The sequence below is a fragment of the Halomonas salipaludis genome, assembly GCF_002286975.1.
GTDB classification, from domain to species: Bacteria; Pseudomonadota; Gammaproteobacteria; order Pseudomonadales; family Halomonadaceae; genus Franzmannia; species Franzmannia salipaludis.
This window is the reverse complement of record NZ_NSKB01000006.1, coordinates 170,040-283,708: the sequence shown is the minus strand read 5'-3', so window position 1 is coordinate 283,708 and position 113,669 is coordinate 170,040. Positions and strand designations below refer to the sequence as shown.

105 protein-coding genes, 2 tRNA genes and 4 pseudogenes (2 of these 111 cut by a window edge) are annotated in these 113,669 nt (G+C 63.2%); 47 read left to right on the top strand and 64 right to left on the bottom strand.

What is annotated here, in order from left to right; all coding sequences use genetic code 11:
* Positions 1–2,492, top strand: the 3' portion of a protein-coding gene (locus CK498_RS16975) for a GcvT family protein (protein WP_095622036.1). Its footprint begins 76 nt before the window's first position; the window shows 2,492 of its 2,568 coding nt (coding positions 77–2,568); its start codon lies beyond the left edge, outside the window; it ends in the stop codon at positions 2,490–2,492.
* Between the two features lie 3 nt (positions 2,493–2,495).
* Here CK498_RS16975 and CK498_RS16970 read toward each other — a convergent pair whose 3' ends face one another.
* Complete coding sequence (locus tag CK498_RS16970; RefSeq protein WP_095622035.1) at positions 2,496–3,542, bottom strand: GlxA family transcriptional regulator; 1,047 nt, start codon at positions 3,540–3,542, stop codon at positions 2,496–2,498.
* Between the two features lie 195 nt (positions 3,543–3,737).
* Here CK498_RS16970 and CK498_RS16965 point away from each other — a divergent pair, with 195 nt between their 5' ends.
* The gene (locus tag CK498_RS16965; RefSeq protein WP_095622034.1) at positions 3,738–5,471 is read left to right on the top strand and encodes a formate--tetrahydrofolate ligase; all 1,734 of its coding nucleotides are present in this window, start codon (positions 3,738–3,740) and stop codon (positions 5,469–5,471) included.
* 16 nt (positions 5,472–5,487) lie between these two features.
* Here the strand turns inward: CK498_RS16965 and CK498_RS16960 are convergent, their stop codons facing one another.
* The 13 genes from CK498_RS16960 to hemA form a co-directional block, all read right to left on the bottom strand.
* Positions 5,488–6,777 (bottom strand): NAD(P)/FAD-dependent oxidoreductase, encoded by a 1,290-nt coding sequence (locus CK498_RS16960; protein ID WP_095622033.1) that lies wholly within the window; start codon positions 6,775–6,777, stop codon positions 5,488–5,490.
* 300 nt (positions 6,778–7,077) lie between these two features.
* Entirely contained in the window at positions 7,078–7,908 is an 831-nt protein-coding gene (locus CK498_RS16955) for an ABC transporter permease subunit (RefSeq protein WP_095622032.1), read from the bottom strand.
* A gap of 2 nt (positions 7,909–7,910) precedes the next feature.
* Positions 7,911–8,822 carry an ABC transporter permease subunit gene (locus CK498_RS16950; protein ID WP_095622031.1) on the bottom strand — a complete coding sequence of 304 codons (912 nt, stop codon included), beginning with the start codon at positions 8,820–8,822 and terminating at the stop codon, positions 7,911–7,913.
* 14 nt (positions 8,823–8,836) lie between these two features.
* Positions 8,837–9,973, bottom strand: coding sequence for a polyamine ABC transporter ATP-binding protein (potA, locus tag CK498_RS16945; RefSeq protein ID WP_095622030.1), 1,137 nt, complete (start codon positions 9,971–9,973; stop codon positions 8,837–8,839).
* A gap of 66 nt (positions 9,974–10,039) precedes the next feature.
* Positions 10,040–11,143 (bottom strand): polyamine ABC transporter substrate-binding protein, encoded by a 1,104-nt coding sequence (locus CK498_RS16940; RefSeq protein WP_095622029.1) that lies wholly within the window; start codon positions 11,141–11,143, stop codon positions 10,040–10,042.
* Positions 11,144–11,267: 124 nt separating this feature from the next.
* Positions 11,268–12,614: a glutamine synthetase family protein gene (locus CK498_RS16935; RefSeq protein ID WP_095622028.1), complete on the bottom strand. Its 1,347-nt coding sequence runs from the start codon at positions 12,612–12,614 to the stop codon at positions 11,268–11,270.
* Positions 12,615–12,668: 54 nt separating this feature from the next.
* Positions 12,669–13,958, bottom strand: coding sequence for an NAD(P)/FAD-dependent oxidoreductase (locus CK498_RS16930; RefSeq protein WP_095622027.1), 1,290 nt, complete (start codon positions 13,956–13,958; stop codon positions 12,669–12,671).
* A gap of 168 nt (positions 13,959–14,126) precedes the next feature.
* The gene (locus CK498_RS16925; protein WP_095622026.1) at positions 14,127–15,047 is read right to left on the bottom strand and encodes a LysR family transcriptional regulator; all 921 of its coding nucleotides are present in this window, start codon (positions 15,045–15,047) and stop codon (positions 14,127–14,129) included.
* Positions 15,048–15,057: 10 nt separating this feature from the next.
* Entirely contained in the window at positions 15,058–15,813 is a 756-nt protein-coding gene (locus CK498_RS16920) for a HesA/MoeB/ThiF family protein (protein ID WP_095622025.1), read from the bottom strand.
* Between the two features lie 7 nt (positions 15,814–15,820).
* A complete protein-coding gene (locus CK498_RS16915) occupies positions 15,821–16,321 on the bottom strand; it encodes an Lrp/AsnC ligand binding domain-containing protein (protein WP_095622024.1) in 501 nt (166 codons plus the stop codon).
* Positions 16,322–16,507: 186 nt separating this feature from the next.
* Entirely contained in the window at positions 16,508–17,347 is an 840-nt protein-coding gene (prmC, locus tag CK498_RS16910; protein WP_095622023.1) for a peptide chain release factor N(5)-glutamine methyltransferase, read from the bottom strand.
* Positions 17,347–18,435 (bottom strand): peptide chain release factor 1, encoded by a 1,089-nt coding sequence (gene prfA, locus CK498_RS16905; protein ID WP_095622022.1) that lies wholly within the window; start codon positions 18,433–18,435, stop codon positions 17,347–17,349. Before prfA ends, prmC begins: the two co-directional genes overlap by 1 nt.
* 47 nt (positions 18,436–18,482) lie before the next feature.
* Complete coding sequence (hemA, locus tag CK498_RS16900; protein WP_095622021.1) at positions 18,483–19,754, bottom strand: glutamyl-tRNA reductase; 1,272 nt, start codon at positions 19,752–19,754, stop codon at positions 18,483–18,485.
* A 168-nt stretch (positions 19,755–19,922) separates the two neighbouring features.
* On the opposite strand from hemA, the gene CK498_RS16895 reads away from it, so the two are divergent.
* The 11 genes from CK498_RS16895 (at position 19,923) to tnpB (ending at position 29,131) form a co-directional block, all read left to right on the top strand.
* Positions 19,923–21,659 carry a tetratricopeptide repeat protein gene (locus tag CK498_RS16895; protein WP_095622020.1) on the top strand — a complete coding sequence of 579 codons (1,737 nt, stop codon included), beginning with the start codon at positions 19,923–19,925 and terminating at the stop codon, positions 21,657–21,659.
* Between the two features lie 62 nt (positions 21,660–21,721).
* On the top strand, positions 21,722–22,342 hold the full coding sequence (lolB, locus tag CK498_RS16890; RefSeq protein ID WP_095622019.1) for a lipoprotein insertase outer membrane protein LolB: 621 nt from the start codon (positions 21,722–21,724) through the stop codon (positions 22,340–22,342).
* On the top strand, positions 22,335–23,186 hold the full coding sequence (gene ispE, locus CK498_RS16885) for a 4-(cytidine 5'-diphospho)-2-C-methyl-D-erythritol kinase (protein ID WP_267873755.1): 852 nt from the start codon (positions 22,335–22,337) through the stop codon (positions 23,184–23,186). Before lolB ends, ispE begins: the two co-directional genes overlap by 8 nt.
* Positions 23,187–23,262: 76 nt before the next feature.
* A tRNA-Gln gene (locus CK498_RS16880) sits at positions 23,263–23,337 on the top strand.
* A 67-nt stretch (positions 23,338–23,404) separates the two neighbouring features.
* Positions 23,405–24,346, top strand: a complete 942-nt coding sequence (locus tag CK498_RS16875; RefSeq protein ID WP_176475823.1) for a ribose-phosphate pyrophosphokinase — start codon at positions 23,405–23,407, stop codon at positions 24,344–24,346.
* Between the two features lie 115 nt (positions 24,347–24,461).
* Positions 24,462–25,133, top strand: coding sequence for a 50S ribosomal protein L25/general stress protein Ctc (locus CK498_RS16870; protein ID WP_095622018.1), 672 nt, complete (start codon positions 24,462–24,464; stop codon positions 25,131–25,133).
* 123 nt (positions 25,134–25,256) lie between these two features.
* The gene (gene pth, locus CK498_RS16865; RefSeq protein ID WP_095622017.1) at positions 25,257–25,841 is read left to right on the top strand and encodes an aminoacyl-tRNA hydrolase; all 585 of its coding nucleotides are present in this window, start codon (positions 25,257–25,259) and stop codon (positions 25,839–25,841) included.
* 104 nt (positions 25,842–25,945) lie between these two features.
* On the top strand, positions 25,946–27,037 hold the full coding sequence (gene ychF / locus CK498_RS16860) for a redox-regulated ATPase YchF (RefSeq protein ID WP_095622016.1): 1,092 nt from the start codon (positions 25,946–25,948) through the stop codon (positions 27,035–27,037).
* Between the two features lie 1,226 nt (positions 27,038–28,263).
* Positions 28,264–28,437, top strand: a complete 174-nt coding sequence (locus CK498_RS26900; protein ID WP_407645867.1) for a hypothetical protein — start codon at positions 28,264–28,266, stop codon at positions 28,435–28,437.
* 131 nt (positions 28,438–28,568) lie between these two features.
* Entirely contained in the window at positions 28,569–28,778 is a 210-nt protein-coding gene (locus CK498_RS16850) for a hypothetical protein (RefSeq protein WP_095622015.1), read from the top strand.
* Positions 28,775–29,131 carry an IS66 family insertion sequence element accessory protein TnpB gene (gene tnpB / locus CK498_RS16845; protein WP_095622014.1) on the top strand — a complete coding sequence of 119 codons (357 nt, stop codon included), beginning with the start codon at positions 28,775–28,777 and terminating at the stop codon, positions 29,129–29,131. The genes CK498_RS16850 and tnpB overlap by 4 nt, the downstream gene beginning before the upstream one ends.
* 86 nt (positions 29,132–29,217) lie before the next feature.
* Here tnpB and CK498_RS16840 read toward each other — a convergent pair whose 3' ends face one another.
* Together CK498_RS16840 and CK498_RS16835 are read right to left on the bottom strand one after the other, a co-directional pair.
* Positions 29,218–30,033 carry a GntR family transcriptional regulator gene (locus CK498_RS16840; protein WP_095622013.1) on the bottom strand — a complete coding sequence of 272 codons (816 nt, stop codon included), beginning with the start codon at positions 30,031–30,033 and terminating at the stop codon, positions 29,218–29,220.
* Positions 30,034–30,312: 279 nt separating this feature from the next.
* A pseudogene (locus CK498_RS16835) lies at positions 30,313–31,322 on the bottom strand (IS30 family transposase).
* A 126-nt stretch (positions 31,323–31,448) separates the two neighbouring features.
* On the opposite strand from CK498_RS16835, the pseudogene CK498_RS16830 reads away from it, so the two are divergent.
* A pseudogene (locus tag CK498_RS16830) lies at positions 31,449–32,367 on the top strand (IS110 family RNA-guided transposase).
* Positions 32,368–32,783: 416 nt separating this feature from the next.
* Here CK498_RS16830 and CK498_RS16825 read toward each other — a convergent pair.
* Positions 32,784–33,659: a GntR family transcriptional regulator gene (locus tag CK498_RS16825; RefSeq protein ID WP_095622012.1), complete on the bottom strand. Its 876-nt coding sequence runs from the start codon at positions 33,657–33,659 to the stop codon at positions 32,784–32,786.
* Positions 33,660–33,795: 136 nt separating this feature from the next.
* Here CK498_RS16825 and CK498_RS16820 point away from each other — a divergent pair, with 136 nt between their 5' ends.
* Positions 33,796–35,181 (top strand): acyclic terpene utilization AtuA family protein, encoded by a 1,386-nt coding sequence (locus tag CK498_RS16820; RefSeq protein WP_095622011.1) that lies wholly within the window; start codon positions 33,796–33,798, stop codon positions 35,179–35,181.
* Positions 35,182–35,202: 21 nt separating this feature from the next.
* On the top strand, positions 35,203–35,511 hold the full coding sequence (locus tag CK498_RS16815) for a DUF4387 domain-containing protein (protein WP_095622010.1): 309 nt from the start codon (positions 35,203–35,205) through the stop codon (positions 35,509–35,511).
* A gap of 101 nt (positions 35,512–35,612) precedes the next feature.
* Here CK498_RS16815 and acnB read toward each other — a convergent pair.
* The 12 genes and pseudogenes from acnB to CK498_RS16755 all read right to left on the bottom strand — a co-directional run bounded on the left by acnB (position 35,613) and on the right by CK498_RS16755 (position 53,115).
* Positions 35,613–38,180 (bottom strand): annotated as a pseudogene (acnB, locus tag CK498_RS16810) (bifunctional aconitate hydratase 2/2-methylisocitrate dehydratase).
* 112 nt (positions 38,181–38,292) lie between these two features.
* On the bottom strand, positions 38,293–39,960 hold the full coding sequence (locus tag CK498_RS16805) for an electron transfer flavoprotein-ubiquinone oxidoreductase (protein WP_095622221.1): 1,668 nt from the start codon (positions 39,958–39,960) through the stop codon (positions 38,293–38,295).
* A 263-nt stretch (positions 39,961–40,223) separates the two neighbouring features.
* Positions 40,224–41,453 carry a phosphoglycerate dehydrogenase gene (gene serA, locus CK498_RS16800; RefSeq protein WP_095622009.1) on the bottom strand — a complete coding sequence of 410 codons (1,230 nt, stop codon included), beginning with the start codon at positions 41,451–41,453 and terminating at the stop codon, positions 40,224–40,226.
* Positions 41,454–41,640: 187 nt separating this feature from the next.
* Positions 41,641–42,585 (bottom strand): electron transfer flavoprotein subunit alpha/FixB family protein, encoded by a 945-nt coding sequence (locus CK498_RS16795; protein ID WP_095622008.1) that lies wholly within the window; start codon positions 42,583–42,585, stop codon positions 41,641–41,643.
* Positions 42,585–43,334 (bottom strand): electron transfer flavoprotein subunit beta/FixA family protein, encoded by a 750-nt coding sequence (locus CK498_RS16790; protein WP_095622007.1) that lies wholly within the window; start codon positions 43,332–43,334, stop codon positions 42,585–42,587. Before CK498_RS16790 ends, CK498_RS16795 begins: the two co-directional genes overlap by 1 nt.
* A 31-nt stretch (positions 43,335–43,365) precedes the next feature.
* The gene (locus tag CK498_RS16785) at positions 43,366–44,763 is read right to left on the bottom strand and encodes an MmgE/PrpD family protein (RefSeq protein ID WP_176475822.1); all 1,398 of its coding nucleotides are present in this window, start codon (positions 44,761–44,763) and stop codon (positions 43,366–43,368) included.
* Positions 44,760–45,680, bottom strand: a complete 921-nt coding sequence (locus CK498_RS16780; protein WP_095622005.1) for an isocitrate lyase/PEP mutase family protein — start codon at positions 45,678–45,680, stop codon at positions 44,760–44,762. The genes CK498_RS16785 and CK498_RS16780 overlap by 4 nt, the downstream gene beginning before the upstream one ends.
* A 13-nt stretch (positions 45,681–45,693) precedes the next feature.
* On the bottom strand, positions 45,694–46,776 hold the full coding sequence (locus tag CK498_RS16775) for an ornithine cyclodeaminase family protein (protein WP_176475821.1): 1,083 nt from the start codon (positions 46,774–46,776) through the stop codon (positions 45,694–45,696).
* 70 nt (positions 46,777–46,846) lie between these two features.
* Positions 46,847–48,820: a tripartite tricarboxylate transporter permease gene (locus CK498_RS16770; protein WP_095622003.1), complete on the bottom strand. Its 1,974-nt coding sequence runs from the start codon at positions 48,818–48,820 to the stop codon at positions 46,847–46,849.
* 143 nt (positions 48,821–48,963) lie between these two features.
* Positions 48,964–50,055 carry a Bug family tripartite tricarboxylate transporter substrate binding protein gene (locus CK498_RS16765; RefSeq protein WP_095622002.1) on the bottom strand — a complete coding sequence of 364 codons (1,092 nt, stop codon included), beginning with the start codon at positions 50,053–50,055 and terminating at the stop codon, positions 48,964–48,966.
* Between the two features lie 134 nt (positions 50,056–50,189).
* On the bottom strand, positions 50,190–51,695 hold the full coding sequence (gene tcuA / locus CK498_RS16760) for an FAD-dependent tricarballylate dehydrogenase TcuA (protein WP_095622001.1): 1,506 nt from the start codon (positions 51,693–51,695) through the stop codon (positions 50,190–50,192).
* Positions 51,696–51,741: 46 nt separating this feature from the next.
* Positions 51,742–53,115, bottom strand: coding sequence for an MmgE/PrpD family protein (locus tag CK498_RS16755; RefSeq protein ID WP_095622000.1), 1,374 nt, complete (start codon positions 53,113–53,115; stop codon positions 51,742–51,744).
* A gap of 499 nt (positions 53,116–53,614) precedes the next feature.
* Between CK498_RS16755 and prpB the strand changes: the two genes are divergently transcribed.
* From prpB to CK498_RS16740, 3 genes are read left to right on the top strand one after another with little or no spacing between them, the layout of a single operon-like run.
* A complete protein-coding gene (prpB, locus tag CK498_RS16750) occupies positions 53,615–54,538 on the top strand; it encodes a methylisocitrate lyase (RefSeq protein WP_095621999.1) in 924 nt (307 codons plus the stop codon).
* A gap of 14 nt (positions 54,539–54,552) precedes the next feature.
* The gene (locus CK498_RS16745; protein ID WP_095621998.1) at positions 54,553–55,953 is read left to right on the top strand and encodes an MmgE/PrpD family protein; all 1,401 of its coding nucleotides are present in this window, start codon (positions 54,553–54,555) and stop codon (positions 55,951–55,953) included.
* Positions 55,954–55,995: 42 nt separating this feature from the next.
* Positions 55,996–57,063 (top strand): AbrB family transcriptional regulator, encoded by a 1,068-nt coding sequence (locus CK498_RS16740; protein ID WP_095621997.1) that lies wholly within the window; start codon positions 55,996–55,998, stop codon positions 57,061–57,063.
* 228 nt (positions 57,064–57,291) lie between these two features.
* Here CK498_RS16740 and ltrA read toward each other — a convergent pair whose 3' ends face one another.
* On the bottom strand, positions 57,292–58,569 hold the full coding sequence (gene ltrA / locus CK498_RS16735) for a group II intron reverse transcriptase/maturase (protein WP_217987798.1): 1,278 nt from the start codon (positions 58,567–58,569) through the stop codon (positions 57,292–57,294).
* A gap of 707 nt (positions 58,570–59,276) precedes the next feature.
* Between ltrA and CK498_RS16730 the strand changes: the two genes are divergently transcribed.
* A tRNA-Met gene (locus CK498_RS16730) sits at positions 59,277–59,353 on the top strand.
* A gap of 8 nt (positions 59,354–59,361) precedes the next feature.
* On the opposite strand, the gene CK498_RS16725 is transcribed toward CK498_RS16730, so the two are convergent.
* Complete coding sequence (locus CK498_RS16725) at positions 59,362–60,285, bottom strand: DMT family transporter (RefSeq protein ID WP_095621995.1); 924 nt, start codon at positions 60,283–60,285, stop codon at positions 59,362–59,364.
* A gap of 88 nt (positions 60,286–60,373) precedes the next feature.
* Here CK498_RS16725 and CK498_RS16720 point away from each other — a divergent pair, with 88 nt between their 5' ends.
* On the top strand, positions 60,374–61,282 hold the full coding sequence (locus CK498_RS16720; RefSeq protein WP_095621994.1) for a LysR substrate-binding domain-containing protein: 909 nt from the start codon (positions 60,374–60,376) through the stop codon (positions 61,280–61,282).
* 14 nt (positions 61,283–61,296) lie between these two features.
* Here CK498_RS16720 and CK498_RS16715 read toward each other — a convergent pair whose 3' ends face one another.
* A complete protein-coding gene (locus tag CK498_RS16715; RefSeq protein ID WP_095621993.1) occupies positions 61,297–62,595 on the bottom strand; it encodes a M18 family aminopeptidase in 1,299 nt (432 codons plus the stop codon).
* Positions 62,596–62,723: 128 nt separating this feature from the next.
* Between CK498_RS16715 and CK498_RS16710 the strand changes: the two genes are divergently transcribed.
* The gene (locus tag CK498_RS16710) at positions 62,724–64,763 is read left to right on the top strand and encodes a carboxy terminal-processing peptidase (protein WP_095621992.1); all 2,040 of its coding nucleotides are present in this window, start codon (positions 62,724–62,726) and stop codon (positions 64,761–64,763) included.
* Between the two features lie 113 nt (positions 64,764–64,876).
* Positions 64,877–66,598: an NAD-dependent DNA ligase LigB gene (gene ligB / locus CK498_RS16705; RefSeq protein WP_176475820.1), complete on the top strand. Its 1,722-nt coding sequence runs from the start codon at positions 64,877–64,879 to the stop codon at positions 66,596–66,598.
* Here ligB and CK498_RS16700 read toward each other — a convergent pair.
* From CK498_RS16700 to CK498_RS16685, 4 genes are all read right to left on the bottom strand, one after another.
* Positions 66,584–67,807: an RNA polymerase sigma factor gene (locus CK498_RS16700; protein WP_095621990.1), complete on the bottom strand. Its 1,224-nt coding sequence runs from the start codon at positions 67,805–67,807 to the stop codon at positions 66,584–66,586. The two genes, ligB and CK498_RS16700, sit on opposite strands and share 15 nt — an antisense overlap.
* A 3-nt stretch (positions 67,808–67,810) precedes the next feature.
* Positions 67,811–68,170 (bottom strand): YciI family protein, encoded by a 360-nt coding sequence (locus tag CK498_RS16695; protein ID WP_095621989.1) that lies wholly within the window; start codon positions 68,168–68,170, stop codon positions 67,811–67,813.
* A 90-nt stretch (positions 68,171–68,260) separates the two neighbouring features.
* The gene (locus tag CK498_RS16690) at positions 68,261–68,887 is read right to left on the bottom strand and encodes a LysE family translocator (protein WP_095621988.1); all 627 of its coding nucleotides are present in this window, start codon (positions 68,885–68,887) and stop codon (positions 68,261–68,263) included.
* A gap of 111 nt (positions 68,888–68,998) precedes the next feature.
* Positions 68,999–69,907, bottom strand: a complete 909-nt coding sequence (locus tag CK498_RS16685; protein WP_095621987.1) for a LysR family transcriptional regulator — start codon at positions 69,905–69,907, stop codon at positions 68,999–69,001.
* Positions 69,908–70,015: 108 nt separating this feature from the next.
* Here CK498_RS16685 and trpB point away from each other — a divergent pair, with 108 nt between their 5' ends.
* Positions 70,016–71,221 (top strand): tryptophan synthase subunit beta, encoded by a 1,206-nt coding sequence (gene trpB / locus CK498_RS16680; RefSeq protein WP_095621986.1) that lies wholly within the window; start codon positions 70,016–70,018, stop codon positions 71,219–71,221.
* A 20-nt stretch (positions 71,222–71,241) separates the two neighbouring features.
* Positions 71,242–72,063 (top strand): tryptophan synthase subunit alpha, encoded by an 822-nt coding sequence (gene trpA / locus CK498_RS16675; protein ID WP_095621985.1) that lies wholly within the window; start codon positions 71,242–71,244, stop codon positions 72,061–72,063.
* A 108-nt stretch (positions 72,064–72,171) separates the two neighbouring features.
* Here the strand turns inward: trpA and CK498_RS16670 are convergent, their stop codons facing one another.
* A complete protein-coding gene (locus CK498_RS16670; RefSeq protein WP_095621984.1) occupies positions 72,172–72,516 on the bottom strand; it encodes an antibiotic biosynthesis monooxygenase in 345 nt (114 codons plus the stop codon).
* A 127-nt stretch (positions 72,517–72,643) separates the two neighbouring features.
* On the opposite strand from CK498_RS16670, the gene CK498_RS16665 reads away from it, so the two are divergent.
* Positions 72,644–73,519: a helix-turn-helix transcriptional regulator gene (locus CK498_RS16665; protein ID WP_095621983.1), complete on the top strand. Its 876-nt coding sequence runs from the start codon at positions 72,644–72,646 to the stop codon at positions 73,517–73,519.
* Here the strand turns inward: CK498_RS16665 and CK498_RS16660 are convergent.
* Positions 73,516–74,154 carry a LysE family translocator gene (locus CK498_RS16660; RefSeq protein WP_095621982.1) on the bottom strand — a complete coding sequence of 213 codons (639 nt, stop codon included), beginning with the start codon at positions 74,152–74,154 and terminating at the stop codon, positions 73,516–73,518. The genes CK498_RS16665 and CK498_RS16660 overlap by 4 nt on opposite strands.
* Positions 74,155–74,406: 252 nt before the next feature.
* Positions 74,407–75,309 (bottom strand): LysR substrate-binding domain-containing protein, encoded by a 903-nt coding sequence (locus CK498_RS16655; protein ID WP_095621981.1) that lies wholly within the window; start codon positions 75,307–75,309, stop codon positions 74,407–74,409.
* A 143-nt stretch (positions 75,310–75,452) separates the two neighbouring features.
* Between CK498_RS16655 and CK498_RS16650 the strand changes: the two genes are divergently transcribed.
* On the top strand, positions 75,453–76,163 hold the full coding sequence (locus CK498_RS16650) for an FMN-dependent NADH-azoreductase (RefSeq protein WP_095621980.1): 711 nt from the start codon (positions 75,453–75,455) through the stop codon (positions 76,161–76,163).
* Between the two features lie 30 nt (positions 76,164–76,193).
* On the opposite strand, the gene CK498_RS16645 is transcribed toward CK498_RS16650, so the two are convergent.
* Positions 76,194–77,072 (bottom strand): LysR family transcriptional regulator, encoded by an 879-nt coding sequence (locus tag CK498_RS16645; RefSeq protein ID WP_095621979.1) that lies wholly within the window; start codon positions 77,070–77,072, stop codon positions 76,194–76,196.
* A 113-nt stretch (positions 77,073–77,185) separates the two neighbouring features.
* On the opposite strand from CK498_RS16645, the gene CK498_RS16640 reads away from it, so the two are divergent.
* Together CK498_RS16640 and CK498_RS16630 are read left to right on the top strand one after the other, a co-directional pair.
* On the top strand, positions 77,186–78,073 hold the full coding sequence (locus CK498_RS16640) for an alpha/beta fold hydrolase (protein WP_095621978.1): 888 nt from the start codon (positions 77,186–77,188) through the stop codon (positions 78,071–78,073).
* Between the two features lie 323 nt (positions 78,074–78,396).
* Positions 78,397–78,942, top strand: a complete 546-nt coding sequence (locus CK498_RS16630) for a P-loop NTPase family protein (RefSeq protein WP_095621977.1) — start codon at positions 78,397–78,399, stop codon at positions 78,940–78,942.
* Positions 78,943–79,306: 364 nt separating this feature from the next.
* Here the strand turns inward: CK498_RS16630 and CK498_RS16625 are convergent, their stop codons facing one another.
* Positions 79,307–80,047: an SDR family NAD(P)-dependent oxidoreductase gene (locus CK498_RS16625; RefSeq protein WP_095621976.1), complete on the bottom strand. Its 741-nt coding sequence runs from the start codon at positions 80,045–80,047 to the stop codon at positions 79,307–79,309.
* Positions 80,048–80,159: 112 nt separating this feature from the next.
* Here CK498_RS16625 and CK498_RS16620 point away from each other — a divergent pair, with 112 nt between their 5' ends.
* Positions 80,160–80,771: a TetR/AcrR family transcriptional regulator gene (locus CK498_RS16620; protein WP_095621975.1), complete on the top strand. Its 612-nt coding sequence runs from the start codon at positions 80,160–80,162 to the stop codon at positions 80,769–80,771.
* On the opposite strand, the gene CK498_RS16615 is transcribed toward CK498_RS16620, so the two are convergent.
* Positions 80,768–82,357, bottom strand: a complete 1,590-nt coding sequence (locus tag CK498_RS16615) for an MFS transporter (RefSeq protein ID WP_095621974.1) — start codon at positions 82,355–82,357, stop codon at positions 80,768–80,770. The two genes, CK498_RS16620 and CK498_RS16615, sit on opposite strands and share 4 nt — an antisense overlap.
* Positions 82,358–82,468: 111 nt before the next feature.
* On the opposite strand from CK498_RS16615, the gene CK498_RS16610 reads away from it, so the two are divergent.
* The 3 genes from CK498_RS16610 to CK498_RS16605 are packed head-to-tail and all read left to right on the top strand — an operon-like array spanning position 82,469 to position 84,822.
* Positions 82,469–83,293 carry a helix-turn-helix transcriptional regulator gene (locus CK498_RS16610; protein ID WP_095621973.1) on the top strand — a complete coding sequence of 275 codons (825 nt, stop codon included), beginning with the start codon at positions 82,469–82,471 and terminating at the stop codon, positions 83,291–83,293.
* Between the two features lie 32 nt (positions 83,294–83,325).
* Entirely contained in the window at positions 83,326–83,523 is a 198-nt protein-coding gene (locus CK498_RS26895) for a transposase (protein ID WP_141246975.1), read from the top strand.
* A 33-nt stretch (positions 83,524–83,556) separates the two neighbouring features.
* The gene (locus tag CK498_RS16605) at positions 83,557–84,822 is read left to right on the top strand and encodes an MFS transporter (RefSeq protein ID WP_141246974.1); all 1,266 of its coding nucleotides are present in this window, start codon (positions 83,557–83,559) and stop codon (positions 84,820–84,822) included.
* 101 nt (positions 84,823–84,923) lie between these two features.
* Here CK498_RS16605 and CK498_RS16600 read toward each other — a convergent pair whose 3' ends face one another.
* Together CK498_RS16600 and CK498_RS16595 are read right to left on the bottom strand one after the other, a co-directional pair.
* Positions 84,924–85,319 carry a VOC family protein gene (locus CK498_RS16600; RefSeq protein ID WP_095621971.1) on the bottom strand — a complete coding sequence of 132 codons (396 nt, stop codon included), beginning with the start codon at positions 85,317–85,319 and terminating at the stop codon, positions 84,924–84,926.
* Positions 85,320–85,345: 26 nt separating this feature from the next.
* Entirely contained in the window at positions 85,346–86,515 is a 1,170-nt protein-coding gene (locus CK498_RS16595) for an MFS transporter (RefSeq protein WP_095621970.1), read from the bottom strand.
* A 67-nt stretch (positions 86,516–86,582) separates the two neighbouring features.
* On the opposite strand from CK498_RS16595, the gene CK498_RS16590 reads away from it, so the two are divergent.
* Complete coding sequence (locus CK498_RS16590) at positions 86,583–87,113, top strand: Lrp/AsnC family transcriptional regulator (RefSeq protein ID WP_095621969.1); 531 nt, start codon at positions 86,583–86,585, stop codon at positions 87,111–87,113.
* 41 nt (positions 87,114–87,154) lie between these two features.
* Here the strand turns inward: CK498_RS16590 and CK498_RS16585 are convergent, their stop codons facing one another.
* Positions 87,155–88,069, bottom strand: coding sequence for a DMT family transporter (locus CK498_RS16585; protein ID WP_095621968.1), 915 nt, complete (start codon positions 88,067–88,069; stop codon positions 87,155–87,157).
* Between the two features lie 198 nt (positions 88,070–88,267).
* On the opposite strand from CK498_RS16585, the gene CK498_RS16580 reads away from it, so the two are divergent.
* On the top strand, positions 88,268–89,143 hold the full coding sequence (locus tag CK498_RS16580; protein WP_095621967.1) for a helix-turn-helix domain-containing protein: 876 nt from the start codon (positions 88,268–88,270) through the stop codon (positions 89,141–89,143).
* Between the two features lie 23 nt (positions 89,144–89,166).
* Here CK498_RS16580 and CK498_RS16575 read toward each other — a convergent pair whose 3' ends face one another.
* A complete protein-coding gene (locus tag CK498_RS16575) occupies positions 89,167–90,354 on the bottom strand; it encodes a GntT/GntP/DsdX family permease (RefSeq protein ID WP_095621966.1) in 1,188 nt (395 codons plus the stop codon).
* A gap of 81 nt (positions 90,355–90,435) precedes the next feature.
* Between CK498_RS16575 and CK498_RS16570 the strand changes: the two genes are divergently transcribed.
* Positions 90,436–91,365, top strand: coding sequence for a LysR substrate-binding domain-containing protein (locus CK498_RS16570; protein WP_095621965.1), 930 nt, complete (start codon positions 90,436–90,438; stop codon positions 91,363–91,365).
* A gap of 85 nt (positions 91,366–91,450) precedes the next feature.
* Here CK498_RS16570 and ada read toward each other — a convergent pair whose 3' ends face one another.
* On the bottom strand, positions 91,451–92,557 hold the full coding sequence (gene ada, locus CK498_RS16565) for a bifunctional DNA-binding transcriptional regulator/O6-methylguanine-DNA methyltransferase Ada (RefSeq protein WP_095621964.1): 1,107 nt from the start codon (positions 92,555–92,557) through the stop codon (positions 91,451–91,453).
* Between the two features lie 249 nt (positions 92,558–92,806).
* On the opposite strand from ada, the gene CK498_RS16560 reads away from it, so the two are divergent.
* Positions 92,807–93,577: an SDR family oxidoreductase gene (locus CK498_RS16560; RefSeq protein WP_095621963.1), complete on the top strand. Its 771-nt coding sequence runs from the start codon at positions 92,807–92,809 to the stop codon at positions 93,575–93,577.
* An 83-nt stretch (positions 93,578–93,660) separates the two neighbouring features.
* Here the strand turns inward: CK498_RS16560 and CK498_RS16555 are convergent, their stop codons facing one another.
* On the bottom strand, positions 93,661–94,065 hold the full coding sequence (locus tag CK498_RS16555; RefSeq protein WP_217987797.1) for a DUF2000 domain-containing protein: 405 nt from the start codon (positions 94,063–94,065) through the stop codon (positions 93,661–93,663).
* A 190-nt stretch (positions 94,066–94,255) separates the two neighbouring features.
* Between CK498_RS16555 and CK498_RS16550 the strand changes: the two genes are divergently transcribed.
* The gene (locus tag CK498_RS16550) at positions 94,256–94,675 is read left to right on the top strand and encodes a VOC family protein (protein ID WP_095621962.1); all 420 of its coding nucleotides are present in this window, start codon (positions 94,256–94,258) and stop codon (positions 94,673–94,675) included.
* Here the strand turns inward: CK498_RS16550 and CK498_RS16545 are convergent.
* Positions 94,651–95,370 (bottom strand): ArsR/SmtB family transcription factor, encoded by a 720-nt coding sequence (locus CK498_RS16545; RefSeq protein WP_095621961.1) that lies wholly within the window; start codon positions 95,368–95,370, stop codon positions 94,651–94,653. The two genes, CK498_RS16550 and CK498_RS16545, sit on opposite strands and share 25 nt — an antisense overlap.
* An 88-nt stretch (positions 95,371–95,458) precedes the next feature.
* Here CK498_RS16545 and CK498_RS26615 point away from each other — a divergent pair, with 88 nt between their 5' ends.
* Positions 95,459–96,082 (top strand): antibiotic biosynthesis monooxygenase family protein, encoded by a 624-nt coding sequence (locus tag CK498_RS26615; protein ID WP_229359120.1) that lies wholly within the window; start codon positions 95,459–95,461, stop codon positions 96,080–96,082.
* Positions 96,083–96,116: 34 nt separating this feature from the next.
* Here CK498_RS26615 and CK498_RS16535 read toward each other — a convergent pair whose 3' ends face one another.
* The 3 genes from CK498_RS16535 to CK498_RS16530 form a co-directional block, all read right to left on the bottom strand.
* Positions 96,117–96,989 carry a DMT family transporter gene (locus CK498_RS16535; RefSeq protein ID WP_095621960.1) on the bottom strand — a complete coding sequence of 291 codons (873 nt, stop codon included), beginning with the start codon at positions 96,987–96,989 and terminating at the stop codon, positions 96,117–96,119.
* A 238-nt stretch (positions 96,990–97,227) separates the two neighbouring features.
* Positions 97,228–97,404: a hypothetical protein gene (locus CK498_RS26200; protein ID WP_176475818.1), complete on the bottom strand. Its 177-nt coding sequence runs from the start codon at positions 97,402–97,404 to the stop codon at positions 97,228–97,230.
* A 195-nt stretch (positions 97,405–97,599) separates the two neighbouring features.
* Entirely contained in the window at positions 97,600–98,496 is an 897-nt protein-coding gene (locus CK498_RS16530; protein WP_176475817.1) for a LysR family transcriptional regulator, read from the bottom strand.
* A gap of 124 nt (positions 98,497–98,620) precedes the next feature.
* Between CK498_RS16530 and CK498_RS16525 the strand changes: the two genes are divergently transcribed.
* Positions 98,621–98,947, top strand: a complete 327-nt coding sequence (locus CK498_RS16525; protein ID WP_095621958.1) for a rhodanese-like domain-containing protein — start codon at positions 98,621–98,623, stop codon at positions 98,945–98,947.
* Positions 98,948–99,072: 125 nt separating this feature from the next.
* On the opposite strand, the gene CK498_RS16520 is transcribed toward CK498_RS16525, so the two are convergent.
* Positions 99,073–99,531, bottom strand: a complete 459-nt coding sequence (locus CK498_RS16520) for a cupin domain-containing protein (protein ID WP_095621957.1) — start codon at positions 99,529–99,531, stop codon at positions 99,073–99,075.
* A 104-nt stretch (positions 99,532–99,635) separates the two neighbouring features.
* On the bottom strand, positions 99,636–100,358 hold the full coding sequence (locus CK498_RS16515) for a glutathione S-transferase family protein (RefSeq protein ID WP_095621956.1): 723 nt from the start codon (positions 100,356–100,358) through the stop codon (positions 99,636–99,638).
* Between the two features lie 117 nt (positions 100,359–100,475).
* Between CK498_RS16515 and CK498_RS16510 the strand changes: the two genes are divergently transcribed.
* Together CK498_RS16510 and CK498_RS16505 are read left to right on the top strand one after the other, a co-directional pair.
* Positions 100,476–101,429, top strand: a complete 954-nt coding sequence (locus tag CK498_RS16510) for a helix-turn-helix transcriptional regulator (protein ID WP_095621955.1) — start codon at positions 100,476–100,478, stop codon at positions 101,427–101,429.
* A 74-nt stretch (positions 101,430–101,503) separates the two neighbouring features.
* Positions 101,504–101,941, top strand: a complete 438-nt coding sequence (locus CK498_RS16505) for a VOC family protein (protein WP_095621954.1) — start codon at positions 101,504–101,506, stop codon at positions 101,939–101,941.
* 269 nt (positions 101,942–102,210) lie between these two features.
* On the opposite strand, the gene CK498_RS16500 is transcribed toward CK498_RS16505, so the two are convergent.
* The 5 genes and pseudogenes from CK498_RS16500 to CK498_RS16480 all read right to left on the bottom strand — a co-directional run bounded on the left by CK498_RS16500 (position 102,211) and on the right by CK498_RS16480 (position 107,130).
* Entirely contained in the window at positions 102,211–103,443 is a 1,233-nt protein-coding gene (locus CK498_RS16500) for a hypothetical protein (protein WP_095621953.1), read from the bottom strand.
* 107 nt (positions 103,444–103,550) lie between these two features.
* Positions 103,551–104,000 (bottom strand): toxin-antitoxin system YwqK family antitoxin, encoded by a 450-nt coding sequence (locus CK498_RS16495; protein ID WP_095621952.1) that lies wholly within the window; start codon positions 103,998–104,000, stop codon positions 103,551–103,553.
* Position 104,001: 1 nt separating this feature from the next.
* Complete coding sequence (locus tag CK498_RS16490) at positions 104,002–105,768, bottom strand: hypothetical protein (RefSeq protein WP_095621951.1); 1,767 nt, start codon at positions 105,766–105,768, stop codon at positions 104,002–104,004.
* Positions 105,769–105,903: 135 nt separating this feature from the next.
* Positions 105,904–106,122: pseudogene (locus CK498_RS16485) on the bottom strand (IS30 family transposase); the annotation flags it as partial.
* A 102-nt stretch (positions 106,123–106,224) separates the two neighbouring features.
* Positions 106,225–107,130 (bottom strand): LysR family transcriptional regulator, encoded by a 906-nt coding sequence (locus tag CK498_RS16480; protein ID WP_095621950.1) that lies wholly within the window; start codon positions 107,128–107,130, stop codon positions 106,225–106,227.
* Between the two features lie 101 nt (positions 107,131–107,231).
* Between CK498_RS16480 and CK498_RS26195 the strand changes: the two genes are divergently transcribed.
* The 3 genes from CK498_RS26195 (at position 107,232) to CK498_RS16465 (ending at position 108,846) form a co-directional block, all read left to right on the top strand.
* Entirely contained in the window at positions 107,232–107,738 is a 507-nt protein-coding gene (locus CK498_RS26195; RefSeq protein ID WP_095621949.1) for a hypothetical protein, read from the top strand.
* Between the two features lie 131 nt (positions 107,739–107,869).
* Positions 107,870–108,202 (top strand): putative quinol monooxygenase, encoded by a 333-nt coding sequence (locus CK498_RS16470; protein WP_095621948.1) that lies wholly within the window; start codon positions 107,870–107,872, stop codon positions 108,200–108,202.
* Positions 108,202–108,846 carry a sigma factor-like helix-turn-helix DNA-binding protein gene (locus CK498_RS16465; protein ID WP_095621947.1) on the top strand — a complete coding sequence of 215 codons (645 nt, stop codon included), beginning with the start codon at positions 108,202–108,204 and terminating at the stop codon, positions 108,844–108,846. Before CK498_RS16470 ends, CK498_RS16465 begins: the two co-directional genes overlap by 1 nt.
* On the opposite strand, the gene gcvA is transcribed toward CK498_RS16465, so the two are convergent.
* Positions 108,841–109,761 carry a transcriptional regulator GcvA gene (gene gcvA, locus CK498_RS16460; protein WP_095621946.1) on the bottom strand — a complete coding sequence of 307 codons (921 nt, stop codon included), beginning with the start codon at positions 109,759–109,761 and terminating at the stop codon, positions 108,841–108,843. The two genes, CK498_RS16465 and gcvA, sit on opposite strands and share 6 nt — an antisense overlap.
* A gap of 138 nt (positions 109,762–109,899) precedes the next feature.
* On the opposite strand from gcvA, the gene CK498_RS16455 reads away from it, so the two are divergent.
* Positions 109,900–110,619, top strand: coding sequence for an FMN-dependent NADH-azoreductase (locus CK498_RS16455; RefSeq protein WP_095621945.1), 720 nt, complete (start codon positions 109,900–109,902; stop codon positions 110,617–110,619).
* Between the two features lie 121 nt (positions 110,620–110,740).
* Positions 110,741–111,187 (top strand): GNAT family N-acetyltransferase, encoded by a 447-nt coding sequence (locus tag CK498_RS16450; protein WP_095621944.1) that lies wholly within the window; start codon positions 110,741–110,743, stop codon positions 111,185–111,187.
* A gap of 4 nt (positions 111,188–111,191) precedes the next feature.
* Here CK498_RS16450 and arsH read toward each other — a convergent pair whose 3' ends face one another.
* The 4 genes in view from arsH to CK498_RS16430 are tightly spaced (at most 49 nt apart) and all read right to left on the bottom strand, a layout consistent with a single transcriptional unit that may run on beyond the window.
* Entirely contained in the window at positions 111,192–111,938 is a 747-nt protein-coding gene (gene arsH, locus CK498_RS16445; protein ID WP_095621943.1) for an arsenical resistance protein ArsH, read from the bottom strand.
* Positions 111,935–113,098: an MFS transporter gene (locus CK498_RS16440; protein WP_095621942.1), complete on the bottom strand. Its 1,164-nt coding sequence runs from the start codon at positions 113,096–113,098 to the stop codon at positions 111,935–111,937. The genes arsH and CK498_RS16440 overlap by 4 nt, the downstream gene beginning before the upstream one ends.
* 49 nt (positions 113,099–113,147) lie before the next feature.
* Positions 113,148–113,567, bottom strand: a complete 420-nt coding sequence (locus tag CK498_RS16435; protein WP_095621941.1) for a PadR family transcriptional regulator — start codon at positions 113,565–113,567, stop codon at positions 113,148–113,150.
* 31 nt (positions 113,568–113,598) lie between these two features.
* A protein-coding gene (locus CK498_RS16430) for a TetR/AcrR family transcriptional regulator C-terminal domain-containing protein (protein WP_095621940.1) crosses the window boundary here: on the bottom strand, positions 113,599–113,669 show its final stretch. The gene runs 631 nt beyond the window's last position; only the last 71 of its 702 coding nucleotides appear in the window; the start codon falls outside the window, past its right edge — the gene reads right to left on this strand; its stop codon occupies positions 113,599–113,601.

Genomic DNA, 113,669 nt, shown 5'->3' with positions numbered 1-113,669 from the left:
ACCTGATCGAGCTGGGCTGGACCCGGCTGGTGGGTCTCGACAAGTCCGCCATCCCTTCGGATATCGGGTCGACCTCCCACGCCTCCGATTTCTGCTTCATGACCGCCCATGACAAGCTGTCGTGCTACACCACGACCTACAGCCAACGCTTCTATGAGGCGATGGGACGCTATCGCCGCATCGGCGGCCTGGAAATCGCCCGGGTCGGCGACGAGGCACGCCTGGCGGAGTTGCAGCGCAAGGTCGCCTCGGGCAAGGCATTCGGCACTCGCGTGAGCATGATCGACGCCGACGAAGTGGTCGAGCGCTTCCCGCTGCTGGAACGGGACCTGCTGCTGGGCGGCATGTGGGACCCCGATGCCGGCCTGGTGGTGCCGCGCTCCCAGCGCGTTGCCGGCGAACTGATCGAACGCGGGGTCGAGAGCGGCCATCTCAGCGTCTTCGCCGATACCCCGGCGCTGGATATCGACGTTCAGGCTGGCCGGGTATGCGGCGTGGAGACCGCCAAGGGCTATATCGAAACGCCGCTGGTGCTGGTGTGCGCCGGCATCTGGGGGCCGATTCCTGCCGCCATGGGTGGCGCCGCGCTGCCGCTGATGCCGGTGGAGCATCCGCTGATGTTCTTCGGCCCCTACGACGCCTTCGCCGGCACCGGCCTGGAGATCGGCTACCCGCTGCTGCGCGACCAGGGCAATTCCGCCTATCTGCGCGACACCGGCGATCCCACCTCCACCGAGGGTGGCCAGCTCGAGTGGGGCTACTACGAGGCCCGCGAACCGCGCCTGGTACATCCCCACGCTATCCTCGAGCGTGATCAGGCGCGCCTCTCGCCCTCGATGCGCGACCTCGAGGCCGAGCAGATCGCCGACGCCTTCGAGCGCGCCGTGGAGCTCACCCCCCTGCTCGGCGAACTGGGCTGGGACGAAAAGCACTCCTTCAACGGCCTGCTTTCGGTCACCGTGGATGGCGGCTCGCTGGTCGGCGAGTCACCGGAGACCCGCGGCCTGTGGTTCTGCGAGGCGGTGTGGGTCAAGGATGGGCCGGGCATGGGCAAGCTGACCGCCGAATGGCTGACCCACGGTCGCCCGACGCTGGATCCCTGCAGCATCGATATCGCGCGTTTCTATCCGGTACAGAAGACCCCGCACCATGTGCATGGCCGCTGCCTGGAGATCGCGCGCAAGATCTACGACCCGCCGGTGCACCCCCGCGAGCCCTTCGACAACGGCCGCAACCTGCGCCGTGGCCCCTTTTGGCATCGCGAACAGGAACTGGGCGGCTATTTCATGGAGGCCGCGGGCTGGGAGCGCGCCCACGGCTATGCCGCCAACGAGACACGCCTCGCCGACTATCTGGAGCGCATTCCGGAGCGCCCCGCGGAATGGGACCAGCGCCACTTCTGGCGCGTCTCCAACGCCGAGCACCTGGCGCTGAGCGACGACGTGGGGATGATCAACCTTTCCCACTTCGCCATCTACGATATCTCGGGGCGCGATGCCGAGGCGCTGCTGGAGACGCTCTCGGTGGCCAAGGTCGGCGGCGACACCCCGCTCGGCAAGGGTGTCTATACCCACTTCCTGGATACCGCCGGCGGCGTCCATTCGGACCTGACCATCGTGCGCCTGGCCGCGGACGCCTGGCGGGTAGTATGCGGCGGCGATACCGGCCATCGCGACCTGGTATGGATCATCCGCCGCGCCGAGGACCTGGGCCTGAGCCACTGGCACCTCGAGGATCGCAGCGACAGCCTGGCCACCCTGGGCCTGTGGGGCCCCAATGCCCGGCGCACCCTGCAGGCCCTGGCCGATACCCCCGATGCCCTCGACGACGCGAACTTCCCGTTTGCCAGCGCTCGTGAACTGCGCCTTCAGGGCATCCCGGTGTGGGCCTTCCGCATCTCCTATGTGGGCGAGCAGGGCTGGGAGCTGTATGTGCCCTTCAGCTACGCGCTGGCGCTCTGGGATCGGCTGTTCGATGCTGGAGTAACGCCGGTGGGCATCGAGACCTACGCCAACAGCCGCCGTCTGGAGAAGAGCCTGCGGCTGCAGAACGTCGACCTGCTGACCGACTACAACCTGGTCGAAGCAGGCCTGGCGCGCCCCAAGGTCAAGGCCGCCGACTTTTACGGCAAGGCCGCCCACCTCGAACAGCGCCAACGTCATCGCCAGCCCTCCTACCTCTGCACCCTGGTGATGGAGGACCACCTCGACGCCAGCGGCACACCACGCTTCCCGGTCGGCCAGGCGCCGCTGCTCGACCCGCAGAGCGGCGAGGTACCGGTGGACGAGCTGGGGCGTCGCGCCTATGTCACCAGTATCGCCTACGGCCCTTCGGTGGGCAGCAACATCGCCCTGGGCTACCTACCCGCAGCCTACGCCAGTCAGGGGCAGACGCTATTGCTGGAGTACTTCGGCGCCCACTATCCGATGCGCATCGCCGCAGTAGGCTACCGGGCGCTGTACGACCCGGACAACCGGCGACCGCGCAGTTGACGATCACACCTCGTCGGGCGCCGGACGCGCCGCCAGCGAGGCCGCCTGCAGCGCATCGGCCTCGGCCTGGCGGTCGCTGCGCCGCTTGCGCTCGCGGCTCGGCGAGTGGCCGAAACGGTCGTGGTAGCACTTGGTGAAGTGCGGTGGCGAGACGAAGCCGCAGGCATGGGCGACGTCGGTGATCGGCATATGGGTCTGACGCAAGAGCAGCCTGGCTCGCACCAGCCGCAGCTCCAGATAATACTTCAACGGCGGGCAGTCAACGTAGCGCTGGAACAGGCGCTCCAGCTGGCGACGCGACAGATCGGCATAGCTGGCCAGCTCATCCAGCGACAATGGTTCCTGGAGGTTGGCCTCCATCAGCGTAGCGACCTCCTCCAGCTTGGGGTGGCTATGCCCCAGCCGCACCCGCAGCGGGGTGCGCTGGCGATCGCCGACACCGCGGATGCGCTCGTGAATGAACTCCTCGGCAATCGCCTCGGCCAGCTCCAACCCCTGCTGACGCCCGATCAGGTTGAGCATCATATCCAGCGGTGCAATACCGCCAGAACAGGTGTAGCGATCGCGGTCCATGACGAACAGCTGCGAGGAGAAGGTCACGGCGGGAAACATCCGTGCCTCGTGGATGCTCGAGATATGCTCCCAATGCAGGGTGCAGCGATAGCCATCCAGCAGCCCGGCCTGAGCCAGCATGTAGCCGCCGGTGCAAACTGCCCCAAGGGGGATGCGACGCGCCGCCAGGCGCTTGAGCCAGGTCAGGGTGGCGCGATCGCAGTGGCGCTGCACGTCGACGCCGGCGCATACCAGCAGCAGGTCCGGCGGCGGCGCACGCTCCAGGTCGTGATCGACGTCACTGGTCAGGCCGCTGCTGGCAGTGACCGGGGCACCGTCACGACTGATCAAGTACCAGCGATAGAGCTCCCGGTCGGCGAGATGATTAGCCATGCGCAACGGCTCGAGCGTCGAGGAGAAGGCCAGTTGGGAGAACCCCGGCACCATCAGGAAGCCGACGTTGTAGCGGCCGTTGGGCGGTTTTCCATGACCTTGCATACCACCTCCTCAAGCGCTCAGCCGAATGCTCGGTCGCACGCCATTATCATGATCCCAGTGTAATGTATTGACAACGGATGCAAGCAACTGTCGCTGCGACCAACACCGCTGACGTCGGCGAGACAATTCATCGCCGCCATGGCATGAATACTGTGGGCAGCACTCCCCATCAACGGCGAGTCAGGAGGCAAGGCGATGAGCGGCCAATCTCCCGCAGCCGAGCGGCACACTTCGGCAGTCAACGACAATCTGCGTATCGCACGCACGGCCAGGCTATGGCCCATCGAGGAGATCGCCCACCGCCTGGGGGTTCCCGGTGAGGCCGTGGAACCCTATGGTCGCGGCATCGCTAAACTCGACCTGAGCGCCATCGACGCCCTGGCCGGGCAGCCCCGGGGGCGCTACATCGTGGTCTCGGCCATCACCCCCACGCCACTCGGCGAGGGCAAGACCACCACCGCCATCGGCTTGACCCAAGGCCTCCAGCGGCTCGGCCACCGCGCCAGCGTTGCGCTACGCCAGCCCTCCATGGGGCCGACCCTGGGCATCAAGGGCGGTGCCGCCGGCGGCGGACACAGCCAGGTGGTGCCCATGGAGCGCATCAACCTGCACCTCACCGGCGACCTACACGCTGTCGCCGCCGCCCACAACCTGCTCGCGGCAATGGTCGACAACCACCTTCACCATCGGCTCGAACCGCAGCTCGATCCGCAGCAGATCCACTGGCAGCGTGCCATCGACATCAACGACCGCGCGCTGCGACACATCGTGCTGGGCCTCGGCGAGCGGGTCGACGGGGTGCCACGTCAGGGCGGCTTCGAGATCACCGCGGCCTCCGAGGTCATGGCGATCCTCGCCCTGGCCGATTCACTGGCCGACCTGCGCCAGCGCCTGGGCCGTATCGTGATCGGCTACGATCGCGACGGCCAGGCGGTCACGGCCGAACAGATACGCGCCGCCGGGGCCATGGCCGCCCTGCTCAAGGAAGCCCTCAAGCCCAACCTGCTGCAGACCCTGGAGCACGCTCCGGCACTGATCCATGCCGGCCCGTTCGGCAATATCGCCCACGGCAACTCATCGATCGTCGCCGATCGCATTGGCCTGCACGGCAGCGATTTCCTGGTCACCGAGGCGGGCTTCGGTGCCGATATGGGCGCCGAACGCTTCTTCAACATCAAATGCCGCACCTCGGGGCTAACGCCGGATGCCGCCGTGCTGGTGGCCACGGTGCGCGCCCTGAAATATCACAGCGGCCAGCACCAAGTGCTACCCGGCAAGCCACTGCCCGACTCGCTGCTGGCCGAGAACCCACAGCAAGTTCATGCCGGCGGCGCCAACCTGCTCAAGCAGATCGACAATATCCGCGCCCACGGCATCACCCCGGTCGTGGCGATCAACGCCTTCCCTTCCGACCACCCCAGCGAGCATGCTGCGATCGTCGAGTTGGCCGCGTCGGTGGGCGTCAAGGCGGTGCTCACCAGCCACGTGCTCGATGGCGGCGATGGTGCCCTGGCACTGGCCGAAGCAGTGGTGGAACAGGCCTCGGCCGGCGCCGACTTCCAGTACCTCTATCCCGACGAACTGCCCCTCGAGGCCAAGATCGCACGCATCGCCACGCGCCTGTATGGCGCCGCCGATGTCGCCTTCTCGACGACCGCGCAAGGCCAGTTGGAGCGCTATCAGCAGCAGGGCTACGGGCAGTTCCCCGTGTGCATTGCCAAGAGTCACCTGTCGCTCTCCGCCGATCCGACGCGCCTCGGTGCTCCCGAGGGCTGGACCTTGCCGGTCCGCGAGGTGCGCCTCTCGGCGGGTGCGGGCTTCGTCTATGCGCTGTGCGGCGATATTCGCACCCTGCCGGGACTCGGCGCCGACCCCGCTGCCGCGCATATCGACATCGACGCGCAGGGCGAGATCAGCGGCCTGTTCTGAGTGCCTCTACCTCCCACTAAACGCCGAGTCGGTCACGGGTGGCGTAATACCACGCCCCCAGCGCCGATAGCGGCACCCGCAGCAGCCGCCCGCCGGGGAACGGCAGATGCGGCAGGCCGGCGAAGGCGTCGAAGCGCTCGCTCTCGCCTTCGATCACCTCGGCGATCAGCCGCCCGGCCAGGTGGCTGCAGGTCACGCCGTGACCGGAGTAGCCCTGGGCGTAGTAGACATTGGCGTTGAGCCGGCCAAACTGCGGCAGGCGATTCAGCGTCATCAGGAAGTTGCCGCTCCAGGCGTAGTCGATCTTGACGTCGCCGAGCTCGGGGAAGGTCTTGAGCAGCTTGGGGCGGATCACCGCCTCGATGCTGGTGGGATCCTGGCCACCATAGCTGACCCCGCCGCCATACAGCAGCCGGCCGTCGCCGGTGAGGCGGTAATAGTCGAGCAGGTAGTTGCAGTCCTCCACCGCCATGTCGTTGGGCAGCAGCGTCCGGCCGCGCTCGCCGAGGGGCTCGGTGGTGACGATCTGGGTGCCACAGGGCATCGACTTGCCCTCCAGCTCAGGCACTACCCCCTGCAGATAGGCATTGCCGGCCAGCACCACGCGCTCGGCCACCAGCGTGCCGCCGGGCGTGCGCAGCCGCACCGGTTCGCCGTGGGTAAGCTCGAGCAGCGGCGACTGCTCATAAATGATCCCGCCCAGCGCCTCGAAGGCCGCTGCCTGGCCGAGCACCAGGTTGAGCGGATGCAGGTGCCCGCCGGAGTGGTCGACCAGCGCGCCGACGTAGCGCTCGCTTTGCACCTCACGCTTGAGCGCCTCACCCTCGAGCAGTTCCAGCTCGCGGTTGCCGTAGCGCTGCCACAGCACCTGGTGTTCACGCAGCCCTTCCATCTGGCGGGTGTTGCAGGCGGCGAACAGATTGCCATTCTTGAGATCGCAGTCGATGGCGTACTGCTCGATGCGCGAGCGGATGATGCGATTGCCCTCGAAGGCCATGTCGCCCAGGGCGCGGGCGGTGTCGAGGCCGTACTTGGTCTCGATAACATCCATGTCGCGGCTATAGCTGTTGACGATCTGGCCGCCGTTGCGCCCCGAGGCGCCAAACCCCACCCGCGCCGCCTCCAGCACCACCACCTTGTAGCCGCGCTCGGCGAGATGCAGCGCCGACGAGATGCCGGTGAAGCCAGCGCCGACCACGCATACATCGCAGCTCATCTCGCCGCTGAGGCTGGGCCGTTCGGGGCTGGCATTGGCCGTGGCGGCATAGTAGGACGCCACGTGCGGGGTGGCAGGCGTCTGGGTCATACGTTATCTCCACAAGGTGTATCGATGTTGGATAGCAACCTCATCGCGATTGAAATCGCTCCTACGTTTGCCTTGGCGCCATTGCTCTTGTAGGAGCGGCTTTAGCCGCGATGGGTGGCTTGACCAGCAGCGCTGCGCGCTGCATCGCGACTGAAGTCGCTCCCACTTTTGCCTTGGCGCCATTGCTCTTGTAGGAGCGGCTTTAGCCGCGATGGGTGACTTGACCAGCAGCGCTTCGCACTGCATCGCGACTGAAGTCGCTCCTACGATTGTCCTTGGCGCCATTATCGTCAGACTGAATCAGCCGGCGTCCTGCTGCGCCATGGCCATACGCCGCTTGTTCTCACTGCGACGCATGAAGTACCAGGCCAGGAAGGTCGCCAGCGACACCGCCAGGATGATCAGCGTGGCCAGAGCGTTGATCTTCGGCGAGACGCCCATGCGCACCGAGGAGAACACCACCATCGGCAGGGTACTGGCGCCGGGGCCGGAGACGAAGCTGGCGATCACCAGGTCATCCAGCGACAGAGTGAAGGCCAGCAGCCAGCCGGCGGCCAGCGCCGGGGCGATCATCGGCAGGGTGATCTGGAAGAAGGTCTTGAGCGGCGGCGAGCCGAGATCCAGCGCCGCCTCCTCGATCGACAGGTCGACCTCGCGCAGCCGCGAAGCCACCACCACCGCCACATAGGCGCTGCAGAAGGTGGTATGCGCGATCCAGATGGTGACCATGCCACGGTCCGCCGGCCAGCCGATCATCTGCGCCATGTGCACGAACAGCAGCAGCAGCGACAGGCCGGTGATCACCTCGGGCATTACCAGCGGCGCGGTGACCATGCTCGACAGCGCGGTCTTGCCCCGAAAGCGCGTGAAGCGGGTCATGACGAAGGCCGCCAGGGTGCCCAGGCACACCGCCATGGTCGCCGAGAAGAAGGCGATACGCAGGCTGGTCCACACCGCGGCCAGGATCTGGCGATCGCGGAACAGCTCGATGTACCAGCGCCCCGAGAACCCCGCCCACACCGTCACCAGCCGCGACGAGTTGAACGAGTAGAACATCAGGATCGCCATCGGCAGGTACAGGAACAGCAGTCCGGCAATCAGCATCAGCGTGGTAAAGGATGGCTTCTTCATGGTCACTCCTTCAGCTCACGGCTCTGATAGCGGTGGAACAGCGCGATGGGAATGATCAGGATCGCCAGCATCACCATCGCCAGCGCCGAGGCCACCGGCCAGTCACGGTTGTGGAAGAACTCCTCCCACAACACCTTGCCGATCATCACCGTATTGGGCCCACCCAGCAGTTCGGGAATCACGTACTCGCCCACCGCGGGAATGAATACCAGCATCGAGCCGGCGATGATGCCGCCCTTGGAGAGCGGCAGGGTCACCTTGAGGAAGGTATTGAACTTGCGCGAACCGAGGTCCGACGCCGCTTCCAGCAGCGAGCCGTCGAGCCGCGACAGGTTGGCGTAGAGCGGCAGGATCATGAACGGCAAGTAGGCGTAGACGATGCCCAGGATCACCGCGAAGTTGGTGTTCATCATGCGAATCGGTGAGTCGATCAGTCCCAGCCACAGCAGGCCATTGTTGATCAGGCCGTTGTTGCTGAGAATCCCCATCCAGGCGTAGACGCGGATCAGAAACGAGGTCCATGACGGCAGCATCACCAGCAGCAGCAATACCAGCTGCCAGCGCGCCGGCGCGCGTGCCATGGCGTAGGCCATCGGGTAGCCGATCAGCAGGCACAGCAGCGTCGACAGGAAGGCGATCTTGACCGAGCCCCAGTAGGCGGCGACATACAGGGTGTCGGTGGTCAGGAACAGGTAGTTGCCGAAATTCAGCGCGATGTTCAGCGTCTCGGCGCTGTAGTCGAAGATCGCGCTGTAGGGCGGCACCGAGATTGCCGCATTAGAGAGGCTGATCTTGAGCACGATGCCGAACGGCAGCAGAAAGAACAGCGTCAGCCACAGCAGCGGCGCGGCGATCACCCAGCCACGACCGGGGCGCAGCGCACGCGGCAGCCGCGCTAGCAGTGAAGACTTCATGGTTCGCTCCTCACTCAGTCGCGCAGCACCACGGCACTGCGGTCGTCCCAGTGGATGTAGACGCTGTCGTCCCAGGTGGGGCGCTCGCCGCGACGCTCGGTGTTGGTCAGGCTGGCCTTTACCAGGTGACCCTGCTCGGTGCGCACGAAGTACACCGAAAAACCGCCTAGGTAGGCGATATCCTCGACCTTGCCCGCCGCCCAGTTGTAGTCGCCGCTGGGGCGCTCCCGGCTCAGCCCGGTCTTCTCGGGGCGAATCCCGGCCCACACCCGGCGGTTATCGGCCTCGGTGCTGACGCCGTGGCTGATGTAGATCTGGCGCCCCAGCTGGGCGCTGTCGATCACACAGTGGTCCGCCTCATCGACGACGATATCGCCCTCGAACAGGTTCATGGTGCCGACGAACTCCGCCACCATACGGCTCGCCGGACTCTCGTAGACGTCCATCGGCGAGCCGACCTGGGCGATCCAGCCATCGGCCATGATCGCCACCCGGTCGGCCATGGTCATGGCCTCCTCCTGATCGTGGGTGACCATGATGCAGGTCACCCCGACCCGCTCGAGGATCTCCACCACCTCGAGCTGCATCTCGGTGCGCAGCTTCTTGTCCAGCGCCCCCATGGGTTCGTCGAGCAGCAGCAGCTTGGGCCGCTTGGCCAGCGAACGCGCCAGCGCCACGCGCTGGCGCTGGCCGCCGGAGAGCTGATGCGGCTTGCGCTTGGCGAAGCGCTCCATGTGCACCAGCTTGAGCATCTCGGCCACGCGCGCGTCGATCTCCTGGCGCGGCAGCTTGTCCTGCTTGAGACCGAAGGCGATGTTCTGCGCCACCGTCATGTGCGGAAACAGCGCATAGGACTGGAACATCATATTGATCGGGCGCTCATAGGGCGCCATCTTGGTGATGTCCTCACCGTCGAGCAGCACCTGCCCTTCGCTGGGCTTCTCGAACCCTGCCAGCATGCGCAGCAGCGTCGACTTGCCCGACCCCGAGCCGCCGAGCAGCGCAAAGATCTCGCCGCGACGGATGCTCAGGTTGACGTCGTCCACCGCCAGCGCACCGTCGAAGCGCTTGCTCACACGGCGAATATCGACCAGGGCGTCTTCATCGAGACGCCGATGATGGGCCTGTTCCAGGCTCTGGGATTGCGGCATCGTCAAGCCCCCGAGTGTGTTCGCGAAAGAGAGGCGGCCGGCCCCAGGGCCGGCCGCGGTTCGGGGTTACTGGCCGGACTTGACGCGGTTCCAGGTCCGCGTGCGAACCCGCTGTACCGCCAGCGGTTTCTCTTCCTGAACGAAGAGGTTGTCCATCACCTCCTGGTCGGGATAGACCGCCGGGTCGTTGAGGATCTCGGGGTCGAGGAACTCATTGGCCGCCAGGTTGGGGTTGGCGTAGACCACGTACTCGGTGATGCCGGCGGCGATCTCGGGCTCGAGGATGAAGTTGATGAAGGCGTGGGCGTTGTCGGGGTTCGGCGCGTCGGCGGGAATCGCCATCATGTCGAACCACAGCGCCGCGCCCTCCTTGGGAATGCTGTAGGCGATGGTGAAGTCGCGACCCGCCTCGGCGGCACGATCGGCGGCCTGGAACACATCGCCGGAGTAGCCGGCGGCCACGCAGATATCGCCGTTGGCCAAGTCGGAGATGTAGCGCGAGGAGTGGAAGTAGGTCATGTTGTCGCGCACCGCGGCGATCATCTCACCGGCGGCTTCGATGTCTGCCGTCTCCTCCGAGAGCGGCGACAGCCCCAGGTAGGCCATGCCGGCAGACAGCATGTCGTCACCGGTATCGAGCATCGAGATGCCGCAGCCGCCCTGGTTGAGGGCGGTGGTGACCTCGGGATCGAAGATCAGCGCCCAGGAGTCCAGCGGCGCGTCGTCACCGAGGATCTCGGTCACCCGCTCGACGTTGTAGCCGATGCCGTTGGTGCCCCACATGTAGGGGATCGAGTACTGGCTGCCCGGATCCACGAACTCCAGATCATCCATCAGGTCGGGGTTGAGGTTGACCATATTGGGGATCAGGTCGTGATCCAGCTCACGATAGACGCCGGCGCTGATCTGGCGAGTCAGATAGTGGTTGGAGGGCACCACCACGTCGTAGCCGGAGCGTCCCGAGAGCAGCGCCGCTTCCAGCACTTCGTTGCTGTCGTAGACGTCGTAGATCACCTCGATGCCGGTCTCCTCGGTGAAGCGCTCGAGGGTGTCCTCGGCGATATAGTCCGACCAGTTGTAGACCCGCACCTCGTTGGCCTGGGCCGCCGCGGCCGCCAGTCCCAGGGTGGCAGCGGCAACCGCTACCGATAGCGTGTGATATCGAAACATCGTGGCACCTCATTCTTCGGATTGTTGTCGTCAGCCTCGGCGGCTGGCACCTGGCTAGCGTATCCGCAGCCCCCGGGAGGGCCGTCAACGCTAGGTTTCACTTACTGCTCGATGCTCGGCATGCTCATACGCTCAGCAGCAGGAACTCACGTTCCCAGGAGCTGATCACGCGCTTGAAATTCTCGTTCTCGACCCGCTTCACCGCCACGTAGCCCTGCACGAACTTGCGCCCCATGTACTCCTCCAGCTCATGGCAGTGCTCCATGCGCTCCAGCGCCTGCTCGAGGGTGAACGGCAGGCGCAGGTTGCGCCGCTCGAAGGCGCGCCCCTTGACCGGCGCACTCGGGGCAACCTGCTTGATCATGCCCATGTAGCCGCACAGCAGGCTGGCCGCTATCGCCAGGTAGACGTTGGCGTCGGCACCCGGCAGGCGGTTCTCGACCCGGCGATTGTGCGGCGAGCTATCCGGCACGCGCAGCCCGCAGGTACGGTTCTCCTCGCCCCACTCGACGTTGACCGGCGCCGAGGTATCGGGCAGGAAGCGGCGGAACGAGTTGACGTTGGGCGCCATCAGCGGCAGCGCCTCGGGGATGTACTTCTGCAAGCCCCCAACGTGCCACAGGAACAGGTCGCTGTGAGTGCCGTCGGCGTTGGCGAATACGCTCTCGCCGCTGGCGATGTCGAGTACGCTCTGGTGCAGGTGCATGGCACTGCCCGGCTCGTTGGTCACCGGCTTGGCCATGAAGGTTGCCGCCACGTCGTGCTTGAGCGCCGCCTCGCGCAGGGTGCGCTTGAACAGGAATACCTGGTCGGCCAGCACCAGCGGGTCGCCGTGACGGAAGTTGATCTCCATCTGCGCGGTGCCCTCTTCGTGGATCAGGGTGTCGATATCCAGCCCCTGCTCCTCGCACCAGTCGTACATGTCCTCGAACAGCGGATCGAACTCGTTGGCGGCGTCGATGGAGAACGACTGGCGACCGGTCTCCTGGCGCCCGCTGCGGCCGATCGGCGGCTGCAGCGGCAGGTCCGGGTCCTCGCAGCGCTTGGTCAGGTAGAACTCCATCTCCGGGGCCACCACCGGCTGCCAACCCTGATCGGCATAGAGCCTGAGGATCTTCTTCAACTGGTTGCGCGGCGACAGCTCGATGGGGTTGCCCTGCTTGTCGAAGCAGTCGTGGATCACCTGGGCGGTGGGTTCCAGCGCCCAGGGTACCGGGTAGGCGGCGCTGATATCGGGCTTGCAGATCATGTCGATATCGGCAGGATCGAGCAGCGAATAGTAGATGTCGTCCTCGACGTAGTCGCCGGTCACGGTCTGCAGCAGCACGCTCTCGGGAAGACGCATGCCCTTCTCGGCAACGAACTTCGAAACCGGCGCGATCTTGCCGCGGGCGATGCCGGTGATGTCGCTGACCAGGCATTCGACCTCGGTGATGCGTCGCTCTTTCAGCCAGCTTTCCAGATCTTTCATGGGAACCTCTTGGTGGCTACCGGCCGGCGCACCGGCAAGCAAATTCTGTTGCTGTTACAGCCTGTCGCGCAGCTTGTAATACTGGGTGGCCAGCACCAACAGCGGCGTGCGCAGACGCCGACCGCCGGGGAAGCGCCGATGCGGCATGGCGGCGAAGACATCGAAGCGTTCGTGCTGACCGGCGATGGTCTCGGCCAGCAGCTGGCCGGCCAGCCCGGCCAGGGCCATGCCGTGACCGGAATATCCTTGAGCGTAATAGAGGTTGGCGTCGAGGCGCCCGAAGTCCGGCGCGCGGTTGACGGTGATCGCCACGTCGCCACCCCAGCGGTACTCGATGGGCACCCCGGCCAGTACCGGGAACAGCCGCGCGATCTTGGCATCGATGCGCGCCTCGAGCCCGGGCGGCTCGCGACCGTTGTAGCTCACCTCGCCGCCATAGATCAGCCTCCGGTCGCCGGACAACCGATAGTAGTCGAGCACGAAGTTGGCGTCGGACAGGGCGTCGTTGTGAGGCAGTACCTGGGCGGCCTGGGCCTCGCTGAGCGGCGCGGTGGCGATCATGTAGTTGGCCGCCGGCATGATGCGGCCGTCGAGCTCCGCCACCAGGCCGCGCAGATAGGCGTTGGTGGCCACCACCAGGCTCTCGGCGATCACCACGCCCTGGGCGGTGGTCACCCGTACCGGTGCGCCGCGCTGGATCTCCAGCGCCGGGGTGTGCGGGTAGAATTGCGCCCCGGCCTGCTCGGCGGCACGTGCCAGGCCCAGGGTATAGTTGAGCGGGTGCAGGTGACCGGCCTCGCTCTCGAACAGCGCCCCGGGGTAGGCGTCGCTGACTACCCGCTCACGCAGGGCATCGCCCTCCAGCCAGCTCAGCGCCTGGTAGTCGTAGTCGCGGGCCAGGCGGTCGCGAAACGCCTGGAGCTCGCGCACATGGCGCGGCTTGACCGCGGCGTGCAGATAGCCCCAGGCCAGGTCGCAGGGAATCGCATGGCGCTCGACCAGCGCCGCGGTCAGGCGCACCGCCTCGCGGCTCATCTCCCAGATCTCGCGGGCGCGCGGCCGCCCCAGCGCCTTCTCCACGGTGGCGATGTCGGTGCCCAGCCCTGGCAGTATCTGCCCGCCGCTGCGCCCCGAGGCGCCAAAGCCGATCTCACCGGCCTCCAGCACCGCCACCGAGTAGCCGCGCTCAGCCAGGTGCAGTGCCGTGGAGCAGCCGGTCACCCCGGCGCCGATCACGCATACGTCGACACGGTGCTCGCCGACCAACGGCTGGCTGGCCGCGGGGCGCACGGCAATGCTGTCGCGGTAGTAGGATGTGGGGGCCTCGAAGGTCGAATCGGCCATGCGGGGTTCCTTGTCGAGCGAATCTGATCGCCGGTTATTGTTGTTGAATTCTTTCACCACGGGTAACGCGTGGCGTGTACGAGTGAAGCAAGATCATGCTTCTAGTCTGCCACCAGACCACCAAGGCATGTCAAGTATTCAATAACGTTCAGCCAATAACGTCCCCGTTCATGGATGATGCGCCAGGGCATCGAGAAACGCCTCCAGCACACGATGTGGGCGCCGATCGCGGCGCATCACGGTGACGAAGGGTGTCGAATACTCACCACCACTGACCGCCAGCCCCCGCAGTCGCCCGGCATTTACCCAGGGCGCGGCGAGATGGTCGGGGAGGTAGCCGATATAGCAGCCGGTGAGGATCAGAAACGCCGCGCCCTCACGGTCCGAGGCGCTGGCCGTACCGTTGAGCCAGGCGTGGGGGTCGCGGGCGGCCTCGGGCAGCGGGTAGCTGGGCTGCACCGCATCCCAGTCGGCCAGCGCCTGGCGTGTCAGGCCGGCATCGTCGCTGTCGAACAGCGGGTGGCCGACCGCGCAGTAGAGCTGCGAGCGCTCACTGTAGAGCACGCGGCTTTCGAGGCTCGCCAGCAGGTTGATCTCGGGCACCACCCCGAGGTGTAGGCGGCCATCGAGCACGCCCTGGGCGATACTGTCGGGGGGTTCCATGTGGATATTGATGCGCGCCTCGGGGCCACGCTGCTTGAGCTCGGCCAGCGAGTGGGTGATGCGCATCTGCGGCAGGCTGACCAGGTTGTCGGTAATGCCGATGTTGAGCTCGCCGCGCAGGGTGCGGTGCAGGCCGTTGACCTCGGTACGAAAGGTCTCCAACGAAGCCAGCAGGGTCAACCCGGCGGCATACACCTGGCGCCCCTCTTCGGTAAGCGCGAAACCACTGCGGCCGCGCTGGCAGAGACGCAGGCCGAGACGCTTCTCGAGGTCGGCCATGTGCAGGCTGATCGCCGAGCGGCTGATGCCTAGCTCGACCTCGGCGGCGGTGAAGCCGCCGCACTCGGCCACCGCCTTGAACACCCGGATCAGGCGAATATCGAAGTCGCTGACCCGGCCGGGGAACGGAGACTTGCGCTCGACCATGACGGCGCGCTCAGCGCGACCGACAGGCCGCGCAGGCCGGGTCGCGGGGCACCTTGAAGTGGCGCCACTCGCCGCGCAGGCCATCGAAGGTGGAGAGTCCGCGGTGCGGCGTGCCGGCACCACTCAGCAGCTTGACTGCCTCGAGGGCCTGGAAGGTGCCGATCACCCCCACCAGCGGTGCCACCACGCCGTTTTCGGCGCAGCGCAGTGCGTCGTCGGCCTCGCCTGCCTCGCCGGGCGGATAGAGGCAGGCGTAGCAGGGGCTCTCGGCATCGCGCGGGTCAAACACCGCCAGCTGGCCGGAAAAGCGGATCGCCGCCCCGGAAATCAGCGGCTTGCCCGCCGCCAGCGAGGCACGATTGATGGCGTAGCGGCTGGAGAAGCGATCGGTGCAATCGATCACCACATCGCTCTCGGCCACCGCCGCCGCCAGCGCCTCGCCATCCAGGTGCGCGTCGAGCACCTCGACCCGGCAGTGGGGGTTGAGTGCCAGGGCCGCCTCACGGGCCGACGCCGCCTTGTTGTGCCCCAGGTCTTCCATGCCGTGGGCGATCTGGCGCTGCAGGTTGGAAAGCTCGACCACGTCGGCATCGGCTAGGGTCAGCCTACCGACGCCGGCCGCGGCCAGGTAGAGCGCCACCGGCGAGCCCAGGCCGCCGGCACCGATCACCAGCGCATGGCTGGCCAGCAGCCGCTCCTGGCCGGCGATCTCGATCGGCTCGAGCATGATCTGGCGGCTGTAGCGCAGCAGCGCCTCGTCGTTCATGGCGGCATCACTTGTCACTGAAATCCTCGATATCCGGCACGTGCAGGGAGAACTCCTCCTTGACCTCCTCCATCACCACGTAGCTCTTCGACTCCTTGACCCCGGGCAGGGTCAGCACCACGTCGCCGAGCAGCTGACGGTAGGCGGACATTTCCGGAATTCGGCACTTGAGGATATAGTCGAACTGGCCGGAGACCAGATGGCACTCCTGGATCTGCGGCAGCTTGCTTACCGCGCGGCGAAACTCGTCGAATACCGCCGGCGACTGGGTCTCGAGACTGATCTCGACGAACACCAGCAGGTTGGCCTTGAGCGCCTTGGGGTCGAGCACCGCCTTGTAGCCGCGGATGATGCCCGAGCGCTCGAGACGCTTGACGCGCTCCAGGCAGGGCGTGGTGGAGAGCCCGACCTGGGCAGCCAGGTCAACGTAGGAGATGCGCGCGTTGTCCTGCAGGCAGCGCAGGATCTTGAGGTCGATACGGTCCAGCGAACGTGTCTTGGCTTTCATTGTAGTGTGCTATCCGGCCAATGGCAGTTGAGTTGGTACTTGCCAGCAATATCCACTGCTAAGATTAGAATAACAAGAAATAAACAGCAGGCTGTGGCTATTTACCAGCAATTGAGAGCGCACACCGGCGCGCCCTGCCATTACTATTACCACATTCGCCGAACAGCGCTCCAGCCACGCGGCCGGTCAGCCATCAACGCAACCCAGGCTGACCCGCTCACGCCCGCCGAGATCGACCAGGGTCGCCACCTGGCGATAGCCCGCCACATCCAGCGCCGCACGCACCGCCTGGCCCTGGCCTATGCCGTGCTCCAGCAGCAGCCAGCCCCCCGGCAGCAGGTGCTCGCGAGCCTGGCCGATCAGCCAGCGGAGGTCGGCCAGGCCCGACGCCGCGGCGACCAGCGCCGAGTGCGGCTCGAAGCGCACGTCACCCTGCCCCAGGTGCGGGTCGTCGGTGGCAAGATAGGGCGGGTTGGCAACGATCAGCGCGAAGCGCTGTCCACCCAGCGCCGCGAACCAGTCGCTCTCCGCGAAACGCGCATTGGCAATCGCCAGTCGCTCGGCATTGGCACGAGCCAGCGCCACGGCGCCCGGCGCATGATCGACGCCCACCACCTGCCAGCCGGGGCGCTCGCTGGCAAAGGCCAGGGCGATGGCGCCGCTGCCGGTGCCTAGGTCGAGCAGCGCCCCGCTGTCCGCCGCGGCCTTGTCCAACGCCGCCTCTACCAGCCGCTCGGTGTCCGGCCGCGGGATCAGGGTCGCCGGCGAGGTGGCCAATGACAGTCCCCAGAACTCGCGCTCGCCGGTCAGATAGGCCACCGGCCAGCCAGTGGCGCGCAGCGCCAGCAGCGCCGCGAAGCGCGCCCGCGGCCAGGCCTCGATATCGCGGTCACCCCAGGTGTAGAGCCAGGTACGGTCTCGCTCGAGCACGTGGCACAGCAGCACTTCGGCGTCGAGCCGCGGGCTCGGCGAGCCGCTGCCTGCCAGTCGCTCGGTAGCCCGCGCCACCAACTGGTCGAGGCGCATCAAGCCTCCTGCAGGGCGGCCAGCTGTTCGGCCTGGTACTCGTGGATCAGCGGCTCGATCACCTCGTCGAGCTGCTCGCCGCTGATCACGTCGTTGAGCTTATAGAGGGTCAGGTTGATGCGGTGATCGGTGATCCGCCCCTGGGGAAAGTTGTAGGTGCGGATGCGCTCGCTGCGGTCACCGGAACCCACCAGGCTGCGTCGCGCGTCGGCCTGCTGCTGGCGCTGGCTGTCCACCGCGCTCTGCTTGAGCCGCGCGGCCAGCAGCGACATCGCCTTGGCGCGGTTCTTGTGCTGGCTGCGCTCCTCCTGGCACTCCACCACCACGCCGCTGGGCAGGTGGGTGATGCGGATCGCCGAGTCGGTGGTATTGACGTGCTGACCGCCGGCGCCGCTGGAGCGAAAGGTGTCGACGCGCAGGTCGCCAGGGTTGATGTCGATGTCGCCCACCGCATCGGCCTCGGGCATCACCGCCACGGTGCAGGCCGAGGTGTGGATGCGCCCCTGGGACTCGGTGGCCGGCACCCGCTGCACGCGGTGGGCGCCAGACTCGAACTTGAGCCGCGCATAGACGCCGTCGCCCTTGACCCGCGAGATGATCTCCTTGTAGCCACCCTGCTCGCCGTGGCTGGCGCTGACCACCTCGACTCGCCAGCCGCGCTTCTCGGCGTAGCGCGAGTACATGCGGAACAGATCGCCGGCGAACAGCGCCGCTTCATCGCCGCCGGTGCCGGCGCGCACTTCGAGAAACACGCTGCGGCCGTCGTCGGGGTCCTTGGGCACCAGCAGCCGCCTGAGCTCCTCCTCCAGCTCCACGAGGCGCTCGCGGCCGTCGGCCAGCTCCAGCTCGGCCAGCTCGCGCATCTCGGCGTCGCTGTCGCCGGTCAACTGCTCGGCGGCCTCGACGTCGCCCTCCACGCCACGGTATTGGCGCCAGGTGGTGACCAGATCATCGAGCTCGGCGTACTCCATCGAGTAGTCGCGAAAGCGCTTCTGGTCACCGATCACCTCGGGCTCGGCCAACAGGGCGGAGAGCTCCTCGAACCGTTCGTGGAAGGATTCCAGACGCTGGCGCAGTGTGGCTTTCATTGACGATCCTGTAATGGTGAAACGAAGCGAGCCGCGGCTTGGGTCGGCTAGGCGTCCTGGGACGGCGCCGAGGGGTCGATCAGCAGCGTCTCGGCGGCGGCGATGACATCGTGGCGCTCGGCGCCGGAGGCCTCGCGCAGGCGCAGCGTGGGGCCGTGCATCAGTCGATTGGCCAGCTGACTGGCCAGCCGCGAGACCACCCGCTGGGGGTCCTCGCCCCTGGCCAGCTGGGCCAGTGCCTGGGCCTCGGCCTCGGCACGGATGCCCTCGCCCTGCTCGCGGTAGCGGCGAATCAGCTGGCCGGCACCGCGCACCCGGCGCTCATGCTGCCAGCTGCCGACGCCGTGCTCGATCAGCGACTCGGCCTGGTCGGCGGCCACCTGGCGGTGGCGGCGGTTCTCCTCGATGACCTCGTGGAGGTCGTCGACGGTATAGAGGAAGATATCGGAGAGTTCGCCGACCTGCGGCTCTATGTCGCGGGGCACGGCGATATCGACCATGAAGATCGGCCGATGGCGGCGCTTTTTCAGCGCCCGCTCGACCATGCCCTTGCCGAGAATCGGCAGCGGTGCGGCGGTCGAGGAGATCACGATGTCGGCGCGCTCCAGGGCATGCGGGATCTCGTTGAGGGTGATCGCGGTGCCGCCGAACTCTCCGGCCAGGCGCTCGGCGCGCTCGCGGGTGCGGTTGGCCACCACCAGTTCACGCACGCCGGCCTCGTGCAGGTGGCGGGCCACCAGCTCGATGGTCTCGCCGGCGCCGATCAGCAGCGCCCGGGAGTCGGAGAAGTCATCGAAAATATGGCTGGCCATGCTCACCGCGGCATAGGCCACCGACACCGGGTTCTCGCCGATGCCGGTTTCGGTACGCACCTGCTTGGCCACCGCAAAGGTATGCTGGAATAGCCGCTCCAGCTCGCCGCCCAGGCCGCTGTGCTGGCGCGCCGCCTGGTAGGCGTCCTTGAGCTGACCGAGAATCTGCGGCTCGCCGAGCACCATCGAGTCGAGCCCCACCGCCACCCGCATCAGGTGGCGCGCGGCATCGTGGTCGAGGTAGTGGTAGGCACAGCGCGTCAGGTCCTCGTCGCCGAGGCCGTGGAAGCGGCCCAGCCAGTCGAGGATCCGGCCCTCGCCCTGGCTGTCGGTGACGCAGTAGAGCTCGGTGCGGTTGCAGGTCGACAGCACCGCTGCCTCCTCGACACCCGGCAAGGCGCGCAGCTCGGCAAGCGCCGCCTCTAGCTGCGAGGGGGTGAATGCCACCTGCTCGCGGACCTCCACGGCAGCGGTCTTATGGTTGATTCCAAGGGCCAGAAGCGTCATGCAGTCAGCGTCTTCGCTAGGGGGAACGGCGAACTCGTCACGGTGGATCCTGTCCATCAAGACAGCGCATTCTACCACAGCCCACCACGCGGGCACTCCCTGAGATGGCTTTGCTGCCGCCTCGCAAGGCGTTTATGCTGAGCCCTCGGCTCTGGAAACGAGATCATCATGCCAGCACGTTTACCCCTCACCGCTGTGACGGCCTCTGCCGCACTGCTGCTGGCCGCCTGCCAGAGCACGGCGGTGACGCCCTTCGCCGAGCGCGAGGATCCCCTGGCATCGGCGCCGCCCATCGAGCGCGGCCTGGATGCCGACGGCCTGGCTACCCTGATGACCGCCGAGTTCGCCGGCCAGCGCGGTGACTACCGCACCGCCAGCCAGGGCTACCTGGCCATGGCCGAGCGCTATCAGTCGATAGCGCTGATCGAGCGCGCCGCCCTCGCCGCGCGCTTCAGCGACGATCCCGAGCTGTTCGAGACCACCGCGCGGCGCTGGCGCGAGCTGGCCCCAGAGGCCGAGGCCCCGGCGCGCCTGCTCTCCGGACTCGCGATGCAGCGTGGCGACTGGCAGGACGGCCTCGACCAGCGCCTGGCGCTGGCGCGACGCGGCGGCCACGCCGAGCTGACCAATTTCGTCGAGCAGGCCATCGACGCCGGTGCCAACCTGCCGCCGCTGCTCGACAAGCTGCTCGAGCATCTCGAGGTCGTCGACACCTCGCGCACCCAGCACCACGACGCGGTACTGGCCACCGCCCTGCTCGAGGCCGCCAGCGGCCAGCCTAGCCGCGCCCAGCAGCGCCTCGACGGCCTCGACGACAGCCACGCCGAGCTCCCCGAACTGTGGCTGACCCGCGCCCGCCTGGCCCTCGACCGCGGCGATGCCGCCGCCGCCCGTGACGCCTCGCGGCGCGGTCTCGAGGTCTCACCGGACGACGGCCGCTTCATCCTGATGCTGGCCCAGAGCGAGCTGATGCTGGGCAACGTCGAGGCCGCCGAGGCGCAGACCGACACCCTGCTGGAGCGCCATGTCGGCAGCGGCGACCTGCGCCTGGCGCTGGCCCAGCTGTATCTCGACGAGGACTACCCGGAGCCAGCGCGGCGACTGCTGCTACCGCTGATCAGCGCCGACGACACCCCGGCGCTGGCCTTCACCCTGCTCGGCGCCATCGCCGAAGAGGAGGGCGAGGTCGACAACGCCCTGCTTTATTATCGCCAGGTACCGTCCGGCGAACACTTTCTACAGGCGCGACTGTTCGCGACGCGCATGCTGATAGAGGCCGACCGCCTGCCCGACGCCCGTGCCTTCCTGCGCATCGAGCGCCTGCGCCACTCGGATCAGGCAGCCAGCCTGGCTGCCCTCGAGGTCGAACTCCTCGAGCAGCATGGCCTCGACGCCGAGGCCGATGCCTTGCTCGAGCAGCAGCTCGACGAGACCCCGGACAGCGACGAGCTGCTCTATCTCCGCGCCATGCGCGCCTTCAATGCCGGCGACCTGGCGGCCATGGAGCGCGACCTGCAGCGCATCATCGACAACGAACCGAATCACGCCATGGCGCTCAACGCGCTGGGCTATACGCTGGTCGACCTCACCGAACGCACCGCAGAGGGCATGGAGCTGGTCGAGCGCGCCTACCGCCTGGCGCCGGACAACCCGGCGATTCTCGACAGCATGGGTTGGGGCTACCATCGGCTCGGCGACGACGAGCGCGCCCTGCTCTACCTGGAGCGCGCCTACGCCAGCATGCCCGACCAGGAGATCGCCGCACACCTCGCCGAAGTGCTGTGGGAGCTCGGTCGCGAACAAGAGGCCCGCGAGCTGATCCGCGAGGCCTATGCGCGCTTCGAGGAGCGGCCGGTGGTCGACGAGCTGCTCGAACGGCGCCCCGAACTCGCCCCACCGCCATAAGCGGGGCCAACTGACGTTTCCACCATCAAGATTGCCGATCGACCACAGGGAAGAGTGCCCTTATGAACTCCACCAAGACAGTGACGTCACTGGCGTTGCTCCTCGCGCTGCTGATCATGGCCGGCTGCGCCACGCGCGCCCCGGACCCCGCTGCCCTCGCCGAGCGCGGCGAGTGGGGCGAGCAGCGCCGCGCCGTGGAGGCGCTGGAACGCTGGCGGCTGGCCGGCCGGGTCGGCATCCGCGCGCCCGGCGACTCGACTACCGCCAACCTCGACTGGCTGCAGCGCCCCCACTACTACCGCCTGCTGCTGAGCGGCCCGTTCGGCGCCGGCAGCAGCATTCTTGAAGGCCGCGATGGGCGGGTCAGCCTGACCACCAACCAGGGCCGCTTCGAGGCCGAGAGCCCCGAGGCGCTGATGGAAGAGCAGCTCGGCTGGGCACTGCCGGTCTCGGCTCTCGACCACTGGGTACGCGGCCTGCCCGACCCCGATAGCCGCCACGACCTCGACCACGACGACCAGGGCTTTCCCGAGCTGCTGCGCCAGGACGGCTGGGAGATCGAATACCGCGACTGGACAGAGATCGAGTCGCTGTGGCTACCACGCCGCCTGATCATGACCTTCGACGAGATTCGCGTGACCCTGGTGGTCAACGACTGGCGGCTGGAGGAGAGCGGTGAGTGAGACCCGCGAGCTGGTACTGCCGGCGCCGGCCAAGCTCAACCGCATGCTGCACATCACCGGCCGGCGCGCCGACGGCTACCATGAGCTGCAGACGCTGTTCCAGTTTCTCGACCACGGCGATGAACTGCGCTTCCGTCGCCGCGAGGATGGCGAACTCCAGCTCAGCCCGGCACTGCCCGGCGTGGCTGCCGGCGACAACCTGATCCTGCGCGCCGCGCGCCTGCTGCAGGCCAAAAGCGGCTGCGGGCTGGGCGCCGACATCCACCTCGACAAGCGCCTGCCGCTGGGCAGTGGCCTGGGCGGCGGCAGCTCGGATGCCGCCACCACCCTGCTGGCGCTCGATCGACTGTGGGGACTGGAACTCGGTGAGGAGCACCTGGCCGCCCTGGGCCTTGCCTTGGGCGCCGACGTGCCGGTGTTCGTGCGCGGCCGCGCGGCCTGGGCCGAAGGCATCGGCGAGCGACTCACCCCAGTCGAGCTGGATACCCCCTGGTTCGTGGTGATTCACCCCGGCGTCGAGGTCTCGACCCCGGCGGTGTTCCAGGCCCCGCAATTGACACGCAACACCCCCCCCATTAGTATGGCGCGCGCACTGCAGGGGGCGGCAACGTGGCGCAATGACTGCGAAACCACGGTGCGCATGCTTTATCCCGAGGTCGCCGGCGCCATCGACTGGCTGGCTGGCCAGGCACCGACCATGCTGACCGGCACCGGCGCCTGCCTCTTCGCTAGATTGACGAGCGAAACGCAAGCCGATAGCATTTTGCAGCGGATAAGCCATGACTGGCAGGCCTTCAAGGCCCGTGGTCATAACGTTTCTCCCCTTCATGCGGCGCTGGGATAGGCAGACAGCACGCCTGCCTTCTGTTGGCCAAGGCGTCATGTAGATGCATGCCACGGGGAGTGAGCGGTTAGGTTATTGGGGTATAGCCAAGTGGTAAGGCACCGGTTTTTGGTATCGGCATTCCCAGGTTCGAGTCCTGGTACCCCAGCCATCCCCCCATCCTCCCAGGCCTTGTGCATCCCTGAACGAGACCCAAGACTCCCAAAAGGTGGCTGCGCGTGTCAAAACTGATGGTTTTCGCCGGGAACGCCAATCCCGAACTCGCCCGCAAGATTGCCGAAGGACTCGATAACCGCCTCGGCCATGCGACGGTCGGCCAGTTCAGCGATGGTGAAATCGCGGTCGAGATCAACGAGAACGTGCGCGGCAAGGATGTCTTCATCCTGCAGTCCACCTGCGCGCCGACCAATGACAACCTGATGGAACTGATCCTGATGGTCGATGCACTGCGGCGCGCCTCGGCGGCGCGAATTACCGCCGTCGTGCCCTATTTCGGCTACGCTCGCCAGGATCGTCGGGTGCGCTCCGCCCGAGTACCGATCTCGGCCAAGGTAGTCGCCGACATGATGGTCAAGGCCGGTGTCGACCGGGTCATGACCATGGACCTGCACGCCGACCAGATTCAGGGCTTCTTCGACGTACCGGTAGACAACGTCTACGGTTCACCGATCCTGCTCGACGACATCGAGCGCCAGAATTACGACGACCTGGTGGTGGTCTCTCCGGACGTTGGCGGCGTGGTCCGCGCCCGGGCCATCGCCAAGCAGCTGAATGCCGATCTCGCCATCATCGACAAGCGTCGCCCCCAGGCCAACCAGGCCCAGGTGATGCACATCATCGGCGAAATCCAGGACCGCACCTGCGTAGTGGTGGACGACATGATCGATACCGCCGGTACCCTGTGCAAGGCCGGCGAAGCGCTCAAGCAGCACGGCGCTCGCCGCGTGGTGGCCTACGCCACTCACCCGATCCTGTCGGGCCCGGCGGTGGACAACATCATGGGCTCGGTGCTCGACGAGGTGGTGGTCGCCGATACCATCCCGCTGTCCGAAACCGCCCGCCGCAGCGGCAAGATTCGCCAGCTGTCGGTGGCCGGGCTGATCGCCGAGGCGATCCGCCGGGTCAGCAACGAAGAATCCGTCAGCGCGATGTTCCACTGACAGCCGTCACGGTACAGCGCGCGGATACGTGCCCGGCACTGGCCGGGCTCCGAGGGCGCCATTCGTCTGGTCGCGGGCGATGGCGTTCTCTTGATTAACCATGAGGTTATACCCAATGTCAGATTTCACTCTTACTGCCAGCGTTCGCAACGACCTGGGGAAAGGTGCGAGCCGCCGCCTGCGTCGTGCGAACCAACAGGTGCCGGCCATCATCTACGGTGGTGAAGCCGCACCTGAGTCCATCGCGGTGGACAAGACCTCCTTCTACAAGGCGATCGAGGACGAAGCGTTCTTCTCCTCGCTGATCACCATCGAGGTCGCAGGCAAGCCGCAGCAGGTCGTGGTGCGTGATCTTCAGCGCCACCCCTACAAGCCGCTGGTGACCCACGCCGACTTCATGCGCGTTGACGCCACCCACGAGATCACCCTCAACGTGCCGCTGCACGTGGTGGGCGACGACAAGTGTGCGGCGATCAAGGACCATGACGGCGAGCTCCACGTGCTCGCCAACGAAGTGGAAATCAGCTGCCTGCCGAAGGACCTGCCGGAGTACCTGGAGATCGATATCACCAATATCGAGCTGGGCACTACCCTGCACCTGTCCGATCTGAAGGTGCCGGCCGGCGTGACCCTGGTCGCGCTGACTCACGGTGAAGATCACGACAACGCCATCCTCAGCGTCACCAAGTCCAAGGTGCGCGTCGAGGAAGACGATGACGCGCCGGAAGCACCGGAAGCGCCCGAGAGCAAGAGCGACGGCGCCGAAGGCGAGGACAAGTCCGAGTAATCGGGCCACGTCCGGGGCACTCTTGCGCGCGGTACTTTATACGCAGGAGTGCCCCTCTGAGGTACGATCAAGCGCTACGGCGCTTGATTTTTTTTGCCTGCACTCTCAAGGAGGATCCGCGACATGCCTCAGGTCAAGGCGCTCATCGGGCTCGGCAATCCCGGCGACAAGTACACGGAGACGCGCCATAACGCCGGCGCCTGGCTGGTCGAGGCACTCGCCAAGGACCACCACACGCCGCTACGTGCCGAGCGCAAGTTCCTCGGCCACTATGCCAAGGTTGTGCTGGCCGGCCAGGAGCTGCACCTGCTCAACCCGCAGACCTTCATGAACCGCAGCGGCGGTGCCGTGGCCGCGCTGTGCCAGTTCTTCAAGATCGCCCCGGACGAACTGCTGGTCGCCCACGACGAACTCGACATCGCCCCCGGCACCGCGCGCTACAAGAGCGGCGGCGGCCACGGCGGCCATAACGGCCTGCGCGACATCGTCAGCGCACTGGGCAACGACAAGTCGTTCCATCGCCTGCGCATCGGCATCGGCCACCCCGGCGAAGCCGGCCAGGTGGTCAACTATGTGCTGGGGCGCCCCGGCAAGGCCGAGCGCAGCGCCATCGACGCCGCCCTCGGCGAGATCGAAGCCACCCTGCCCGACGCCATCAGCGGCGACTGGGCCCGGGCCATGAACCGGCTGCACAGCTTCAAGCCTTAAGCTTCGGGCTTCGGGCTAAGTAAGCAACGCTCGTAGCTCGTAGCTCGTAGCAGCGATAGAATAGCGACCAATCGTTACTTTCCAACACCTTTCAGGACGCTCCAATGGGTTTCAACTGCGGTATCGTCGGCCTGCCCAACGTCGGCAAGTCCACCCTCTTCAATGCACTGACCAAGTCCGGCATCGACGCCGAGAACTTCCCGTTCTGCACCATCGAGCCCAACGTCGGCATCGTGCCGATGCCCGACCCGCGCCTCGACAAGCTGGCGGCGATCGTCAAACCGCAGAAGGTGCTGCCCACCACCATGGAGTTCGTCGACATCGCCGGCCTGGTGGCCGGTGCCTCCAAGGGCGAGGGGCTGGGCAACAAGTTCCTGGCCAATATCCGCGAGACCCAGGCCATCGCCCACGTGGTGCGCTGCTTCGACAACGACAACGTCATCCATGTTGCCAACGAAGTCGACCCGCGCGCCGATATCGAGACCATCAACCTCGAACTGGCGCTGGCCGACCTGGACAGCGTCGAGCGCGCCATCCAGCGCCTGGTGCGCGTGGCCAAGGGCGGCGACAAGGAGGCCATCGCCACCAAGGCGATCCTCGAGCGCATCCAGCCGCATCTCGCCGAGGGCCTGCCACTGAGGAGCTTCGGCCTGGAGGAGGACGACAAGCAGCAGCTCAAGAGCTTTGGCTTCTTGACCCTCAAGCCGACCATGTATATCGCCAACGTCAACGAGGACGGCTTCGAGGCCAACCCCTATCTCGACGTGGTGCGCGAGATCGCCACCGAGGAAGGCGCGGTCGTGGTACCGGTGTGCAACCAGATCGAGGCCGAGATCGCCGAGCTGGATGACGAAGAGCGCAGCATGTTCCTTGACGAGATGGGCATGGACGAGCCCGGCCTCGACCGAGTGATCCGCGCCGGCTATGCGCTGCTCGACCTGCAGACCTACTTCACCGCAGGGGTCAAGGAAGTGCGCGCCTGGACGGTCAAGGTTGGCGCCACCGCCCCCGAGGCGGCGGGCGTGATTCACACCGACTTCCAGAAAGGCTTCATCCGCGCCGAGGTGATCGGCTATGACGACTATATCGGCCTGGGCGGCGAACAGGGCGCCAAGGATGCCGGCAAGTGGCGCCTGGAGGGCAAGGAGTACATGGTCAAGGATGGCGACGTGATCCACTTCCGGTTCGCCAACTAATAGCAGTGCATTGACATACACCCTTTATGTGTCATGTTATGGACATACGGTGGATTCGTGAACGCCTCAAACAGCTAGGGCTTTGTGTGCCTTAGTGTGTCGCGAGCCGGGGGTATGTATGGCATGCCTAGAGTACGTGGACTTCATGCCTTGGCGCGAGGTCCACGCTGGTGAAGCGTCGCTGGGAGCACGACAAGCTCGGAATTGCTGTTCGGCGCCTAACCCAAATCTTCTAGGAGGACGGCGAAGGCTGGACCGAGGCCAACCATTGGGCCTTAGAGAAAATCACCCATCAAGGATGCGACATTGAGACCGCGAAAGGCTTGATAAAGCATCTGCACGCCTATGCGTGTTTTCTTGAAAAAAACGATCTTGATTGGCGATACTCCCCCATTCGCCTCTCTGAACGCGCTGTCGTGCGGTTCCGTGGTCACCTAATCCAGCAGATTAAAACGGGGAGTTTGGCGTCAAGTACCGCACGATCACGTATTAATGCGACCGTACAGTTCTACCGTTACGCTGCGGCTCAAGACTTTATCAGCACGACCACGCCGATGTGGCGTGAGCGGCCATTTATAATTCGCCATTACGACACGGCCGGATTCAGGCGAGCACTCACGCGTATAACTACCAACCTCGCTATTCCCAATCACGCTATTCCCGGAGTTCGTATTGAAGATGAACTGACACCACTCAGCGACGCGCACATGACGGAACTCCTTGAGTTCACAGCAAGGCAGGAGACCGTCGAACTCCATCTCATGCTTACAACGGGTTTTTTACAGATGCGCGTATAGGCACCATCTCTACGCTCAGGATTGATAGCTTAGAACAGGCCAGACCGGATCCTTACCTAGATGATCTTTTCCTGATCAGAGTGGGGTCTGGGACCGGCGTTGTGACCAAGTTTAACGTCGAGGGAGACGGCGGTCTCAAGTTCCAAGCGCAACGCTATTGAATGGTGCTCGGACCAGCAACGGATTTTTTGAGTACCTCAACATAGTCTTCCAGCGGCGTTTGCCAGTCCAGTGTCATGCAACAGTCTGTGTAATAGCACTCATCTGACCGGAAAATTGCATCTGTGCTGACCTCTACTTACATCTGACTTGACAGGCACCGGGAGTGACCGCCTCCCCCGCCAGTAGGCACACCCGGTCAAGGAGGAGGAGAACCACATGACAACGCCCTCCGAGCGAACACGCTCGGTCATCTAGGCCCGAGAGTTCTTGGTCGAGGCAAGCCAGGATATTTCTCTTCCCGAGTCAATCCACACCCAGGCCAGGCGCCTGCTCCGGCATTCCCCCTCGCGGGACGAAATGCTGAGAGCCGGGCAGATGGAGACGCACCTCGCCGAAGGGACCATCTTCCAACCCCTACTCAACGCCACCGTCGATGAGTAGGGCACAGCATTGAACCTACGGAAATCCCATGACCACTAAACCTGAACTGATGTAAGCGCCCCAGCAACCCCATCTTCTTGAGCTGATCGGCGTCGGCCAGACTGGTGCCTCCCATCATGAAGGAAGGCACCATGATCGAGCTGACCTCGACACAGGCCTACTGGCTGGGCCACCTGTTTCATGCTTCATCCCGGCAATTGGCGCTGAGCGAGTATGCCGAGGAACAGGGGCTGGAGCTGGCAACGCTGCTGGCCTGGGAGCAACGCCTGGTGGTGCAGGGGGTCCCCGTACCGCCGCATCATCGACCGAAGCGCTTCGTCGCCGTGGAGGTGGCCCGATGATCCGGCCAGACACCAGACTGCGGGTCTATCTGTGCCGCGAGCCGGTCGATATGCGCAAGCAGATCGATGGGTTGGCTCTGCTGGTCCAGGAGGCCATGGAGCTCAACCCCTTCGAGGAGGCGGTATTCGTGTTCGGCAACCACCAGCGCGACAAGGTGAAGCTGCTGTTCTGGAAGCGCAACGGCTTCGTGGTCTGGTACAAACGCCTGGAGCGCGAGCGCTTCAAGTGGCCCGACCGGCTGGAAGGCGACACCGTCATGCTCTCGGGCCAGGAGCTGAACTGGCTTCTCGATGGCTACGACCTCAGCGCCATGCAGCCGCACAAGGCCTTGGATTTTCAATCGGTTGGGTAGTCTTTCTGCTCCCCTTGTGCGGCGGGATTCGATAAACTACCCATATGACGTCCACCGCTTCCACTAATACGACGATCCTGACAGGTTCACTCCGCCTGGTTCCAATAATGAATATCATCACCACCACAAACAGAAACGCGACATTCGACACACTCGCCACCTAAGCTGTAAGCGAGACGAGTCACCTCCAGCAAAGGGGTATTGGAAGCTAACGCGAGCAATTCCGACTCGTCTGGACGAGCCGCTCGCGCCCGCAAACGCTCGCCGACCTTAACGACGAGAATATTAAACATTTGCTCGAGAGCGAAGTAGATCGAATCAGGCTTTTTCTGCTCAAAAATTACTTCGGCACTAGGGCAAATCTCACTGTTGAGATAAATCGTTTCCAACAGAACCGGGTGGTTTCCAAGATAGCGTATGCGAACGAACTTGACAATGTCCGCACCAGTTTTAACTTGGAGTTGTTTTGAGAGCTGTTCGTCGGCTTTTATCTTTTCGCAGCTTATATATTGACTGTCTTTTCCCGCAATGCGCTTTCCGGTTTTATTAGAGTAAAATCGGCGGAAGCGAGTTGTTTGGTAGTCACCTCTATGCGAGGTCACAAACGTTCCTCGTCCAGGGTGTCGCGACACGAGGCCCTCTACTGCCATCTCCTCAATTGCTTTACGCACCGTACCTTGGCTTAGCCCATACTCCTCCGCCAACTTCATCTCGCTCGGTAATAACTCACCCGGGCGCCATTCTCCACTTAAGACGCGGCGGATCAAATGCCCCTTTACTTGCAAGTAAAGAGGCAGCGCTACGGGCCGCTTACTTGTCGAAGCGGTCGTTGACGCCTTTATCTCGTTAGCCTTCTTCTCGTAATCGGACAGACTTGATGAGTAAGAAGCTTTGCCCTTCATTTTTTTGACCTCACTTTGTTACCGGACTACCGTGTACCCGTGCCGGATATCAGTAGTTACTGCAGCACACCACTTCCCAGAAGAGTTACCACTAAAAACCTATTACGACAGAACTGCTCTCCACAGGAGATCTATTCGCAGTGCTTGATGAGCGCTGCCCATGCCTTAAGAGCTAAACGGCTGAAAGCCTCTTCTGAGAGCCACTATCTAGGTATTATATATAAATTATAAGAGGTACGCCAGCCCGGATATCGGCGGTCTCAAGTTCCAACCGCAACACTATTGAAGCGTGCTCGGACCGGTGACGAATTTCTCGAGCACCTCGGCATAAACCTCCAGCGGCGTTTGCCAGTCCAGGGTCTTGCGCGGCCGTGTATTCAGTGAGTCGGCGATCTCGTCGAGTGCTTCCTGGCTGTAGACCGAGAGGTCCGTGCCCTTCAGCAGGTACTGCCGCCACAGCCCATTGGTGTTCTCGTTGGAACCCCGCTGCCATGGCTATGCGGGTCAGCGAAGTAGATCGCCGTCCCCGTCCGCCGCGTGATCTCGGTATGCTTCACCATCTCTCTGCCCTGGTCGTAGGTCATGGACAGGCGCAGGGCGCGCGGCACCTCGTTGAGTTTGTCGCTGAAACCAATGGCAGCCGTTGCCATGGTGCCATCCAGCTTGGCCAGGATCACCAGTCGCATGGTGCGCTCCACCAGCGTACCGACGGCAAAGCGGTTGTTGGCGCCCATGATGAGATCGCCTTCCCAGTGGCCCGGCATCAGGCGATCCTTGATCTCAGGCGGCCGCCTATGAATGCTGACCAGCTCGGGAATCTGGTTGCGCCGATCCTGGCCACGGCTCCGAGGCCGGCGCTTGCCGTTACCCTGCCGTAAGCAAGCGACCAGTTCCTTCTTGAGCGTGCCCCGAGGCATCACGTAGAGCGCGTTGTAGATGGCCTCATGCGAGACCCGGCGGCGTGGTATCGTTGGGAGACATACGCTTTAGTGTGCGGGTTATCTGCTCGGGTGACCAGTACTTACGCAGCAGATACACCACCACCTCGAACAGTTCACCGTCGGGGTGCAGCTTAAGCGCCGACGAGGACGATGACACGTCAAACGGGCCCGATGCGCGGCCAGGCTGGCATCGTAGCCTCCAGCGGGGCTGACGGTGTGACGAGCCAGTTCCCGTGACACGGTACTGGGTGCTCGCCCCAGGTGACGGGCAATAGCGCGGATCGAGTGAGTGGCGTACATCATCATGATGGCGTCACGGTCTTCAGCGGTGAGGTGGCGGTAGCAAATGGGATGGACGCCTCCCACTCTACAACGTGAAGGTGATCGTTAACGGTGGCCCCTCCGGACTGACGGCATCCAGGTGCCAAGGCGTGATGGACCAGAGTCTCCACCAGGCAAACCGGAGGGTCCGAGATGAACATTACCGAAAACGTGATCGGCGTGGATATCGCCAAGCGGGTGTTTTAGGTACATGAGGTCGATACGACGACGGGAGATATCGTGAGCGTGCAGCTCAAGCGCGAGAAGTTTCTGGAACATTTCACCAACCGTTCGACGTGCCTGATCGGCATGGGGGCCTCCGGCGGCGCCCAGCATTGGGCTCGTCAGCTGACTGCGCTGGGTCACACAGTGAAGCTGTTGCCGGCCAGTAGGGTTCGCCCCTTTGTGAGCGGCAACAAGAACGACATGGCCGATGCCCGGGCGATCTGGACGGCGGTACAGCAGCCCAGGATCAAGGCTGTAGCGGTCAAGACCGAAGCCCAGCAAGCCGTGTTGGCGATGCATCGGATGCGCCAACAGTTGTGAAGTTCCGTACGGCGCAGATAAATGCGCTACGCGGTCTGTTGGCCGAGTACGGCGAGGTCATGCCCCAAGGACGCCATGCCATGGCCAAAAGGCTACCGGACGCCTTCGCGCGCTTGACGGATCGGCTGCCAGCCGTGCTGATCGAGACCTTGCGTGAGCAGTTCGCGCGGATCGGCCAGCTCGATGAGCAGGTCGCCACGATGGGAATGCGAAGGCCTTCAAGTCCGGCCGGGAGTTCGCCGCCTGGCTGGGACTGGTACCGTGACAGACCGGCACCGGCGGTCGAGTGAGGCTGCTGGGCATCAGCAAGCGCGGGGATACCTATCTGCGTACGCTGCTGATTCACGGTGCCCGCTCGGTGGTCATGAACGGCAAAGAGTCACCTGAATGGGCGACGAACCTGGCCCGGCGTCGTTCCGTCAACGTGGCGGTGGTGGCAATGGCCAACAAGACGGCACGTACGCTGTGGGCGCTCCTGGCCCACGAACGTGAGTACCAACCCGGGTACGTGAGCCAGCCAGCGTAAGCCGCTCGCTCGCGCGTTTTCCACTCCAACAAGGGATGGTCTGCTGAGAAGGTTGCGCAAGGTACGTGTAGAAGTGATGGCGAACAGGTCGGACCGTGACCCACCAAACCTGAATGACTCATCGGACTTCGAGTCCTGGTAGCAAATGAGGCGTGGGTCAGCGAATTCCATCAGGGCCAGCAGGTATCCAGACCTGCATCGAAGGCCGGATACAAAACTGCAGCCGTGTCCTGTCCGTTCATCACATCACAGCGAGCCTTGCTAAACGGGAGGCGTCCATACAATGGGTCATGGCAACACGATACCTGGTAGGTCAGGTGTTGCACTTGGTCATTGAGACCGCCCCTCTACGCTGGCAGGACGAGAGGCGAAAGAACTCGCCGGGAGCATCTAGACAGTAAGTAAATCCTGTCGGCTCAGAGCCCGGCCGTCGACCGCGCCATCCCCTCCTCTAGGTGCTGTCTCAAAAGTTCGGCCGCGCCCCCTCTGTCGCCCTCAAGCAACTTATCCAACAATTGGATATGTTCGGCGCAATGCGATTGATCGACGGGACGTGCACGGATTCTGCGATAAACGATGAGCCGTCTCAACCGGTTAACTCGCCGTAAGGCGTCAAGAATGAAAGGGTTCCCTGAGCACTGGGCGATAGCTTCATGGAGCTTGCTATTGAGCTCGAAAAGCTGAGCCGGCGGCGCCTTGTGGCGGGACGCTGAGAGCAGGGCCTGCTGCTGCGCACGACAGCGCTCCAGCAAAGGCTGATCCAACTGAAAAGTCTGCTCCAGAATAGCAGCGGGCTCGATCAGCAACCGGAATCGATAGCTCTCCTCATAGGCAGCAGCCGACATTAACGTCGGAACGAAGGCCCAGCCGTGTCCCGGCAGTCGTTCCAGCCAACCCTCGCCGGCGATCCGGCGCAGCAGTTTTGATAGCCGTCCGCGAGGAAGCTGGTAGCGCCGCATCAATTCGTTCTCGCTGACACGATCGGGCAAGCGCCCGGCGAGGCGATCATCGGCAATCGCCAGATAGATGTCTTCATCTTCCTCATTGGTCGCCAGCGTAAGGGGCCCCTTGTTCACTTCGGTGGTTGCGACAGTGAAACCGCCACCTTCCCGTGTGACGAGTATCCCCTCAGTCGCCAGTTGTCTCAGTGCCTCGCGCACCGGCGAGCGTGATACCCGCAGTTGCTCTGCCAGCGATCGCTCAGGCAGAGGTTCACCCACTACGAAGCGTTTTTCAAAAATGTACTCCCGAATCTGGCCGGCGATCTGCTCCGACAGCCGCGTCTGTTTCATTTCACTTCCTCCGAGACCGCGAGCGCACCGAGGAGCGGCTAGCGCTCCATGCAATATTTTGGTATTTTGTTTGGATAAAATCCCACAAAAGATAGTTGTTTGCACGAACCGTTGACTACCGCTCAGGAGCTAAATAATGTCAAAACACACCGCCGCACGAGAACTTCGTATCCTATCACCAACGGGCGCGCTCGGTTCCGGCTTCTTGGAAAGCTCCTTCAATGCCGCTCTTGAGCAACAACCCCATGTCATCGGCTGCGATGCCGGCACCACCGACGGCGGGCCCTTTGCACTGGGAGCCGGCAAGCCCTCCTTTCCTCGCCTCGCCGTCAAGCGCGATTTACGCCTGATATTGCTGGGCGCGCGGCGCATCAAAGTGCCGCTGCTGATCGGCTCCTGCGGCACCGCCGGCGGCGAAGTTCATCTGCAGATCGTGCATGAGATCGTCCGCGAGATCGCCCGCGAGGAAGGGCTGAGCTTCAAACTCGCCCTGATTCACGCCGAACAGGACAAGGATTACCTCAAGACCCGGCTGCGACAGGGCCGCATCAAGCCGCTACACCCGGCGCCGGAGTTCGACGAAGAGGTCATCGACCGCAGCGAGCGCATCGTCGGCATGATGGGCACCGAGCCCTACGTACGCGCCTTGGAGATGGGCGTCGAGGTCATCCTGGCCGGCCGCTCCAGCGATACCTCCATGTTCTGCGCGCTACCGCACATGCACGGCTTTTCGGCAGGCATCGCGCTGCACGCGGCGAAGATCCTCGAGTGCGGCACCGCCGCCGTCGTCCAGCGCAAGACCCCAGACTGCATGCTCGCCACGATCCGCGACGATCATTTCGAGATCGGCCCGCTCGACCCGGATCTGCGCTGCACGCCGCAGAGCATCGCCTCCCACAGCCTGTACGAGAACGCCGACCCATTCCTGCTCAAGGAACCCGACGGGACCCTCGACACCACCCGCGCCCGTTACGAGGCGGTCAACGAGCGCTTGGTGCGGGTCAGGGGCAGCGAGTTCATCCCAGCCGAGACCTACACCATCAAGCTCGAGGGCGCGGAGCTCGCCGGCTACCAGACTATTTTGATTGGCGGCGTCCGCGACCCCTATATCCTACGCCAGCTCGATGACTGGCTCACCCGCATCCGGGCGCGCATCGAGTGGCGGGTGAAGGATGTCACCGGCCTGGCTCCCGACGAGTACGCACTCAACATCCGCGTTTACGGCAAGAACGGCACCATGGGCGCGCTCGAGCCTGTGCAGGAATTCCAGGGGCACGAGGCCTGTTTGATTTTCGAGGTCACCGCGCAAACCCAGGAGCTCGCCAGCACCATCGCCGCCATGACCCGACACCAGGCCATTCACTTCCCCATTCCCGAGTGGAGTGGCCTCATCACCGGCGTGGCCTGCCCCTACAGCCCCGCCTACATCGAGCGCGGCGCCACCTATCGGTTCAACGTCAACCACGTGGTCGAGCCGGATAATGCCTACGAGATGTTTCCAATCGAGATCGTTGAGATCTGATTACCGCCGGAGGAGAATTCCATGGCCAAGCTTGGCGAACTCGCAAGTCTGATCCGCAGCAAGAATGCGGGGCCCTTTCAGCTGACCTTCGACATCATGTTCAACGATCCGGCCGTCTACGAACGGGTGAAGCGCTCCGGCGTGGTGAGCCGCGAGGCGATCAGCCGGATCTACCGGCTACCGCAAGAGCAGGTGCTGTTCTTCTTCGTGGACAACGCGCTGGCGATCAAAGCCTCCATTCCCAGGCCGATCTTCCAAGGCGACGTTGGCGATACCGACTCCCATGGCGGGCAGCAGTACGCACCCCTCATCACCCTGAATATCCCTTAACCGCACAGCGGCCGGCGCGAGCCTTAATGGAAAGATTAAGACTCCGCCGCTTTGAGCTTACCCCCAATAGTTGGACGGTTCGTTCAACCGGCGCCCAAGGCCTACACCTTCACCGTCTCGGCCACGTCGGCAAACTCCTTGATCTGGTCGAAGTTCATATAGCGGTAGATATCCGCCGCCTCGCCATTGACGACGTTCACTTGCGCCATGTACTCCTCGACCGTCGGGATCTTGCCCATCAGCGCGCGCACCGCGGCCGAGCCCAGGTACACGCGGGTGTCCAGCCCCAGACGGTTGGGGAAGTTGCAGGTGGAGGTGGAGATGGCCGTGCTCCCCTTGCGGATCTGTGCCTGGTTGCCCATGCACAGGCTGCAGCCGGGCGGCTCCATGCGGGCGCCGGTGCGGCCGAGGATGCCGTAATAGCCTTCCTGGGTCAGCACCTGCTGATCCATCTTGTTCGGTGGAGCGATCCATAGCCGGGTGGGGATGTCGCTCTTGCCGTCGAGCACCTTACTGGGCGGCGCGGAAGTGGCCGATGTTGGTCATGCAGGAGCCGATGAAGACCTCGTCGATCTTGTCACCGGCGACCTCGAAGAGAAACTTCACGTCGTCCGGATCGTTCGGACAGGCCAGGATGGGCTCCTTGATTTCGGCTAGGTCGATCTCGATCACCGCCGCGTACTCGGCGTCGGCGTCCGCCTTCAATAGCTGCGGATCGGCGATCCACAGCTCCATGGCCTTAATCCGGCGCTTCAAGCTGTGGGCGTCCTGGTAGCCGTTGACGATCATCCACTTCATCAGGGTGATGCTCGAGCGCATGTACTCGATGATCGGCGCCTGATCCAAGTACACGGTGCAGCCGGCGGCGGAGCGTTTGGCGGAGGCATCGCTGAGCTCGAAGGCCTGCTCCACCTTCAGATCCGGCAGCCACCCGATCTCGAGAATCCGGCCGGAGAAGACGTTCTGCTTGCCCTTCTTCTCGACGGTCAAAAGCCCCTGCTTGATCGCATAGAGCGGGATGGCGTTGACCAGGTCACGCAGGGTGATCCCTGCTGCATCTGGCCCTTGAAGCGCGCCAGCACCGACTCGGGCATGTCCAACGGCATTACCCCGGTGGCGGCCGCGAAGGCCATCAGACCCGAGTCGGCCGGAAAGGAGATGCCGATAGGGAAGCGGGTGTGGGAGTCGCCGCCGGTGCCGACAGTGTCGGGCATTAGCAGGCGGTTGAGCCAGGAGTGGATGACGCCGTCACCCGGTCGCAGGCTGACGCCGCCGCGGGTAGCCATGAACTCCGACAGCTCATGGTGGGTCTGTACATCCACCGGCTTGGGATACGCCGAGGTGTGGCAGAAGGACTGCATCACCAGATCCGCCGAGAAGCTCAGGCAGGCCAGATCCTTGAGCTCGTCGCGGGTCATCGGCCCGGTGGTGTCCTGGGAGCCGACGGTGGTCATGCGCGACTCGCAGTAGGCGCCTGGGCGGATGCCCTGGCCTTGGGGCAGATTGCAGGCGCGGCCGACCATCTTCTGCGCCAGTGAATAGCCCTTGCCGGAGTTCTGCGGGTTCGTGGGCAGGCGGAACACGGTGCTGACCGACAGGTCCATGGCCTCGCGGGCGCGGGCGGTGAGGCCACGGCCGATGATCAGTGGGATGCGGCCACCGGCGCACACCTCATCGAAGATCACCTCGGACTTGATCTCGAACCCGGCAATCACCTCGCCATTCATGAGGATCTTGCCTCGTAAGGGCGCAGCTCGATGACGTCGCCCATCTCCATGTTGCCTACGTCAACCTCGATGGGCAGCGCGCCAGCGTCTTCCATGGTGTTGTAGAAGATCGGGGCGATCTTGTTGCCCAAGCAGACGCCGCCGAAGCGCTTGTTCGGGACAAAGAGGATATCCTCGCCGGTGAACCACAGTACCGAGTTGACGGCAGACTTGCGGGAAGAGCCGGTGCCGACCACATCACCGACGTAGGCGATCAAGTGGCCCTTGGCCTTAAGCGCTTCAAGCTGCTTGATCGGGCCGCGGACGCCCGGCTCTTCGGGCTCGATGCCCGGGCGCGGGTTCTTCAGCATGGCCAGGGCGTGCATAGGGATGTCCGGGCGGGACCAGGCGTCCGGGGCCGGAGAGAGATCGTCGGTATTGGTCTCGCCGCTGACCTTGAACACACTCAGGGTCAGGGCCTCGGGCAGCTCGGGGCGGGAGGTGAACCACTCGGCGTCGGCCAGCTTTGTAGCACGGTACAGGCGTTGGCGCTGCCCTTCTCGGCCAGCTCCTTGACGTCGTGGAAGTAGTCGAACATCAAGAGCGTCTTCTTCAGGGCCTCGGCGGCAACGGCGCCCACTTCGGCGTCATCCAAGAGCTCGATCAGCGGACGGATGTTGAAGCCGCCCAGCATGGTGCCGAGGAGCTCGGTGGCTTTGGCGCGGGAGATCAGCGCTCAGCGCCCTTGGCCAGCGCGGCCAGGAAGGCTGCCTTGACCTTGGCGGCGTCGTCCACCCCGGCCGGCACCCAGTGGATCAGCAGCTCGACCAGGAAGGCTTCTTCGCCGGTGGGCGGGTTCTGCAGCAGATCGACCAGTTCGGCGGCCTGCTGAGCGGAAAGGGGCAGCGGCGGGATGCCGAGGGCGGCGCGTGCGGCGACGTGGACGCGGTAGGCTTCTAGCACGTGTTGGTTCCTTGTTATCGGCTTGGAAACTGAAGGAGCCCTGCCGCCCGGCGGCGGCAGGCCGGGCGGGCGAGGCTGATCGGGCGTCAGCACCGGCGCCGGACGCCGCCGGCTACATGTTCGGGTAGTTCGGCCCGCCGCCGCCTTCCGGCACCACCCAGTTGATGTTCTGGGTCGGGTCCTTGATGTCGCAGGTCTTGCAGTGCACGCAGTTCTGCGCATTGATCTGCAGCCGCGGCTCGTCCTGCTCGGTGGCGACTATCTCGTAGACGCCGGCCGGGCAGTACCGCTGCTCCGGCGCCTGGTAGAGCTTGAGGTTGTGCGCTACCGGCACGCTCTCGTCCTTCAGCCGCAGATGGGCAGGCTGGCTCTCTTCGTGGTTAGCGGCGGAGAGGAAGACCGAGGACAGCCGATCGAAGGTGATTTTGCCGTCGGGCTTGGGGTAGTCGATCTTCGGGCAGTCGGCCGCCGACTTGAGCTGCGTGTGATCGTCGTGATGGTGGAAGGTCCACGGCGCCTTGCCGCGGAAGAGGTAGGTGTCTAGCGCCGAGTAGGCCACGCCGCCGACGAGGCCCCAGCGGGCGAAGGCTGGGCGCAGATTGCGCGCCTGGTGGAGCTCCTTCCATAGCCAGCTGGCCTTGAGGGCCTCGGTGTAGTCAGGCGTGATCGCCCCCTCCGACTGGCTACGGAATTGCTCGAAAGCCGCCTCGGCGGCCAGCATACCGGACTTGATGGCACAATGGCTGCCCTTAATCCGTGGCACGTTGAGGAAGCCGGCCGAGTCGCCAATCAGCGCGCCGCCCGGGAAGGCCAGCTTCGGCAAGGACTGGATGCCGCCTTCGGAGAGGGCACGCGCGCCGTAGCTGACGCGGCGGCCGCCCTCAAACAGCGGCCGGATGGCCGGGTGCAGCTTGAAGCGCTGCATCTCCTCGAACGGCGAAAGCCAAGGGTTCTGATAGTCCAGGCCGACCACGAAGCCGACGGCGACCTGGTTGTTCTCCAGGTGGTAGAGGAAGGCACCGCCGTAGATGCTGTGCTCAAGCGGCCAGCCGAGACTGTGGATGACCTTGCCGGGCTTGTGCTTGGCCGCGTCCACCTCCCACAGCTCTTTGATACCGATCCCGTAGGTCTGCGGGTCGGCGCCCTCACGCAGTTTGAAGGACTCCATCACCTCCTTCGATAGCGAACCCCGACATCCCTCGCCGAACAGTGTCACTCGCGCGTGCAGCTCCACACCCGGCTCGTAGTTGTGCCCGGGCGAGCCGTCCTTGGCAATGCCCATGTCGCCGGTGGCGACGCCCTTGACGCTACCGTCCTCGTGATACAGCACCTGGGCGCCGGCAAAGCCCGCGAAAATCTCCACCCCCACAGCCTCGGCCTGCTCAGCCAGCCAGCGACAGAGATTCCCCAGGCTGATGATGTAGTTGCCCTCGTTATGCATCTGCGGCGGTGCGGGCAGCTTGATGGCCTTGGACTCGGTCAGGAATAGGAACTCATCCCGTGTCACCGGCGTGTTAAGCGGCGCGCCCTGGGCTTTCCAGTCGGAGATGAGCTCGCTGAGGGCGCACGGATCCATCACCGCGCCGGAGAGAATATGCGCGCCGACCTCCGAACCCTTCTCGATGACGCAAACCGAGAGCTCATGCTCCGCCTCGTTCGCCAGTTGGCGAAGCCGGATAGCGGCGGATAGCCCGGCGGGCCCAGCGCCGACGATTATGACGTCGAACTCCATGGCCTCGCGTTCGGTATGCTGGAAGTGGTTCGGGTGCCTGGGATCCATCTCGTTCTCCATAATCAATCATTGTTGACGGGGCTGCGGCCCGTTGTGCTCCGTTTGCGACTGGTTCGCCCCACGCTTCGCCTGAGCAGCGCAGCGGCGTCCAGACGGGCCCCAGATCAGCAGACTTTCATGCCGGGACTCTTGCCGGACCTGACGTAGGGCGATACGCAAAAGGAGACCGACAGCAGCCCTAGCCAGGCATCGTCGCGCCAAAGAATAAAGGCGCATTAGGTGGCTTTTGGCCGGTTAGGAAAGATATTTGTCTAGAAAAGTACGCGGCATTTTACAGTACCCTGCACCGACCTGAGTTTCTTTAGAGCTAGTTCACTATATTCTTGGCCGACATCAATCACGGCATAACCAATAGCTTCGTTAGTTCTTAAGTACTGGCTGAGTATATTGATTTTATTATTACAAAATATATTGTTAATCTCTGACATAACGCCTGGAATGTTTTCGTGAATGTGTAGTAGACGATGTTGACCTGGGTGCGATGGCAGAGCCACTTCTGGAAGATTAACAGAGGAGACTGTGGTTCCGGTATCACTGTATTTGGATAACTTTTCGGCCACTTCTGTTCCAATATTTATCTGGGCTTCAAGCGTGCTACCTCCAATGTGTGGGGTCAGGATAACATTATCAATCCCGCACAAGGGTGAAACGAAATCATGATCATTAGACGGTGGCTCAATAGGGAACACATCGATGGCGGCCCCGAGCAACTTGTCTTGACGCAGCATGCCGGCGAGAACATCGATATTAACCACCGTACCCCGCGAGGCGTTAATCAGTATACTGGTAGGCTTCATCAGCGCTAACTGCTTATAGTCGATCATGTTACGCGTGGACTGGGTTTCAGGCACATGCAAGCTGATAATATCGCTGCGCTCAAGCAGGGTGTCCAGCGACAATACCTGAACCGCGTTGCCTAGCGGAAGTTTTGTCACTACATCGTAAAAGAGCACATCCATGCCTAGTGATTCTGCCAACACACTCAATTGGCTGCCGATATTGCCGTAACCAACTATGCCTAGCTTTTTGCCACGCACCTCGAAGCTGTCCTTGGCGTGCTTCATCCAGACGCCACGATGGGCTGCTGCGCTTTTGGCGGGGATCCCGCGCAGCAACATGATGGCTTCCGCAAGCACCAGTTCAGCGACGCTGCGGGAGTTGGAAAAGGGAGCATTGAACACGGCGACACCTCGACGCGTCGCTGCATTCAGGTCTACCTGATTGGTGCCAATACCGAAGCAGCCAACGGACAACAGTTTATCGGTGGCCTCGAAGACTCTCTCGGTCAGTCGCGTCCGTGAGCGAATACCCAAAAAATGCACGTTGCAAATTTTGGCAATCAGTTCTTCTTCTGGCAAGGCGTGGGGTAGGCGTTCAATATTTGTGTATCCCGCATCAATAAGGGTGTCGACTGCGGATTGGTGTATCCCTTCAAGTAGCAAAATACGGATCTTGCTTTTATCGAGCGACGTTATCGCCATAGCTTTAACCTTTTTCACAGAGAGGAGGGCAAGAACGAAAAGTTATACACACCTGATAGAAGAAGTCCTATATGAGAAAAGTTATGCTTGATTTCTTTACCATAGGATGCGTTAAGGGCGTGGCCTCAGTCGCTGCCGGTAAGGCAGCGGGCCGAGGTATTGACGTATTGATTAATAACAAGGCAGGCTATTTTGACAACGCTGATTGGAGGACGGGCAAAGCTTCAAAGAGGTCAGCGACAAGACCGTAATCCGCGACCTGGAAAATTGGCGCCTCCTCGTCCTTGTTGATCGCCACGATCACCTTGGAGTCCTTCATCCCCGCCAGGTGCTGGATCGCCCCGCTGATCCCCACCGCTATGTACAGCTCCGGGGCAACGATCTTGCCGGTCTGGCCGACCTGCATGTCGTTGAGCACGAAGCCGGCGTCCACCGCGGCCCGTGAGGCGCCAATGGCCGCGCCCAGCTTGTCGGCGATGCCCTCGAGCAGCTTGAAATTCTCGCCGCTGCCCATGCCGCGCCCGCCGGAGATGACCACCTTGGCCGCGGAGAGCTCAGGGCGGTCGTTCTGGGCCAGCGCCTGCTTGGCGAAGGTGGACTGAGAGTTCTCCACCACGGTTTCGACGCTCTCGATGGCGGCACTGCCCTCTTCGCCGACGGCATCGAAGCCGGTGCTGCGCACGGTGATCACCTTGAGCGGATCGGAGCTCTTCACCGTAGCGATGGCGTTGCCGGCATAGATTGGGCGCTTGAAGGTGTCGGCGTCGACCACGTCGAGGATCTCGGAGATCTGCGACACGTCTTTCAGCGCGGCGACGCGCGGAAGCACGTTCTTGCCGGTGGTGGAGGCGGCACCCAGCACGTGGCTGTAGTCGCCGGCGAGTTCGGCCAGCAGCGCGCCCATGGGCTCGGCGAGCTGGTGGGCGTAGACGGCATTGTCTGCCACGCGAACCTTGGCCACACCGTCGAGCTTGGCGGCGGCTTCGGCCACGACGGAGACGTTCTCGCCCGCGACCAGCACGTCGATATCGCCGCCGAGGATCTCTTTAATCTCTTGGGCGGCAGCGGCCACGTGGGCGGTGGCGCCGGCGAGCTGCCTATCATGATGTTCGGCAAGGATGAGGATGCTCATTAGATCACCTTCGCTTCGTTCTTCAGCTTGTCCACGAGCTCGTCAACGGAGCCCACCTTGATGCCGCCCTTACGCTCGGCCGGCGACTCGACCTTGAGCAGGGTCAGCTTGCTTTGCACCGCAACGCCGAGATCGGTCGGCCACTTGACGTCGAGTGGTTTCTTCTTGGCCTTCATGATATCGGGCAGCTTGGCGTAGCGCGGCTCGTTCAAGCGCAGGTCGGTGGTGATCACCGCCGGCAGGATCAGCTCGATGGTCTGCAGCCCGCCGTCGATCTCGCGGGTGACGGCGACCTTGTCGTTGTCGACCTTGACCTCGGAGGCGAAGGTGCCCTGGGCCATCCCGGTCAAGGCGGCGAGCATCTGCCCGGTCTGGTTGTTGTCGGTGTCGATGGCCTGCTTGCCGAGGATCGTGAGCCCCGGCTGTTCCGCCTCGACGACCGTAGCCAGCAGCTTGGCTACCACCAGCGACTCGACGTGTTCCTCGGTCTGAATGTGAATGGCACGGTCGGCACCCAGCGCCAGCGCGGTGCGCAACTGCTCCTGGGCGGCCTTGGGGCCGATGGTCACGGCGACCACTTCGCTGGCCACGCCCTTTTCTTTCAGGCGCACCGCCTCTTCCACGGCGATCTCGCAGAAGGGATTCATGGCCATCTTGACGTTAGCAAGTTCCACTCCCGTGTTGTCTCCGTTTACGCGCACCTTAACGTTGGCATCAACGACGCGTTTTACAGCGACTAAGATCTTCATAATGAGCCTCACTTTATACTGGTCGAGTGAATTAGGTGCGAGCAAGGTCCAAGCTATTGACTAACTGGGACAGATCCTGTGTGGCTTCGATGTGCCATAGGGAATCGAATAAGTCCATGCTGTCGGACGCACTCAGCCCGGCACAAAGTGCATCAAACTTAGCACGTAGTGCTGCCTGCGATAGTGGCTCCTCGGGACTACCCAGGAATGCCTCTTGGGTACCGGTAAAAATCCGCCCGTCGTAAGTATGGACCTCTACTTCAGCCCCCCAGCCTTTGGGCACGGGCCCCTCCCGTTCAGTAACTTGGATGCGCTTGGCCAATGCGCGGATATCGGGTGAATGTAAGGCTTTTTCGTCAAACACACACGGGTCAATGGGATCTAAAAAGGCAGCAATTGCTAGGGTAAACGGGACACTATACTGAGCAAGCATGATGTCGTTCGGTTCGAGCTCACTGTGGTGGGTGACAACTTTTCGGCTGCTGCGCACGACTATTGCCTCGATGTTGTGTCCGGTCAGGCCGTGCGTGGCCATCTGCTCACGCAGGAACTGCACGGGGGCTTGGGCAGTAACATGGCAGGCGTAGCGCTTAATACATAGCCGCTCAATCTCGTACTGCTGTCTCAGTCCCGCCGTAAGCAAGTCGGGGCTTGACTCGCCGCAGAAAGTATCGAGCAGCCCGAACTCACCGTCCAGCACGCTATCGGGCCCTTCATAGCCTGCCGCAGCGAGATTTGTCGCTAGCACGCCACTCTCGGCGGCACGGCCCAGATGCAATCTTTTGACCATGCCACCGCGCCCAACGCGCGCGAAGGCCAACAGGCCGCTGGCCAGCGAGCCGGCAATGCCGTAGGCATGGGTGAGTTGTGAAGCCGACAGCCCCGAGAGCACGCCGCAGGCGGTTGCCGCGCCGAAGGGTCCGGTCAGTCCCGGCGCGTGGAAGCCGACCTTCTCCGGGGTGTGGAGGGTTGCCGCACCGATGCGGAACATCACTTCGCAGCCCGCCACAATGGCGACCAGCAGGTCGCGGCCGCTGGCACCATTGGCCTGGGCCGCAGCCAGCGCCGGAAGGGCAACGGTCGCGCCAGGATGCACCCCCGCGCCAGGCTTGCGCAGGCTGTCGAGTTCGAAGGCGTGGCCGAAGGTGCCCAGGGCCAGGGCAGCCTGAGGTAGGCCAAGTCGCAGTTCAGGCACGCCGGGAAGCCGACAAGGCCCGCCTTCGCCGGTGCTGCGTGCGTACTCGAGGACAGTTTGGGACCACGGAAAATCCTTGCCGAAGACCGCGCAGGCGACGGCATCGACCAGGCACTGGCGGGCCAGTTCAATGACGTGCGGTGGCAGGTCCTCGTAGCGCAGGCTGGTAGCGTAGTCAGCGAGGATTTGCGCCGCGCTCGGGCTGCTGGTGGAACTCTTTGCTACGGCGTTCACTGTTTCTCCTCGGTTCCGTATTTGCGTTCGATGTTCTCTTCAGAGAGAAAGCGGCGCTCCACCTCGAAATAGCTGCGGTAATCCATCAGTTCTGTGATCTCCGACATGTCGGCGACCAGGTCTGGCCGCTCGGCGACGACGCCAGACTCCATGCTCTCACGCATAACCTTGAGGGCCATCGACATACCCCGAATGGCGGCCGCCGGCAACATGCGCGAAAGGCTGATCCAGCGGACACCCAGGCGCTTAAGGTCGGGGATGGCCATCAGCGGCGTGGTGGTACGGGTGCGGATGCCGAAGCCCATGTTGATCCGCACCGGGATGTTCACAGCTTCGACGATGCGGGCGATGTCATCGCCATCGCGCACCGCATCGGGGAAGATCACATCGGCGCCGGCCGCCTCGTAGGCCTTGGCGCGAGCCACGGCGCCGTCGACGCCCTCGGTGGCGATAGCATCGGTGCGGGCGATGATCAGGAAATCCTCGCTGTAACGGGCCGCCACGGCGGCCTCGATCTTGCGGGTCATTTCCAGCATCGGGACGACTTCCTTGCCCTGCAGGTGGCCGCAACGCTTGGGCATGACCTGGTCTTCGATGCTGACCGACGCCGCCCCGGCCGCCTCGAACTCGCGCACCACGTACCAGACGGTGGCCGCATTGCCGTAACCGGCCTCGGCATCGGCGGAGACGGGCACTTCAACGCTGCGGGCGATCATCCGCACCGTATCGACATTGTCGCGCATCGAGAAGATGCCCACGTCAGGCATGCCCAGGCGCGCATTGACCATCCCCGCGCCGGTGGTGGAGACTAGGTTGAAGCCGGCTTGCTCCGCCAACAACGCGCTATAGCAGTCATATACCCCAGGGGAGACCAAAAAATCTTCACGTGAGAGTAGTTGCCGCAAGTTAGAATTCATATTGGTTAGTCCGTTAATTGCGGATGTTTTGCAAGAAAGTCTCGCTGCCCATGGGAGTCCCAAGTCCCTGCGCTAGCGCGCGCTCATAGATCAGCCCTGCGACGCCGGCAAACTGCACGCCATGGATATTGCCACGCTCGGAAAAGGTGATCTGTTCGGGGGTACATCGCCCACGCTTGGGCGCGTTCAGTAACTCACGCAGCATGATGAGTCGGCTAAGCGGGACATCGGCGAAGCGGCGTGTACCTCCGGCCTCAGACTTGCCTACATCGGGGACGAAAGACATGCACTCTTCCTCGAAGCGCCAATCGGGCATTTCGGTTGGTGCAGTGGCGTTACCCAGCCGCAGTGCTACGTCCACTCGCGCCGAAGCGTGCGTATCAAGAGTGCCCCCAATCGAGGTGATATGCATACCCGGAGCCAGGTGAGGGCCATGGATTACTGGGCCGACCGCATTGGTACATGCCGAAATAATATCGGCTCCGTCAAAGGCCGCCTCGGGACTTTCCACCGCCTTGGTGTCCAGTCCTCGTGCGCGTCCGTACACAGCCAAGGCTTCTCGGTTGGCCTCGGTGGGGCTATATATGCGCACCTGCTCGATGGGCCTGATCATTGTAATAGTGTCAATATGGGTCCTTGCCATGCCGCCTGCTCCGAGGATACCCAATACTGCGGCATCCTCACGCGCCAGATAGCGTGCACCGAGGGCGGAGTCCGCCCCCACCCGCATCTTCTGAATCAGGCCGTCATGCAGAATGGCCAGCAACTCGCCATTCTCCAGGGAAAACAGCAGGATCAAGCCGCAGTAAGTGCCGGGTTCGACACAGTACTTTTCTTTGCGTGGCCGGCCAGCCACTTCGCGTCGGTAGGTCATGTCGGACTTGATGCGCAGCGCTCCATAACGCCCGCTGAGCCCCGCGGCAATGCCGAGTTGGTAGGCTTCGCCGGCATTGTTTTTTGAGGCCTGGAGATCCAGGCGTGGAGCCGTCACTCCTGTACCCAGGGCAAAGGCCGAATAGGTCTGGTCGAGTATGTTTATCACCGCCAGCGGATCCAGCAGCGGCGCGATATCATCATTGGTCAATAACAGAGGCATGGGCATCTCTTGTTTCAAGCGTTTGGCACTCGTTCCGGCCATATGATGGTTGGAACGGTACCTTTGAGCGTTAGCCTGGGAAATTCATCATGGTCTGCAGCCAACCTTGGGGATAGCGCAACACCAGCATGTCTCCCAGGAACCACAGCAGAGCTGTGGCGAGGGCGGCGGCCAGCATGGCCTTCAGCCAGGACAGCTGAGCCATGATGCGCAGGAACAGGGCTAAGAATACCGGGACAGCCAAGAAGAATCCGATCACCGCGGAGATAGCCGGCAGGGAAGCGAACAGGCCAAAAAAGAACAACATAGGGCGTGCGGTCGATCCGGCAGCCCGGTATTCCGCTTCGGTATCACAGAACAGGCGCGGGGCTTCCCGGCGGGAGATGTATAGCACCGACAACAATACTATCAATCCCCCGGTAAACACAGCCACCGAGATGGGGAAGACGTAGGCTAGGAAGCGCAGATTTTGTGCATCCAGCAACGATAACACCACGAACCCACCGAGCAGCAGTGTGAATAGGATCTGCGGCAAACGCTTCTGGGCCGAGGCCTGAGTGACTTCTTGTTCACCACCGCTATCGCGGGCACGCAACACAAAGAACAGGCAAATGGCGGCTACACCAAGCAAGCTCATCGCTACCGGGCGTAACAGAACGTCAAAGCCATAGATTTGGACCGTGCGGTAAACAGCATCTTCTAAGGAAGGAGACAATACAAAACCGATCAGTAACGCGGCTCGCGACCAGCCATAACGCTTCATGAAGACGCCAAGCCCACCTAGGACTAGTAGGGCTATCAGGTCGCCCCAATGCCGTGAGGTCTGGAATGCCGCGAAAAAGATCAGCACGAACATGAACGGCGCGATGAGCGTATAGCGCACAGTGGTAATCTTTGCAATCGGCTTGGCTAGCCCGATGCAAAAGAACGCGCCGACAATATTAGCCAAGGCCAGCGACCAAATAACCAAGTAAACGATGTCTAGCTGGTTCGTTACTAGAGCGCGGCCCGGCGTGACGCCTATCATAACAAAGGCGCCGAGCAATAGGGCCATGGTGCCGGAGCCAGGAATACCGAGGAACATGGTCGGAATCAGAGCGCCGCCTTCTTTGGCGTTATTAGCCGACTCGGGACCAATCACGCCACGGATATCGCCTTTTCCAAAGAGCTCCTTGTTCTTGGTGCTCTGCTTAGTGTAGCCGTAAGCAATCCAATCGACCACGGTGCCACCTAACCCTGGCAGGGCGCCTACGGTCGAGCCCAACAGCCCGCAACGCAGCACGAGCCAGCGGTTTTTAACGACATCCTTCAAACCTTTTAACCAGCCGGAGCCCATGGGGCTGGCTTGAGCGATAGTTTTTTGATGCCGTAACACATCCAGTATTTCGGGCACAGCAAATAAGCCCAGGCCGACAATGACTAGAGGGATGCCTTCATAGAGGTATTCAACCCCAAACGTCAGGCGCAACTGTGCCGTGGCCGACGAAACGCCAATCGTGGCAATCAATAGCCCAATGCCGCAGGCGGCCAGTCCTTTGAGCATGCTGGGGCCGGTGAGCATGCCAACAAACGTTAAGGCGAGGAGCACCAGCATGAGCTGCTCACCGAAGCCCATGGCGAGCAAAATCGGACGGGCGGCCAGCACCGACATGGACAGCAGGGCAGCTCCAATTAGCCCACCACATAGAGAAGCGCCGAAGGCTGCCGCGAGAGCGCGGGCGCCATGGCCTTGTTTGGCGAGAGGAAAACCATCGACAACCGTGGCTTGGGACCCCGAACTGCCTGGGACCCCCAATAGCACAGCAGGAAATGTATCTGAGGTAGTTGTGACCGCGGTCAGGCCGACCAACATCGCCAAGGCCGAGCCTTGATCCAGGCCATAAACGAAGGGAAGCAGCAAGGCCATCCCTGAGATGCCACCGAGGCCTGGCAGAAGTCCCACAGTCAGCCCGAGCGTGACACCCAGGATGAGATAGAGGACATGATTCCCTGTGAGCAGCTGGAAGATCGCCTGGCCAGCAAACTCGAAAATGCTTGCGTCCATCGGCAGTTTCCTAAGCAGTTGGAAAATATCTCACGCCGGCCATACACCCCAAACCTGATACGCCGGGAGGCCAAAGCAAGGGTGGATAACGCGTGGATCGATCAGGCGGGGAATACGGTCCCCGCCTATGGCGACTAAAATATTTACAGCTGAACGTCATATACTTCTTGCGCCCAGTTACGCAGGTATTCGGATTGCTCCTCGGTGAACGAGGCAGCATCCAACATGGTGCGCTGCGCGTCTTTACCAATGGCTTGGGGGTAGGGGCCGAGGATATCGATGGCTGCCGGGTCATCCTCAAGGTTGGCCATCGCCTGCTTGGCCGCCTCGGAGTAGATGTCGATGATTTCCTGTGGTGTATCTTTGGGTAGCACGAACATTTTGGAGCCCATGACCCGTATCGCGAGCATGGCCATCCATATGTCCTTCTCGACACCCGATAATGGCTCACCGTGGACTTCCTCATAGACTTCATTGAACGTGGGGATATCGGGGGCCATCGGGTCACGCACGACTTCGTTATCTTCGTTCACATAGCCAAAGGTAAACATCGGAACGGCGGTGCCATCCTCGATCAGCGGCACAACTCCTGACTCCCACGATGCCATATTGTCGTAGTTCATGGTCAGCTCGCCGCGCTCAAAGGCGCCGCGGGCTTCATTATTACTCACCCCGAACAGGACGCGTGGTTGAATGCCCAACATGTGCATGGCCAGTAGGGCCGGCATATCCGAGGACGTCGCATCCTGGCCACCGTAGTTCGGAGGATTTTCCTGTAGTTTCTTCACGTCTTCCTCTGCGTTACCTGTCAAGCCACCGGCCTGGTCCTTGCGGGCGTACATGATCACACCGAAGGGCGAGCTGAGAAACGCGTTAAACTCCGTGAGCGGGTACCGAACGGTTGGGTTATCCACCACGTAACTGAAGAAAGTCCCGCTAGCAATCGAGGCAATGGTGTTGCCGTCCGGTGTGGCGGTTTGGTTAAATTCGTTGATGCCACGTACCGAGCCCGCGCCCGGCACATTGCGCACTACTATGGTCGGGTTGCCCGGCAAAGTTTTCTCCAAAGCATCGGCAACCACGCGACCATGCAAGCTCGAGCCGCCACCCGGGCCATAAGGAATAATCAGTTCGACGCGATCGAACGTTTTATCAGCGAACGCTGAAGAGATCGCGAGGGTGCCGGCGGCCACCCCGGTAGCGAGAAATTTCAAGACATTGACTGGCGTGGACATATTCTTGTGTCTCCTTTTGTAAGCTCTAATTTATATTTGTCGTCACTTATGCATGGTCTGTATTAGCAACAGCCCCAGAACAGGCGTCATATAGATGCTCAACACCCGTCTTTTCACTACGCAAAGGCTGAAACTTATGCCTTAGCGCGCTGTGCGGCGTGCTTTCCGGCCAGACGACCGAACGTGGCGCCGGACATCAAGCCAGTGCCGCTAGCATAATTGTTGTAGAAAAGTCCGCCGACAATTTCCCCGGCAGCATACAGACCTGGAATTTTTTCACCGGCCAAACCTTCGACTTCTGAATTTTGAGAGACCTTGAGGCCACCGAAGGTGAATGTCACGCCAGTGGTGACGTGATAGGCGTGGAACGGTGGTGTATCCAACGGATTAGCCCAATTGGACTTGTTGATGGCCAGCCCCTCGGTACAGCGACCGTCGCGGATGTTCGGATTGAACGGCACCTCTGTACGGCACGCCTCATTGTACTCATGAACAGTCTTTAGGAACGCTTTGGGATCGACGCCCTCCAACTGCTCGGCCAGTTCTTCGAGTGTATCGGCTTCTACCTTGGTGACGCGTCGTATACGGTATTCACCACGTAACAGGTCAGTCACCTTGTCATCGAAGATCTGCCAGGCGAACATGCCAGGTTGCTTAAGGATTTCTCCTCCGTATTTTGCATAGGTATGACTGTGGAAATTGGCACCTTCATCTACATAGCGCTCGCCCTTGGCGTTGACCAAAATACCAAAGGGGTAATTATGCTTCTGAAACTGATCGCCGACGGTGAGATCCCCATACGCCGGAGCGTTTACATCCCAAGCTACAGAGTGGCAGCCAGACCAGTTACCGAAAGGACGTGCGCCTACGTCCAGGGCCATTTGCAGACCCATACCCATATTGAAGCTAGTGCCGCGGACCTTAGCGGCATCCCAGCCTGGGCCGAGATACTTGGCGCGCATTTCGGGGTTAGATTCGAAACCGCCGCAGGCCAGAATGATAGCTCTTGCGTAAATGTCCAGACGTTTGCCGCCTTGGCGGGCCACGATACCGACAACATCACCATCATCATCGCGGATCAGCGATTCGGCCGGAGTCTGGAAGGCGATGGGAATGCCGTAATCGTCGGCTTTCTTGTATAGCGCCTTGAGCAGTTCTTCCCCTCCGCCCCAGATATGTAGGGCCAGCCCGCCCCAGAATTTGAACTTGCCGTCGACCTTAAAGGCCTGTCGGCCCAGACCAGGCTGAAGCTTTACACCTTGCTTGGCCATCCACTTGGCGGTATCAAGACTACTGTGGACCAACAGCTCGCAGAGATCTGGGTCGGTACGGAATTCGGTCAGCTCGAACATGTCATCAAAGAACTGCCCTTCGGTATAGGTGCCGAAGTCGACGTTTTCGAGTTCTTCATCAGTCATGCTGGGACAGACTTCCTTGAGGTCTTCGACGCCATTATAGGCGAAGCGGAAAGCACCCCCGGTGTAGTGTGAGTTGCCGCCACGCTCTTCATACGGTGCGGCTTCCAAAATCAACACCTTGGCACCTTGCTCGTGGGCGGAAAGAGCGGCACACAGAGCGGCGTTGCCGGCCCCAACTACGACCACATCGGGATTATACGCAGCGATTTCTGGGGGATTCATTCGTTCATACTTCCTTTTATCGTGATGGCGTTATTTAGCAACAAAGTCAAGCGACTGACCCATCGATGATCAACTGGCTCAGGGTGCGGGTGTCGTTCACTCTATCCAATTGCAGCAGCTGTTCACTGAGCTGTTCGGCATTGTTGGGTGTGAGGACTCGAGAGGCACAATCAAGAAACTTCCGTTCCAAGGTACCCTTGGGCAAAGGGTGATGGCGATCGCGGCCGAGCGGACGATCGATTTTGGCCTTTAAGTAGCGGCCATCATGAGTGGTGACCGCTACTTCGGCAAAGAAATGCTCGGTGGACTCCCAGATAGCTCCAGGGTGGGGTTCGGCATGAATGCGAGCTAGCAAGTCGCGTACCGGCGCCTCGTTGACGGCATCATCGGAAAAGTGTTCGAGGCTGACGATGCCGTGCATCAGTGCGCGAGCGATGACGTATTGCACGCTGAACTTGCCGTCCAGGCCAGTCTGCGGATCAGGGCGATTCGTGTGGTTCAACCGGCGCGGATGAGTCCACGAGCGCACGTGCGCCACATCCTCAGGGAGTAGTCCATGCTCCTTACGCAGTTGTAGTATGGCGTCCACGGCAGGATGCGTGCTGGCGCAGCAGGGATGGCGCTTGAAGGCAATACCCGGCTCGACTATATCGAGCGGCTTGGCCCAAGTGTCAAGAATGCGTCCAGGAACACAATTTTCGGTGCCGTTATATATGGCGAAAAAGCCCTGCGGGTGCTCCAGCGCCTCGGGATTGGCCGTCATTCCAGCCTCGGCGAGCAGTGCCGCTAACAGGCCGTTACGCGCAGACTGCCCGACATGGTAGGGCTTGGTCATGGTGCCGAAATTGGCTTTGACCCCGGCAGACATGGACACGGCCAATGATAGCGCATGAGTGGTCCTTTCGATTGGCAAGCCCAGCAGGTGGCTGCACGCAGCGGCGCTGCCGAAAGTGCCAAGTGTAGCAGTAGGGTGCCAACCCTTTTCATAGTGGTGAAAGTTCACCGCACGGCCGATCTTGGTCTCTACCTCAACGCCGGCGATGTAGGCCGACAGCAGGTCTGCCCCGCTCGCGCCGCGTTCTTCTGCCAGCGCCCACAGGGCCGGCACGATAGGCGCGGACGGATGGCCGCCCAGCGTATTGCTGCAGTCATCGAAATCCAACGCATGCGAGGCGGTGCCATTGATCAGTGCTGCATGGTAGACATCGACCCGGCGATGGCTGCCGAACAACAGTGCGGGACCATCCGCCAAGGCGCGCTGAGACGCCTTAAGAACTGTGCTTGTGCTATCGGCATCAGCACCCGCCAGAGTGACTCCGATGGTGTCCAGTATCGCGAGCTTGGCGGTCTCAAGCGCTTCAATCGGGCACGCTTCGAACGTGATGGCACGTGACCTTGTGGCGATTTCCTGCAATAGCATGCTCCCCCCTCACCCAAGTGGCCTGACTCGTGGCCGACTCCCGCTTGACCGGTGCTTGACGGCTCGTTTGAACCTAAACGTACTGCTCTGCGTCACACCGAGCAATTATACTATAGTATATCTTATATAAGATATACTTTCATGATGTTTACATCTACAGTTTCTCGAGCTCAAGCCGGATCGCCATCGCAGCTTATTAAGTTTTAGCTTATTAAATTGCAACTGGTTGAGTGACAGCGGGGTGTTCGTCCCGACAAGGCACGGTTAGAGCCTCTGTATCAGTGTCGACAATTAGTTGCTGGCCGATATCAGCGAGCCTGAAGGCGGTTAGGGGTGTCGATCAGGCTGGAGGCTCGGTGCACTACGGGAGCATCGGTGGATGAGCGAGGCGAGCGTCGCCGGTATTTCCGATCGAGCAACACATCCGCGCCTCTCGTCACAGCTTAATCAAGTGGTTGAGAGGCTCTTCGCAACGAGACGGAGTGAGGCAGATAATCTTATGACCATAAAATGGCTTGCTGACGAGGGCGAGACGACGTCGAACCATCCCCTTCGCTTTCGCCAATTGCTGGCGGGAACGCCGGCCACAGCGGTGGCGGGGGCCTACGACGGCATGTCGGCCCTGCTGGCTAAAGAAGCCGGCTTTCAGGCGCTGTATCTCTCCGGCGCCGCGCTGTCCGCTTCCAAGGCCATGCCCGATCTGGGCCTGCTGACCCTGGAAGACGTCTGGCACGCCTCTCGGGAGATCGTGCGGGCCTCCGACCTTCCGCTGATCGTCGACTGCGACACCGGCTTCGGCGAGGCGCTCAACGTAATGCGCGCGGTGCGCGAGCTGGAGGACGTGGGGGTCGCCTGCATCCAGATCGAGGACCAGCAGTTCCCGAAGAAGTGCGGCCATCTCAACGACAAGCGGGTGGTGTCCACCGACGACATGTGTCGGAAGATCGCGGCGGCGCGCAAGGCTTCTCGCAACATGGTGATCTGCGCTCGCACCGATGCGGGGTTCATCTCCACGGAAGAGTCCATCGCCCGGGCCAATCGCTATGCTGAGGCCGGCGCCGATGTGATTTTCGTGGAGGCCCTCGAGTCCCCTAAGGTGATTCGGCAGGTGCGCCGCGAGGTCAAGGCGCCGCTGCTGGCGAACATGACCGAGTTCGGCCACACCCCCGCCACCAGCGTCGATGGCTGGACCGAGTACGGCTACGAGTTGGTCATCTTCCCGGTGTCCGCCTTCCGTGTCGCCTCCAAAGCGATGGAACGCTTCTACGCGTCGCTGATGAAACATGGCGATGTCAATGAGTTCCTGCCGGAAATGATGCCGCGCGCCGAGCTCTACGAAAACATTCAGTACTACGAGTACGAGGCGCTCGACAGCACGATCGCTCGCACCGTGCTTGCTCCCTGTCAGAAAACCAACGATTGAATGGAGGAAACGATATGAGCGGTCATAGCCCGGCGGATAACGTACATACCCGTAACATTGCGAACTTCGTCTCCAACCTGCGCTACGAGGACATACCGGAGGAGGTCCGCCAGCGCATCAAGCTGTTGATCCTCGATTCTCTGGGCTGCGGCCTCTACGGCACCGATCTGCCCTGGGCGAAGATCCTCAAGGAGACGCTGTCGGCGGTCGACAGTAGCAGCGATGGCGCCTCGCTGTGGGGCACCAATAAGCGTCTGTCGGCGCCGCACGCCGCCCTGGTCAACGGCACCCAGGTCCAGGGCTTCGAGCTCGACGACGTCCACCGCCAGGGCGTGCTGCACGTCGGCGCGGTGACCCTGCCGGCGCTCATCGCGGTGACCGAGAAGGCGCAGTTGAGCGGACGTGATTTTCTCACCGCCGCCGTCGCCGGCTATGAGATCGGCCCGCGGGTCGGCATCTGCATGGGCCAGGAGCATATCGGCCAGGGCTGGCACTCGGGCGCCACCGTCGGCGTCTTCTCGGCGGCCTCCGGTGCGGCGCGTGCCCTTGGCCTGAGCCCGGAGCAGACCGTCCACGCCCTGGGCATTGCCGGCACCCAGGCGGCCGGCCTGATGGCGGCGCAGTACGGCGCCATGGTCAAGCGCATGCACGCGGGCCGCTCCTCCCAGAGCGGTCTGTATGGCGCGCTGCTGGCGCAGAACGGCTTCACCGGCATCGTCGATGTGTTCGAGTCCCCTTACGGCGGCTTCTGCACCACCTTCTCCCGCTCCCAGGATCGCTTCGATCTGAACGCTCTCAGCGCGGGGCTGGGTGAGCAGTTCGAAACCCTGCGGATCTCCCTCAAGTTCTATTCCTGCGTGGGCAGCAACCACACCACCTTGGACGCGATTCGCGCGATCCAGGAGCGGCGGCCGTTCACCCTGGACGAGCTGGACAAGATCGTCGTCTACGGCTCGCAGGTCACCGCCGATCACGTGGGCTGGGCCTACCGTCCCGAGGGCCTCACCTCGGCGCAGCTCAATCTGCCCTTCTGCGTGGCGACGCTGCTGCTGGAGGGCGATGTGTTCGTCGATCAGTTCCTGCCCGATTGCGTCGACAGCCAGGGGCGTATCGAGTTGTCGCGCCGCGTCGAGGTGCTCGAGGACCCGGCCATCACCGCCCAGGGCTCGAAGTTCCGCCACAAGGTCCGCGTCGAGGTCCGTCTCAAGGATGGCACGGTGGAGACCGAGACTCGCGAAGCGCCGCGTGGCAGCGAGACCTATTTCGCTACCGAGCAGGACATCGTCGACAAGTTCCGCAAGCTCACCCGCAAGGTGATGCCGGCCGAGCAGCAGGACGCCCTGGTCGAGGCGATCCTGCGCATGGACGAGCTGGAGGACGCCCGGCGCATTACCGACCTGCTGCGGGTCGGCTAACGAGCCAAAAGCCAGGTACCGCGAATCCACTCGGAGAGATCAATGCCGAATAAAGGCGTCCTGCTGTGTTTTACTAGCGCTGTTTTGGCGGGATACGCAGCGCACGCCCTTGGGGTTCCGCTGGCCTGGGTTCTGGGTCCGTTGGTGGTGACGGCCGCCTTCGCCATCGGCGGCATCATCCCTTTTGCGCCCTTGGCCGGCCGTCGGGTCGGTCAAGTGGTCATCGGCGCGGCCATCGGGCTCAACGTCACTCCGGCCGTCGTCGTGAGCTTGATCGGCTGGCTGCCGATGATGGTCTTCACCGCCTTGCTTTCGATGCTGGTCGGCTCGGCTTGCGCCATCGCCTTGGCGCGGTTCGGCCGGGTCGATATGAAGACCGCCTATTTCTGCATGATGCCGGGCGGCTTGTCGGAAATGTCTAATATCGGCGCCGCCCACGGCGCGCAGAACGAGCCTATCGCGCTATCGCAGGCCGTACGGGTGGCGCTAGTGGTGTGCATCCTGCCGCCAGCGCTCGTGGCGCTGGGACTGGAGGGCGCTTTCCACGAACGCGCTGTTGCCCACGACTTGTCCTGGAAGATTCTGCCGCTGGTGGTTCTTTGCGGGCTCGTCGGCGCTTTGGGCGCCAAGCTGCTGCACTTCAACAACCCCTGGATGATCGGTTCGCTGATGGGCGTGGGTTTGCTCGCTGCCTTCAGCTTCGCCGAGGGACGCATGCCGCGCCCGCTCTTCTACGCCGGTCAGTTCCTGCTCGGAATCGCGATCGGTGCGCGCTTTCGCCGAGAGGTCGTCATGAAGTTAGGACGGTTCGTCTTGGTTAGCTCGTCTCTCGTGCTCCTGATGGCAGGCGGCATGCTGCTCTATGCGCTCTTGCTCGCTGACTTGGCCGACATCGACATCGCCACTGCTGCCTTGTCGGCTTCCCCCGGCGGTTTTGCCGAGATGGCGGTGACGGCAGAGGTGCTGCACCTGAACGTCACCATGGTGACCGCCTTTCACGTGATTCGAGCCCTGCTCGTCAACGGCTTTACGACCTATTACTTCATCTTCCTCGAACGCATCGGTTTCTTTCGATTTGGCAGCAAGCTGCTGGGAAAGCGGCCTAGGTAATATCTGAGAAGTCGTAAAGTGCAGGCTGGTTAAGACAATAGTCGGAAAAATGTCGGAGTTTCCATAGTGTAACTAATGGCTTTGAAATGGGCTCCGTGTGAGGCTGAGGGGTGTCATGCTTTTCGGGGGAAGTCCAGTGGTCGGGTAGACCGGGCGATTACTCGTCCCGGCCCCCTCAGATCCGGACGTGCGCAATTAACGCATCCGGCTCCTCAATCATCAGATTCGCTAAAAGGACCATCGGTGCACTACCCTTGCACGCGGCAAGGGAAGACGAGCCAGCAGTTGACCTGCCTTCTCCCACGTAATCCACCCTTTCTGGGAGCGTCGACTCAACCTCTTTATCCAGTACCAGATTACCCGGAACCGGAACACCTGGAGCGCTCTGCCATTGTTGCAGATACCGTAATAGGCAAAGTGCCCTTGTACCTTCCGACATAGATGGCGATGCTGGACTTGAAGCGGCAGGTGCCTGTTCGCCCGACACCAAAGCGAAATATGCCTCAGTGCCCGTCTGAATCGGTCCTTGGCCGTTTTCTGCTTGATGATCCAGCGACCGCGCCGGGATTTTCCCCAGTAGTGGGTAAAGCCCAAAAAGTCGAAGGTCTCGGCCCGTTGCTCGCGGTGTGGTCGGAACCGCACCAGCCGGGTCTTGGCTGGGTGCAGGGTGAGCCCAAAGCGCGCGAAGCGCTTCGGCAGCACCTCCAACACCTTGCGGGCATCGGCTTCATTGCTGAAGGCAAGCACGGCGTCATCGGCAAACCTCACCGAGAATGCCCGTCCTCGCAGGCGCGGCTTGACGTCCTTCTCAAACCACTCGTCCAGCACGTAGTGGAGGTAGACGTTCGCCAACATCGGGGAAATCACACCCCCTTGCGGGCTTCCGACCTTACCTCTCTGCCACTGCCCGGCCTCCATTACACCGGCCTTGAGCCACTTGCCGATCAGGCGCAGGATGACACCGTCCTTCACTCGTTGCTGCAAAAACGCACGCAGGTGCTGATGGTCAATCGTGTCGAAGAAGGCCTGGATGTCCAGGTCGATGACCCAGCCACCTCCCATCGACGACAGCCCGTCCCACACCGTCTTGATCGCCTGGTGCGCCGAGCGTCCCGGTCGGAATCCATACGAGCCATCCCGAAAGTCATGCTCGTAGAGGGGTTCCAGCAGGGCCACCACGGCGCGTTGCAGGACCTTGTCTTCGAAGGTGGGGATGCCGATCGGCCGTGTGGTGCGTCCATCTCCCTTGGGAATATGGACGCGCCGCACCGGCGGTGCCCGGTAGCGACCGCTCTTGGCCTCCTCCAGCAACCGCTGGATATTGGCCTCGAAGTCGCGCACGAAGTCGTCCGCCGTCTGGCCATCGATCCCGACAGCGCCGTCTCGGCGCGTCATCAGGTAGGCCGTCTTCAGCCACTGGGCATCGATGTTATGCGCCAGTGACGTGAAGGCACGCTGCGGGAAGCGCTCTGCCAGCGCAGCTATCCGCAATTGTTTCGTGTACATGACACCAGGTTCCTGTGCACCTGTCATGTTTCCCTCTCGCGGTTCTGATGATTGGCCGCCCCTTCCCTCCAGCGGGTCCCGTCGAGCCGGTTCCCCGCCTTCTTAGGTACTATGAGCGACTCCGACTCCCGCCTTTCCGTCCGACCGGCTTCTTGTGCTCACCTGGCCGTACCCCTTGAGCGCCTGTGATTCGCTTCCAGTACCGTCAGGCGCGACAGCACCGGACCGGGAGCTTTCGCAGCAGGCAGCCCCTCGCCTGTGCCATACCCTTCAGGGGAGAAAGGCGGGCCTCCCAGGTTCCTGGGAACCCCCTATGTGGACATGCCCTGCTCTCCGACCCCGGCGACCCTCCCCGCCAAGCCACCCAGCGGGTTCGTATTGCCTTCCACTTTCAGAAGAGTGTCGGCGATCGCGACCATGACTATTTCGGGGCTCAATCACACGGCCTATCCACTCGCTATCTACGCTTCACAGCAGCGATTACTCGATGCTGCGCAAGACTCGCTACCGGCTGGTGGCTAACCTTGGCCGGGTGGGACTTTCACCCACTGGGTTTCAATATGCCCTTTTCACCTCCGTTGGTCGGTGTCCTAGGCGACCAGGCTTCTCCTGGCGCACTCTGAAAAGTCAGCGAGCGTAGCTAGGTTTCAGTCATAACCTAAAAAGGTTGACGGATCATGCCCTTACCCGTATGATTCGCCCCCGTTGGCTACGTAGCTCAGCTGGTTAGAGCACATCACTCATAATGATGGGGTCCCCTGTTCGAATCAGGGCGTAGCCACCACGAATCGATTACCCCGCTGCTCCGGCAGCGGGGGTTTTCGTATGCGTTGGACTCAGGCGGCGCAGCGCGATCACCACCCCCAGCAGGGCGACCAGCATACCCAGCAGGCCATGGCGGCCCGGAAGCTCGCCGAACATCAGCGCCGCCCACACCAGGGTGACCGGCGGTGTCAGGTAGACCAGCGTCGAGGTCTGGGTCACCCCCAGGCGCCGCAGGCAGGCCAAGAAACAGCCGTAGCCGCCCAGGCTCGAGAGCACGATCAGCCAGGCGATGGCACTCAGGGTAATGCCGTCCAGCACCGGCAGCGCCAGCCGCCCCTGGGCGGCGATCAGCGCGGCCAGAGTGAAGATCAAGGTGGCCGCCCACAGCTGCACCGTCAGCGTCGCCGCCATCGGCAGCGCCGTCAGCCGCCCCACGCTGAGCAGGCTGCCCAGGGTCACCGAGACCACCGAGAGAAGCGGCAAGGCATAGGCCCAGGCCGGCGCCGCCTGAGCGCTGCCCAGATCGTCGACGACACAGATGCCTACCCCCAGCGTGGCCAGCAGCATCCCCGCCCAGCCCTGGGCACCGAGGCGCTCCCCCAGCCAGCGACCGGCCAGCGCCGCGGCCAGCAGCGGCTGCAGCGCCGCCACCAGTGCCGTCAGCCCGGTGCTGACACCAAACTGCAGGGCCAGGATCACCCCCAGCAGATAGCCGCCCATGGTCAGCGCGCCGATACCAGCCTCGGCCAGCAGCGCCGTGAGCGGCAGCTGCTGGCGCCGGGTACAGCACCAGAAGAGCCCGGTGATCAGACTGGCGAACAGGAAGCGCCAGGCGAACAGCGCCAGGATCGGCATCGATGCGCCCATCGCCAGCCGGCCGCCGACGAAGCCGGAACTCCAGCACACCACGAAGCCGATGACGCAGGCCAGGGTAATCAGCGCGGGGGGCATATGCAGGGCCTCTCTCAGTGAATGGGCCTTGATCCTGCGCCGCGCCACAGCTTTAATAAATCGAAATCATATTGATGGAGCCTTCAACATGACTGAAGCCTCTGCAGCCACGCTGGACCTCGAACTGCTGCGCAGCTTCCACGCCGCGGCCAGGCTCGGCTCGCTGGCGGCCGCCGCCGAGCAGCGCCACCGCACCCTGAGTGCCATCAGCATGCAGATCAAGCGCCTGGAGCAAGCGCTGGGGGCACGGCTGCTCGAGCGCGGGCCGCGCGGCGTGACTCCCACCGCCACCGGCGAAGCGCTGCTCCAGGAGTCGCGGGAACTACTGCGCCTGCACGACGCCATGCTGTCGCGCTTCACCGGACGTCGCCTGGCGGGCAAGGTGAGGCTCGGCCTGCCCGAAGACTACGCCCGCGAGCTGCTCACCGGGGTATTGCCGGAGTTCACTGCCCACCACCCTGACGTACTACTGGAAGCGGTCACCGCCACCAGCGGCGAGCTGGCACGCCAGCTCTCGCGCTCGCAGCTGGCGCTGGCGGTGGTGCTCGATCGCCCCCACCGCCTGCCCGATGGCGAGGCGCTCTGGCAAACCTCGCCGGTGTGGGCCGGCCCACGAGCGGGAGATCTCACCCAGCGCCCCAGCGTGCCGCTGGCCCTGCACGAAGTGGATTGCCCCTATCGCGAGCTGGCCGTGGAGTCACTCGAAGCCGCCGGCACCGCCTGGCACGCAGTATTTACCAGCACCAGCATTCATGCAGTGGAGACGGCAGTCGAGGCGGGCCTGGCGATCAGCGTCATCGACCGCGAGCGGCTCACCCCGGCGATGCGTGAGCTGGGCGCCGAGGAGGGCCTGCCAGCGCTCAAGCCATGCCAGGCACGTCTGCATATGGCACGTCATATCGACGCGGCCTCGCGCCCGGCGGTCGAGGCTCTCGCCGCGCTGCTGCGCGAGCGCCTGCAGGCGCGCGGCCCGTGGCGGGCGCTGCCACTGGCCTGAGCGGCCACGCCAACTCAGCTCAGCGTGGGGCGGTTGAGGAAGGCCTTGAGGGCACGGATCATATGTGCGACATCGCGGCTGCCGGCGGTCTCGCGGATCGAGTGCATACCCCACTGGGCGACACCCACATCCAGCGTCGGCACACCGAGTTCGGTGGCGGTGATCGGCCCGATGGTACTGCCGCAGCCCATGTCGGCGCGGGTCACGAAGGTCTGCACCGGCACCCCAGCCTCGCGGCACAGCTCGCGGAACATGGCCGCGGTGGCGCTGTTGGTGGCATAGCGCTGGTTGGCATTGACCTTGATCACCGGCCCGCCGTTGATCGCCGGGCCGTGGGCGGCGTCGTGCTTGTCGGCGAAGTTGGGATGCAGCGCATGGGCGTTGTCACAGGAGATCATCCTTGACGATTGAATCAGCCGAACGAACGGCTCTTCCCCCGGCGTGCCAAGCTGTTCGCAGACCCGGCGCAGCACATCGGCCAGGAACGGGCCCTGGGCACCGCAGGCGCTGGCGCTGCCCACTTCCTCATGGTCATTGGCCACCAGCACCGCGCCCTGCCGGCCATCCGCGTCGAGCAGCGCTTCAAGCCCGATGAAACACGACAGCAGGTTGTCAAGGCGGGCACTGGCGATCAGCTCGCCGTTGACCCCGACCCGCGCCGGCGGCTGGGTATCGTAGAGCGCCAGCTCGAAGTCCAGCACCTCGGCCTTCTCCAGGCCGTGCTGCTCGTAGAGCCAGCGCCCCAGCAGCGCCTCCAGCCCCTGCTCCTCGCCCCCCTGCAGCAGCACCGGTGCCATCTGGGTCTGGGGATTGATGGCACGGCCGTTGTTGGCCTCGCGGTCGAGGTGAATCGCCAGGCTGGGGATGATCGCCACCGGTCGTTCGACGTTGAGCAGCATGCCCTGCAGGCGCCCATCCTCGCGGCGCACATGAACACGGCCGGCGAGCCCCAGGTCGCGGTCGAACCACGGCGCCAGCAGCGCCCCACCGTAGACTTCCACCCCGAGCTGCAGCCAGCCTTGCTGGTGCAGCGCCGCATTGGGCTTGAGGCGTAGACCCGGGCTGTCGGTATGGGCGCCGATCATGCGCAGCCCGCTGAGCGGCTCGCTGGGCAGCTGCAGGGCGACGATCGAGGAGTCGTTGCGGGTCACATAGACCCGCTCTCCGGGGCTCAGCTGCCAGGCCTGCGTCTCCTCCAGGCGACGATAGTCAGCATGTTCCAGACGCCGCACCATATTGGCTGTGGCGTGCCAAGGCGTCGGAGATGCTTGCAGAAAGGACAGCAATCGTTCCAATGTAGCGTCGTGGGGCATGATCATCCTCATCTAAGAGTCTGTGTCCGGCGACGCAGGCTGCTACAATGCCGGCTCGGCCATGGCAACTCAGGTGCCGGACGCTGGTCTAGGGAAGAAGTGTACATGAAACCGGGAGTGCTTCATTGATGAGCCTGATTGCAGCCATTCGGCAATTGAGTGCCCTTGTGCTGGTGCTGACGCTAAGCACCGCGATCCATGCCCAACCCGAACCCTCCGACGCTCAACGTCAGGCTGCCACCGAGGTCGCCGAATCGCTACGCTATGGCCACTATGCCGATGTGAGCCTCGGCAAGGCTTGGTCGCGGGAGGCCTTCCAGCGCTACCTGGATGTCCTCGACGGGCAACGCGCCTACCTCACCCAGGCCGATGTCGATGAGTTTCGCGGCCTCGAACGGCGCCTCGACGACGTGCTCTACGATGGCGACCTGGAGCCGGTCTTCGCCCTGCACAGCCGCTATCAGCAGCGCCTGGAGTCGCGGCTCAACTGGATCCTCGACCGCCTCGACGAGGGTTTGAACTACACCTACGATGACGATGACCGTCTCGAGCTCGACCGCGACGAGGCGCCCTGGGCAGCGAGCCAGGCCGAGCTCGACGAGCTATGGCACAAGCGACTCAAGAATGCCGCTCTCAGCCAGATCCTCAACGACCTCGACGACGAGCAGGTCATCGACAACCTGCGCCAGCGCTACGAGGGTCAGCTCTCCCGGGTGCGCCAGACCAACAGCGAAGACATCTTCGGGCTGTTCATGGCCGCCATGACCAGCACCATCGACCCGCACACCGAGTACATGTCGCCGCGCCAGGGTGAGTCCTTCGACATCCAGATGCGGCTGTCGCTGGAAGGCATCGGCGCGCTACTGCAGAGCGAAGGCGAGTACGTCAAGGTCTCGAGTCTGGTGCCCGGCGGCCCCGCCGAGCGCGCTGGCGTACTCGAGCCGGCCGATCGCATCATTGCCGTGGGCCAGGAGGACGAAGAGGAGATGGTCAATGTCATCGGCATGCGCCTCGACGAGGTCGTCGACCTGATCCGCGGCCCCAAGGGCTCGGTGGTGCGTCTTGACGTGGTGCCCGCCCAGGCCGTCGACATGACTCGCTCACGGGTGGTGGAGATCACCCGCGACACCGTCAACCTGGAAGACCAGGCGGCCAGCAGCGAAGTGGTCGACATCCGCCGTGACGGCCATAACCACCGGGTCGGGGTGATCAAGATCCCGACCTTCTACGTCGACTTCGATGCCTGGCAGGCCGGCGAGGACGAGTATCGCAGCACCACCCGTGACGTGGCCCGCGAGGTCGAGTCGCTCAAGGAGCAAGGCGTCGATGGCATCGTCCTCGACCTGCGCAACAACGGCGGCGGCGCACTGCAGGAGGCCAACTCGCTGATCGGCCTGTTCATCGATCGCGGCCCCACCGTCCAGGTGCGTGACGCCCGCGGCCGGATCAGCCTCTACGGCGACACCGAAAGCGGCAGCCTCTACGAGGGGCCGCTGGGCGTGCTGGTCAACCGTCTGTCGGCCTCGGCGTCGGAGATCTTCGCCGGCGCCATCCAGGACTACGGCCGCGGCCTGGTGCTCGGCAACCGCACCTTCGGCAAGGGCACGGTACAGACCATCAACGACCTCAGCCATGGCCAGGTCAAGCTGACCCGCGCCAAGTTCTACCGCATCTCCGGCGAGAGTACCCAGCATCGCGGCGTGGAGCCGGACATCGTGTTCCCCAGCCTGCTCGATCCCGAGATCATCGGTGAGAGTACCCTCGACAACGCCTTGGAGTGGGACACCGTGCGCGCCGTACAGTACCGCAACTACGGCGAGCCGTGGCGCTATCTCGAAGAGCTGAGCGCGCGGCACCGCGAGCGCGTGGCGAGTCATCCCAACTTCATCTACCTCGAGTCCCAGGCCGAGCTGGCCCGCGAGCTGCGCGAAGAGCAGACCAGCGTCAGCCTCAACCGCGAACAGCGCCAGCGTGAGATGGAAGAGCTGGAGAGCCGCCAGCTTGGCCTCGAGAATGACCGCCGCCGCGCGCTGGGTCTCGAGCTGCTCGACGACTGGGTCGACGCCCGCGGCGAGGACCAGGAGGAGAGCGAGCCCGCCGAGCACGCCAAGCTGCTGGAAAGCGCCGAGGTACTGCTCGACTACACCCTGCTGTCCGAACGCCGCTAACCCACACCACGCACTGCCCACCTGCCCCGCCATCCTGGCGGGGCAGGCGTTTGTGTATTCGACTATGCTGATATCAACGCCGCGCCATGCGCGACAGCGACAGGGATGTCAGCATGTTCACCGACTCGATCCTCAGCGTGGGACAGCCACGGCGCCACCGCCTGCGACTCCTTATCTTCGCCCTCCTGAGCGGCCTCGCCTGGCCGCTGCTGGCCGACGCATGCCGGCCCATCGACGAGGCCAGCCGCGTCCAGCTCGAGGCACGGCTGGCCGAGTGGGACACGGCCTACTACGAGCGCGGCGAGCGGCTGGTCGACGACAGCCTCTACGACCAGACCCGCCAGCGGCTGGCACGCTGGCAGGCCTGTAGCGGCGAGCCATCCGCCACCACGGCACATGAACCCGACGGGCCGCTCGACCACCCGGTGGTGCAGACTGGCCTGGCCAAGCTCGACGGCCGCGACGCCTTGGCGCGCTGGATGCAGCGCCGCCGGGCACACTCACTGTGGGTGCAGCCCAAGGTCGACGGCGTGGCCGTGACGCTGGTCTATGATGACGGCCAGCTGGTGCAGGCGATCAGCCGTGGCGACGGCGAGCGCGGCAGCGACTGGCTAGCGCATCTGCGCCAGGCGCCCCACGTTGCACAGCGCTTGGCGGCCCCCTATCCACCTCGGGTGGTATTGCAGGGCGAGCTCTATCAGCGCCTCGAGCAGCACGTTCAGGCCGAACACGGCAGTGCCGGGGCGCGCAGCGCCATCATCGGCCTGATGGCGCGCCACGCCTGGCAGCATGAGGCTGCCGCTCAGGTGGGGCTATTCGTCTGGGATTGGCCGGATGGCCCAGCCGACATGCAGCAGCGTCTCGACAGGCTCGCCGCCTGGGGGTTCAGCGATAGCGTGGCGATGACCCAGGCCGTGACACAGGCCGATGAGGTGGCTGCCTGGCGCCAGCGCTGGTATCGCGGCGCCCTGCCCTTCGCCACCGACGGCGTGGTGGTGCGGCAGAGCCAGCGCCCCGCCCCGGACACCTGGCAGCCGGCACCGCCGGCCTGGGCGGTGGCCTGGAAACACCCCGCCCAGCAGGCGCTGGCCGAGGTGCGCGGCGTCGAGTTCCGGGTCGGCCGCACCGGGCAGATCACCCCGGTGCTGCAGCTCTACCCCACCGCCCTCGACGACCGCACGATACGCCGCGTCAGCCTTGGCTCGCTGAGCCAGTGGCAGCGGCACGACATCCGCCCCGGCGACCACGTCACGATTCGGCTCGCCGGACTGACCATCCCTCAATTCGACGCCGTGCTAACCCACCGCCAGCCGCGCCCGCCCCTGGAGATCCCAGACGCCGGGGCATTTCACCCCCTCAGTTGCCTGCGTCTGACGCCCGGCTGCGAGAGCCAGTTTCTGGCCCGGCTGACGTGGCTCTCCGGCCCGGACGGCCTGGACATGGCCGGCCTCGGCGAAGGCAGCTGGCAGCGCCTGATCGACGCGGGGCTACTCGAGGAGCTGCTCGACTGGCGCGACCTCAGCCCGGCTCAGCTGCAGCAGGCCCACGGCGTCGGCGAGGTGCGCGCCGCCCAGTGGCACGCCCTGTTTGCCGAGAGCGTCGAGCAGTCGCTACCCCGCTGGCTGGCGGCCCTGGGCATGCCCAAGGTCGCGCCCACGGTACTTCAAGACGCCAATGGCGAGGTCACACTCGCCGAACTGCGCCAGCGCTCCGCGGCCGACTGGCACGCCCGAGCAGGCATCGGCGAGATCACCGCCGCGCGGCTGGTGACGTTCTTCAGCGATCCACGCATCAACGCCTGGCTCGACGCCCTGGTCGAATCAGCCGAGGGCTGACTGCACCTCGGCCAGGCGGCGTTCGAGAAAGCGCCGCTCGGCAGCCTGGGGCGATAGCGCCAACGCCTCGCGATACGCCCCAGCGGCCTCGTCATAGCGTTTCAGGCGCCGCAGCAGGTCGGCGCGTACCGCCGGCAGCAGGTGGTAGCCCGGCAGGTGAATCTCATCGAGCAGCGCCAGGCCGGTTTCCAGCCCGTCGGCCATGGCGATCGCCACGGCACGGTTCAGCGCCACCACCGGCGTCGGCTGCATGGCGTAGAGCAGGCTGTAGAGCGCCGCAATGCGCCGCCAGTCGGTGTCGGCGGCACTTGTCGCCTCGACGTGCAATCCGGCAATGGCGGCCTGCACGCAATAAGGCCCGAGCGGTCCTTGCCGCAATGCCGGGTCGAGCTGGGCGCGGCCCTCTTCGATCGCCTCGCGATCCCAACGCCAACGTGCCTGATCCTCCAGCAGCACGATATCGCCGTGCTCGTCGAGACGCGTATCGCGGCGCGCATCGTGAAACAGCATCAAGGCCAACAAGCCCCGCGCCTCGGGCTCGGCGGGCAGCAGGCCAACCAGCAGGCGGCCCAGGCGAATGGCTTCGTGGCACAGCTCCTCACGTACCAGGCGCTCGCCGCCGCTGGCGGCATACCCCTCGTTGAAGATCAGATAGATCACCGCCAGCACCGCATCGAGGCGCTCGTCGAGGGCGTCGTCATCCGGCACCTCGAAGGGGATGCCGGCATTGCGAATCTTGGCCTGGGCGCGCACCAGCCGTTGGGCCAGGGTCGGCACCGGCAGCATGAACGCCCGGGCGATCTCCTCGGTGGTCAGGCCGCCCAGGGTACGCAGGGTCAAGGCAACCTGGGCGGGACGCCCCAGCGCCGGGTGGCAGCAGGTAAACATCAGCCGCAGGCTATCCAGCGGCACATCATCGTCATCCGGCGCCGGCGCCTCCCCCAGGGTCTGCTCGAGATGCACGACCAGCTCGCCCTGCTTGCGCTCGAGCATCTGGCGATGGCGCAGCTGGTCGAGCGCCTTGTGTCGGGCGGTGGCGGCCAGCCACGCCAGCGGACTGGGCGGTGTACCCTGCTCCGGCCATTGGCGCATGGCGGCCTCGAAGGCCGCCTGCAAGGCATCCTCGGCCAGGGCGAAGTCGTTGAAACGGCGAATCAGGCCGGCCAGCAGGCGACCATGAGCCTCGCGATAGAGCGCATCGAGATTCATCGCCTACAGGCGGTAGGCGGGGTCCACCGGCCGCACTTCGACCGAGCCCCCGACGCGCAGTGGCGGAATGCGCCGGGCCAGCGCCAGCGCCTCGTCGAGGTCGCGACACTCCACGACATGGAAACCACCCAACTGTTCGCGCGCCTCGGCAAAGGGCCCATCATGCGTCACCACCTGGCCATTCTGCTCGCGCAGCGTAGTGGCGCTATCTACCGACTGCAGCCGCGCCCCGCCGCGGTAGGCGCCGCTGGTGACCATCTCCTGGATCAGCGCCTGGTAGTCGTGCATCACCGCATCGCGGGATGCCTCCGGTAGCCCTTCCCACAGCGCCTCATCGATACAGCACATCAGCATATATTGCATGACGGTTCTCCCGGTTGCCTGGCAGGGCGACGTGCCCTGGTCACCCCTCTATCGTCACAGGTCGGCGACTTTCGACATCACCAGCTGACCTTAACGCTGCTTCATGGCCGCCACCGACAGCCCCGTGACCACGAAGGTCAGGCCGGCACCCACGTTGAGGCCGGCGACCACCCGCGGTCGCGCCTGCAACCAGGCGGACAGTCGCGCCGCAAACACCCCCATCAGCGAGAAGCCCACCGCGGTCAGGGCGGCAAACCAGACGCCGTAAACCAGCATCTGCGCCGTGACGGACCCCGCTGTTGGATCGACGAACTGCGGAATGAAGGCCAGCACGAAGAGACCCGGCTTGGGGTTGAGGGCAGCAGAAAGAAAGCCGATGGCGAAGATACGCGACAGCGGCTGGCGCCGGGCGGGAGCGAAGTGGATCAGGTTACGCGCCCTCAGTACCCGAATGCCGAGCCAGATCAGGTAGCCGGCACCGAGCGCCTTGACCACCCAGAAGGCCAGCTCCGAGGTCTGCAGCAGCAGGGTCAGGCCGAAGGTCGCCGCCAGGACATGCAAGAGGATCCCGGTACCGGAGGCCAGCCCCGAGGTCCAGGCCGCACGCCAACCCTGGCTCAGGCCGCGTCCCACCGCCAGCAGGTTATCCGGCCCCGGAGCGAGCACCAGCAGAATGCAGGCTGCGGTATAGGCGACCCAAATCTCGAACGTAAACATTGGCCTCTCCTTGATCGACACCTCGTCCCGGTCAACGGAAAGGATAGAACGCCCTGGAAAAGGTGCCACTGTCGACGTATATCGCCGTGGCCCCCCCAGTGGAGAGGGCGCTTATCGCGACAAGTACATATCGTTCAGCTCGCGCCTGAGCCATTCGACAAGCCGAGCACTGCGCCCTTGATGGTCGCTGTGGGCAAGCCACAGACACAGCCAAGCGGGTGTCTCGACGCTCCCCCAGGGTGCGACGAGGCGCCCTGTCCGCAGGTCATCCTCGACCAGCAGTCGGGGCGCTATCGCCACACCCAGCCCCGCCACTGCCGCCTCCATCAGATAGTAGAGGTGGTCGAAGCCCTGCCCTTCGGTCAACGACCGATCGAGGCGCGTCGAGTCGAGTGCATGTGCGTGGGCCCACTGCGGCCAGGCCTGAGGCCGCGAGGCGGTATGCAGCAGCTTGGCGTCAAACAGCGTCGCCGGCCGCTGCGGATCGAACCGAGCGGCTAGCTGCGGACTCGCGACCGCGCAGATGTGCTCTGCCGCCAACTCGACCACCTCCACGCCCGCCGGCCACGGCGGTTCAGAAAAGGTCAGCGTCGCGCTTACCTCATCCCTTCCAGGGGTAGCGTCGCTCGCGCTGGAGACGACATGCAGCTTGAGTTCTGGCAACTCACGATGCAGGTGATCGAGCCGCGGGATAAGCCAGCGAGCCAGGAGCGTGCCCGGACAGGCCAGGATGAAGGGTGCCGCCTCGACATCGCGCTTCAACTGGGCACAGCCATCGCGCAAGCGGGTAAAGGCCTCGCCTACGCCACGCTGTAGCCGCTCCCCGTGACGCGTGAGTTCCAGGCCTCGGCCCGCCTTGGCGAACAGTGCCACGCCGAAATGTTCCTCGAGGCTGCGCAGCTGTCGGCTGACCGCACCGTGGGTCACGCTAAGTTCATTGGCTGCAGCCGTGACGCTGCCCAAGCGCGCGGTGGCCTCGAAAGCGCGCAAGGCGCTGAGGGAGGGCATGGTGTTTAGCATCGATCTGTGACTCAGGCTCACATAAAGCGGCCATCTTATCGATTTTTCGCCCCGCCTGTCTGCGTTAGCTTCGCTGAATGACTTCCCACGATCCCTGCGAGGTGCCCCATGACCGACGACTCGATGCAGCCCGATGCCAATGGCATGTTCGGCCGCTTCGGCGGTCGCTTCGTCCCCGAGACGTTGATGCCACTGATTGCCGAGCTTCAGGCCGAATACGACGCGGCCCAGAGCGACCGCGAGTTCCAGTCCCGACTCGCCTACTTCCAGCGCGACTACGTCGGACGGCCCAGCCCGCTCTACTTCGCCGAGCGTCTGACCGAGCACTTCGGCGGGGCAAAGATCTACTTCAAACGCGAGGAGCTCAACCATACCGGCGCGCACAAGATCAACAACTGCATCGGCCAGATGCTGCTGGCCAAGCGCATGGGCAAGACACGCATCATCGCCGAGACGGGCGCCGGCATGCACGGCGTCGCCACGGCCACCGTGGCGGCACGCTTCGGCATGCCATGTATCGTCTACATGGGCACCACCGATATCGAGCGCCAGCAACCCAACGTGTTCCGCATGAAGCTGCTCGGCGCCGATGTCGTCCCGGTCACAACGGGCACCGGCACGCTCAAGGACGCGATGAACGAGGCCCTGCGCGACTGGGTGACCAACATCGACGACACCTTCTACATCATCGGCACCGTGGCGGGGCCGCATCCCTATCCCGCCATGGTGCGCGACTTCCAGGCGGTGATCGGACGCGAAACTCGCGCGCAGCTCCTCGAACAGGAGGGGCGTCTGCCCGACTCTCTCGTCGCCTGCATCGGCGGCGGCTCGAACGCCTTGGGCTTGTTCCACCCCTTTCTCGACGACGCGACGGTCGCAATGATCGGCGTAGAGGCCGGCGGCAAGGGCGTCGAGACCGGTATGCACGCAGCAAGCCTCACCGGCGGTGCGCCCGGTGTACTGCACGGCAATCGCACCTACCTGCTGCAGGATGAAGATGGGCAGATCGTCGATGCCCACTCGATATCTGCCGGGCTCGATTATCCGGGCATCGGTCCAGAGCACGCTTGGCTGCACGAACAGGGGCGCATCGATTACGTCTCGATCACAGATAACGAAGCCCTCGCGGCGTTCCAGGTCTGCTGCCGTCTGGAGGGCATCATCCCGGCGCTGGAGTCGGCCCACGCCCTGGCCGAGGTCGCCAAGCGCGCGCCGACACTACCCCGCGACCACCTCATGGTGGTCAACCTGAGCGGACGCGGCGACAAGGACATGATGAGCGTCGCCCAACACCTGGGAGAGAACTTCCAATGAACGCCGCCAAGGAAACGCCCATGCACGACGCCACTCGCCTCGACAAATGTTTCACCGCGCTCAAGGCGGCGCAAAGGCCAGCGCTGGTGACCTACATCACCGCCGGCGATCCCGACGTCGAGACCTCGCTTGATATCCTCCAGGGACTGCCGGCGGCTGGCGCCGATGTGATCGAGCTCGGCATGCCATTCAGCGATCCCATGGCCGACGGCCCGGTGATCCAGAAGGCCGCACAGCGCGCCCTCGAGAGTGGACAGAACATGGCCCGGACGCTCGAGATGGTGCAGGCCTTCCGCCAGCAGGACACGCAAACGCCGCTGGTACTGATGGGCTATTACAACCCCATCTACCGCTACGGCGTGGCGCAATTCCTGGAAGATGCTGCCCGCGCCGGTGTCGATGGCTTGATCGTGATCGACCTGCCGCCCGAGCATGACGCCGAGCTATGCCTGCCAGCCAGGGAGCACGGCATTGCCTTCATCCGCCTCGCCACGCCGACCACCGACAGCCAACGGCTCCCCCGGGTGCTGGAGAATGCCTCAGGCTTCCTGTATTGCGTCTCGGTGAATGGCATTACCGGTGGCCTCGCCCCGGCACTTCACGATGTCGAGCGCATGGTGGGCCATCTGCGCGAGCATAGCCACCTGCCGATAGCGGTCGGTTTCGGCATTCGCAGTGCCGAACAGGCAGCAGCGATTGGTCGGTTCAGCGACGCCGTGGTCGTCGGCTCGGCCCTGGTAGAGCGCATTGAAAGCGCCGAGACCCGGCGCGGCGCCGTCGAGGCGGTTCATGGCCTGGTGCGTGAACTGGCCGCAGGCGTACGTCGAGCGGGCAAGTCCTAGAGCAGGGCCGGGCCGAGCCGAGCACGGCGCACCGAGGCCAGGCCGGCAATGGGAACGAAGGACGGGCGAAATGCGATCTGGCAGGAGGCTTTCCGCCCGTCACAAGGCTCACGAATGAACGAAGCGAACGTCGAAATGCGCCGAGCGTACGTCGCAGCGGCTCAGCAAGGCACGAGCCGCCGCCGGTACGACGGCTGCCTCGTAATCGTCGCCGGCGAACGCACGCACCGCCTCCAGACTGTCGAACCACATCGCGGTAATGAACTCCACCTCATCGTCGCCATCGCGGCGCAGCAGTTCGAAGCGGCGCAGGCCGGCGATCTGGCGATCGAGAATGCCCGGGATGATCGTGTTTCGCAGTAGCGCCTCATAAGCGTCGGCCCGCTCGCACGAAGTCCAACCGTGCCAGTGGCGTACGACGGGTAGTCGAGACGTAGTATTCGGGTCGGTCATGATACGTTCCCCGCTTTTCCGAGTAAGTGGAATACTCCAGACCTCATGAGGTTGAAGCAGCCGAGGAGAACAAACTTGGGTAAAATTGCTCTACTTGCCACGCCGCTCATGCACAAGGGTATCGGTCATGACAACGACGGCCAATCTGATCGCGACTGGACCGGGCTGGGAAATGCAGAAGCTTATCTGCACCGCGGGGCCGCAGGATCGCCCCTTCGAGGAGCGGCATGGCAGCGTCATCATCGCCGGGGTCATGAGCGGTACCTTCCTGTATCGAACCGAGACCGGCAAGGCGCTGCTACCACCCGGCGGCCTCCTGCTCGGCAACGTGGGGCAGTGCTTTTGCTGCAGCCATGAGCACGGTGCCGGAGACCGCTGCATCTCCATTCGCCTGACGCCGGAATACTGGGAAAACCTAGTGGCCGAGGTGCCGGGCATGCGCAGCACGACCTTCGATCGCCCGATGCTTTCGCCGAGCCCAGCGCTGGCACCCGTCACCGCCGCCTTGGCGTCCGCGGCCGTGCTGGAGAAGCCAGCACTGGTCGAGCTCGTGCCGCTCTGGGCGGAAACCGTCATGCAGTTGGCCCATGACGAGCGACCCGGGAGGGGGAGCGCAAGTCCACGCCATGAGCGCCGAGTTACCGAAGCGGTACGCCATATCGAAAGGAGCATTCATGAAGCCCAGAAGGACGACCTCTCTCTGGACGCGCTCGCCGACAGTGCTCATATGAGCCGTTACCACTTTCTACGCACCTTTCTCAGCGTCATCGGCATGACGCCGTACCAGTACGTACTGCACTTGCGCATGAAGCGAGCCGCACATTGGCTCCTCATCACCGACGAGCCTATCTCGACGATCGCATTCGACGCCGGCTTCAATGACCTTTCGACCTTCCATCATCGATTTCGGCGGATCATGGGCAAGAGCCCGGGCACCTATCGTCGGCAGCGATCCTGCCAATCCAGCGGACAGCCTCTCGCCGTCCATGACCTCGTACCCTAGGCGGTATGCCGCGGCTCCGCGGCGAGCTTGGCCGCCATCCCTGCCAGCACGCCTCCCATGACATAGCGTTGTACGGCCAGCCAGATTGGACGCTGCTGGAACCAAGTGGCGATACCCGCCGCTGACAGGGCGATGGCCAGGTTGACCGTGAAGCTCACCCCGATCTGGGTGAAGCCCAGCACCATGCTCTGGAGAAGGACGGGACCATACTCGGGCGAGACGAACTGGGGGAAGATCGCCAGGTAGAACACGGCGATCTTGGGGTTGAGCAGGTTGGTCAGAAATCCCATCAGGAACAACTTGCGAGGCCGATCTGCAGGAAGCGTGCGAGCCTCGAAGGGCGAACGCGCACCTGGCCTGACCGCTTGCCAAGCCAGAAAGAGCAGGTACAGCGCGCCGAGCCACTTGAGTATCTCGTAGGCCAAGGGAATGGCCAGGAACAGCGCGGTCAAGCCTACGGCCGCGGCCAGCATATGCACCAGGAAGCCTGCCATTACACCGAACAGCGAGATCACGCCCGCGGCCCGCCCCTGGCAGATCGAGCGCGAGATCAAGTAGACCATGTTCGGCCCCGGGGTCAGCACTACGATCAGGGCGGCCATGGCGAAAAGCAGCAGATCGGATAGCGGTATCATGACGCTCTCCTTGTCTGACGGATGGCATTCAGCACCGGAGATTCCTTAGACCTGCCGCCTGGCCAGCAGCGCCCACACCCCGGCGCCCGAAAGCAGCGAACCACCCAGTAGATGGAAGCGGCCGCAAAGGCCAGCCAGAGCTCGAGGTTCATCTCTCTTGTCTCGTTATGGATAGGTTTACAATCACTTTAGCATGCCCTCCTCGGGCATTAGCCGGTAAGCAAAACGTCGGCCGCCGTGCCCGAGAACTCATCACTCCGCCTCCTTATTCGGCGCTTCTACAAAGGTCTCTCTCAGCCATTCGGCGACCCGCTCGAGGGCAACATGGCCAGCGAAGCGGCTGTGCCGAATCAGCTGATAACGCAGCCCGGGAAGCCTTGGCCCGAAGGGGACCTGCAGCACGCCACGTTCAAGTTCATCCCTCACCAGCGTCTGACTCAGCAGCGCCACGCCCTGGCCGGCAATGGCGGCCTGGATCGCATGGCTCTCGTCGGAGAAGGTCAGGCTCGGGCCCAGGTCGGCGATGCTGCCACCCGCCGCTTGGCACCAGTGCTGCCAAGACGGCAGGCCCAGCGTAGCGCAGTACCAGTCGAAGACGATGTGCCGGACCCTGTGCAGATCCTCATACCCGCTCAGCCCCAGCTGCGGGCTGGCCACCAGGGCAAAGCTGTCCTCTGCCAGCACCTCGACCTGATGCTCCGGGTAAGGCCCCATGCCGTAGCGAATCGCCAGCGCGGCACCGCGCGATAGATCCAGGGGCACTTCGCTGGCGTGAATGCGCAAATCGATATCGGGGTGGCGTTCATGGAAGTCGGCCAGCCGCGGCAACAGCCAGTGGCTGGCAAAGGCTGGGGTGCAGGAGAGCGTGACGCTGGCCGGCGCCGTCTGCTCACGCAGCGCCTCAAGGGCGTCACCGAAGGCGTTGAAGCCGTGGCACAACACCGGATACAGGTGTTCCGCCGCCGCCGTCGGCACCACCTGGCGGACGCGCCGCTCAAACAGGGCCACATCAAGTAGCGCTTCCAGCTCCCTTACCTGCTGACTGATGGCCGCCGGGGTCACGCCCAGCTCCTCGGCGGCCTGCTTGAAACTGCGATGTCGCGCCGCCGCCTCGAAGGCGCGCAGCTGGGAAAGCGGCAACTGGCGTCGATTCATTGGAGGCTTACCCTGGAGGGCACTATAGGAAAGCTGAGCTTATTCATCTTCCAAGAATAGATCGTTTGTCAGTCCATTGTAATGGCATGGATCCTGTCATTCGCACATCACTACCGATAAGCGCAGTTAACAGGAGGTGACCCATGACCACCCTACTCCATCTTGATGCCAGCGCGCGCCCCGGACGTTCCGGAATCGATCCCCACGGCTCCCACTCGCGTCGTCTTAGCGCTCGTTTCGTCGAGCAATGGCAAAAGGCCCATCCCGATGACCGCATTCTCTATCGCGACCTGGGCCAGCACCCGCCTCATCCGGTCAGCGGAGAGTGGATCCATGCCGCCTTCACCAAGCCGGAGGCGCGTGAACCCTGGATGCACGACGCTCTGGCCGAGAGCGATGCGCTGGTCGACGAGCTACTCGAAGCGGACCTGATCGTTGCTGGCGTACCGATGTATAACTTCGGCGTCCCGGCGGGCTTCAAGGCCTATATCGACAACATCGTGAGAGTGGGACGCACCTTCGGCTTCGACCGCTCGCGCCAGGGGCTGCCCTACTGGCCGATGTTGACCGACATGCACAAGCGGCTGGTGGTGCTGGGCTCCCGGGGCGACTACGGCTACGAGCCAGGTGGGCGCATGGCCCAGGCCAACCACGTCGAGCCGCACATTCGTACCGTATTTAGCTACCTGGGCATCGAGGACGTACACGGTATCGCCGTGGAGTACGATGAGTTCGGCGGCGAGCGCCTGCAGACGTCGTTGGATCGGGCCGAACAGGAGATCGATGCACTGGTGGGCAGCCTGACAACGAGTCCGGGCATTACTCAGGACGTCGCCGCTCAAATCCGCGACTGACGCCCAACCGGCTGGCCGATGACCAGCCGATCATAGACCCAGGCCGGTGAAACGCCGCTGCCAGCCGATCTCCTTCACCTGCGCTATCAACGCCCGCGCAGCCGACGAGCCGGGATTGGCAAAGGCGTAGAAACAGGCATTGGGTAGCGGCGGCATACCGTCTTCGGCGTCCAGGGTACGCAGCCCTTCACGCAACTGGCTGCGTGCCACCGGAGCCACCGCGAAACCCGCCCGCGCCGCGGCTACACAACCGGCCATGCTGCTGCTCTCGAAGACCAGACGCCAGGCGCGGGCTGCCTGGCTCAGGGCCGCCATCGCCGCCTCGCGGTATACGCAGGGCTCGGGAAAGGCCGCCAAAGGCACCTCTCCCTCGATGTCGAAGGGGCAGTGAGCGCCATAAGCCCAGACCAACTCCTCCTGCCAGAGCAGCTCGCCCTCCTCAGCCACACGCATACACTGCTTACCGAATACCACATCAAGCCGGTCAGCCTGGAGCTGCCTGACCAGATCCGCCGTCACGCCCACGCGCAGCTCGACGGACGCTTGGGGATACCAGCGATGGAAGGTTTCCAAGACCTGGGGCAGCCAGCTACCGGCAAAATCTTCCGAGGCGCCAATACGCAAGCGGCCGCTGATCGTCGAGCCGCTTAGCCGAGCACGCGCCTCGCGCTCCAGGCCGATGATATTGCGTGCATAGGTAACCAGCAGCTCCCCAGGCGGGGTCAGCTGAAGCGTACGCGTCGTACGCGCCAGCAGACGACTCTGCGTCGCCTGTTCCAGGCGTTTGATATGCCCGCTGACCGCCGAAGGTGTCAGTGCTAGCCGCTCGGCCGCCGCCGCGAAACCACCGCTCTCCACCACCGCCAGAAAGGTACGCAGCAGTACGATATCCAGGCTCGCCTGAGACATGACGGCCACTCCACTATTCACAAAACATTGTGAATACCACCGGATTACTTGCCAATCAACACTTATCGCAGCGCTATGCTCGCGGTGTCACCCAACACACAAGGAACCCCATCATGCCGCACCATGCCACTGTCACTACCTCGACCCTGGAAATCGGCTACCTGGAATGGAACGCCCAAGGTGAACGCACCGCGATACTGATCCATGGTTGGCCAGACAGCCCTGAAGGCTGGTCCGATGTCGCCGAGCGCCTGGCTCAGGCCGGTTACCGCGTGTTGTGTCCGGCCCTGCGCGGTTTCGGGCCAACCCGCTTCCGCTACGCTGAAACACCTCGCAGTGGCCAGCTCGCCTCCCTGGGACGCGACCTGCTGGCGTTCATGGCGGCACTTGGACTGCAGCATCCGATCCTGGTGGGTCACGACTGGGGAGCCCGAGCCGTAGCCAACGCCTGCGGACTCGATCCTGCAGCCGGATCGCACCTGATCATGCTCTCGGTGGGCTACGGTACCAACGACCCCCAGCAGCCCATTTCACTCACCCAAGCACGCAACTACTGGTACCACTGGTACATGGCCACCCCTCGCGGGGCACTCACCGTCGAACAGGACCGCCACGCCTTCACACGCATGATGTGGGATAGCTGGTCGCCTGCAGGTTGGTACCAGGAGAAGGATTTCGCCACGGCCGCCGCGGCGTTTGACAATCCTGACTGGGCAAGCGTGGTTCTACACTCGTACCGTCATCGCTGGGGGTTCGCCGCCGGGGATCCCGCCTATGGCGAAGACGAGGCACGGCTCACCCCGGCTCCCAGATTAGCTGTGCCAACGCTGGTGCTGCACGGTGATGCCGATGCCTGCAATCACCCCGACAGCTCCGCCGGCAAGGACGATTTCTTTACCGGCCCCTACCATCGCCAGCTACTGGAAGGCGTCGGGCACTTCCCTCACCGGGAAGCCCCCGAACAAGTGGCGGCCGCCATTCTGACCTTCGTACAACGCTGAGTCCTGTAGGACCACCAGCCGATCCCGCCCCTGATCGACGACCTGTCACCGAACGCCCTTCCGACCCTACCAGCCAGGTCACCAGGCCGGCCACGTCGTCGGCCTCGTTACAGCGGGAGATGGTCATCAAGCTGCGCTGGGGGTCGACGAGTTCGCCGGCGAATGCCTGCAGGTGTCGTTGGATCGGGCTGAGCGGCGTATTGGGGCCTCCCATGTCGCATCTTGCCTCATGGGACGAGATGGCTATAATGCGCCGCTCATTTCAGTGCCCACCATCGAACAGGGCGACAGATCACCCTTTCTGTATCAGGGATGAGCAACGCATGGCGGTACGACTGCATCTCTTCGGTGCCTCGGGGTCCGGAACGACGACCCTGGGCACGGCGCTGGCCAAGCAGCTGGATATCCCCTTTCTGGATACCGACACCTACTACTGGCAACCCACCGATCCCCCATTTACCACAAAGCGTGATCCCGCTGAGCGAGTTGCCAGGATCGAGGGCGAGATAGCCGAGTGCGATTCATGGGTACTTGCCGGTTCCCTGTGCAGTTGGGGGGATCCCTTGCTGCATCACTTCACCATGGCGATATTTCTCTCACTCCCCCATGCGCAACGCATGGGGCGACTGCTCGACCGTGAGCGAGCGCGCTATGGCGATCGTATCCAGCCCGGCGGAGACATGCATGACACCCACCAGGAGTTCATGGACTGGGCCAGTCGCTACGACACCGGCAAGGCACCGCTACGCAGCTTCGACCTTCACGAACGCTGGCTACGCCGACTCCCGTGCCCTGTCATGCGGCTCGACTCCCGGCAACCGGTAGAGGCCCTCTGCGAGGCGGTGCTGGCGCGCCTGGTTAGCGCTTGAGCGCCAAAGAGAACTGCCTAATGGCATCGATGATATCGTCGGGAAGCATTCCCAGTGCCGAGGTGCCAATGTGCACCTCGAACATGGCCAGTCCTTGATACGGAGAGGGCAAGGGTGTGTCGAGCAGCCAGAAGACACGCTCGTTCGAACACTAGTGGCAATTGGGGGAGCATCACCTCAAGGCCTTGCTCAGCCATACCCCTTAGCTCATCCAAAGGAATGGTCACACACCCGAGCGGCCGCAAGGCAAACTCCATCACTGCGGCACCAAGCGGCTCCTGAATCGCCTTGAGGTCCTCGAGGGTGGCGTTATAGGATGCCAGCCGATCCCGATCCTGATCAACGAGTCGGGATCGGGGCGAGTTTAGATATTGGCGCCTCCGTCGATGGTGAACTCGGCACCGGTCACCGAACGCCCTTCCGGCCCCGCCAGCCAGGTCACCAGGCCGGCCACGTCGTCGGCCTCGTTGTAGCGAGGTATGGCCATCAAGCTACGCTGGGGATCGGAGAGTTCGCCGTCGACGGGATTCATGTCGGTATCGGTGGAGCCCGGGTGGACGATATTGACGTTGATGCCGCGGGGCCCGAGGTCCCGCGCCATCCCCTTGGTCAGCCCCACCAGGCCCGCCTTGCTCATGGCATACAGGCTGATACCTGGCCAAGGTACCCGAACGGCGAGGTTGCTGCCGATGGTGATGATGCGCCCGCCCTCCGGCATATGCCCCGCCGCTGCCATGGCAGCTACCACAGGGGCGCGCAGGTTGATCGCGATCGTACGATCCAGCTCTTCCAAAGTGACCTCTTCGATAGACCCGGTCGGGAAGATTCCCGCATTGTTGACCAGAATATCGAGCCCGCCTAACTCGGCCACCGTGCGCTCGACGGCGGCCTCGAGCGCCGCGTCGTCACGGTTGTCGGCGTGAATCGCCATAGCACGGCCACCCGCCGAGGCGATCTCGTCCACCACTGTCTGCGCCAGGGCTTCGCCGCTGACATAGGTCACCGCCACGCTTGCCCCTTCCGCCGCCAGCCGCCGGGCAATGGCGGCCCCTATTCCACGGCTGCCACCGGTGATCAACGCTGTCTTGCCACTGAGTCGCTGCATATCTCGTCTCCGTTCATGTGATTTATGTAGTGATCACTACATATACAAGATGGCTAGACATGCGAGTCGCTGTCAAGCTATTTTGTAGTTATCGATACAAAAGGAGTGAGACATGCCCCAGCGTGGTAGACCACGCGGCTTCGACAGAGAAGAGGCCCTACGCCGAGCCATGGAGGTGTTCTGGTCCCAGGGCTACGACAACGCCTCGCTTGCCGACCTGACCCGAGCCATGGGTATCAACGCACCCAGCCTCTACGCCACCTTCGGCAGCAAGGAGTCACTGTTCCAGGAAGCAGTAGCGCTCTACGTACGCACGGAGGGTAGCGGCATCTGGGAGCAGGTCGAGACAGCGCCTACGGCACGCGCCGCCATCGAGCATGTGCTGAACACCACGGCCGAGGCATTCACACGGGGCCCTGCTCCACGCGGCTGCATGATCGTGCTTGCCGCCCCGCAGATGCAGGGCGCCAACTCACAGGTCTGCGATGCCTTGAAGGCGCACCGGCAGGCCAACGGTTGCCTGCTGGAGCGCCGACTGAGGCGTGCTGTAGAGGAAGGCGAGTTGCCCGCTTCCAGCGATTGCACGGCAATCGCCAATTATTACGTCACTTTGCAGCACGGCATGTCGATTCAGGCCCGTGACGGCGCCTCAAGAGAAACACTGCAGGCCATTGCCGACTGCGCCATGGCGAGCTGGAACGCACTGACTAGTTGTTCGGCCTAGCAGAGCGAGCAGGGCTCGCCTTTCTCGTCCGCTCGCTCCTGAGCTTCTCCGCCTATCGCTCCGACATGGCGCAGGCTGACGATGGAAAGCACTGCCAGCGCCAGGATGGCGATGCCTCCCACCGTGGCGGTCACGTTCAGCCCGGCCGTAAAGGCTTGCTGGGCTTCCAGCAATACGCCGGCAGGCAGACTATCGCCGGCCGCAACGGTGGCCCACAGGCTCTCCTCCACGATGCCCGCCATCTCGGCAGCGCCACTATCGGCCATCGTCGCGCTGACCTGGGCGCGATAGACGAAGGTGGCCAGACTGCCGAGCAGGGCCACGCCCAGCGCAACACCCAACTCCTGCACCATCTCCGACATGGCCGAGGCCGAACCGGCCTTTTCCGCCGGCGCCGCGCCTACCACCAGGTCGGTGCCCAGCGCAGCGATCGTGCCCAGGCCGAGATAGACCAGCGAGAACCCGGCTATCGCCATGCCCACTCCGCTGGAATTCACGTCGACACTGGCCAGCAGCCAGTAGCCCAGCGTCGAGAGCGTGAGCGCGGCGCCCACCACATAGCCAGGACGAATACGTCGCGCGATCAGCGGCGCCACGATGCCCGCCAGCACCATCATCAGCGCCGGCGGCCCCATCCACAGCCCGGCCGCCAACGGCGTGAGCCCCGCCACCAACTGTAGATACTGAGTTACCAGCAGCATGACACCGGAAACGCCGACCAGGCCCACCAGCAGTACGATCAGTGCTGCGCTGAAGGTGCGACTCCCAAACAGCCGCATATCGAGCAGCGGGTCGTTCAGATGCTGCTGCCGACGCACGAAGATGAGCGCCATCAGCGCCCCCAGCGCCAACGCCAGCAACGGAACGGGTTCGAGCCCCGCCTTGGCGATCTCCTTCACGCCATACACGGCCGGCAGAATCGCCGCCAGCGAGAGCAGCACGCTGGTGAAGTCCAGCGGGCCACTGCGAGAAGCACGATACTCCGGCAGCAGCATCGGCGCCGCGATCAGCAGTACGACCACCACCGGCACCGCCACCAGAAAGGCCGAGCCCCACCAGAAGCGTTCCAGCAGTACGCCACCCACCACCGGCCCCAGCGCCATGCCCAGGGCGAACATGGTGGCCCATATACCGATGGCCAGGGCGCGCTGGCGTACATCGCCGAACATGTTGCTGATCAGCGCCAGGGTCGACGGCATCAGCGTCGCACCGGCCACACCGAGCACAGCGCGGGCGGCAATCAGCATGGCGGCGCTGGTGGAGTAGGCCGCGATCACCGAAGTGACGCCGAAGGCCACGGCACCGATCATCAGTAGCCGGCGACGGCCGATGCGGTCACCCAGGGTGCCCATGGTGATCAAGAAGCCGGCGATCATGAAGCCGTAGGCATCCATGATCCACAGCGCCTGGGTGCTGCTCGGCTGCAGATCCGCCGCCAGAGCGGGCAGCGCTAGATAGAGAATAGTGACGTCGAGGCCCAGCAGTACGGTGGGCAATGCCAATACCGCCAGGCCGGCCCACTCCTTGATACTCGCCCGCTGCCGGGATGAACGCGAACTCGAGTCCCGCTCTGTGATGGTAACCATGCCATGCTCCTGTTCCTTGGGGTTGGCATGGTAGTCTTGACCTGATCTTATAGGGGTACAATATAGCTACTTATCCTATTACCGTGAGCAACACCACACAGGAGCAATGCCATGGTAGGCCGCAGCCTCGACAGGACACGTAGCGAACTCACCGATTTCCTGATCCATCACCGCAACAAGCTGACGCCGGCCGACGTCGGCCTGCCCAGCACCGGACGCCGCCGGACACCGGGGCTGCGTCGCGAAGAGGTGGCAACCCTCGCCGGCGTGGGACTGACTTGGTACACCTGGTTCGAACAGGGGCGTGACATCAACGTCTCGGAGAGCTTCCTGCTCAGCGTCTCCAAGGCACTCAAGCTCGACGACGCCGAATGCTGCCACCTGTTCCTGCTCGCCCACCGCCGCCCGCCGCCGGTGGAGGCCTACCAGTGGCAGGAAATTCCGCCCCTGGTGCAGACGCTGATGGATGATATGGCAAGGCCCGCCTACGTGATGAACCTGCGCTGGGACGTGATCGCCTGGAACGCCGTCGCCGATGCCCTGCTCGGCTTCAGCGATAGGGAAAGCGGGGAGCGCAACATGATGCGCCTTCTGTTCGCCGACCCTGCGCTACGCAGAAGGCTGCCCGACTGGCACCAGGACGCCCCTCGCCTGCTGGCCCAGTTCCGTTGCGACCTGGCAGCCGCCCCCGAGGACCCGGCCATGCAGGAGCTGATCGATGCCCTTGCCAAGCTCTCGCCGGATTTTCGCCGCTGGTGGGAGCAACCCAACCACGAAGCCTATTGCTACGGCATCGGCACGCTTCTCGATGCAGAGTCCAATCCGAGGGAGTACCAGCACGCCACGCTGCTGGTCGACGAGCACCGGCATCTCAGGATGGTGGTTTATTTGGTTCTTCACAGATCAGATGCTGCGACTCCAACTGGAGCCCGATAACCGTACTCCCCCAGTCTACAGCGGCTGCGGCCATGCCTGTTTCCGCTCGACAGCGAATCGAAGCGATCACCTTGGACATGAGCTCGACCTTCGATCTCGTGGTGAGAGCCCAGAGTCCCAAGGCAGTAGTGGTCTACGATCGCTCCTATGTGGAGGCCAAGTATGGATTTTTACGGGGTTGGTTAGTTTGCTACACTCCAGCGGCTTTTCGATCACCCGATAAAAAGTAGGGCAATCGATTATTGCTGAGGGAGGGCCAGCATGTGAGCTTCGACAGCCCAGGGGGAAAGGAAGAGACAGTGACGGGCAGTGCCGCCGGCGTGGCCGGCTACACGCGGGTACTGCGCACCCCAGGCGTTCCATTGTGGGCGTTCGTTCTGGTCTGCCAACGCCTTCCAGTCACTATGGCTCCGCTGGCCTTAGTGTACCTCGGGCACGAGATCACCGGATCGTTCGCCGCCGGAGCCCTTCTGGCGGGTGGCCATGCGTTGGCGGAGGCGTTGTTCGCCCCGTGGCTGGGGCGGCGTTTCGACCTGAGGCCGGCCAACCGTGAGGCCTTCCTGGTGCTCGCCGCTGAGGCAGTGCTTTACGTGGGTCTCTTTATGTTCGGCTCCCATTTACCCTTCCCTGTGGTGGTCGTGCTTGCCGCGCTTGGCGGAGGTGTCGCTGCCGGGGCGCATGGTGGATTGCGCAGCCTCCTGCAGAGGCTGGTTCCAGTGTCGTCCCGACAGGCCGCGTTGAGTTTCGAGGAGGCCATCAGTGCGATAATCTGGTCGGTGGGTCCGATGTTGGTCGCAGGGCTCATCGTCGTCGGGACTCCGTCATGGCCGACCTTGGCACTAGGTGTGGCGGCCGTGCTCGGTGCGGTGGCGGCCCTGGGGCTCCCGGCAGTGACGCATGATCGCAGGGGGACGAGCGGTACCAAAGGCGTCATTCGGAAGATCTGGCCCTCGATCACTCAGGACGCGGCGACGATGTTCACTCTGGGTAGCGCAACGGTCGCGCTGCCTGCCCTGCTCACCGATATGGGGGCCTCCGAAGCCTTGCCCGGCTTCATCCTCGGCACGGCGGCCGCCGCCGGCGTGGCCGGCGGGCTCATCTACGGACTCCGGCGCTGGCCCGCTCAGCGGATCCACGCGAGTGCCTTAGTGATCGTCTACTGCTTCGTGACGGCGACATTGGCTCTGGTGCCCGAGTGGTACCTAGTGGCGGCGATCTTCGTCTTCGCCGGCCTGATCGAGGTTCCCACCTTGGTCTCCCGTGCTCTCCTGGTCCAGGAGGATCTTGGCGAGTCCCAGTGGGCGTTCGGCTTTTCGGCGGTGTACTCGGGAGATGGCATTGGCTACGGGCTCGCGGGGATCCTGGTCGCAGCCCTACTCTCGTCGGTGGGTCCCGCCTTCGCCATCGGTGTGTGCGCTCTGGCGGCAGGTCTGCTGTCCGCGGCGGCAGCGACCTACGATATTGTCCGTGCCCGGAGGGTGGCCCCCGGCGGATCCCGCAGCCGTCCGGACGTAGGGAGCGGCGTCTAAGAGCTGCTCGGAAATCGGCAATATTCCCATTCGGGCTCAGCAGCGTGGCAGCGCTACGCTCACGAGGCAAGGAATCGAACAACGACGCCGATGCCACTGAGTCATTCCGCCTCTCTTGGATAGATGACGAACGCCAACTTGTTGCCATCGCAATCACGAACATACGCCGCGTAGAACCCTTCGGCGTATTGAGGCCGATAACCTGGCGCACCTTCGTCACTGCCGCCATTGCTGATGGCTATTTCATACAACTTGTCGACCTGTTCCGGTGTGGTGAACTGGAAGGCCGTCATGGTGCCATTGCCTACGCTGGCTGCCTGGCCATCGAAGGGATAGCCGACAAAGAACCTGGGGAATTCGAGATCGCTTTCTCTTCCATAGGAAACGCAGGAATCATCTTTCCAGCAGACATCCCAGCCCATTCCAGCAAAAAGCGGATCATAGAATGCCTGTGCTTTTTCGAGATTCTTGGTACCCACCATCGTGTAGGCAATCATGCTGTTACACCTCCTTTCCTAAGTCATCACGTCTCCGAGCGACAGCGTAGCGCAGCCTGTTTCCTGCGCCACTGCCCCAGCGCCCAACCCAGTGCCGGCAGTACCAGCATCGCCGACGCCCAGGCGCAAGCGGCAAAGCCATAGTGCGTGAAGATCGGTCGGTAGAGCAGCGCGCCGGCAAACACACACAGGTAGGTGATGGCGCTGTAAAGCCCCATGACGGCCCCGCGCTTCACCGGGTCGAGTTCGGCAAGCTGGCGCATGAGCAGGTTCAAGCCCAGGTGATTGCCCACCCCCCAGGCAAGACAGAGCGCCAGCAGTGCCAGCGGAAGCTGTACGGCCGCCATCAGCCCCAGGTAGACGAGCATCAGGCCAGCGAAGGACACACAGGCGGCAGCACTGGCACCATGCCGGTCGACCAGCCGGCCCAGCGGTGCCGCGGCGCCGAAACCCAGGCCATAGACGGCAATGGCCAGCCCCGCGAAGGACGCAGGCAATTGCAGAACCTCGCCCAGATGCGGGCCGAGATAGGTGTACAGGCCGTAGAACGCCGTCATATAGGCAGCGACATTCAGCAGCACCGAGCGAATACCCGGAATTCGCAAGGCCTGGAGGGAGGAGCTCCGAGTTTCACCACCTGCTCTCGTTCCCCAGTGGTGGCAGCGCGATATTCCCAGTGCCAATACCACGGCAACCAGGGCCAGTACCGTAAAGACGGCGCGCCAGTGCAGCAGGTCGGCCAACAGCGCCGCAAGGCCGACTCCTACCACCAGGCTCAGCGTCCACCCCGTCAGCACGAAGCTCAGGGTCTGGCTCTCGCGCCCCTGGGCCGCCACCTGAGCGGTGAGGGTATAGATCGAAGGCAACGCCACGCCCGCCGCCAGCCCAGCAAGTCCCTGGGCTGCGATCAATGTCCAGAGCGCCGGCGAGAGTGCGCCTAGCCCCAACGCCACGCACAGCACCAGCAGCGCCCGCACCAGTGCGCGCTCGGCACCGATACGATCGGCCAGCGCAGCCAGCAGCAGTGCACTACCGGCCGTGGCCAGGCCGTAAACCGCTGCAGCCGTCATCACATCGGCGGCGCTGCGCCCGGGGAAGGATGCCGCCACCGCGGCGGCGATGGGACTCAGCGCCAGCGAATTGGCACCGATCACGGCAATGGCTGCAGTTAATAGAACCAGATAACGACTGATCACGGTTCACTCCAGATAGGTTTCGACATTACTATTGAAGAAAGGAATCCCATTCGGAGCAATCGCGAAAATGCCGAACTCAGAAAAAACAGAAACCGTTCGGGGCAAGGGCCAGGAAGCACGCCCCCTGGACACCTTCGACCGAACAATATTAGGCGAACTGGCCGTGGACGCCGGACTCAGCTACGCCGAACTTGGCAGCCGTGCCGGGCTCTCGGCACCGGCAGTGCACGAACGGGTAAAGCGGCTGCGTGCTTCGGGGCGCATCCGCAGCACCGTAGCGGTACTGGATGGTCCTTCCACCGGCAAACCCTTTCTTGCCTTCGTGCACGTCGACGCCACCGGCTGGGGCAAGACCAAGGAACTGCTCGCACTCTCGGAGCTGCCCGAAGTCGAGGAGATTCACTCCGTGGCCGGCGACGCCTGCATGCTGCTCAAAGTGCGCTGCGCCAGCAGCCGTGCACTGGAAGGACTGCTCGCCCGGCTCTATGCCCTGCCGAGTGTTAAAGCCACACGTAGCTATGTGGTGCTGTCGACCTTCCTCGAACGCACCCCACAAGCGGGAATCAGCGAAGCGCTGGAGGAAAGCTCTAACGATTGAGCTGCTCTTGCCAGTTCTTTCCAGCGCCGCGGGAACTGCCATCACGCCGGCGCCGAGTCGTCAGCCATCTCGGCCACCACTGCCTTGCGCCTCGGCTTGTAGAACATCACCCCATTGCCCAGCAGAATCATCGCAAGCCCGATCAGTGCGGGCAGCGACCATTGATAGTCCTCAAACAGAGTGGAAATACTCAGGGCAACCAGTGGAAACAGTAGGGTGGCATAGGCCGCCGCTCCGGCGCCGATGCGTGCCACCAGGGCGAAATAGGCCCCGAAGCCGATCACCGAGCCGAAGACGGCAAGGTACAATAAGGCCCCCAGGTACGCTGGTGAGGTGTCAAGCACGAAGGGGACACCGCTGATCAGCACGATAATCAGCATGATCAGGGCACCGTATCCCATGGCATAGGCATTGGTGGATAACAGGTCCAGCCCCCGGCGCTGATGGCGCAGGCTCAGCATGTTGCCGAGCGAGAAACCATAGGTGCCCAACAGCGAGCAGCCCAGGCCGAACAGCACGCCGATGTCTAGCGTCTCGCTGCGGATATCCGGCCAGAACAGACACACCATACCGATGAAACCCAGCGTAACCGCCACCAGCAGACGTGAGGTGATGGCCTGGCGGAAGAAGAAGACGCCATTGACGGCGTTGAACAGCACTGCCATGGAGAAGACCACCGAATTCAAGCCACTGGTGATATAGCCGGTCGCCGTGTAGAAGAGGTAGAAATTGAGGCAGAACACGCACATGCCCTGCAGCGCACAGAACAGATGGTCACGCGCGCCGATTCGCTGCAGGCGGCGTGTGGCCAGCAACCACAGCAGCAACAGAGCTGCCGCCAGGGCGAAGCGATAGAACACTGACAGCGTCACCGGCACCTCCCCCAGTTGGAAGGCGATGGCGATCCAGGTCGTCCCCCAGATCAGCACGGTGATTGCATACAGGGCCACGTTCATTGCCGCACTCCTCACTCACGTAAGCCATTGGATGGCACGCCAGCCTGCCTGGTCACCGGGCACCCGGCATTCAGCTTCTTGCGCCAGCCGGTCGATTCTTGCGCTTTTCCACCAGCGCGCGCGGCGTTCCCTCTTGGTCATCAAGAGGCAACTGGCTAATATCGGAGAGAAGGTACCCAAACCATCAGGGAAAGGGCGATGAAGTATCGTGTATTCGAGAGCCTGAGCCGACACCAGGCGCATATGAAACGGGCCGCATCTCTCGAGAACGGTGCAGGCCTGGCCCAGTGGCGCAATAACCATGATCGCATAACCCTGGACAGGCCCGGGCATCACACCCTTAGCCTGTACGTGGCCGACGGCTATGAGTCCTACCGCAAGAGCCGAACCGGATGGCACAACGGTGGCGCCCCTGATCGCTTCTGCCTGATGCCTGCCCAGCTCGAGTCCACATGGGATGTACGCGGCCCGCTCGAATTTGCCCATCTCTATTTTACCGACAGGCACTTGTCATCGTTGACTGAACGGACCTGGGACAAGGCCCCCACCATTCTGCGGTTAGACGAGCAGATATTTGCTGACGATCCACTGATAACCAGCCTGTATCGCCACAGCCTGCTGGGGCTCAACTGGCACGACAAGGCCGACCGCCTGGCACTCGACACCACAGCAACGCTGCTGCAGATCCATGTCCTCAGGCGCTACAGCTGCCATCATTGGTCGCTGCCGCGGCCTAAGGGTGGGCTGGCGCCCCATCGTCTCAAGCGCCTGCTCGACTACATCGATGCTCACCTTGATCAAGCACTGCCACTGGCCGAACTGGCCGCCCAGGTTCAGCTCAGCGAGTACCATTTCGCCCGCATGTTCAAGCAGAGCCAAGGTATGCCGCCCCACCAGTACGTGCTGCAGCAGCGTCTGCAACGGGCGGAGAGACTATTACGACACTCGGCTCTGCCCTTGGCCGAGATAGCCCTGAGCTGTGGCTTCAGCTCCTCTAGCCACCTTGCTAGCCGCTTTCGTCAGGCCTGGGGGGTGTCTCCATCGCAGCTGAGAAGCCAACCGCAGCGACAATAAACGACTTCCTCGCTGAAGACTGCTCAGAAGATGTTGAATGCAGCCAGCGCAAGCAATAACACCATACCGACCAATGCCTGCAGCACAGCGCCAGCGACGAGCGCAGACGTCACGACCAGCTCGCTTTTATCGGGCATGGCATCCTGCCGGACGAGCCAGTAGAAGCTATCGTTTGGCAAGATCGCGATAAAGGAGCCGAGGCAGATCGCCAGTGCTGCCAGTACGGGCGAGATACCTGCAGCCGCCACGATGGGTGCTGCAATCGGACCGACAGCGGCGAAGACGGACATACTGGAGCCTTGCAACACTTTGAAGGCCGCCGTCAGCAGGAACAGCGTGAGAAGGGTCACGAGTTCACTGGTGCTACCCATGAAGATCTCTTCTACTGGCACCACACTGGTAACAACCATACTGAAGGCACTGGCCGCGCCGATAATGACCAGCAGCTCTGCTGCGCGTCGCACCCCTTTGTCTACCGCCGGACGCCGATCAGAAGCGGGGATCTTCGCCAGCGCAACGGCTGCAGACACGATCAGCGCCCCCTTTGGATTGGTCACGAAGTCGGCCCAGACATTGAAGCGCATGTCGAAAAGCACACCGATCACCAACAGGATCGCGAGAATCAGGAACGGAAGAAGCGCGCAGAGAGAGGAGTAAGAAATTTGCAGCCTCGCGCCGGTGTGTACTGGTTGTCCGAGGATGCGGTCTTCGATCATGCGCCCGTAGAGCAGCCCGGTTAGCCAGACTGGAATAAAAATCGTGACGCTGAGAAGCAGGGTCGTAGAGGTGTCCGCCGCGACGCTGGCGGCGACGATGAGTGGCCCAGCGGGGAACAGCAGCTTGAACCCGGCAAAGGCGCCGAAGGCCATGGGAAGTTTGCGCTGTAGGCACATGGGAGAGAGGGCCGCGTAGGCGGTGTCCGGGCAAACCATACCAGCCGCGGAAAAGGGTGCCATACCGACAGACACCCGCGGCGACATATCGATGCGCTGCTGCTCTATCGCGGCGGCGAGCACGAAGGATGGGATCAGGATCAACGCGAACTCGCCGATAGACGCACCATAGCCTTGGTTGAACCCCGAAATGAGCGCACTGGCGTCATAGCCTGCTAAGACGCCGCAAAGGAGTGTCACCAGGATCATCCAGATCACCAGCGGCAGGTCAGGCAACCCATTAGCTTTATTATTGAGGCCAGGTATGATTACTCGCATTGACGGAGTCTCTTTCACTTGATAAGTCGGGACTCTAGCAAAGCGGCTCTCGCAGGAATAATCGAAAGAAATTGTGAATTCATGAGAAATTCTAATATAAGACTGGTCGTTACCCGGCCCCTACGTGCACTGGCAGCCACGGTGAGACTCGGCACGGTGACGCTTGCGGCTGAGGAGCTGAATGTCACCCAGGCCGCCGTGAGCCATCAGCTCCGCGAGCTGGAAGAGATGATCGGGCAACAACTCTTTCGCCGAAATGGGCGGCGGCTGGAGCCCACACCCGCCGCCCATATTCTTGCCGACGCAGTGCAGGAGAGTGCCCGCTTACTCGAGGATGCCCTTGAGGTGATCGGGCGACGGCCCGCCGCCAACTCCTTGACCGTTAGCATGCTGCCAGCCCTCGCCAGCAAATGGTTGGCCCCTCAGCTCACCGATATGCTCAAGGAGTATAAGGCAGCGGACCTGCGGATCAGCGCGTCTCGGCAGTTTGTGGATTTCCGTCGCGACCGTATCGATGCTGCTATTCGCTATGGACTGGGACGATGGCCGAACGTACGCAGCAGACATATTTGTGATGAGCTCATTGCACCGGTGATGTCACCTCAGCGAGCCGCGACGCTCAATCTAACGTCACCCGATGTCTTCGCCGCACTGCCGCTACTGCGCTCCGACAATCCAGACTCCTGGGAGCGGTGGTTCGAGTCTTCGGGTCGCGAGCTTCCACCGCGCACTGAAACCGTCTTTTTTGATGACGATGCAGCCATGATCGAGGCGGCAATCGGTGGAGCGGGCGTCGCGCTTGGCCGTTCGGCCCTTGTCGCTAGGGATATTCGCAGCGGTCGCCTTGTCGCGCCGTTCGGCCACGCGATCACCTCGCGATTCAGCTACTGGTTCGTGCAGGACGCCAGTATTCTCGACAACGCGGCCCATCTGGAATTCTTCGACTGGATCAAGGCTCACCTGACCCAAGATGCGCAGGTATTCGACAAGTCAGCCACTTCTCCCACCTAACGTGCTCCTCTTTTCATACCGAGATCAGACTCGCCGCCAGGACGATGACCTGAGCGCAGCAAAAGGCCATATGGGATCCGCTCGTTCAGGTTGGCTCCTGCGCCGTTAACGCCACCTCCGTCGACGCTTCACGCTCGATCAACGCCCGCTTTCTCTCAACGCCCCAGCGGTAGCCCGAAAGCCCCCCGTCGCTACGCACCACCCGGTGGCAGGGAATGGCCAGCGCAATGGTATTGGCAGCACAGGCCCTTGCCACGGCGCGCACCGATTGAGGCGAGCCGATTCGCTCCGCCAGCTCCTTATAGCTAATGGTGTTCCCAACGGGAATTTCGGTCAGCGCCTGCCAGACCCGCTGTTGAAAGGCGGTGCCACGAATATCCAGCGGCAGCGCCAGCCCGAGGCCAGGCGCCTCGACGAAGCCCACCACCCGGGCCACCCAGGCGTCGAAGTCCTTCCCCCCCGGGACCAAGTTGGCATTGACGAAACGATCCTGGAATTCCTGTAGCAGTGCCTCAGGATCATTTCCCAGAGAGATCGCGCAGATGCCCTTGTCGCCTGCCGCGACCAGGATGCTGCCCAAAGAACACTCGCCAAGGGCGAAACGAATCTCCAGGCCCTCTCCTCCCGAGCGATAACGTTGCGGCGTCATGCCGAGCATCTTGTTGGCGCCGGAATAGAAGCGCCCGCTGGAATTGAAGCCTGCGTCATAGATCGCCTCGGTGACCGTTTCCCGCTCCGTCAGCGCCTGACGCGCACGATCCGCCCGGCAAGCGACCGCATACGCCTTGGGCGTCAGCCCCGTAACCGAGGTGAAGACACGATGGAAGTGGAAGCGACTCAACCCTGCGGCCTGTGCCATTTCGTCGAGCGAGGGCAGGTCCTCCGATGTTTCGATAAGGCGGCAGGCCCTGGCGACGCTCTGGGCGTGTCGCTGGGCCAACGGTTGCTCCTGGGGGCGGCAGCGCTGGCACGGTCGATAGCCGGCCCGCTCGGCTGCCGACGCATCGGCATGGAACTCGGCGTTCTCGCGGCGAGGCCGGCGCGATGGACAGGTGGGACGGCAGTAGACTCCGGTGGTACGCACGGCATAGACGAAAGCGTCGTCCGCCGCGGCGTCTCGGGCCAGTACCGCGGTCCATTTAGCTTCATCGGAATCGAAGATGGCAAGTGGCTCGGTGGTTATCTCGTTCATGGCGGGCCTCCGCTGTGAATTCGGCGTTTTCCGTAAGTTCAGGATGAGCGCTGGACCCGCCTGACACACTCCGTCCCTTGCTTTCAAAGTGAGCCCATCTTCTTCACAGCATTTCGCAACATTTGCAGCATAGCACCATCGAACCGCCAAATTTTTGATGGCAAGAAGCGGAGTGAGGGCTCATCCGGGTACCGGCAGGGTGGATATGGGATCGCAAACGCCCCATACCTACCCATGGAGAATACCGCTATGAATCGACTTGCCGGAAAGATCGCCATCGTCACCGGGGCCAGCTCAGGCATCGGCCATGCCACCGCCCGGCTGTTCGCCAGCGAAGGCGCCAGCGTGATCGTGAGCGCGCGCCGCCGGGACAAACTCGATGCGCTGGTCGACGCCATCGCTCGCGATGGCGGCACGGCCGTTGCCGTCGCCGGGGACGTAGGCGACGAGCACTTGGCCCAGCGTCTGGTCACTACCGCCCTGGAACGCTTCGGAGGGCTCGATATCGCCTTCAACAATGCCGGCATCGTCGGGCCGATGGAACCACTGCAGGACATGGCACCGAGTGACTGGCACGACATTATTCATACCAATCTGACCGCCGCCTATCTGGGAGCCAAACACCAGATACCGGCGCTGCTGCAGCGCGGCGGTGGCAGCCTGCTGTTCACCTCGAGCTTCGTTGGCCATACCGCCGGCCTGCCCGGCATGGCGGCCTACGGTGCCAGCAAGGCCGCGATCCTGGGAATGATGAAATGCCTGGCTGCAGAGTTGGGACCCAACGGCATTCGGGTCAATGCCCTGCTTCCCGGAGGCACCGATACACCCGCCAGCATCACCAACGCCCCCGGCGCGGGCCCGGAGGTCCTGGCATTCGTCGAGAACCTGCACGCGCTCAAGCGCATGGCCACGCCGGAAGAGATTGCCCGAGCGGCGCTCTATCTGGCTTCCGACGATGCCAGCTTCGTCACCGGCACGGCGATGCTGGCCGATGGTGGCGCCTCGATCAATCGCACCTGATGGCCAAGCAGCGGTGCCCCCTGCCGGCACCGCTTTCTGAGCAGCCCACAGCCGTGCGACCGCCTCTTCAGCCATACGCGTGCTTAACGCAGCAGAGGTAATTGGCCGCATATTCGATCCACCGCCCTCCTCGGCCCGGCCAGCAAGATTCCCTGCGGCACTTGTTCTTCAAGTGAAGTTGAATTGATAAGCAAGGTGTAATCCGCATAGTCGCTCGCCTCGAATGCAGCGCGCATGTAGGCAAAGCGTAACGGCAACGCCTCTGCAGCATAGAAGAGGCCAAGCAGATCACTTTCAGGGGCACTGAGGATCGGTAGGGGCACGGTAGTAATCCCTTTAAGCAGGATGCCATCGGCTGAGGCAGTATCGCTTCCCACTAGGTCGGGTGAATGCTTCCCAAGACTCATGCCAAGGACGGCAGCAAAGTTGGCGGCAAGGCCAGTAGGTAAATGGTTGGCAAGCACGATAACGGTTTTTATCGACATCATTCCTCCTCCTGTTGGGGCTTTAGCCTGCCCAAGCACACGCCTTGGATATTGAACAAAAATGATCTTTCCCCCACATCGTCCTGCTATCCTGCAGACATCAACCACTGCCCCGGTAAGCACTTACTTACCGGGGTACCTACCCATCATTCATTAATGGTCGGATCAATCTGGCCTGTTGGCAGGGGGCGGCATGGAGTTTCTCGTCAACCTGGACGTGGACGATCTGGAGCGTGGCATCGACTTCTACGTGCAGGCGTTCGGCCTCAAGGTCGGGCGCCGCTTCGGCGACGACGGTGTCGAACTGATCGGTGGCCCGGCGCCGATCTATCTATTGGCAAAGGACTCCGGATCGCCGGCCTACGCAGCGGGAGGCGCCACGCCCGGCGCTCAGCGTCATTACACGCGCCACTGGACGCCGGTGCACCTGGACGTGGTGGTGGAGAATATCGATACCGCAGTGGAAAAGGCTATTGCGGCCGGGGCCATACAGGAGCAGCCCATTGCCACCAACGACTGGGGCAAGCTCGCGATGCTGGCCGACCCCTTCGGTCACGGCTTCTGCTTCGTGCAGTTCCTCAACCGCGGCTACGACGAGATCGCGACCGTTTGATCACTCCCTGGCGAGTCGATTACGAGCCCGAACTCGCGCGCTAGTGCCCGATGCCCCAACTCGCTGATACTCACCACCCGCGAGTGCTTCTGCCGGCCGATCCAGCCCAGTTCCAGCAAGCGCTCGGCCAGGGCGGCCCCCAGCGCCCCGCCGAGATGATCGCGCCGCTCACTCCAGTCAAGGCAGGGGTAGGCGAAACGCCGGCGGCGCTTGCGCAGGGAAGCGGTATCGATGCCGAAGTTCGAGAACCAGGCCTCGCCCCGCTGCGTCACGTTCATGGCTTCGCCATCTGCCACCAACAACTCCCTCTCGAGCAGTACCGCCGTCATCCGCGTGCCCAGTTCACCCGCCAGGTGGTCGTAGCAGAATCGCGCCGCCCCTATGGCACCGGCTGGCCGCCTGCACGGCGACACCACCTTTATCGGCTTGGCCACCACCATCAACGCCTCGACGGCATGCGCTACCTCGGCTGTCGCCAGCCGGTAGTACTTGTGCCGCCCTTGTGCCGTCGACTCGATCAACCCATCGCGCTGCAGCCGCTTGAGATGCTCCGTCGCCGTGCCCGGCTGCACACCACAGCCGTAGGCAAGCTCCTTGGCGGTCAACGCCCGTCCCTCCATCAGCAGTGCCAGCATGCCCATCCGGGTCGGATCGCCAATGGTACGGGCAAGACGTGGCAGGTCAGGCTCAACCATCGTTAGCTCTCCACCTAACTGTTTATGTCTGACAAGCATAGGCCAACGCAGCACAATCGAGCGACAAGGAAACGGCCCGGAGCCACCCATGACGACACCAGGCAACCCCCTGATGGCAGCCACACACCACGACCCCTACCCACTACGCACTGCCCGTCGCCTGCTTCGCGCCGTACGCAACTACTACGTCAATCGCCAGCGCGATGCCCTGCTGCGCGACTGCGACCCACGCATGCTCAAGGACATCGGCTTGCGCTGGGAACGCGGCAAGCTGGTGCCGATCAACCCGGAACGTTTCGCCCCCAAGAGTGAAGCCGTTGCAGCTTCCACATGCCTCAAACTGTCTGAATCAGGAGTTCACATGATCGCCGTTATCTTCGAAGTCATCCCCAAGTCCGGCCGCCGCGAGCAGTACCTCGATATCGCCGCCAGCCTACGCCCGCTACTCGATGAGATTGATGGCTTCATCTCCATCGAGCGCTTCGAGAGCCTGACCCAGCCGGGCAAGGTGCTCTCGCTATCCTTCTGGCGAGATGAGCAGGCCGTCGCCCAGTGGCGCCGGCTCGAGCGCCACCGCAGCGCCCAGACCCAGGGCCGTGACGTGGTGTTCGACGACTATCGCCTGCGCGTGGCCACGGTGATGCGCGACTACGGCATGCGCGAACGCGAGCAGGCGCCCGCCGACAGCCGCGAGCACCACGATGCTCCGTGAACGCTCGCGACCAACAGGCGCCACATTTTTCTCCCTATTGCCGAGATACCATTACCGGCTGACGGAATACCAGTGCCAGGCCTAGCAGGATAAGCCCCATGCCTGCCAGGCTAAGCATGGGCAGGGCATTGCCCAGGAACAGATAGTCCATCATGGCGGTGGCCGCCGGCACCAGATAGAACAGGCTGGTGACGTTGACCAGATTACCGGCCTGAATCAATCGATACAGCAGCAGCTGCGCCACTACCGAAATGACCAGTGCCAGCCAGAGAAGTGGAATCAGGAACTCCCAGGTTGGCTCGAATGCCACCGGTTGAAGCGCGGCGAAGGGCAGGCACAGTGCCAGGCTGGCCACGTACTGCAGCGGCAGGACCTCGGCGGGCGATTGTCGAATACGCTTCTGCATGATGGCGCCTACCGTCATGCACCCCAGCGCGCCCAGGGCGAAGCCTACGCCCGCCAGGGAAAAGCGCACCAGGACGACACTCTGATATACCACCAGCACCAACCCCATCAGCGCCACGCAAAGCCCCGCCATTCTCATCGGCGCGAAGCGCCGCTCCAGCAGCATCAGGGTCAGAATCGGCTGTATTCCCAGCAGGGTAGCCAACACCCCGGGCGTGATGCCTTGCTCCATGGCCAGGAAATAGCAGATCGAGTAGGCACCTATCAGCAGCAGGCCGGTGCCGGCAACACGCAGGCGTGTGCCGGGCGCGGGTAACCAGCGTCGTCGGTAAAGCCCGATGGACATCAGCACGGTGAGCGCCAGGGCAAAGCGCAACAGCAGAAACGCAAAGGCCGGGGCATGCTCCAGCCCCCATTTGGTAAAGATGGCACCACTGCCCCACAGCAGCACGAAGAGCGCCGTGGACGCATGAGCGGCCAAGGTAACGGAATGGTTTGTCATGATGACTTTCACCTGTCTACGCTTCGTCTGAAAACTGTCTGCGCTCGGTCATACGGCGTTAAAACTCGGCTCAAAGTACTCATTTACACCGCGTAAACTCCGTCTTTTCGCCGATTTTTGCCTTGTCTGACTATCGCTCGACGACTTTTCGGACAAAGCTCAGAGACGCACAGGCCTCAGCCGGCACTGAGAACAATGCCGAACGATGAAAAGCTGAGGCAGCTTGGTGGGCTGGAGGTCAGCCCAGAGTGCACATGGGCGGCGGTGAAACGCCGGCCATGTCGAGCCCCGCTGGCGGCGAAACGCCGAGCGGCGGAGCGACAGGTGGCAGGGGGGGAGCAGTCGCGGCACGCACCACGGCGGCGACCGGCGTGGCCACCAGCGTGGAAAGAGGAGAGCGTGCAGAAGGGGGCATGAATGATTCCGCCTGGATGCGACTACATATTAGAAAATAGCATGCCCGGCCACAGCGTCAATCCATATCGCGTCGTGACGCCTGGCTAGGCCGTTGCCTACCCGGCAGCAGGCTCGTTCCTCGGTTGCCACGCCGCCTCGGGCCTGGCACTCGCGCGCCTCCCCCCGGCGTTAGCGGCCTTCCCTCCCCCCGGCGTTAGCGGCCTTCCAATTCATCCTGTCGCTGCCTGACAGCGTCAACCGCAAAGGACATGAAGGCACGGATACGAGCGCTGTGACGTAGGTCCGGATGGACCAGTAACCACAGGTCAGTCGCCACTTCCGGGCCGATCGCTAGCACGCACTCCAAACCACTCTCCTGGCGAGCCATGTAATGCGGCACCACGGCGAGTCCCACCCCGGCCCGGGCGGCCCCCAGCGCTGCGACGACGCTGTTCGTGCGTAGCGCGAAGGCCTCCGGCGGCACTCGTTCGTCGAGCCATCGGCTGCTGGCAAGATGGCGGATCAACTCGTTGCCGCCGACGAAGCGGTGTCCCTCGGGACGCATCGGATCCTCGAGCGCCGGACGCTCCTGCAAGTACTCGCGCGAGCCGTACACCCCCCAGCGAATGGTGCCTAACCGGCGGCCAATCAGGTTCTCCGGCGGCGCCTGCGTCGGGCGAATGGCAACATCCGCCTCGCGCCGGGCCAGGTCGAGGAAGGCACTGACGATCAGCAGCTCCAGCTCGATGCCCGGGTAGCGCTCGACGAAGCCCTGGAATACGGGCGCGAGAAACGCATTGACCAAGGTATCGGTGGTGGTGACGACGACCCGCCCAGATAGCCTCACGTCGCGCCCCCCAAGCTCGCGCTCGATGGCCTGCGCCTCCTCTTCCACCCGTTCCGCGTGCTTGCGCAGCGTCTCGCCCGCCGCCGTGGGCACATAGCCCTGTGCCAAGCGGTCGAACAAGCGCACCTCCAAGCCTGCTTCCAACGCCTTGAGCCGCCGGAATACCGTCGAGTGGTTGACGCCAAGCGCTCTCGCCGCCCCCGCCAGGGTGCCGGCGCGGGCAATCGCCAGGAAAAGGCGAAGATTGTCCCAATCGAAGTTCACACCTTGCACCTCTGCAATGACTTTATGCAATTTTCGTCGATTTCATTGCTGATTCGCAAACCCTACGCTGATCTCTCGTTGCCGAGGCAACGGATTCACATTCGCCAACACTTGGAGCACTAACATGAAGACCATCAATCGCGAAGACCTTGCCGCCCATCTCGAAGGCCAGGAGCAGCCGATTCTGATAGAAGCACTGCCGGAGAAGTATTTCCGGCAGTGGCACCTGCCGAATGCCGTCAATATCAACCACGACCAGGTCAGACAGCTAGCTCCCGAGCTACTGCCGAATAAACAGGCCATGATCGTGGTGTACTGCGCCAGCGCGACCTGCCGTAACTCAGACATGGTGGCCAACCAGCTCGAGGCTATGGGCTATACCGACGTTGCCATCTACAAGGGCGGCAAAGCGGAGTGGGAGGAGGCCCAGCTGCCCGTCGCCACGACCTGACGGGGCTGTGCACTCCGCTGGGGGCCTGCCGGTCTTCGGGCCAGCGGGTCCCTTTTCGTGATGGCGCGAGCTCCATCTCAGCGAAATAATGTTCGCACCCCGGTAAGCCCTTACTTACCCGAACGCTAGCGCTTCACGTGCTCGATGGCATCGTGATCGACCAGGGTCCGTTCACTGCTATTGATATACAGTCGCTTGCCCGGGCGCGGGTAGTCGGTGACGTCCTGGGCCAGCCGCTGGCCCACCACCAGGCACACCAGCGGTTCGTCACCGTCGTTGTACATATCATGAGCCACGCCATTAATAGGACATCCGACGAAGTCGCCAGGACTGATCGGCTGCTTACGATCGCCAAGGGTTGCCACGCCGGTTCCTGAAAGCACGTAGATCGCCTCCTCCTCATAGCAGTGGTAGTGATATTCGGTCGAGAAATGGCCGGGTGGCACGCTGATCTGGTGGATGCCTAGCTGGGACATGCCCACGGCATCCCCTAGTGACTTATTGATACGCACGGCTTGAGCATTGAGAAAGTGCACCTTCCTCACGCCCTCAAGGGCTTGGATATCTTGCGCCGATAGATACATTCCGGTTCTCCTTTGTTTCGAGTCGCCGCCAGGGCAGTGCCTGATCTTAGTGTGCCCGGCGGCGCTCGACTGCCTTGGCTCGAGCCAGGCCTGATGGACAATACTTAGGCGGACAGTGCGTCGGGGGCCAGGCGCGGCTCCAATTCCTGCAGGCTTACATGCCCCCTGAAGTGCCCCTGCCCCGTTGGCTGCTCGCCGCGCTCGATGGCTTCGGCGAAGCGCACGGCCGGATCGTCCCTGAGCTTCGCCAGGTGTCGGGCCAGGTTCGGATAGTCGCTCCCGAGATCGAATAGCCGGTGATACTCGGCCCAGCGAGCGATACCCATGACATAGGCATCCGCCATGCTGCGCGCATCGCCCAGCAGCCACTCGCGCTTGGCCAGTAATCCGTCGAGGTAGGCGCAGCCCTCCGCGACCTGCTCACGGCCCAGCCGGCGCAGCAACGCCTGCTCCACACCGCTCATTCCTTGGGTGTCATAGAGCGTCCAGAGTGGCCCGAAGGCGGCGAAGAAATCCGTAGTGAGGTAGGCCAGCATCTGGTTCAAGCGATCATGTTCCCGGCTGCCCTGTTCAAAGCCCAGCCGCGTGCTGAGATCGCATGCCACCAGGTGCTGCAGGATCGCCAGGCTCTCGGTAAGCGGCTCTCCATCTTCGAGTAGCAGCGCCGGGGTCTTGAAAAGCGGGTTGACTTTGGCATAAAGCGGGTCCCAGGGCTGCTCCATCATCTCGATGCGGCACAGCCGGTAGGGTTGCCCCAGCCACTCGAGCACCACGACAGAGCCGAACGAACAGCCTTGCGGTACGCCATAGAAAAGCACAGGTTCCATTGCCTTGCTCCTTGCTGATTCGGGTGAGAAAGCCAGCGCCTTATGCGCCTGGCCTTGTCAGCAAGGTAATGGCTAAATAGGGCATATCACGCCCTATTTCAAACGGGAAAATTCAGCGTGGCCAATCCCACCGTTCGCGTGCTGACACTGCTCGAACTGCTACAGGCCCACCGCCACATGAGTGGCCGGGAGCTGGCCGAGCGACTAGGCGTCGACCGCCGCACACTTCGGCGCTACATCCAGGTCCTGGAAGATCTCGGCATTCCCGTCACCACTGAGCGGGGGCGGCACGGCGGCTATCGCCTGATGCCGGGCTTCAAGCTGCCGCCACTGATGTTCAACAGCGAAGAGGCACTGGCCGTCTCGCTAGGGTTGCTCGCCGCCCAGGGGCTGGGCATCGCCGAGACGGCCCCAGCGTTGGAAACTGCGCGGGCCAAGCTGGAGCGGGTCATGCCCGCCAGGTTGCAGCAGCAGGCACAGGCCCTGAGCGAAAGCGCACGCCTGGAATTGCCCTCGGCACGCGCCCCGGGCGACGAGCGCTTGTTGATCCTGTTCGCCACCGCCACCCAGGCCCGCCAGCGGGTCCGGCTCGACTACCGTGACGACCGGGAGCAGCACACCCGCCGTGCGCTCAATCCCTACGGCCTGGTCTATCGCTCTGGTCGTTGGTATGTCAGCGGCTGGTGCCATCTGCGCCGCGACCTGCGCAGCTTTCGTCTGGATCGCATCGTCGAGGCCACGCCGCTCGAGGCCAGCTTCGAGCGACCAATGGATTTCGACCCGGCTGCACATCTAGCCCACAGTATCGCCAGCCTGCCCCGCGCTATCGCCGTCAGTGTGCGCTTTCACGCCGAGCTCGCCAATATCGTTGCGGAGCTGGGCCGCAATATCGGCGTATTCACGCCCGACGGAAGCGCCGTGATGCTCCACGCGCGCACCGACAGCCTGGACTGGTTCGCTCGCCAGTTGGCCCACCAACCCTTCGATTTCGAAATACTCGACCCACCCGGGCTACGCGACGCCCTCTCTGAGCAGGCCGTCCGGCTACAGCGGATGGCAGCAAAAAAATGAGCGATCAAGTCGAAATCGACTACGGTAAATCGATGTAGGGAAGCGGTACCAACAACACCCCCTGGAGACCCACCATGCAGCTTTCCACCTACCTGATCTTCGACGGCAACTGCCGCGAAGCCTTCGAATTCTACCAGCGTTGCTTCGACGCCAAGCTCGAGGCCGTATCCACCTACGCGGAGATGCCCGCCAGCGAGGGTATGGAAGTTCCCACGGAAGCCAGCAACCTGGTCATGCACGCCCGACTGCGTATCGGCGACCAGCTGTTGATGGCTTCGGATAATGCCCCCTTCTGCCCGGCGCCCTATGAAGGCATCAAAGGCGCCAGCATTGCGGTCGGTGTCGACTCAGTAGAGGAGGCCGAACGGCTCTTCAACGCGCTGGCCGACAACGGCAGCGTGGAGATGCCGCTCGAGGAGACCTTCTGGGCGCACCGCTTCGGCATGCTGGTAGACCGATTCGGCGTCGCTTGGATGATCAACTACGAGAAGGAGGAGCAGGCCACCACCTAGGCGTTTAGGCGTTGCCTGAACCGCCCCTCCCCAGGCCGTCCGGTGAGCTGGTCGACGAAGGCTCGAACCTTGCCGCCGGGCGGCGGCCTCCTACTCAGCCGATCCGACCTTCTCATCAATGAGCGCCTTTGACGGCAATATAATGCTGCGCGACATCGGGTTATATCGCGAGCATGGCCGCTTGCTGCCTCTCTATCCGGAGTGCTCAGTCATTAAGTCAGCAGCTAGCGCCTGCTCCGATACCGCCTCACCGTGTCAGTCAAGAAACGCTACCGACCGCTCGCCCCATTCAGGGTGGCCGGCCTAGCGCCAGTGCGCTGGCGCATTGGTCTTGGGCTACGTCGCAGCAGCATTAACATGACGATGACCAGCCATGCCAGTGGTGCGATGAAAGCCAGCAAAGCGGTCGTAGATTGCAGCCCCACAGCCGTATGGTAGACCAGCCGTACACCTCCATCAGACCGTGATTCGACAGCGATAAGCACGGCCCTCTGCAAGCCACTCAGGGTGCCGATGTCCGGTACGTCTATGGCGAGCTCATCCGCGATATCTCTCAAAGCGGGCCATTGGCCTGCAATGTTGCCCTGTGACAATGACCGGTAGCCTGACCGGGGGTAATCCGGAGTCATGTCCCGCAACGCGAGACTACGTGCCTGAGCATCGGCGTAGACCGCAACTATCCCAGCCACACGTCTTTCCAGCTGCGCGCGGACGTCCGCGTCCAGCGTGCGCAGCAGCTCTCTCCGCTCGATGTAATCGAGCCTTCTAAGCGACAGCGGCAAAGATGCAACGGCTGTCGGTTCGTCTTCCGTGAGCGTCGCCCAGCTTTGCACGCCCAGTAACGAGGTGATCATTTGCTTGCTGGCGAGGCAGTCGTCGCTTTGCGGGCAGAGACGTTGGAGGTCGGTAATTGTCAGGTCATCCAAGCTATTATACAACAACCCCAACGACAGTCGCCCAGGGGACTTTTCTTCCCACAGCGCCGCCAATGCATGCAGCGTGGGCAGATCCGTGTAGGCAGAGTAATCAAGGGAAGCCATAGCTTGGCCCCAGTAAAAATCACGGCAGGAGGTGCTGTAGGATAGCGCCGGCCCCAATGGTTCGGGATTTGCGAACAGACCGCAAGACAGTTCGTTTCCGGTCGGCTTAAAGATGAGCCGGGTCCCAGCCGGTGGCACGTACTCGCCAAGATCTTCGGGGGTATGCAGTACCAGTGGCGGATAGTCCAGCATGGTGCCCTTGAGGTCATAATAAATCGCAGGCCACAGGCGCTGTCCATCCAATAGCATCAGCCCGGCGCACACACCCACCAGTACCAGCGAGGCGATCAGTCGAGGACGTTTGCGTTGGAGCGTCAGCAATTCCAGGCTAGCACCGTAGATCAGCGGCAACCCCAGCAGCAACCCGGGTAGGCCCGCGCTTAGCTCTGGAGCCCATATGAACAACAGATAGTGGCTGCTGGCGAGAATAGCCAGTACTCCGCAGGCCAGAGCTGCTGCCATGGCTATTGCGCTCCACGAGCGGCAACGTCCCAGCAACCAGAAAACATAGCCCGCAGCCAACAGGACAAGCGATACCCAGAGTACCGAATCGGGTGCAGCCAACAGCGCTAACATTGTCCTACCCACATGCCACAACTGTGCAATGTACTGCCATGTGCATGCACGTGATGCCGGATCATGCTTCCATCGGGCTCCAGCTCATAAGAGACACCATGGCGCTGGCCGTTATTGTCAAAACGTGCTACGCCCAGCAGCTGTTCAGAGGGCGATGTGACCAGCCAGGTCCCCTGCTTTTCGCCTTTGCGAAACCAGCCCTGCCAGCGTGAGTCGGTGTCGGCCCTGAGTACCCAATAGCCCTCTTTGACGCCATCGAGGTACTGGCCGCATTCGACCAGGTCGCCCGCTTCATTGCGCTCCTTGTGAACTTCTTCCTCGCTCAGTGCGCAGCCATACGCATCCAGTGGCGGCGGCCCCAGTTCTTCCAGCAACGAGGGAGCGATGCCCGCCATTGACCAGGTTGGGACGACAAGCAGCAGCACCAATGCAATATGCCGCATGTCAGTAGGCCTCCAAGGACATGAAACGGTAGGTCCAGTGTTGCGAGCGCGCCGTAGAGTCATCTACCTGTAACTGCTCTATACGCGTCACTTCGCCATGAAACTTGAGCTGATCCTCAGGGAATATAAAGGACTCCAGGGCAGGGTCTGCCAGGTCTGCGGCTCGTGCCATGGGCATCAGAGCCTCTCCATTGGCATCGAGAAAGCGAAAACGACCAAAGAACTCGCGCGCGGGTTGAGCGGGGTCCACGCTGGCCCCGGGCAGAGCCTCCAGCGGCACCAACCATGGCAATTCACTCTGCTGGTAGGTCAAGGGCTGCCAGGTTACCTCTGCGGGGCAACGCAACTCGCTCGTCACTTCAAGGTCGTGAAAGAAGCGCTGCTTGCCATCCGTGCTTTGCAGCTCCCAGCGCACGCGGCCGAGATACTCCTCAGGCAGCTTGGCATAGCCCGAGTACGGCTTGGCGGACAGGCGTTGCTGATAGTCCTTCATATCTTCGTCATAGCGGCCTAAGGAGTAGACAAACAGGCGCTCTACTGGGCGCCATTGCAGCGGCAGATCGGCCCCCACAGCCTGGAGTTCACAGGCGTAGCTCATGGCGATGGGGAGAAAGAGTTCATGGTACTCGAGGTCCTGGGCGTGCATGGGCAAGTCAAGAGTCAGGTCTGTGTCCGTGTGCTGCAAGGGCAGGTGCCAGGTCGGCGGTATCGAGGACCTGGTGCGCTGATCCCGTTCAGTTGAAAAACGTACATCGGCTACACGCACCTCTTCCGTATGCAACAGCGTTACCGGCAGTTCTGCAGGCGCTGCAGCATTGAAGCGCAACTGATAACTTTCAGCGATCGGGTCGGGTCTGGGTTGATTGTGAGCAGTATCCCAAAACGATGAAGATGGATAGCGCTTGGTGCTCCAGCCTTGATGAGCCGGAGGCACGGCAGCAGAAAACTGCCAGCGTTGCTGCCCCGAGTTGGCGATCTCGACCCACCATTCCCAAGGCAGGGCGCCGGGTTTAGCAGTCATTGAACTGCTGCCAGCTTGCAGTTTGTGCGGTTCGTCGTTGAGCTCCAGCCGGCGTGCCTCCGTTGAGGTCGTCTGTCGCTGTACGACATCAGCCAGAACCGACGCCGGCTGCTCATAGGGACAAATCTGGAAGCGCTGATCCCACCGCACCTCCAGCCGATACCCTGTAGCCGAAGGCATCCAGTAGCGGGTACTTTGCTGCGACAGGTTCAGGTCGGCCTTAACGCCTACGCTGCTGGGATCTGTGGTTAACTTCAACTGTACATCGGGAGCGCACAGCAGGCTGCCATCCTGCGCAAGCAGGCGAATGTTTTCCAGGCCGACAGGTGTATCAATGGTAAGGCCGGGCGCGTGGTTGGCGGGCAAGAACAGATTGAACCAATGGCGCCCTACTCCCCCGCTTGTGTATGGGTAGCCTTCAAAGCCGGCGGCAGACTCCAGCGTACCGCCTAGCTCGGTGGGCAGAATTACCTGAGTGTCCTGCGCTGTGGGCAGCTGAAAGGGCTCAAAGTCCTGGTCAGCTAAAGTGTTTTGGCGCCCGCTGCCGACGGCCAGACCGAAACCACACAAGACGATCAGCCAGACCAGTGCGACTGCCGAGGCACCAATGAAGCGCGGTGTACGAATCTCGGCCCACAGCCTTGTTACGGCTTGCCTGAACGCGTTCGCCACGCGGGTGCGAATGTTCGCTAAACGGGTGCGAGTGGTTGTGTGAGGCTTTTTTGCGGTGTTGCGTGCACCCTGCATGCTGGGACTATCCTTGGCTGACTTGCCGCGCTGGCAGGATACAAGGTCGCCTTTGTTGCCACAAGCCAACGCGGCACCTTGGAGCCTCTAAGCCGCTGCTGGATGGGGCAGTAGCAGATTCTGAGTGCAACACATTCATTGGATTGTTGGTGGGCTTTCAAGGTGCTTATCCATCAGTTCGCTCAACACTTCTATCGGGTATATAAAGTCGAAGTGTTTTCTAGGCCGCATACTCTGCTCGAAGGCAATCTCGCCTAGTTCTTCTTGGCTGTGCACGAAGAGACCCGTCCGTTTCGGTAGATATTGACGAATAAGGCCATTGATATTCTCGTTGTCTCCACGTTGCCAGGGGCTAGCTTCCAACAATCCCATGATCCAATCACGCACGGCGACGATAGCCGGCTCTTCGAGTCGCTAAGAGGGCATCGACTACGACAAGGAGGAGCAGGCCGCCGCCTAGCGCAGCACGGCTTCTTCTCTCAGCCGCCCGGCCAGCAGATCGATGAAGGTCCGCACCTTGGCCGCCGGGCGGCGCCCCTCGCGATGCACGATATGCACGGGTAGCGGCAGCGACTCGAACTCCTCGAGTACCGTGACAAGTTCCCCGCGCTCGAGCTGCGGTGCGATCTGATACGACAGCAGACGCGTCACGCCCCAGCCGGCGGCCGCTGCCTGCGCGGCACCGTCATTGACGTTGATCACCAGGCGCGGCTTGACCCGGTACGACACTCCCTTCTCTCCAGCCTTGGGAAAAAACGTCCACTCCGGCTGCAGTGCAATATCGCTGGCCATGACGATGCGATGCTGGCCGAGGTCATCCGGATGCTGCGGCCATCCGTGACGCTCGAAGTAACCGGGAGCACCGCAAACCACGCGCCTCACCTGCCCGACACGCACGGCACGCAGCGATGAGTCGGGCAGCTCGCCGATCCGCACCGCCACGTCGAAACCCTCGTCGACCAGGTTGACCACCCGATCCAGAAACACCGCATTGGCGTTGACCTCGGGATACTCCTCCAGGTAATCGAGCAGGGTCGGCAGCACGAAGAGCCTGCCGAACAGCACCGGCGCGGTCACGTTGAGTTGTCCGCGCGGCATGGCGGCAAGCCCCGCCGCCGATTCGTCGGCCTCCTTGACGTCTTGAAGGATGCGGCGGCAGTCGTCGAGATAGCTCGCCCCCGCTTCGGTCACCCTCACTACCCGGGTCGTGCGCGTCAGTAGCCGCACGCCCAGCCGCTCCTCCAGCTCGGCAATGGCACGCGTCACGGCGGGCGGCGAGAGCCCCAAACGGCGCGCCGCCCCGGCAAAGCTCTCCTCCTCCGCCACGGCGAGGAATACCGCCATCAAGTGAAAGCGATCCATTCATTGTTCCGAAAAAAGAAATGGCCAATTGCATTCTATGACAATTCTTCAAGGTTTCGAAATACGTCAGGCTTGTCGTGTCCCTTTCGAGGAACTTCGCCATGACACGTGCCTTCAAGACACTCACCTATACCCCTTCGGTTCGCGCCGCCCAGGCTCGCTACGGCAGCCGGGAAGCCACCAAGCCCGTCGACCCGGCCGAGGTCGAACGTGACGTTCTCAGCGCGCCGGTTCGCGAATTCATTGCCGCCCAGGACCACTTCTTCATGGCCAGCGTCGGCGAGAATGGCTGGCCCTATGTGCAGCACCGTGGCGGAAATCAGCGAACGCATCCCCGCCAACAGCCCCGATTCCGCCCTTTGAAGGCAATGAACGGAGTGATTCCCATGATGGGAATCGGCAAATTTCAGAGACATATCACCTTGGGAGAGAACATCATGAATCTGCGCAATATCTCGACGTGGTTCAAGCAAGGCCGCTACCGCTCTGCCAACCATCGCCATCATGTCGCACTGAAAGAGTGCGACGCCCGTATGCTGCGCGACATCGGGCTCTATCGTGAACGTGGCCGGCTGATGCCGCTCCATCCGGAACGAGAAGAGCAGTGACTGTTTGGCTCAGCTCTTGATACGAACGAGAGGCGGGCAGGCGCATGTCACATTACACCCACCTGAATCGTCATGACAGTGACGGCCACTCGGCCTTCGACTCTCTACCTCAGCGATTCAGGAGCCACAACATGAGCCAGAACACTCTGTTCATCACCCACAGGGCACTGCCCTGCAAGCGCGAAGAGGTACGGCGCGTGTGGGAGACCCACCTGGCACCCAGCATCCAGGCGCGCCAGGTCCACGACGCCTATTTCTACTGTTACGATGACAGCGATCCGGACGCCATTCGCGTCTTCCAGCGCTATGCCGACGGTGCAGATGCACAGGCCTTCATGCAGGGGCCGGCATACGAAGCCTATGTCGCCGCGGTAACGCCCCTGCTGGCTCATCCGCCCGAGATTCATGCTGCCACCGTGGCCTGGGCCAAGGACAAGGCGGCTCCGGTTTCCGAGACAGCCTGATGCCTTCCGCCGATTTGCTTCACTTCGAGGAGGCCAGCCCCATGCTGCTGGGGCTGGCCTATCGCATCCTCCAGCTGGCCGACTCGCTCTCCACCGCCTTCCTGCTGCTGGAACGCCTCTCGCCCAAGGAGCGGGCCGCCTACCTGCTGCATGAGATCTTCGATACGTCCTACGCCGAGATCGCCGCCATGCTCGAGATCAAGGAGCTGGCCTGCCGCAAGCTGGTATCCCGGGCACGAAGCAACCTCCAAACCGCCGAGGAACGGCACACCCCACCGCGGGAATGCCAGCAGGCGCTGCTGGAGGCCTTCCGGCTCGCCATCACCGAAGGCGCCACGGCACGGCTCGCCAACCTGCTCTCGGCCGAGGTTCGCCTGAGTGCCGACGGCGGCGGCAAGGTGCCCACCCTGCTCGAGCCGCTGCACGGCAAGTCGACTGTACTCGACTTCCTGGCCAGCCGGTTGAGCCAGTACTGGGCCAACTATGAATGGCGTGAAGCCGACATCAACGGTGGCTGCGGCTTCGTGATGTGCAGAGAGGGAAATGTCGTCGCGACGGTGACCTTCGGCTACGACCGCTCAGGCCAGGCTATGGATACCTTCATCGTGCGCAATCCCGACAAGCTGGCACGGCTGACGTCATGACTGGCGCTCGACTATCGCACGACAGCCGCTCTCTCTGGCTTGGGGATCCAGCAACCCGATGATCCACTCGCGCACGGCCGCGATGGCCGGCTCCTCGAGCCGCTCGGGCGGGTAGACGAGCTGGAAGGGAGCGGCCTGAACCTCGGGGCCGAATGGCTGTACCAGGCGCCCTTGGCGCAGCTCCTCCTCGATCAGGTGCCGGCTCATCAGGGCTATGCCCTGGCCATCTAGCGCGGCGGTGATGCCATGGGTCTCGTCGGAGAACATCAGCCCGGCGCTGACGTCGAGCCCCGACACCTGGACCTGGCGCTGCCAGGCCGCCCAGTCCAATGGTGCGGGCGAAGAGAAGTGCAGCAGCGTATGGCGCACCAGTTCGGCCGGTTCACGCAGCTTCAGCACGGGGCTGCAGACGGGTACGAAGACGTTATCGAACAGCTTCTCCGCGACCAGCCCGGGCCAGGGGCCCTCGCCATAGCGAATCGCCATGTCGGCGACGACACCATCCAGGGCAACCGCTTGGTGGGAAACCTGAATGCTCAGGTCGATCTGCGGGCGGGCATCGCGCAGCAGGCAGACCCAAGGCAACAGCCAGCGTGAGGCAACAGCCGGTGTGGTGGAGAGCGTTACCGCCTGCCGCGTCGGCGGACGGCGCAGCTTGGTCACCGTCTCGGCGATGGCGTCGAAGGAGTCGCTCAGCACGGTGAGCAGCGCCTGGCCCTGAGTCGTCAGCACCAGCTGCCGCGGCCGCCGCACGAACAGAGCCACGCCCAGGCTCTCCTCGAGCTGGCGGATCTGATGGCTGATCGCCGTCGGCGTGACCGAGAGCTCCTCGGCGGCTCGCTTGGCGCTGAGATGTCGCGCCGCCGCCTCGAAGGCGCGCAGGGCGGAGAGCGAAGGGAGTCGTCGCGGCATCATGGCTGAATTTTATTTTCCGTTATCGAAAAAGAATCGTCGTTTGTCGACCCATAAGGCTTCTGGCCTGATGGCATTAACCGTCAAGAGACGGCTGAAAGAAACTCACCTGGGAAATGCTATCAGATAAAGGAGCCACCCATGACACGCTTACTTCACCTCGATGCCAGCCCACGCCCCGGCCGTGCCGGCAGCCAAGACCACGGCTCGCACACCCGCCGGCTGACCCATCACTTCGTTTCCCGCTGGCGCACTCTGGAGCCAGACGCCGAGATCGTCTATCGGGATATCGGCGCCAACCCACCACAGCTCACCAGCGTAGAGTGGATCGAGGCCGCCTTCACATCCCCCGAGCAGCAGACCGATCCGATGCGGGCGGTCCTTGCCGAGAGCGATACGCTGGTCGACGAGGTCGTACGGGCCGATATCCTGGTGCTCGGCGTGCCGATGTACAACTTCGGTCCCTCGGCTGCCTTCAAGGCCTGGATTGACAATATCATCCGCGTGGGCCGAACCGTCGACTTCGACCCGCATTACACCGCCCACCCTCACCTGCCTCTGGAGGGCTACGTACCGCTGCTGGCCGACCGCCCCCGTCACGCTGTGCTGCTCTCCTCCCGCGGCGGTTACGACTTCGGCCCGGGACGCCCCCTGGCCGCCCTCAATCACCTTGAACCGAGCGTGCGCACCGCACTGCAGTTCATCGGTATCAGCGGCTTCCATGACATTGCCATTGAGCACCAGGAAGAAGGCGGCGAGGCGCTGGCGGCCTCGACCCAAAGCGCCCTGGAGCGCATCGATCGGCTGGTCAAGCAATTGCACAGTGAAGTTACGGCCAAGCGCCAACTACAGCCGGCCTGAGGGCAGACAATGGCCGAACTCCGGGGCGCTTGGCGCCCCGGCTTCATCCCTGTAGCCTCTGTCAGTCGGCGCGTCGTCACACGGACATGGCCGCTATCCGATAAATCGCAGGAACGTCGATATGCTGATTAAATCCGTACCCAGCGCCGGGGCACCTCTCGATCTTCTGCTGGAGGCCGATCCCTCGCTAGACGCCATCAAGCACTACCTCGAACGCTCGATCTGCTGTGTCGCGACAGTAGGCGAGGAAACCGTCGGCGCTTACGTCATCCAACCCCTTGGCGACGATGTTTATGAGCTGATGAACATTGCCGTCGCCCCGGCACATCAGCGCAAGGGCATCGGCGTACGGCTACTGGATCACGCCATTGCAACGGCTCGCGAAGCGGGTGCACGGCGCCTCGAACTTGGCACCGGCACCTTCAGTTATCAGCTCACCTTCTACCAGCGTGCGGGATTTCGGGTCGTCGCCGTGGAGCGAGACTACTTCCTGACCCACTACGACGAACCGATCTACGAGAATGGCATCCAGCACCAGGACAGGCTGCGGTTGGCTCTCGAGTTTTGAGCTATCAAGAAGCCTGGCCGACCGCTGCCCTATCCGTCACCGGGTCGGCCTTGGCACCGGCCGCTTCGCGGCGCTCCGAGTAGCGATCCACCAGCGTCTCGGCGTGAGGCCGAAGCAGCAGGGTGAAGCGCACCAGCTCCTCCATCACATCGGCGATACGGTCGTAGAGCGGCGAGGGCCGCATGCGGCCGGCCTCGTCGAACTCCTGGTACGCCTTGGGCACGCTGGACTGGTTGGGGATGGTGAACATGCGCATCCAGCGCCCCAGCAGGCGCAGGGTATTCACCGCATTGAACGACTGCGAGCCGCCGCTGACCTGCATCACCGCCAGCGTACGCCCCTGAGTGGGCCGCACCGCCCCCATGCTCAGCGGCAAGTGGTCGATCTGTGTCTTCATCACGCCGGTGATCTGGCCGTGGCGCTCGGGGCTGCACCACACCTGCCCCTCCGACCAGATGGCCAGCTCGCGAAGTTCGCGCACGGCAGGGTGATCGTCGCCGGCCACCTGGTCCGGCAGCGGCAGGTCGGAAGGGTCGAAGATGCGTGTTTCGGCGCCGAAGTGGCGCAGCAGCCGCGCCGCCTCCTCCACTGCCAGGCGCGAGAAGGAGCGCTCGCGCAGCGAACCGTAGAGCAGCAGGATGCGTGGCGGATGGCCGAGCGGATCGGGTAGGCCCTGGCCGGGCCGCTGGAGAGCGAAACGCTCATCGAGTGCCGGGAGATGGTCGGGGTCGGACAGTGTGCGAAGCCTCATGTCGCCTCCTTCATGGCGTGGGTTTGCAGAACGAGCAGCGCCACCAGGGCGGCGAGCCCCAGGGCCGAGGAGAACAGCAGCGCCTGTGTGCCGAAGCGCTCGATCAGCAGAGCAAAGGTGAGCGGCGCCAGCGCCTGGCCGAAACGTGCCGGCACCATCAGTACGCCCTGACGCAGGCCATAGCCATGGGGACCGAAAATGGCCAGCGGCAGCGTGCCCTTGGCGATGGTGAGAATGCCGTTGCCGGCGCCGTGCAGCAGCACGAACAGCGTGGCCAAGGGCGCTCCCAGCGTTATTACGCCGAGTGCTCCGATGGGGTGGGCTATGACCGCCAGCTTGGCGGAAAGCAGCGGATGGAAACGCTGCAGTAGCGAGAACTCGAGCAGCCGCGCCGCCACCTGCGCCGGCCCCACCAGCGCCGCGGCGGCAATGGCGGCGGCTGGCGACAGGCCTGCGATCTGCAGCAGCCACGGCAGGTGCGCCGCCATGCCGGTGCTGACGAACCAGGTCACGGCGAAAACGAAAGCCAGCAGCGCCATGGGCAGCCAGGTCGCCTCTCCCTCTGCCGCTGTCGCCTCGGCGCGCGTTGCGGGCGGCTGAATGCCGAAGGGAATCAACAGGCGGTTGAGCGGCAGGCCCAGCAGCAGGTGCACCGCCGCCCAGGTGAAGCAGGCGTTCTGCCAGCCGAATTCGGCGTTGAGCCAGCCGGTGATCGGCCAGCACACGGTGCTAGCGAAGCCCGCCAATAGGGTAATTCCAGTAATCGGGCCGCGCGCCTCGCGGCCGTAGAGCCCGGCCAGGGTCGAGAAGGCCGACTCATAAAGCCCCATTCCCATACCGACGCCGATCACCAGCCACCCCACCCACAGCATCGTGGGCCCGCTAGCCAGCCCCAGCAGCACCAGGCCAAGGGCGAACACCAAGCTGGAAACCGTCAGTACGTCGCGCCCGCCGAAGCGATCGATGCGCCGCCCCACCGCCGGGCCCAGCACCGCCGAGACCACCAGCGCCGAGGAGAACGCCGCGAATACCGTGCCGGTCGTCAGGCCGAGATCCCGTGCCATGGGCACGGCGAGGATCGCCGGCAGGTAATATGTCGAGCCCCAGGCCAGGGTCTGGGAGACACCCAGAGCGACGACCACACGAGTGCGGTTGCTCATCCCATACCTCGATCAACGAGGTATCGAGGCCTGAAAAAACGCCCTGCGCTCATCCTTCATGCTCCTCCCGCTTCATCGACCCGCCCGCCATGCGGCGGCTCTCGACGATGCAATCGGTGGCTTCCAGCCAGGCATCCACCGCCACCTGAAAGGCCTCCCGGCCCTTTTCCGTCAGCGCGTAGACCTTACGCGAGCGCCCCTGCACCACCTCGGCGGTGGAGCTCAGGTAGCCGCCCGCCTCGAACTCGTTGAGCATCGGGTAGACCGTGCCCTCCGACGGGCTGCAGCAGCCCTTGGTACTCTTCTCCACCGCCTGCACCACCTCGTAGCCATGCATCGGCTTGCGGTGCAGCACGCTGAGCACGAAGAACTTCGACAGCGACATCTTGATCGTGCCGTGCCAGTACGAAGGCTCGCTGTAGTCGGGAATTTTGCGGCCGGTGGCCGGTTCGGATTTCACTTGGATCATAACTGAAACCTATACCTCGACGATCGAGGTGTCAAGACAGATCGATTTCCTCTCGCCCCATGCCGGCAGCCTGCTCACGCACTCCTGCCAGCATCATGGCGA

Bases quoted from the DNA above. Each gene is read 5' to 3' on its own strand.
- CK498_RS16970 (WP_095622035.1), bottom strand. From the start codon at position 3,542: ATGCAAGGTCATGGAAAACCGCCCAACGGCCGCTACAACGTCGGCTTC.
- CK498_RS16965 (WP_095622034.1), top strand. From the start codon at position 3,738: ATGAGCGGCCAATCTCCCGCAGCCGAGCGGCACACTTCGGCAGTCAAC.
- CK498_RS16960 (WP_095622033.1), bottom strand. From the start codon at position 6,777: ATGACCCAGACGCCTGCCACCCCGCACGTGGCGTCCTACTATGCCGCC.
- CK498_RS16955 (WP_095622032.1), bottom strand. From the start codon at position 7,908: ATGAAGAAGCCATCCTTTACCACGCTGATGCTGATTGCCGGACTGCTG.
- CK498_RS16950 (WP_095622031.1), bottom strand. From the start codon at position 8,822: ATGAAGTCTTCACTGCTAGCGCGGCTGCCGCGTGCGCTGCGCCCCGGT.
- potA (WP_095622030.1), bottom strand. From the start codon at position 9,973: ATGCCGCAATCCCAGAGCCTGGAACAGGCCCATCATCGGCGTCTCGAT.
- CK498_RS16940 (WP_095622029.1), bottom strand. From the start codon at position 11,143: ATGTTTCGATATCACACGCTATCGGTAGCGGTTGCCGCTGCCACCCTG.
- CK498_RS16935 (WP_095622028.1), bottom strand. From the start codon at position 12,614: ATGAAAGATCTGGAAAGCTGGCTGAAAGAGCGACGCATCACCGAGGTC.
- CK498_RS16930 (WP_095622027.1), bottom strand. From the start codon at position 13,958: ATGGCCGATTCGACCTTCGAGGCCCCCACATCCTACTACCGCGACAGC.
- CK498_RS16925 (WP_095622026.1), bottom strand. From the start codon at position 15,047: ATGGTCGAGCGCAAGTCTCCGTTCCCCGGCCGGGTCAGCGACTTCGAT.
- CK498_RS16920 (WP_095622025.1), bottom strand. From the start codon at position 15,813: ATGAACGACGAGGCGCTGCTGCGCTACAGCCGCCAGATCATGCTCGAG.
- CK498_RS16915 (WP_095622024.1), bottom strand. From the start codon at position 16,321: ATGAAAGCCAAGACACGTTCGCTGGACCGTATCGACCTCAAGATCCTG.
- prmC (WP_095622023.1), bottom strand. From the start codon at position 17,347: ATGCGCCTCGACCAGTTGGTGGCGCGGGCTACCGAGCGACTGGCAGGC.
- prfA (WP_095622022.1), bottom strand. From the start codon at position 18,435: ATGAAAGCCACACTGCGCCAGCGTCTGGAATCCTTCCACGAACGGTTC.
- hemA (WP_095622021.1), bottom strand. From the start codon at position 19,754: ATGACGCTTCTGGCCCTTGGAATCAACCATAAGACCGCTGCCGTGGAG.
- CK498_RS16895 (WP_095622020.1), top strand. From the start codon at position 19,923: ATGCCAGCACGTTTACCCCTCACCGCTGTGACGGCCTCTGCCGCACTG.
- lolB (WP_095622019.1), top strand. From the start codon at position 21,722: ATGAACTCCACCAAGACAGTGACGTCACTGGCGTTGCTCCTCGCGCTG.
- CK498_RS16870 (WP_095622018.1), top strand. From the start codon at position 24,462: ATGTCAGATTTCACTCTTACTGCCAGCGTTCGCAACGACCTGGGGAAA.
- pth (WP_095622017.1), top strand. From the start codon at position 25,257: ATGCCTCAGGTCAAGGCGCTCATCGGGCTCGGCAATCCCGGCGACAAG.
- ychF (WP_095622016.1), top strand. From the start codon at position 25,946: ATGGGTTTCAACTGCGGTATCGTCGGCCTGCCCAACGTCGGCAAGTCC.
- CK498_RS16850 (WP_095622015.1), top strand. From the start codon at position 28,569: ATGATCGAGCTGACCTCGACACAGGCCTACTGGCTGGGCCACCTGTTT.
- tnpB (WP_095622014.1), top strand. From the start codon at position 28,775: ATGATCCGGCCAGACACCAGACTGCGGGTCTATCTGTGCCGCGAGCCG.
- CK498_RS16840 (WP_095622013.1), bottom strand. From the start codon at position 30,033: ATGAAGGGCAAAGCTTCTTACTCATCAAGTCTGTCCGATTACGAGAAG.
- CK498_RS16825 (WP_095622012.1), bottom strand. From the start codon at position 33,659: ATGAAACAGACGCGGCTGTCGGAGCAGATCGCCGGCCAGATTCGGGAG.
- CK498_RS16820 (WP_095622011.1), top strand. From the start codon at position 33,796: ATGTCAAAACACACCGCCGCACGAGAACTTCGTATCCTATCACCAACG.
- CK498_RS16815 (WP_095622010.1), top strand. From the start codon at position 35,203: ATGGCCAAGCTTGGCGAACTCGCAAGTCTGATCCGCAGCAAGAATGCG.
- CK498_RS16805 (WP_095622221.1), bottom strand. From the start codon at position 39,960: ATGGATCCCAGGCACCCGAACCACTTCCAGCATACCGAACGCGAGGCC.
- serA (WP_095622009.1), bottom strand. From the start codon at position 41,453: ATGGCGATAACGTCGCTCGATAAAAGCAAGATCCGTATTTTGCTACTT.
- CK498_RS16795 (WP_095622008.1), bottom strand. From the start codon at position 42,585: ATGAGCATCCTCATCCTTGCCGAACATCATGATAGGCAGCTCGCCGGC.
- CK498_RS16790 (WP_095622007.1), bottom strand. From the start codon at position 43,334: ATGAAGATCTTAGTCGCTGTAAAACGCGTCGTTGATGCCAACGTTAAG.
- CK498_RS16780 (WP_095622005.1), bottom strand. From the start codon at position 45,680: ATGAATTCTAACTTGCGGCAACTACTCTCACGTGAAGATTTTTTGGTC.
- CK498_RS16775 (WP_176475821.1), bottom strand. From the start codon at position 46,776: ATGCCTCTGTTATTGACCAATGATGATATCGCGCCGCTGCTGGATCCG.
- CK498_RS16770 (WP_095622003.1), bottom strand. From the start codon at position 48,820: ATGGACGCAAGCATTTTCGAGTTTGCTGGCCAGGCGATCTTCCAGCTG.
- CK498_RS16765 (WP_095622002.1), bottom strand. From the start codon at position 50,055: ATGTCCACGCCAGTCAATGTCTTGAAATTTCTCGCTACCGGGGTGGCC.
- tcuA (WP_095622001.1), bottom strand. From the start codon at position 51,695: ATGAATCCCCCAGAAATCGCTGCGTATAATCCCGATGTGGTCGTAGTT.
- CK498_RS16755 (WP_095622000.1), bottom strand. From the start codon at position 53,115: ATGCTATTGCAGGAAATCGCCACAAGGTCACGTGCCATCACGTTCGAA.
- prpB (WP_095621999.1), top strand. From the start codon at position 53,615: ATGACCATAAAATGGCTTGCTGACGAGGGCGAGACGACGTCGAACCAT.
- CK498_RS16745 (WP_095621998.1), top strand. From the start codon at position 54,553: ATGAGCGGTCATAGCCCGGCGGATAACGTACATACCCGTAACATTGCG.
- CK498_RS16740 (WP_095621997.1), top strand. From the start codon at position 55,996: ATGCCGAATAAAGGCGTCCTGCTGTGTTTTACTAGCGCTGTTTTGGCG.
- ltrA (WP_217987798.1), bottom strand. From the start codon at position 58,569: ATGTACACGAAACAATTGCGGATAGCTGCGCTGGCAGAGCGCTTCCCG.
- CK498_RS16725 (WP_095621995.1), bottom strand. From the start codon at position 60,285: ATGCCCCCCGCGCTGATTACCCTGGCCTGCGTCATCGGCTTCGTGGTG.
- CK498_RS16720 (WP_095621994.1), top strand. From the start codon at position 60,374: ATGACTGAAGCCTCTGCAGCCACGCTGGACCTCGAACTGCTGCGCAGC.
- CK498_RS16715 (WP_095621993.1), bottom strand. From the start codon at position 62,595: ATGCCCCACGACGCTACATTGGAACGATTGCTGTCCTTTCTGCAAGCA.
- CK498_RS16710 (WP_095621992.1), top strand. From the start codon at position 62,724: ATGAGCCTGATTGCAGCCATTCGGCAATTGAGTGCCCTTGTGCTGGTG.
- ligB (WP_176475820.1), top strand. From the start codon at position 64,877: ATGTTCACCGACTCGATCCTCAGCGTGGGACAGCCACGGCGCCACCGC.
- CK498_RS16700 (WP_095621990.1), bottom strand. From the start codon at position 67,807: ATGAATCTCGATGCGCTCTATCGCGAGGCTCATGGTCGCCTGCTGGCC.
- CK498_RS16695 (WP_095621989.1), bottom strand. From the start codon at position 68,170: ATGCAATATATGCTGATGTGCTGTATCGATGAGGCGCTGTGGGAAGGG.
- CK498_RS16690 (WP_095621988.1), bottom strand. From the start codon at position 68,887: ATGTTTACGTTCGAGATTTGGGTCGCCTATACCGCAGCCTGCATTCTG.
- CK498_RS16685 (WP_095621987.1), bottom strand. From the start codon at position 69,907: ATGCTAAACACCATGCCCTCCCTCAGCGCCTTGCGCGCTTTCGAGGCC.
- trpB (WP_095621986.1), top strand. From the start codon at position 70,016: ATGACCGACGACTCGATGCAGCCCGATGCCAATGGCATGTTCGGCCGC.
- trpA (WP_095621985.1), top strand. From the start codon at position 71,242: ATGCACGACGCCACTCGCCTCGACAAATGTTTCACCGCGCTCAAGGCG.
- CK498_RS16670 (WP_095621984.1), bottom strand. From the start codon at position 72,516: ATGACCGACCCGAATACTACGTCTCGACTACCCGTCGTACGCCACTGG.
- CK498_RS16665 (WP_095621983.1), top strand. From the start codon at position 72,644: ATGACAACGACGGCCAATCTGATCGCGACTGGACCGGGCTGGGAAATG.
- CK498_RS16660 (WP_095621982.1), bottom strand. From the start codon at position 74,154: ATGATACCGCTATCCGATCTGCTGCTTTTCGCCATGGCCGCCCTGATC.
- CK498_RS16655 (WP_095621981.1), bottom strand. From the start codon at position 75,309: ATGAATCGACGCCAGTTGCCGCTTTCCCAGCTGCGCGCCTTCGAGGCG.
- CK498_RS16650 (WP_095621980.1), top strand. From the start codon at position 75,453: ATGACCACCCTACTCCATCTTGATGCCAGCGCGCGCCCCGGACGTTCC.
- CK498_RS16645 (WP_095621979.1), bottom strand. From the start codon at position 77,072: ATGTCTCAGGCGAGCCTGGATATCGTACTGCTGCGTACCTTTCTGGCG.
- CK498_RS16640 (WP_095621978.1), top strand. From the start codon at position 77,186: ATGCCGCACCATGCCACTGTCACTACCTCGACCCTGGAAATCGGCTAC.
- CK498_RS16630 (WP_095621977.1), top strand. From the start codon at position 78,397: ATGGCGGTACGACTGCATCTCTTCGGTGCCTCGGGGTCCGGAACGACG.
- CK498_RS16625 (WP_095621976.1), bottom strand. From the start codon at position 80,047: ATGCAGCGACTCAGTGGCAAGACAGCGTTGATCACCGGTGGCAGCCGT.
- CK498_RS16620 (WP_095621975.1), top strand. From the start codon at position 80,160: ATGCCCCAGCGTGGTAGACCACGCGGCTTCGACAGAGAAGAGGCCCTA.
- CK498_RS16615 (WP_095621974.1), bottom strand. From the start codon at position 82,357: ATGGTTACCATCACAGAGCGGGACTCGAGTTCGCGTTCATCCCGGCAG.
- CK498_RS16610 (WP_095621973.1), top strand. From the start codon at position 82,469: ATGGTAGGCCGCAGCCTCGACAGGACACGTAGCGAACTCACCGATTTC.
- CK498_RS26895 (WP_141246975.1), top strand. From the start codon at position 83,326: ATGCCTGTTTCCGCTCGACAGCGAATCGAAGCGATCACCTTGGACATG.
- CK498_RS16600 (WP_095621971.1), bottom strand. From the start codon at position 85,319: ATGATTGCCTACACGATGGTGGGTACCAAGAATCTCGAAAAAGCACAG.
- CK498_RS16590 (WP_095621969.1), top strand. From the start codon at position 86,583: ATGCCGAACTCAGAAAAAACAGAAACCGTTCGGGGCAAGGGCCAGGAA.
- CK498_RS16585 (WP_095621968.1), bottom strand. From the start codon at position 88,069: ATGAACGTGGCCCTGTATGCAATCACCGTGCTGATCTGGGGGACGACC.
- CK498_RS16580 (WP_095621967.1), top strand. From the start codon at position 88,268: ATGAAGTATCGTGTATTCGAGAGCCTGAGCCGACACCAGGCGCATATG.
- CK498_RS16575 (WP_095621966.1), bottom strand. From the start codon at position 90,354: ATGCGAGTAATCATACCTGGCCTCAATAATAAAGCTAATGGGTTGCCT.
- CK498_RS16570 (WP_095621965.1), top strand. From the start codon at position 90,436: ATGAGAAATTCTAATATAAGACTGGTCGTTACCCGGCCCCTACGTGCA.
- ada (WP_095621964.1), bottom strand. From the start codon at position 92,557: ATGAACGAGATAACCACCGAGCCACTTGCCATCTTCGATTCCGATGAA.
- CK498_RS16560 (WP_095621963.1), top strand. From the start codon at position 92,807: ATGAATCGACTTGCCGGAAAGATCGCCATCGTCACCGGGGCCAGCTCA.
- CK498_RS16555 (WP_217987797.1), bottom strand. From the start codon at position 94,065: ATGATGTCGATAAAAACCGTTATCGTGCTTGCCAACCATTTACCTACT.
- CK498_RS16550 (WP_095621962.1), top strand. From the start codon at position 94,256: ATGGAGTTTCTCGTCAACCTGGACGTGGACGATCTGGAGCGTGGCATC.
- CK498_RS16545 (WP_095621961.1), bottom strand. From the start codon at position 95,370: ATGGTTGAGCCTGACCTGCCACGTCTTGCCCGTACCATTGGCGATCCG.
- CK498_RS26615 (WP_229359120.1), top strand. From the start codon at position 95,459: ATGACGACACCAGGCAACCCCCTGATGGCAGCCACACACCACGACCCC.
- CK498_RS16535 (WP_095621960.1), bottom strand. From the start codon at position 96,989: ATGACAAACCATTCCGTTACCTTGGCCGCTCATGCGTCCACGGCGCTC.
- CK498_RS26200 (WP_176475818.1), bottom strand. From the start codon at position 97,404: ATGCCCCCTTCTGCACGCTCTCCTCTTTCCACGCTGGTGGCCACGCCG.
- CK498_RS16525 (WP_095621958.1), top strand. From the start codon at position 98,621: ATGAAGACCATCAATCGCGAAGACCTTGCCGCCCATCTCGAAGGCCAG.
- CK498_RS16520 (WP_095621957.1), bottom strand. From the start codon at position 99,531: ATGTATCTATCGGCGCAAGATATCCAAGCCCTTGAGGGCGTGAGGAAG.
- CK498_RS16515 (WP_095621956.1), bottom strand. From the start codon at position 100,358: ATGGAACCTGTGCTTTTCTATGGCGTACCGCAAGGCTGTTCGTTCGGC.
- CK498_RS16505 (WP_095621954.1), top strand. From the start codon at position 101,504: ATGCAGCTTTCCACCTACCTGATCTTCGACGGCAACTGCCGCGAAGCC.
- CK498_RS16500 (WP_095621953.1), bottom strand. From the start codon at position 103,443: ATGGCAGCAGCTCTGGCCTGCGGAGTACTGGCTATTCTCGCCAGCAGC.
- CK498_RS16495 (WP_095621952.1), bottom strand. From the start codon at position 104,000: ATGCGGCATATTGCATTGGTGCTGCTGCTTGTCGTCCCAACCTGGTCA.
- CK498_RS16490 (WP_095621951.1), bottom strand. From the start codon at position 105,768: ATGCAGGGTGCACGCAACACCGCAAAAAAGCCTCACACAACCACTCGC.
- CK498_RS16480 (WP_095621950.1), bottom strand. From the start codon at position 107,130: ATGGATCGCTTTCACTTGATGGCGGTATTCCTCGCCGTGGCGGAGGAG.
- CK498_RS26195 (WP_095621949.1), top strand. From the start codon at position 107,232: ATGACACGTGCCTTCAAGACACTCACCTATACCCCTTCGGTTCGCGCC.
- CK498_RS16470 (WP_095621948.1), top strand. From the start codon at position 107,870: ATGAGCCAGAACACTCTGTTCATCACCCACAGGGCACTGCCCTGCAAG.
- CK498_RS16465 (WP_095621947.1), top strand. From the start codon at position 108,202: ATGCCTTCCGCCGATTTGCTTCACTTCGAGGAGGCCAGCCCCATGCTG.
- gcvA (WP_095621946.1), bottom strand. From the start codon at position 109,761: ATGATGCCGCGACGACTCCCTTCGCTCTCCGCCCTGCGCGCCTTCGAG.
- CK498_RS16455 (WP_095621945.1), top strand. From the start codon at position 109,900: ATGACACGCTTACTTCACCTCGATGCCAGCCCACGCCCCGGCCGTGCC.
- CK498_RS16450 (WP_095621944.1), top strand. From the start codon at position 110,741: ATGCTGATTAAATCCGTACCCAGCGCCGGGGCACCTCTCGATCTTCTG.
- arsH (WP_095621943.1), bottom strand. From the start codon at position 111,938: ATGAGGCTTCGCACACTGTCCGACCCCGACCATCTCCCGGCACTCGAT.
- CK498_RS16440 (WP_095621942.1), bottom strand. From the start codon at position 113,098: ATGAGCAACCGCACTCGTGTGGTCGTCGCTCTGGGTGTCTCCCAGACC.
- CK498_RS16435 (WP_095621941.1), bottom strand. From the start codon at position 113,567: ATGATCCAAGTGAAATCCGAACCGGCCACCGGCCGCAAAATTCCCGAC.